The organism is Alkalisalibacterium limincola, from assembly GCF_008017755.1.
In the GTDB taxonomy this organism is placed as follows: domain Bacteria; phylum Pseudomonadota; class Gammaproteobacteria; order Xanthomonadales; family Xanthomonadaceae; genus Alkalisalibacterium; species Alkalisalibacterium limincola.
In genome coordinates this window covers 171,257-285,365 of the sequence record NZ_VRTS01000001.1, presented here as the reverse complement: position 1 = coordinate 285,365, position 114,109 = coordinate 171,257, and the positions used below count along the sequence as shown (strand labels likewise).

At 68.7% G+C, this 114,109-nt stretch carries 98 protein-coding genes, 3 tRNA genes and 12 pseudogenes (2 of these 113 cut by a window edge); 60 read left to right on the top strand and 53 right to left on the bottom strand.

The features are described 5' to 3' along the window. The 4 genes in view from FU658_RS01280 to FU658_RS14950 are tightly spaced (at most 50 nt apart) and all read right to left on the bottom strand, a layout consistent with a single transcriptional unit that may run on beyond the window. On the bottom strand, positions 1 to 134 hold the beginning of the coding sequence (locus FU658_RS01280) for a hypothetical protein (RefSeq protein WP_147890443.1). It extends 559 nt beyond the left edge of the window; only the first 134 of its 693 coding nucleotides appear in the window; the start codon lies at positions 132 to 134; the stop codon falls past the left edge of the window. Continuing rightward, complete coding sequence (locus FU658_RS01275) at positions 121 to 1,617, bottom strand: efflux transporter outer membrane subunit (protein ID WP_277612826.1); 1,497 nt, start codon at positions 1,615 to 1,617, stop codon at positions 121 to 123. Before FU658_RS01275 ends, FU658_RS01280 begins: the two co-directional genes overlap by 14 nt. Continuing rightward, positions 1,614 to 4,847, bottom strand: a complete 3,234-nt coding sequence (locus FU658_RS01270) for an efflux RND transporter permease subunit (protein ID WP_147890442.1) — start codon at positions 4,845 to 4,847, stop codon at positions 1,614 to 1,616. The genes FU658_RS01275 and FU658_RS01270 overlap by 4 nt, the downstream gene beginning before the upstream one ends. Positions 4,848 to 4,897: 50 nt before the next feature. Beyond that, positions 4,898 to 5,410: a permuted SH3 domain-containing protein gene (locus tag FU658_RS14950; protein WP_484476956.1), complete on the bottom strand. Its 513-nt coding sequence runs from the start codon at positions 5,408 to 5,410 to the stop codon at positions 4,898 to 4,900. Between the two features lie 11 nt (positions 5,411 to 5,421). Between FU658_RS14950 and FU658_RS14945 the strand changes: the two genes are divergently transcribed. Then, positions 5,422 to 5,676: a hypothetical protein gene (locus tag FU658_RS14945; protein ID WP_255505376.1), complete on the top strand. Its 255-nt coding sequence runs from the start codon at positions 5,422 to 5,424 to the stop codon at positions 5,674 to 5,676. Between the two features lie 32 nt (positions 5,677 to 5,708). Here FU658_RS14945 and FU658_RS14940 read toward each other — a convergent pair. Beyond that, positions 5,709 to 6,014 (bottom strand): annotated as a pseudogene (locus FU658_RS14940) (efflux RND transporter periplasmic adaptor subunit); the annotation flags it as partial. On the opposite strand from FU658_RS14940, the gene FU658_RS14935 reads away from it, so the two are divergent. Both FU658_RS14935 and FU658_RS01260 read left to right on the top strand, forming a co-directional pair. Further along, positions 5,905 to 6,201: a hypothetical protein gene (locus FU658_RS14935; protein WP_255505375.1), complete on the top strand. Its 297-nt coding sequence runs from the start codon at positions 5,905 to 5,907 to the stop codon at positions 6,199 to 6,201. The pseudogene FU658_RS14940 and the gene FU658_RS14935 overlap by 110 nt on opposite strands. A 196-nt stretch (positions 6,202 to 6,397) precedes the next feature. Then, a complete protein-coding gene (locus FU658_RS01260; RefSeq protein WP_187265847.1) occupies positions 6,398 to 7,096 on the top strand; it encodes a TetR family transcriptional regulator in 699 nt (232 codons plus the stop codon). Positions 7,097 to 7,128: 32 nt separating this feature from the next. Here the strand turns inward: FU658_RS01260 and FU658_RS01255 are convergent. The 13 genes and pseudogenes from FU658_RS01255 to ccmA form a co-directional block, all read right to left on the bottom strand. After that, positions 7,129 to 7,215: transfer RNA gene (locus FU658_RS01255), tRNA-Leu, on the bottom strand. Between the two features lie 45 nt (positions 7,216 to 7,260). Then, positions 7,261 to 7,861 (bottom strand): annotated as a pseudogene (locus FU658_RS01250) (cysteine dioxygenase family protein). A 31-nt stretch (positions 7,862 to 7,892) separates the two neighbouring features. Beyond that, positions 7,893 to 9,023, bottom strand: a complete 1,131-nt coding sequence (gene metX, locus FU658_RS01245; RefSeq protein WP_147890719.1) for a homoserine O-acetyltransferase MetX — start codon at positions 9,021 to 9,023, stop codon at positions 7,893 to 7,895. Between the two features lie 87 nt (positions 9,024 to 9,110). Further along, positions 9,111 to 9,356 (bottom strand): annotated as a pseudogene (locus FU658_RS15885) (c-type cytochrome biogenesis protein CcmI/CycH); the annotation flags it as partial. A 47-nt stretch (positions 9,357 to 9,403) separates the two neighbouring features. Next, entirely contained in the window at positions 9,404 to 9,928 is a 525-nt protein-coding gene (locus tag FU658_RS01240; protein ID WP_147890440.1) for a tetratricopeptide repeat protein, read from the bottom strand. Beyond that, on the bottom strand, positions 9,889 to 10,053 hold the full coding sequence (locus tag FU658_RS14220; RefSeq protein ID WP_187265846.1) for a hypothetical protein: 165 nt from the start codon (positions 10,051 to 10,053) through the stop codon (positions 9,889 to 9,891). Before FU658_RS14220 ends, FU658_RS01240 begins: the two co-directional genes overlap by 40 nt. 1 nt (position 10,054) lies before the next feature. Then, the gene (locus FU658_RS01235; protein ID WP_147890439.1) at positions 10,055 to 10,504 is read right to left on the bottom strand and encodes a cytochrome c-type biogenesis protein; all 450 of its coding nucleotides are present in this window, start codon (positions 10,502 to 10,504) and stop codon (positions 10,055 to 10,057) included. Next, on the bottom strand, positions 10,501 to 11,043 hold the full coding sequence (locus FU658_RS01230) for a DsbE family thiol:disulfide interchange protein (RefSeq protein ID WP_147890438.1): 543 nt from the start codon (positions 11,041 to 11,043) through the stop codon (positions 10,501 to 10,503). Before FU658_RS01230 ends, FU658_RS01235 begins: the two co-directional genes overlap by 4 nt. Next, complete coding sequence (locus tag FU658_RS01225) at positions 11,040 to 12,965, bottom strand: heme lyase CcmF/NrfE family subunit (protein WP_147890437.1); 1,926 nt, start codon at positions 12,963 to 12,965, stop codon at positions 11,040 to 11,042. Before FU658_RS01225 ends, FU658_RS01230 begins: the two co-directional genes overlap by 4 nt. Further along, positions 12,965 to 13,420, bottom strand: a complete 456-nt coding sequence (gene ccmE / locus FU658_RS01220) for a cytochrome c maturation protein CcmE (protein WP_147890436.1) — start codon at positions 13,418 to 13,420, stop codon at positions 12,965 to 12,967. The genes FU658_RS01225 and ccmE overlap by 1 nt, the downstream gene beginning before the upstream one ends. Positions 13,421 to 13,695: 275 nt before the next feature. Then, positions 13,696 to 14,445 (bottom strand): annotated as a pseudogene (gene ccmC, locus FU658_RS01215) (heme ABC transporter permease CcmC); the annotation flags it as partial. Positions 14,446 to 14,467: 22 nt separating this feature from the next. After that, positions 14,468 to 15,166 carry a heme exporter protein CcmB gene (ccmB, locus tag FU658_RS01210; RefSeq protein ID WP_147890434.1) on the bottom strand — a complete coding sequence of 233 codons (699 nt, stop codon included), beginning with the start codon at positions 15,164 to 15,166 and terminating at the stop codon, positions 14,468 to 14,470. Continuing rightward, a complete protein-coding gene (ccmA, locus tag FU658_RS01205) occupies positions 15,163 to 15,831 on the bottom strand; it encodes a heme ABC exporter ATP-binding protein CcmA (protein ID WP_147890433.1) in 669 nt (222 codons plus the stop codon). The genes ccmB and ccmA overlap by 4 nt, the downstream gene beginning before the upstream one ends. Positions 15,832 to 16,008: 177 nt before the next feature. Here ccmA and FU658_RS01200 point away from each other — a divergent pair, with 177 nt between their 5' ends. From FU658_RS01200 to FU658_RS01190, 3 genes are read left to right on the top strand one after another with little or no spacing between them, the layout of a single operon-like run. Then, positions 16,009 to 17,157 carry a pyridoxal phosphate-dependent aminotransferase gene (locus FU658_RS01200; RefSeq protein ID WP_147890432.1) on the top strand — a complete coding sequence of 383 codons (1,149 nt, stop codon included), beginning with the start codon at positions 16,009 to 16,011 and terminating at the stop codon, positions 17,155 to 17,157. A gap of 8 nt (positions 17,158 to 17,165) precedes the next feature. Continuing rightward, positions 17,166 to 17,975: an amidohydrolase gene (locus FU658_RS01195; RefSeq protein WP_147890431.1), complete on the top strand. Its 810-nt coding sequence runs from the start codon at positions 17,166 to 17,168 to the stop codon at positions 17,973 to 17,975. 5 nt (positions 17,976 to 17,980) lie between these two features. Continuing rightward, positions 17,981 to 19,792: a CehA/McbA family metallohydrolase domain-containing protein gene (locus tag FU658_RS01190; RefSeq protein WP_147890430.1), complete on the top strand. Its 1,812-nt coding sequence runs from the start codon at positions 17,981 to 17,983 to the stop codon at positions 19,790 to 19,792. 425 nt (positions 19,793 to 20,217) lie between these two features. On the opposite strand, the gene FU658_RS01185 is transcribed toward FU658_RS01190, so the two are convergent. Beyond that, a complete protein-coding gene (locus tag FU658_RS01185) occupies positions 20,218 to 20,646 on the bottom strand; it encodes a helix-turn-helix domain-containing protein (RefSeq protein ID WP_147890429.1) in 429 nt (142 codons plus the stop codon). A 245-nt stretch (positions 20,647 to 20,891) separates the two neighbouring features. On the opposite strand from FU658_RS01185, the gene FU658_RS01180 reads away from it, so the two are divergent. The 4 genes and pseudogenes from FU658_RS01180 to FU658_RS01165 all read left to right on the top strand — a co-directional run bounded on the left by FU658_RS01180 (position 20,892) and on the right by FU658_RS01165 (position 23,669). Beyond that, entirely contained in the window at positions 20,892 to 21,191 is a 300-nt protein-coding gene (locus FU658_RS01180; RefSeq protein ID WP_147890428.1) for a hypothetical protein, read from the top strand. Further along, complete coding sequence (locus FU658_RS01175; protein WP_147890427.1) at positions 21,188 to 22,018, top strand: DUF2145 domain-containing protein; 831 nt, start codon at positions 21,188 to 21,190, stop codon at positions 22,016 to 22,018. The genes FU658_RS01180 and FU658_RS01175 overlap by 4 nt, the downstream gene beginning before the upstream one ends. A 109-nt stretch (positions 22,019 to 22,127) precedes the next feature. Continuing rightward, positions 22,128 to 22,643, top strand: a pseudogene (locus FU658_RS01170) (phosphohexomutase domain-containing protein); the annotation flags it as partial. 85 nt (positions 22,644 to 22,728) lie between these two features. Further along, positions 22,729 to 23,669 (top strand): annotated as a pseudogene (locus tag FU658_RS01165) (isopenicillin N synthase family dioxygenase). A 32-nt stretch (positions 23,670 to 23,701) separates the two neighbouring features. Here the strand turns inward: FU658_RS01165 and FU658_RS01160 are convergent. Further along, positions 23,702 to 24,508 (bottom strand): SDR family NAD(P)-dependent oxidoreductase, encoded by an 807-nt coding sequence (locus FU658_RS01160; protein WP_147890425.1) that lies wholly within the window; start codon positions 24,506 to 24,508, stop codon positions 23,702 to 23,704. A 158-nt stretch (positions 24,509 to 24,666) separates the two neighbouring features. Here FU658_RS01160 and FU658_RS01155 point away from each other — a divergent pair, with 158 nt between their 5' ends. The 27 genes and pseudogenes from FU658_RS01155 to pnp all read left to right on the top strand — a co-directional run bounded on the left by FU658_RS01155 (position 24,667) and on the right by pnp (position 53,057). Beyond that, positions 24,667 to 25,272 (top strand): methylamine utilization protein, encoded by a 606-nt coding sequence (locus tag FU658_RS01155; RefSeq protein ID WP_147890424.1) that lies wholly within the window; start codon positions 24,667 to 24,669, stop codon positions 25,270 to 25,272. After that, the gene (locus tag FU658_RS01150) at positions 25,269 to 27,632 is read left to right on the top strand and encodes a putative bifunctional diguanylate cyclase/phosphodiesterase (RefSeq protein ID WP_147890423.1); all 2,364 of its coding nucleotides are present in this window, start codon (positions 25,269 to 25,271) and stop codon (positions 27,630 to 27,632) included. Before FU658_RS01155 ends, FU658_RS01150 begins: the two co-directional genes overlap by 4 nt. A gap of 69 nt (positions 27,633 to 27,701) precedes the next feature. Then, a pseudogene (gene tpiA / locus FU658_RS01145) lies at positions 27,702 to 28,456 on the top strand (triose-phosphate isomerase). Positions 28,457 to 28,466: 10 nt separating this feature from the next. Next, complete coding sequence (secG, locus tag FU658_RS01140) at positions 28,467 to 28,919, top strand: preprotein translocase subunit SecG (protein WP_147890422.1); 453 nt, start codon at positions 28,467 to 28,469, stop codon at positions 28,917 to 28,919. A 54-nt stretch (positions 28,920 to 28,973) separates the two neighbouring features. Next, positions 28,974 to 29,059: transfer RNA gene (locus FU658_RS01135), tRNA-Leu, on the top strand. A gap of 83 nt (positions 29,060 to 29,142) precedes the next feature. Further along, positions 29,143 to 29,499: an NADH-quinone oxidoreductase subunit A gene (locus FU658_RS01130; RefSeq protein ID WP_147890421.1), complete on the top strand. Its 357-nt coding sequence runs from the start codon at positions 29,143 to 29,145 to the stop codon at positions 29,497 to 29,499. Further along, positions 29,490 to 30,032 (top strand): NuoB/complex I 20 kDa subunit family protein, encoded by a 543-nt coding sequence (locus FU658_RS01125; protein WP_147890420.1) that lies wholly within the window; start codon positions 29,490 to 29,492, stop codon positions 30,030 to 30,032. The genes FU658_RS01130 and FU658_RS01125 overlap by 10 nt, the downstream gene beginning before the upstream one ends. Before the next feature lie 44 nt (positions 30,033 to 30,076). After that, complete coding sequence (locus tag FU658_RS01120; RefSeq protein ID WP_147890419.1) at positions 30,077 to 30,811, top strand: NADH-quinone oxidoreductase subunit C; 735 nt, start codon at positions 30,077 to 30,079, stop codon at positions 30,809 to 30,811. Positions 30,812 to 30,815: 4 nt separating this feature from the next. After that, positions 30,816 to 32,074: pseudogene (locus tag FU658_RS01115) on the top strand (NADH-quinone oxidoreductase subunit D). After that, complete coding sequence (nuoE, locus tag FU658_RS01110; protein ID WP_147890418.1) at positions 32,071 to 32,634, top strand: NADH-quinone oxidoreductase subunit NuoE; 564 nt, start codon at positions 32,071 to 32,073, stop codon at positions 32,632 to 32,634. The pseudogene FU658_RS01115 and the gene nuoE overlap by 4 nt, the downstream one beginning before the upstream one ends. Before the next feature lie 57 nt (positions 32,635 to 32,691). Beyond that, a complete protein-coding gene (nuoF, locus tag FU658_RS01105) occupies positions 32,692 to 34,008 on the top strand; it encodes an NADH-quinone oxidoreductase subunit NuoF (protein ID WP_147890417.1) in 1,317 nt (438 codons plus the stop codon). Next, positions 34,005 to 36,257, top strand: a complete 2,253-nt coding sequence (nuoG, locus tag FU658_RS01100) for an NADH-quinone oxidoreductase subunit NuoG (protein WP_147890416.1) — start codon at positions 34,005 to 34,007, stop codon at positions 36,255 to 36,257. The genes nuoF and nuoG overlap by 4 nt, the downstream gene beginning before the upstream one ends. A gap of 98 nt (positions 36,258 to 36,355) precedes the next feature. Next, positions 36,356 to 37,341: pseudogene (nuoH, locus tag FU658_RS01095) on the top strand (NADH-quinone oxidoreductase subunit NuoH). Between the two features lie 10 nt (positions 37,342 to 37,351). Then, entirely contained in the window at positions 37,352 to 37,840 is a 489-nt protein-coding gene (gene nuoI / locus FU658_RS01090) for an NADH-quinone oxidoreductase subunit NuoI (RefSeq protein ID WP_147890415.1), read from the top strand. A gap of 12 nt (positions 37,841 to 37,852) precedes the next feature. Then, positions 37,853 to 38,472, top strand: a pseudogene (locus tag FU658_RS01085) (NADH-quinone oxidoreductase subunit J). Continuing rightward, entirely contained in the window at positions 38,469 to 38,774 is a 306-nt protein-coding gene (gene nuoK / locus FU658_RS01080; protein ID WP_147890414.1) for an NADH-quinone oxidoreductase subunit NuoK, read from the top strand. The pseudogene FU658_RS01085 and the gene nuoK overlap by 4 nt, the downstream one beginning before the upstream one ends. Positions 38,775 to 38,778: 4 nt before the next feature. Continuing rightward, positions 38,779 to 40,866 carry an NADH-quinone oxidoreductase subunit L gene (nuoL, locus tag FU658_RS01075; RefSeq protein ID WP_147890413.1) on the top strand — a complete coding sequence of 696 codons (2,088 nt, stop codon included), beginning with the start codon at positions 38,779 to 38,781 and terminating at the stop codon, positions 40,864 to 40,866. A gap of 34 nt (positions 40,867 to 40,900) precedes the next feature. Next, complete coding sequence (locus tag FU658_RS01070) at positions 40,901 to 42,418, top strand: NADH-quinone oxidoreductase subunit M (RefSeq protein WP_147890412.1); 1,518 nt, start codon at positions 40,901 to 40,903, stop codon at positions 42,416 to 42,418. A 3-nt stretch (positions 42,419 to 42,421) separates the two neighbouring features. Next, positions 42,422 to 43,849, top strand: a complete 1,428-nt coding sequence (gene nuoN, locus FU658_RS01065; RefSeq protein WP_321167719.1) for an NADH-quinone oxidoreductase subunit NuoN — start codon at positions 42,422 to 42,424, stop codon at positions 43,847 to 43,849. 131 nt (positions 43,850 to 43,980) lie between these two features. Further along, positions 43,981 to 44,057, top strand: a tRNA-Met gene (locus FU658_RS01060). A gap of 191 nt (positions 44,058 to 44,248) precedes the next feature. Next, positions 44,249 to 44,794, top strand: coding sequence for a ribosome maturation factor RimP (rimP, locus tag FU658_RS01055; protein ID WP_147890411.1), 546 nt, complete (start codon positions 44,249 to 44,251; stop codon positions 44,792 to 44,794). A 29-nt stretch (positions 44,795 to 44,823) separates the two neighbouring features. Further along, positions 44,824 to 46,332 (top strand): transcription termination factor NusA, encoded by a 1,509-nt coding sequence (nusA, locus tag FU658_RS01050; protein WP_147890410.1) that lies wholly within the window; start codon positions 44,824 to 44,826, stop codon positions 46,330 to 46,332. Positions 46,333 to 46,446: 114 nt separating this feature from the next. Continuing rightward, entirely contained in the window at positions 46,447 to 49,062 is a 2,616-nt protein-coding gene (gene infB / locus FU658_RS01045) for a translation initiation factor IF-2 (RefSeq protein ID WP_147890409.1), read from the top strand. Positions 49,063 to 49,065: 3 nt separating this feature from the next. Then, positions 49,066 to 49,509 (top strand): 30S ribosome-binding factor RbfA, encoded by a 444-nt coding sequence (gene rbfA / locus FU658_RS01040; protein ID WP_147890408.1) that lies wholly within the window; start codon positions 49,066 to 49,068, stop codon positions 49,507 to 49,509. A gap of 43 nt (positions 49,510 to 49,552) precedes the next feature. Further along, the gene (gene truB, locus FU658_RS01035) at positions 49,553 to 50,530 is read left to right on the top strand and encodes a tRNA pseudouridine(55) synthase TruB (protein WP_147890407.1); all 978 of its coding nucleotides are present in this window, start codon (positions 49,553 to 49,555) and stop codon (positions 50,528 to 50,530) included. A gap of 141 nt (positions 50,531 to 50,671) precedes the next feature. After that, the gene (gene rpsO, locus FU658_RS01030; RefSeq protein ID WP_147890406.1) at positions 50,672 to 50,932 is read left to right on the top strand and encodes a 30S ribosomal protein S15; all 261 of its coding nucleotides are present in this window, start codon (positions 50,672 to 50,674) and stop codon (positions 50,930 to 50,932) included. 22 nt (positions 50,933 to 50,954) lie between these two features. Further along, a complete protein-coding gene (gene pnp, locus FU658_RS01025) occupies positions 50,955 to 53,057 on the top strand; it encodes a polyribonucleotide nucleotidyltransferase (RefSeq protein WP_147890405.1) in 2,103 nt (700 codons plus the stop codon). A gap of 78 nt (positions 53,058 to 53,135) precedes the next feature. Here the strand turns inward: pnp and FU658_RS01020 are convergent, their stop codons facing one another. Together FU658_RS01020 and FU658_RS01015 are read right to left on the bottom strand one after the other, a co-directional pair. Continuing rightward, positions 53,136 to 54,515 carry a DUF1501 domain-containing protein gene (locus tag FU658_RS01020; RefSeq protein WP_147890718.1) on the bottom strand — a complete coding sequence of 460 codons (1,380 nt, stop codon included), beginning with the start codon at positions 54,513 to 54,515 and terminating at the stop codon, positions 53,136 to 53,138. A gap of 10 nt (positions 54,516 to 54,525) precedes the next feature. After that, positions 54,526 to 56,364, bottom strand: a complete 1,839-nt coding sequence (locus FU658_RS01015) for a DUF1800 domain-containing protein (RefSeq protein WP_187265845.1) — start codon at positions 56,362 to 56,364, stop codon at positions 54,526 to 54,528. 96 nt (positions 56,365 to 56,460) lie between these two features. Between FU658_RS01015 and FU658_RS01010 the strand changes: the two genes are divergently transcribed. Beyond that, on the top strand, positions 56,461 to 58,206 hold the full coding sequence (locus FU658_RS01010) for a serine hydrolase domain-containing protein (protein ID WP_187265844.1): 1,746 nt from the start codon (positions 56,461 to 56,463) through the stop codon (positions 58,204 to 58,206). Between the two features lie 3 nt (positions 58,207 to 58,209). On the opposite strand, the gene FU658_RS14615 is transcribed toward FU658_RS01010, so the two are convergent. Further along, complete coding sequence (locus tag FU658_RS14615; RefSeq protein WP_222708329.1) at positions 58,210 to 58,803, bottom strand: hypothetical protein; 594 nt, start codon at positions 58,801 to 58,803, stop codon at positions 58,210 to 58,212. Further along, a complete protein-coding gene (locus tag FU658_RS14610; RefSeq protein ID WP_222708328.1) occupies positions 58,737 to 59,522 on the bottom strand; it encodes a GntP family permease in 786 nt (261 codons plus the stop codon). The genes FU658_RS14615 and FU658_RS14610 overlap by 67 nt, the downstream gene beginning before the upstream one ends. Before the next feature lie 146 nt (positions 59,523 to 59,668). Here FU658_RS14610 and FU658_RS01000 point away from each other — a divergent pair, with 146 nt between their 5' ends. The 3 genes from FU658_RS01000 (at position 59,669) to FU658_RS00990 (ending at position 65,990) form a co-directional block, all read left to right on the top strand. Continuing rightward, positions 59,669 to 61,867, top strand: coding sequence for a TonB-dependent receptor (locus FU658_RS01000; protein WP_147890402.1), 2,199 nt, complete (start codon positions 59,669 to 59,671; stop codon positions 61,865 to 61,867). 183 nt (positions 61,868 to 62,050) lie between these two features. Then, positions 62,051 to 65,407, top strand: coding sequence for a hybrid sensor histidine kinase/response regulator (locus tag FU658_RS00995; protein ID WP_147890401.1), 3,357 nt, complete (start codon positions 62,051 to 62,053; stop codon positions 65,405 to 65,407). 178 nt (positions 65,408 to 65,585) lie between these two features. Further along, positions 65,586 to 65,990 carry a cupin domain-containing protein gene (locus FU658_RS00990; RefSeq protein WP_187265843.1) on the top strand — a complete coding sequence of 135 codons (405 nt, stop codon included), beginning with the start codon at positions 65,586 to 65,588 and terminating at the stop codon, positions 65,988 to 65,990. A gap of 10 nt (positions 65,991 to 66,000) precedes the next feature. Here FU658_RS00990 and lepB read toward each other — a convergent pair whose 3' ends face one another. The 3 genes from lepB to FU658_RS00975 form a co-directional block, all read right to left on the bottom strand. Then, the gene (lepB, locus tag FU658_RS00985; protein ID WP_147890399.1) at positions 66,001 to 66,627 is read right to left on the bottom strand and encodes a signal peptidase I; all 627 of its coding nucleotides are present in this window, start codon (positions 66,625 to 66,627) and stop codon (positions 66,001 to 66,003) included. 69 nt (positions 66,628 to 66,696) lie between these two features. Then, a complete protein-coding gene (locus tag FU658_RS00980) occupies positions 66,697 to 66,999 on the bottom strand; it encodes a hypothetical protein (protein ID WP_147890398.1) in 303 nt (100 codons plus the stop codon). Between the two features lie 159 nt (positions 67,000 to 67,158). Continuing rightward, entirely contained in the window at positions 67,159 to 67,800 is a 642-nt protein-coding gene (locus tag FU658_RS00975; RefSeq protein ID WP_147890397.1) for a glutathione S-transferase family protein, read from the bottom strand. Positions 67,801 to 68,151: 351 nt separating this feature from the next. Here FU658_RS00975 and FU658_RS00970 point away from each other — a divergent pair, with 351 nt between their 5' ends. From FU658_RS00970 to FU658_RS00955, 4 genes are all read left to right on the top strand, one after another. Further along, positions 68,152 to 69,204: an NAD(P)-dependent alcohol dehydrogenase gene (locus FU658_RS00970; RefSeq protein WP_147890396.1), complete on the top strand. Its 1,053-nt coding sequence runs from the start codon at positions 68,152 to 68,154 to the stop codon at positions 69,202 to 69,204. Continuing rightward, positions 69,197 to 69,826 carry a DUF924 family protein gene (locus FU658_RS00965; RefSeq protein WP_147890395.1) on the top strand — a complete coding sequence of 210 codons (630 nt, stop codon included), beginning with the start codon at positions 69,197 to 69,199 and terminating at the stop codon, positions 69,824 to 69,826. Before FU658_RS00970 ends, FU658_RS00965 begins: the two co-directional genes overlap by 8 nt. A 139-nt stretch (positions 69,827 to 69,965) precedes the next feature. Then, positions 69,966 to 70,757, top strand: a complete 792-nt coding sequence (locus FU658_RS00960; RefSeq protein WP_147890394.1) for a formyltransferase family protein — start codon at positions 69,966 to 69,968, stop codon at positions 70,755 to 70,757. Further along, a complete protein-coding gene (locus FU658_RS00955) occupies positions 70,754 to 71,530 on the top strand; it encodes a polysaccharide deacetylase family protein (RefSeq protein WP_222708327.1) in 777 nt (258 codons plus the stop codon). The genes FU658_RS00960 and FU658_RS00955 overlap by 4 nt, the downstream gene beginning before the upstream one ends. A gap of 43 nt (positions 71,531 to 71,573) precedes the next feature. Here FU658_RS00955 and FU658_RS00950 read toward each other — a convergent pair whose 3' ends face one another. Then, entirely contained in the window at positions 71,574 to 72,128 is a 555-nt protein-coding gene (locus tag FU658_RS00950) for a DUF2058 domain-containing protein (RefSeq protein WP_147890717.1), read from the bottom strand. Between the two features lie 164 nt (positions 72,129 to 72,292). On the opposite strand from FU658_RS00950, the gene FU658_RS00945 reads away from it, so the two are divergent. The 3 genes from FU658_RS00945 (at position 72,293) to FU658_RS14215 (ending at position 74,958) form a co-directional block, all read left to right on the top strand. Then, the gene (locus FU658_RS00945) at positions 72,293 to 73,051 is read left to right on the top strand and encodes an NUDIX domain-containing protein (RefSeq protein ID WP_147890392.1); all 759 of its coding nucleotides are present in this window, start codon (positions 72,293 to 72,295) and stop codon (positions 73,049 to 73,051) included. 159 nt (positions 73,052 to 73,210) lie between these two features. Further along, a complete protein-coding gene (locus FU658_RS00940) occupies positions 73,211 to 73,762 on the top strand; it encodes a porin family protein (RefSeq protein ID WP_147890391.1) in 552 nt (183 codons plus the stop codon). A gap of 260 nt (positions 73,763 to 74,022) precedes the next feature. After that, on the top strand, positions 74,023 to 74,958 hold the full coding sequence (locus tag FU658_RS14215) for a tetratricopeptide repeat protein (RefSeq protein WP_187265842.1): 936 nt from the start codon (positions 74,023 to 74,025) through the stop codon (positions 74,956 to 74,958). A 51-nt stretch (positions 74,959 to 75,009) separates the two neighbouring features. Here the strand turns inward: FU658_RS14215 and FU658_RS15880 are convergent, their stop codons facing one another. Then, positions 75,010 to 75,228, bottom strand: a complete 219-nt coding sequence (locus tag FU658_RS15880; protein ID WP_425477569.1) for a hypothetical protein — start codon at positions 75,226 to 75,228, stop codon at positions 75,010 to 75,012. On the opposite strand from FU658_RS15880, the gene FU658_RS15875 reads away from it, so the two are divergent. Next, on the top strand, positions 75,164 to 75,733 hold the full coding sequence (locus tag FU658_RS15875; protein ID WP_425477567.1) for a GGDEF domain-containing protein: 570 nt from the start codon (positions 75,164 to 75,166) through the stop codon (positions 75,731 to 75,733). The two genes, FU658_RS15880 and FU658_RS15875, sit on opposite strands and share 65 nt — an antisense overlap. Here the strand turns inward: FU658_RS15875 and dbpA are convergent. Continuing rightward, positions 75,699 to 77,071 (bottom strand): annotated as a pseudogene (gene dbpA, locus FU658_RS00925) (ATP-dependent RNA helicase DbpA). The gene FU658_RS15875 and the pseudogene dbpA overlap by 35 nt on opposite strands. 123 nt (positions 77,072 to 77,194) lie before the next feature. On the opposite strand from dbpA, the gene FU658_RS00920 reads away from it, so the two are divergent. Further along, complete coding sequence (locus tag FU658_RS00920) at positions 77,195 to 78,763, top strand: diguanylate cyclase domain-containing protein (protein ID WP_147890388.1); 1,569 nt, start codon at positions 77,195 to 77,197, stop codon at positions 78,761 to 78,763. Between the two features lie 9 nt (positions 78,764 to 78,772). Here FU658_RS00920 and FU658_RS00915 read toward each other — a convergent pair whose 3' ends face one another. From FU658_RS00915 to FU658_RS00865, 11 genes are all read right to left on the bottom strand, one after another. Continuing rightward, entirely contained in the window at positions 78,773 to 81,124 is a 2,352-nt protein-coding gene (locus FU658_RS00915) for a heavy metal translocating P-type ATPase (RefSeq protein ID WP_147890387.1), read from the bottom strand. Between the two features lie 127 nt (positions 81,125 to 81,251). Beyond that, positions 81,252 to 81,767, bottom strand: coding sequence for a DUF411 domain-containing protein (locus FU658_RS00910; RefSeq protein ID WP_255505339.1), 516 nt, complete (start codon positions 81,765 to 81,767; stop codon positions 81,252 to 81,254). 15 nt (positions 81,768 to 81,782) lie between these two features. After that, a complete protein-coding gene (locus tag FU658_RS00905; protein WP_187265840.1) occupies positions 81,783 to 82,322 on the bottom strand; it encodes a YybH family protein in 540 nt (179 codons plus the stop codon). After that, positions 82,312 to 82,797 (bottom strand): c-type cytochrome, encoded by a 486-nt coding sequence (locus FU658_RS14930; protein ID WP_425477566.1) that lies wholly within the window; start codon positions 82,795 to 82,797, stop codon positions 82,312 to 82,314. The genes FU658_RS00905 and FU658_RS14930 overlap by 11 nt, the downstream gene beginning before the upstream one ends. A 125-nt stretch (positions 82,798 to 82,922) precedes the next feature. After that, on the bottom strand, positions 82,923 to 84,488 hold the full coding sequence (locus tag FU658_RS00895; RefSeq protein ID WP_222708326.1) for a multicopper oxidase family protein: 1,566 nt from the start codon (positions 84,486 to 84,488) through the stop codon (positions 82,923 to 82,925). A 54-nt stretch (positions 84,489 to 84,542) separates the two neighbouring features. After that, positions 84,543 to 85,925, bottom strand: coding sequence for a TolC family protein (locus tag FU658_RS00890; RefSeq protein WP_147890385.1), 1,383 nt, complete (start codon positions 85,923 to 85,925; stop codon positions 84,543 to 84,545). A 102-nt stretch (positions 85,926 to 86,027) separates the two neighbouring features. Further along, positions 86,028 to 86,474 carry a CopL family metal-binding regulatory protein gene (locus FU658_RS00885; protein WP_147890384.1) on the bottom strand — a complete coding sequence of 149 codons (447 nt, stop codon included), beginning with the start codon at positions 86,472 to 86,474 and terminating at the stop codon, positions 86,028 to 86,030. After that, the gene (gene cueR / locus FU658_RS00880) at positions 86,471 to 86,929 is read right to left on the bottom strand and encodes a Cu(I)-responsive transcriptional regulator (RefSeq protein ID WP_147890383.1); all 459 of its coding nucleotides are present in this window, start codon (positions 86,927 to 86,929) and stop codon (positions 86,471 to 86,473) included. The genes FU658_RS00885 and cueR overlap by 4 nt, the downstream gene beginning before the upstream one ends. Positions 86,930 to 86,947: 18 nt before the next feature. Then, positions 86,948 to 89,233 (bottom strand): heavy metal translocating P-type ATPase, encoded by a 2,286-nt coding sequence (locus FU658_RS00875; RefSeq protein ID WP_147890382.1) that lies wholly within the window; start codon positions 89,231 to 89,233, stop codon positions 86,948 to 86,950. A gap of 78 nt (positions 89,234 to 89,311) precedes the next feature. Further along, the gene (locus FU658_RS00870) at positions 89,312 to 89,977 is read right to left on the bottom strand and encodes a response regulator transcription factor (RefSeq protein ID WP_147890381.1); all 666 of its coding nucleotides are present in this window, start codon (positions 89,975 to 89,977) and stop codon (positions 89,312 to 89,314) included. 4 nt (positions 89,978 to 89,981) lie between these two features. Next, on the bottom strand, positions 89,982 to 90,785 hold the full coding sequence (locus FU658_RS00865; protein WP_147890380.1) for a 3-hydroxybutyrate dehydrogenase: 804 nt from the start codon (positions 90,783 to 90,785) through the stop codon (positions 89,982 to 89,984). 107 nt (positions 90,786 to 90,892) lie between these two features. Here FU658_RS00865 and FU658_RS00860 point away from each other — a divergent pair, with 107 nt between their 5' ends. From FU658_RS00860 to FU658_RS00840, 5 genes are all read left to right on the top strand, one after another. Beyond that, positions 90,893 to 92,713 (top strand): 3-hydroxybutyrate oligomer hydrolase family protein, encoded by a 1,821-nt coding sequence (locus FU658_RS00860; RefSeq protein ID WP_147890379.1) that lies wholly within the window; start codon positions 90,893 to 90,895, stop codon positions 92,711 to 92,713. Between the two features lie 141 nt (positions 92,714 to 92,854). Further along, the gene (locus FU658_RS00855; protein ID WP_147890378.1) at positions 92,855 to 93,454 is read left to right on the top strand and encodes a cupin domain-containing protein; all 600 of its coding nucleotides are present in this window, start codon (positions 92,855 to 92,857) and stop codon (positions 93,452 to 93,454) included. A 56-nt stretch (positions 93,455 to 93,510) separates the two neighbouring features. Continuing rightward, positions 93,511 to 94,779: a class III poly(R)-hydroxyalkanoic acid synthase subunit PhaE gene (gene phaE / locus FU658_RS00850; protein ID WP_147890377.1), complete on the top strand. Its 1,269-nt coding sequence runs from the start codon at positions 93,511 to 93,513 to the stop codon at positions 94,777 to 94,779. A 2-nt stretch (positions 94,780 to 94,781) separates the two neighbouring features. Further along, the gene (locus FU658_RS00845) at positions 94,782 to 95,846 is read left to right on the top strand and encodes a class III poly(R)-hydroxyalkanoic acid synthase subunit PhaC (protein ID WP_147890376.1); all 1,065 of its coding nucleotides are present in this window, start codon (positions 94,782 to 94,784) and stop codon (positions 95,844 to 95,846) included. Between the two features lie 2 nt (positions 95,847 to 95,848). Beyond that, positions 95,849 to 97,441: a calcineurin-like phosphoesterase C-terminal domain-containing protein gene (locus FU658_RS00840; protein ID WP_147890375.1), complete on the top strand. Its 1,593-nt coding sequence runs from the start codon at positions 95,849 to 95,851 to the stop codon at positions 97,439 to 97,441. Positions 97,442 to 97,481: 40 nt separating this feature from the next. Here FU658_RS00840 and mtnC read toward each other — a convergent pair whose 3' ends face one another. Genes mtnC through FU658_RS00825 form a run of 3 tightly spaced genes read right to left on the bottom strand, consistent with a single transcriptional unit; the run spans position 97,482 to position 99,363 of the window. Then, a complete protein-coding gene (mtnC, locus tag FU658_RS00835) occupies positions 97,482 to 98,177 on the bottom strand; it encodes an acireductone synthase (protein ID WP_147890374.1) in 696 nt (231 codons plus the stop codon). Further along, positions 98,174 to 98,731 (bottom strand): 1,2-dihydroxy-3-keto-5-methylthiopentene dioxygenase, encoded by a 558-nt coding sequence (locus tag FU658_RS00830; protein WP_147890373.1) that lies wholly within the window; start codon positions 98,729 to 98,731, stop codon positions 98,174 to 98,176. Before FU658_RS00830 ends, mtnC begins: the two co-directional genes overlap by 4 nt. Beyond that, entirely contained in the window at positions 98,728 to 99,363 is a 636-nt protein-coding gene (locus FU658_RS00825; protein WP_147890372.1) for a methylthioribulose 1-phosphate dehydratase, read from the bottom strand. Before FU658_RS00825 ends, FU658_RS00830 begins: the two co-directional genes overlap by 4 nt. Before the next feature lie 115 nt (positions 99,364 to 99,478). On the opposite strand from FU658_RS00825, the gene FU658_RS00820 reads away from it, so the two are divergent. Beyond that, positions 99,479 to 99,808 (top strand): high-potential iron-sulfur protein, encoded by a 330-nt coding sequence (locus tag FU658_RS00820; protein WP_147890371.1) that lies wholly within the window; start codon positions 99,479 to 99,481, stop codon positions 99,806 to 99,808. Between the two features lie 123 nt (positions 99,809 to 99,931). After that, positions 99,932 to 101,350, top strand: a complete 1,419-nt coding sequence (locus FU658_RS00815; protein ID WP_147890370.1) for a DNA recombination protein RmuC — start codon at positions 99,932 to 99,934, stop codon at positions 101,348 to 101,350. A gap of 68 nt (positions 101,351 to 101,418) precedes the next feature. On the opposite strand, the gene FU658_RS00810 is transcribed toward FU658_RS00815, so the two are convergent. After that, on the bottom strand, positions 101,419 to 102,768 hold the full coding sequence (locus tag FU658_RS00810) for a sodium-dependent transporter (protein WP_147890369.1): 1,350 nt from the start codon (positions 102,766 to 102,768) through the stop codon (positions 101,419 to 101,421). A 33-nt stretch (positions 102,769 to 102,801) separates the two neighbouring features. Then, entirely contained in the window at positions 102,802 to 104,313 is a 1,512-nt protein-coding gene (gene nhaC / locus FU658_RS00805) for a Na+/H+ antiporter NhaC (protein ID WP_147890368.1), read from the bottom strand. A 96-nt stretch (positions 104,314 to 104,409) separates the two neighbouring features. Between nhaC and FU658_RS00800 the strand changes: the two genes are divergently transcribed. Next, positions 104,410 to 104,973: an NUDIX hydrolase gene (locus FU658_RS00800; protein ID WP_147890367.1), complete on the top strand. Its 564-nt coding sequence runs from the start codon at positions 104,410 to 104,412 to the stop codon at positions 104,971 to 104,973. A gap of 98 nt (positions 104,974 to 105,071) precedes the next feature. Next, positions 105,072 to 105,395, top strand: a complete 324-nt coding sequence (locus tag FU658_RS00795; RefSeq protein WP_147890366.1) for a hypothetical protein — start codon at positions 105,072 to 105,074, stop codon at positions 105,393 to 105,395. Positions 105,396 to 105,398: 3 nt separating this feature from the next. On the opposite strand, the gene efpL is transcribed toward FU658_RS00795, so the two are convergent. From efpL to FU658_RS00760, 7 genes and pseudogenes are all read right to left on the bottom strand, one after another. Next, positions 105,399 to 105,962 carry an elongation factor P-like protein EfpL gene (gene efpL / locus FU658_RS00790; RefSeq protein WP_147890365.1) on the bottom strand — a complete coding sequence of 188 codons (564 nt, stop codon included), beginning with the start codon at positions 105,960 to 105,962 and terminating at the stop codon, positions 105,399 to 105,401. 18 nt (positions 105,963 to 105,980) lie between these two features. Beyond that, positions 105,981 to 106,750 (bottom strand): annotated as a pseudogene (locus tag FU658_RS00785) (SDR family NAD(P)-dependent oxidoreductase). 81 nt (positions 106,751 to 106,831) lie between these two features. Further along, on the bottom strand, positions 106,832 to 107,731 hold the full coding sequence (locus tag FU658_RS00780) for a hydroxymethylglutaryl-CoA lyase (RefSeq protein WP_147890364.1): 900 nt from the start codon (positions 107,729 to 107,731) through the stop codon (positions 106,832 to 106,834). Position 107,732: 1 nt separating this feature from the next. After that, positions 107,733 to 109,730, bottom strand: a complete 1,998-nt coding sequence (locus FU658_RS00775; protein ID WP_147890363.1) for an acetyl/propionyl/methylcrotonyl-CoA carboxylase subunit alpha — start codon at positions 109,728 to 109,730, stop codon at positions 107,733 to 107,735. Further along, complete coding sequence (locus tag FU658_RS00770; RefSeq protein WP_425477565.1) at positions 109,730 to 110,524, bottom strand: enoyl-CoA hydratase/isomerase family protein; 795 nt, start codon at positions 110,522 to 110,524, stop codon at positions 109,730 to 109,732. Before FU658_RS00770 ends, FU658_RS00775 begins: the two co-directional genes overlap by 1 nt. Positions 110,525 to 110,546: 22 nt before the next feature. Then, complete coding sequence (locus FU658_RS00765) at positions 110,547 to 112,154, bottom strand: carboxyl transferase domain-containing protein (protein WP_147890361.1); 1,608 nt, start codon at positions 112,152 to 112,154, stop codon at positions 110,547 to 110,549. Between the two features lie 144 nt (positions 112,155 to 112,298). Then, complete coding sequence (locus FU658_RS00760) at positions 112,299 to 113,474, bottom strand: thiolase family protein (RefSeq protein ID WP_147890360.1); 1,176 nt, start codon at positions 113,472 to 113,474, stop codon at positions 112,299 to 112,301. Between the two features lie 188 nt (positions 113,475 to 113,662). On the opposite strand from FU658_RS00760, the gene FU658_RS00755 reads away from it, so the two are divergent. After that, positions 113,663 to 114,109 carry the 5' portion of a DUF4198 domain-containing protein gene (locus FU658_RS00755; protein WP_147890359.1) on the top strand. 420 nt of this gene lie beyond the right edge of the window, so only the first 447 of its 867 coding nucleotides appear in the window; it begins with the start codon at positions 113,663 to 113,665; its stop codon lies off the right edge, out of view.

Here is a 114,109-nt window from a genome sequence, read left to right as displayed (position 1 = left end):
ATGTCGCCCGCGTGAGCACGCAGGCGACGCGCCGCCAGTGCCGGCAGCTGTGCCATGCAGGCACGAACGGCCAGCGCCAGGTCCATGTCCAGGCCGGCGTCGGCCGTTGCACGGGCATGCTTACTCGGTGTCATCTTCGTCTCCTCCGCGCTCGGCGGTGGCGGGTGCGCCTGCAACGGTGGCTTCGTGCCAGCCGCCGCCGAGGGCGCGGTAGAGGTCGACCAGGTTGGTCTGCCGTTGTTCCTGCAGCCGCAGCAGTGCCTGCTCGGCGGCGTAACGCGAGCGGCGCGCGTCGAGCATTGCCAGGTTGGAGTCCACGCCGCCCTGGAAACGCAGCTCCACCAGCGCCTCCCGTCGGCGGGCCGCTTCAGCCAGGGCCTGCTGTGCACCCAGTTGCCCGGCCAGGGCCTCGCGGCCGGCGAGGGCGTCGGCCACTTCGCGGAACGCCTGCTGGATCGTCGCCTCGTACTCGGCGACGGCGGCGTCGCGACGCACCCATGCCAGGTCCAGGTTGCCGCGGTTGCGGCCGGCATCGAAGAGCGGCACGGCCAGCTGGGGCGAGAAGAGCCAGGTGCGGGTGCCCGATTCGAACAGGCTGGAGAACTCCGTGCTGGCCGAGCCCAGGAAGCCGGTCAGCGTCAGGCGGGGGAAGAATGCCGCGCGGGCTGCGCCGATGTTCGCGTTCGCAGCCTGCAGCCGCTGCTCGGCGGCCAGGACGTCCGGACGACGGGCGATCAGGTCGCTGGGCAAGCCGGCCGGAAGGTCGGCGAGCAGGTCCTGGCGCTGCAGCGGAAGGGCCGCGGGCAGGTCGCCGGGGATCGATGAACCCACGAGCTGGACCAGCAGGTTGCGTGCCTGTGCCGCCTGGCGGCGGGCTGCGGCATGGTCCCCGCGCGCGGTCTCCACCAGGGTGCGCGCCTCGACGAGTTCCAGCTCCGACCCGACGCCGGCGTCGAAGCGCAACTGTGCCAGCCGCCCGGTTTCCTCCCAGGTCCGAAGCGACTGTTCCACCAGCACCAGGCGTTCCTCGGCCGCGCGCTCGGCCAGGTAGGCCGTGGCCACCGTCGCCACCAGCGAGATCTGTGCGCCACGACGCGCCTGCTCGGTGGAGAGGAACTCGGCCAGCGCCGCGTCGCGCAGGCTGCGGACCCGACCGAACAGGTCGAGTTCGAACGCCGCCATGCCCAGGCCCGCGCTGTACTGCTCGACGACGCCACCACCCGCGGGGGTGACGCCGTCCTGGGCCACGCCGGCCGGGAGGCGTTGGCGGCTGCCCTCGGCGGCGAGCGCCAGGTTCGGGGACTGGTCGGCGCGCTGGATGCGGTACTGGGCGCGTGCGGCCTCGACGTTGAGTGCCGCCAGCCGCAGGTCGCGGTTGTTCTCCAGTGCCAGCTCGACCAGGGACTGCATGCGCGGATCGCGCAGCACCTCGCGCCAGCCGATGTCTGCCGCCAGCGCTTCCTGCCCGGACACCGACACGGCATCGGACCCGGGATAGGACGCAGGCACCGGCGCGGGCGGCTGCTCGTAGCGCGGTGCCATGGAGCACGCCGAAAGGGCCAGCGTCACCGCCGCAACCAGCGCGGTCCGCACCATCATCGAGCGCATGCGGCTCATGCCTTGCCCTCCGCCGGTTCGGCGTCCGTGTCGTCGATCGCGCTGCCACCCTTGATGCGGAACAGTCGGGTGACGACGATGAAGAACACCGGCACCAGGAACACGCCCAGAAGGACCGCGGACACCATGCCGCCCAGCACGCCGACGCCGACCGCGCGCTGGCTGGCCGAGGCCGCGCCGGTGGCGATGGCCAGCGGCAGCACGCCGGCACAGAACGACAGCGTGGTCATCAGGATCGGGCGGAATCGCAGGCGCGCGGCCTCCACCACGGCGTCCGCCAACGGCATGCCCCGGGCGTACAGGTCGCGGGCGAACTCGATAATGAGGATCGCCATCCGGGCCGAGAGGCCGATGATGGTCAACAGCCCGACCTTGAAGAACACGTCGTTGGGCATGCCCATCACCATGACCGCCAGCACCGCGCCGATGACGGCCAGTGGAACGGCCATGATCGCCGCGAAGGGGATCGCCCAGCTCTCGTAGAGTGCGGCCAGCACCAGGAACACGACCATGATCGACATGCCGATCAGCAACGGGGCCTGGGTGCCGGCCTGCTGCTCCTGCAGGGACTGGCCGGCCCACTCGAAGCCGAAGCCCGGCGGCAGCTCCGAGGCCAGGCGCGCCATTTCGGCCATCGCATCGCCGCTGCTGACGCCGGGGGCGCCTTCACCGCTGATGCTGGCGGCGCGGAAGCCGTTGAAGCGCGATACGACCACCGGCCCCACCGACCAGTCCACGCTGGCGAACGAGGACAGCGGCACCATGTCGCCCGCGCCGTTGCGCACGGTCAGCGCCAGGATGTCCTCGGGCGTCATGCGCCAGTCCTGCTCGGCCTGGACGAACACCCGCTGCATGCGGCCCATGTTCGGGAAGTCGTTGACCAGCGCCGAGCCCAGCGACACCTGCAGGGTCGAGTTGATGTCGGCCACGCGCACGCCAAGCGCAAGCGCCCGCTCGCGGTCGATGTCGACGTTGATCTGCTGCGCCGGGGGCAGGGAGGCCTCGCGGATCGCCGCGCCATTGAGCAGCTCGCTCTGGCGGGCCCTGGCCATCAGGTCGTCGGTGGCCTCGCGCAGGGCCTCGAAGCCCAGTCCGCCACGGTCCTGCAGGCGGAAGTCGAAGCCGCTGCCGGTGCCCAGCCCCTGGATCGCCGGCGGCACCACGGCGAACACGTTGCCGTCGCGCACGCCGCCCATGACGAACAGGTCGACGATGGCGCGCTGGGCGATCGCCTGGGCGGACTGCTCCTCGTTGCGCTCGTCCCAATGCTTGAGGATGACGAAGCCAAGGCCGGCGTTGGGGCCGGTGCCGGAGAAGCTGAAGCCGTTGATCATGACGACCTGCTCCACCGCCTGCTGCGTCGGCGTGCGCTCGGCGTCGGGATCATTGCGCGTGGCCTCGTCGCCGATGAAGTAGTCCTCCACCTGGCGCGTCACCTCGCGGGTGCGCTGGGAACTGGCGTTGGCCGGCAACTGGATGTCCACGAGCACCGAACCCTGGTCCTCGGTCGGCAGGAATGCGGTCGGCAGGCGGATGAACAGCAGGCCCACGACCAGCAGCAGCGCCAGGTAGATGACCACGAAGCGGCCCGTGCGCCGCACCACGCCCCCCACCCGGCGCTCATAGCCCTTGGAGAAGCTTGCGAAATGGTGGTTGAACCAGTTGAAGAACCGGTCCAGCCAGCCCAGCAGCCCCGGACGCAGGTCGCGCTGGTGCTCGTCGCCATGGGCCAGCGGCTTGAGCAACGTGGCGCACATCGCAGGCGACAGCGACAGCGCCAGGAAGGACGAGATCACGATCGCCACGACCATCGCCATCGAGAACTGCCTGTAGATGACGCCGGTCGAGCCCTCCATGAACGCCAGTGGCAGGAACACCGCCACCATCGTGAGCGTGATGCCGATGATCGCCCCGGTGATCTGGCCCATCGCCTTGCGCGTGGCCTCGCGTGGCCCGAGGCCTTCCTCGGCCATGATGCGTTCGGTGTTCTCGACCACGATGATCGCGTCGTCGACCAGGATGCCGATCGCCAGGACCATTCCGAACATCGTGAGCACGTTGATCGAGAAGCCCAGCGGCAGCATCACCGCCAGCATCGCCAGCAGCGAGATCGGCACGGTGATCGTGGGGATGAGCGTGTAGCGGATGTTCTGCAGGAACAGGAACATCACCAGGAACACCAGGATGCCGGCCTCGATCAGCGTGCGCACCACGGTACGGATGGAGATCTCCACGAACGGCGCGGTGTCGTAGGGCACGTCGTGGGTCACGCCCGGCGGGAAGCCATCGGAGAGCCGCTCGAGCACGTCGCGAACCCCGCGCGAAGTTTCCAGCGCATTCGCGCCCGGGCCCAGCTGTACGGCGAAGGCCGCCGTGGGGCGCCCATCCCGGTAGGCGGAGAACTGGTATGTCTCGGCACCGACCTCGACCCGTGCCACGTCGCGCAGGCGCACGGTGCCACCGTCGGCATCGGCGCGCAGGATGATCGCGCCGAACTCCTCCGGCGTGGACAACTGCCCGCCCACGCGCACGGTGGCGGTGATCGGCTGGCCGGCAGGCGCCGGGTTGTCACCCAGCGTGCCGGCGGCCACCTGGGCGTTCTGCTCGCGGATCGCGGCCACGATGTCGCTGGCCTGCATGCCGAAGCCGGTCAATTGCGCAGGATCGATCCAGATGCGCATCGCGCGCTCGGGGGCGAACAGTTGCGCGGTTCCGACGCCCGGTACGCGGCGAACTTCATCGATGACGTTTCGGGCGATGTAGTCGCCAAGCACCACGCGGTCCAGGTCCGGATCGTCCGAGGACAGGGACGCGACCAGAAGGAAACCGGCCGCGGCACGGTCCACCTGCAGGCCCTGCTGCAGCACCGGCTGCGGCAGGCGCGACTCGACGCGTCGGATGCGGTTCTGCACCTCCACCTGGGCCAATGCCGGATCGGTTCCCGGCTCGAACACGGCCGAGATCGACGCACGGCCGCTGGCGCTGCTGGTGGACTGGTAGTAGAGCAGGCCCGGTGCCCCGTTGAGCTCCTGCTCGACGAGGCTGGTCACGCTCTCGTCGAGCGTCTGCGCGTCGGCGCCGGGATAGGTCGCCGAGATCTCGATCGTCGGCGGTGCCACGCTCGGGTACTGGGCCACCGGCAGGTTCGGCACCGCCAGCAGGCCCGCGATGATCAGGAAGATCGCGACGACCCAGGCGAAGATCGGGCGGTCAATGAAGAAGTTGGGCATCTGGGCGTTCCTGGCCGGGTCGCGTGGCGTGCGCGTTGCCCGTCATGGATTCAGGGCTGGGCGTCGTCGCCTTCGGCGACGTCGGCTGCGGCTTCCGGGTCCATGCCCGGCTGGGTTTCTTCCGGCGCTTCGCCAGGGGCAGGCGAGGGCGCGGCAGCCTGCCAGGGCTGGGCCATCACCGGCATGCCGGGTGCTGCGCGCTGGAAGCCTTCCACGATGACCTCGTCACCCGCCTCGAGGCCGTCCTCGACCAGCCAGCGGTTGCCCAGGCTGGTGCCCAGCGCGACGATGCGCTGCGCGGCCAGCTGCACCGGTGCACCCTGCGGTCCGATCTCCGGCTCGCCATCCTCGCCGCGCCGGGTTTCCACGACGCTGACATAGGTCTGGCCACCGGCGTTGCGCTGCACCGCCTGCTTGGGCACCAGCAATGCGTTGCCGGACGAACCCTGCTCCAGGCGCACGCGCACGTAGCTGCCCGGCAGCAGGCGCCCGTCGGGGTTCGGGAACTGCCCGCGCAGGCTGACCTGCCCGGTGCCCGGGTCCACGCTGATGTCGGAGAACAGCAGCGCCCGGGTTGGGCGTAGACGCTGCCGTCCTCCAGCACCAGCTCGACCTTCGCGCTTTCCCCGTCGACACGGGCGATGTCGCCGCTGTCGAAGGCGCGCTGCAGGCGCGAGAGTTCCGCCGTGGACTGGGTGAAGTCGGCATACATGGGATCGAGTTGCTGGATGCGCGCCAGCGGCGTCGCGTCGCCCTGGCCGACCAGCGCACCCTCGGTGACCAGGGCCCGGCCGATCCGGCGGCGATCGGTGCCTTCACGTCGGCATAGCCCAGGCTGATGCGGGCCTGCTCGAGCACGGCCCTGGCGGCCGCGACGGCGGCCTGGGCCTGGCGGTCGGCCGCCACGGCGTTGTCGTATTCCTGCTGGCTGACCGCGTTCTCCGCGATCAGCGGCGCATAGCGACGAGCCAGCGCGGACGCCTGGAAGGCATCGGCCTCGGCGCGGGCCAACGCGGCCTGTGCCGAGGCGGCCTCCGCCCGGAGGGGGGCGGGGTCGATGCGATACAGCAGCTCGCCGGCCACCACGTCACTGCCCTCGGTGAACACCCGTTCCAGCACGATGCCGGGAACGCGGGCGCGCACCTCGGCCACCCGGTTCGCGCTCAGGCGCCCGGGCAGCTCATTGACGACACTGGCGCGCTCGGGCGCGACGGTGATCGTGGACACCATCGTCGGCGGCATGCCGTTGGGCGCCTGTTCGCCGTTGCAGGCGGACAGGACCAGTAGGGCGAGCGCGCTGGCGGGCACGAGGAGGATGCGTCGGGTAAAGGGCATGGGGTGGTTCGATCCTTGAAGAAGGTCGCCGCCCGGCGGCTCGCGGGGGGGAGGGAGCGCATCCTGCGAGCAACAGGACAGCCGACCGGGCGACGATGGCGGCACTATACAAACATGTATGTATGTTTGTAAACTACCCCGGTCGGGCCGCGGACGGTCCCTCACGGAACGCTCCGTTCCAGCCGTGCCCTTGGCGGCACTTCACCCGGTGGACCATGGCCAGGAAGACGAAAGAAGAAGCCGAGCAGACCCGCGAATCGATCCTCGACGCCGCGGAACTGGCGTTTCGCGACTGCGGCGTCTCGCGCACCAGCCTCGACCAGATCGCCAAGCGTGCCGGCTGCACCCGCGGCGCGGTGTACTGGCATTTCGAGAACAAGTTCGACCTGTTCGGTGCGCTGATGGAGCGCACCCAGTCCCCCCTGTTCCAGCGCTTCGAGCGGGCGGTGTCCGACGACCAGCCCGACCCGGTCGACGCGATGCGCGAGGCGACGATCCACTCGATCCAGGACCTCGCGACCAATCCGCACTCGCGCAACATGCTCGAGATCCTCTTCCATCGGTGCGAGTTCGTCGACGAACTGGCGCCGGTGGTGGATCGCCACACCGAGAAGATGCAGTGGGTCATCGGCAACAGCGCCCGCGCCTTCAAGCGTGCCCAGTCGCTGGGGCTGGTGGATACCGACCTGTGCCCGGAATTCTGCGCGGCGATGTTCCACACACTGACCACCGGCATCATCCGCGACTGGCTGCTGGCCCCGGAAACGATCCCGATCCGCAGCATCAGTGAAAGCATGATCGACCACCTGCTGGCCAGCTTCGGGCACGTGCCATCGAAGGCCAGGGCGGTGACGATGCGGGAAAGGATGTGCGAGCAGGCGCAGGCGACGACGAAAGCGGCCCAAGCCGGCTGACGCCGCATCGCGCAGGGTGCGCAGGACCGTGCTGGTACCGGCGGTCGGACTCGAACCGACAAGGTTTTTAGGCCGGCGGATTTTGAATCCGCTGCGTCTACCAATTCCGCCACGCCGGCGACGGGATGCGCAGTATAGCCGGCCCGGGGCCGGCTGTCCCCGGGTCAGGCGTCGTTGTCGATGGACAGTTCGCGCGCGCTGCGCCGGTACCGGTCGCCCTCCAGTCGCTCGAAGATCGAGCAGCAGGTGATCGGGGCCTGGTAGATGTGCAGCGAGATCGCGATCGCGTCGTCGCTGGCATTGCGGATCGTGTGGTACTCGTGCGGCGGGATCAGGCTGCCGGCCGAGCCGGTACCCGCGTTGATCGTGCCGGCCGGGCGGAAACGGCAGCAATCCTCGCCACCCTCCAGGCACTCGTACTGGGTGATCTCCAGCTGGCCCTCCCAGACGCCCTCCACGCACCACAGCCCGGCATGGTCGTGCACCGGCGTGCCCTGGCCGGGCCCCCCAGGTCATCGCCACCACGCTGTAGCCCAGCGTCGGGCTGCGGTAGAGCTCGCGGCGGGCGTAGTGGTCGTCGACGCGTTCGTGGACGCAATCGGGGAGGTGGATGCCACGGTCGCGGATGGCGCGGCACAGCACGCTGCGCAGCGACTGGGTCACCGCTTCGTGGTCGGTTTGGGAGACCGCCTCGTCCAGCGCGCGGATCAGCGCCTCGCGGCCGGGGAAGTCGGTGTCGTGTTCGATGGGTGCGGTGGCGCTCATGGGCTCAGTCTAACAGTGGCATGACGCCGGCTCATCGTCCGCCCAGGAAGCTGCCGATGGCGGCGCCAAAGCGTTCGATATCGACAAGAAACGCGTCATGCCCCTGTGGCGAGGGCAGCGGAACGAAGCGCGCGTCGCAGCCACCGGCACGCAGCCCGTCGGCAATCTCCTCCTGCTGCTGCAGGGGAAACAGGATGTCGGTCTCCACGCCGATCGACATGGCCTGCTCCAGGCGGATGCTGGACAGTGCCGCACTCGCGCGCTGGTCGTCGTCGCAGCCCCCCGGGGCGTACTCGGCGACATCGAACCAATCCATCGAACGGCTCAGGTAGAGGTAGCTGTTGGGGTCGAAACGTCGCACGAAGCGGCGCGCATGGCCCTCCAGGTAGCTCTCGACCTCGAACTCCAGCCCGAACGGGTCTTCCTCCTGCCGCTTCTCGTCCAGCCGGATGCGCCCGAAGCGGCCACTCCACTCCAGCGCCGATCGATACGTGACCACGCCGAGCTTGCGCGCCATGCGCATGCCGCTTTCCGGGTAAACCTCGTCGGAATACTGGCCCTGGGCCCAGTTCGGGTCGAGCCGGATCGCCTCGCGCTGCAGCGAGCGGATCGCGATCGAGAACGGGAGGGCGCGGGGGCTGCCGGAAACGTTGATATGGCGTCGGGCCGAACCGGGGTGCAACAGCAGGTAGGCGATCGCCGCCATGCCGCCCATCGAGCAGCCGATCAACGTATCCAGGCGCCGGATGCCGAGGCTGTCGACCAGGGTGTGGGCGGCGTTGGCGATGTCCTCGACCGACAGGTCGGGAAAGGCCAGCCGGTACGGCGTCTGCGTCCCCGGCATCGGCGACGCCGGGCCGGTGGAGCCCTTGCAGCTGCCCAGCGAATTGACGCACACCACGAACCAGTGGTCCGTATCGATCGGTTTGCCGGGGCCGAGCATGCCTTCCCACCAGCCCGGCTCCGGGTTGTCGGGATGGCTGGCGGCATGGGCGTCGGGCGACAGGCCGGTCAGGATCAGGATCGCATTGTCGGCCGTTGCGTTGAGCCGGCCCCAGGTCTCATAGGCCAGGCGTGCCCCCTGCAGTTCGCCGCCACGTTTCATCGCGAACGGCGAAGGCAAGGCATGGAAGCGGGTGCCTGGCGGAATGAACTCGGTCATGGGGCGTTGGCGACGACCCGTTCGATGACCAGCATCTCGGCACGGCCATCGCGCACGGTGACCACCTGGCCCTCGGCCTCGAGGTCCCCCCGGGCGGGGTGCGGCGTCGCCGGACATCGAGATGCGCGCGTCCAGGCGGACGGCGCGCAGGTCGGAAAGCTTGAGCGTCGGCATCATCGCGCTGGCATCGGAGATCGTCACGTCGATCGGGAACCCGGTCACCGTCTGTCGATGGACGGCCACCGGCATGTTGGGTCCGTCGGGTTGGCGGGCGATGACGAACAACGTGGCGCCTTCGACGACCCGGTCGCGCACCAGCGGGTTGAGCTCCACGCGGATGTGGATCTGCGGGCCCTCGTGGACGATCTCGCCCGGCGCGGCTACTGCGCCACCGGCCAGTGGCGCCAGGCCGGCCTCGGCCCTGGCGTCGTTGATGCGGCCGACCAGCGCAGGGGCGGCATCGGGGCCGATCTGCTCGAGCAGGCGCTCCCACGTTTCCGCGGCTTCGGCCGCCGACCGGCCTGTTGGTGGTGGATGCCCAGCAGGAGCAGCCCGCGTTGCTGGGTCGGGTCGCGTTCCAGCGCAGCGAGGATCATCTCCAGCGGCTCGCCCTCCATGCGCCGGTCCGGACTGGCCAGCACCCGGGCCTCGGCGAACTCCACCAGGATGTCGGGGTCGTCGGGGGCCAGCCGGTTGGCCTGGGCGAACGCCAGCTCGGCCTCCTGGAAGCGCTCCTGCGACTTGCGGCTGCGGCCCAGCAGCACCCAGCCTTCAAGCTCGTCGGGATTCTCCGCCAGGTGCGCGGCCAGGTTGTCGACGGCCTCCTCGAGGCTGCCGGGTTCTCCTGACAGCTGGCCGCGCTCGATCAGCGACATCGGCGTGCCGGCGGTGATGTAGACCACCACGTGCCCATCACCAGCGCCAGCGAAACGGCGATCGCCGTCCAGCGGGCCGACTTCCACAAGGGCACCAGCACGAAGGCCAGTGCGAGGGCCAGCAGCACGGCACTGCCAATGAGGAATCCGGTCACGTCACCACTCCTGTTCGTCTTCCGCCGCCGGCGGCACCGGCTTGCGTGCCGCGCCCGCGGACTTGCGCCGCACCGTCATGACCACCATGACTGCACCGGCCAGCAGCACCAGCCCCGGCCCGAACCACAGCAGCCAGGTGGCCCGGCTCACGGGCGGCTGGTACAGGATGAACTCGCCGTAGCGCTCCACCAGGAAGGCACGGATCTCGGCATCGCTGCGGCCCTCGCGTACCAGCTCCAGCACCTGCATGCGCAGGTCGCCGGCGATGTCGGCGGGCGAATCGGCCAGCGACTGGTTCTGGCACATCACGCAGCGCAACTGGTGCAACAGGCCGCGGTAGCGCTCCTCCTCGGCTTCGCTGCGGAACTCGATCGGCTCGAAGGCGATCACCGGCGTGGTGAAGGCCAGCAGCAGCGCGGCAAGCAGGGCATGCAGCACTCGCGCGCTCATTGGCTGCCCTCGATCCGCGCCAGCGTCGGCAGCAACTGCTTCTCGACCACCTCGTCGGTGATCGGCCCGATGTACTTCCAGCGGATCACGCCCTCGGCATCCACCAGGAAGGTTTCCGGGGCGCCGTAGACACCCCAGTCGATCGCGGTTCGCCCGACCTGGTCGACGATGATCTCGTGGTAGGGGTCGCCGAAGCGCTGCAGCCAGCGCAGCGCGTCCTCGCGCTCGTCCTTCCAGTTGAAGCCGACCACGCGGATGCGGCCGCTCTCGGCCAGCCTCTCGATGACCGGGTGCTCGTCGCGGCAGGCCGGGCACCAGCTGCCCCACACGTTGAGCAGGTAGGGGGCGCCGCGCAGGTCGGATTCGCTCACCGAACGCTCCGGCTCGTGCAGCGCATTGAGCACGAAGGCCGGCGCCGTGCGGTCGATCAATGGCGAGGGCAGGGCGTCGCGGTTCGGGTCGCCGCTCATGCGCACGCCGACGAACAGCAGCACGCCGAGCGCGGCGAAGATCACCAGTGGCAAGAGTCTCTGGATCATGCCTCCTCCTCGCGCCGCTTCGGGCGGAAGCGCTTGTCCATCGCGACGATGAAGCCGCCCACCGCCATGAGCACCGCGCCCAGCCAGATCCAGCGGACGAAGGGCTTGACGTGCACGCGCACGGCCCACGACCCCTGGTCGTCGAGCGGCTCGGCCAGCGCGATGTAGAGGTCGCGCACCAGGTTGGAGCTGATCGCGGTCTCGGTCATCGGCATGCCGCCGCTCTTGTACATGCGCCGTTCGGGATGAAGGGTGGCGATCTCGCGGCCATTGCTCGACGCAATCACGGTGGCGCGGTCGGCGATGTAGTTGGGCCCGCGCACGGTCTCCACCGACTGGAACTCGAACCTGTATCCGAGCGACTCGACCACGCTGCCCGGTCGCATCGCCACGTCACGCTCCAGCTTCAGGCTTTCCAGCATCAGCACGCCGAACACGAACACCGCCACGCCCAGGTGGGCGACGATCATGCCGGTCATCTCCGGCGTGAAGCGGCCGCCCTGGCGCCAGCGGTTCCATACGAAGCGCAGCGTGCCTGCAGCCACCCAGACGCCGGCGGCCACGCCGGCGGCGGTCTTGAGCGTGCCCTGCGGCCAGGTGAAGAAGGTGACCACGCCGGCCAGCAGCGCCAGCCCCGCCCAGGGCAGCAACCACACCGAGACCTTGCCGACGTTGTCGCGCTGCCAGCGCAGCAGCGGGCCGAACGGGATCACCAGCACCAGGGGCAGCATCAGCACCGTGAACAGCACGCCGAAGTAGGGCGGTCCGACCGAGAACTTGCCCAGGTCCAGCGCGTCGGCGAACAGCGGGAACAGCGTGCCGATCAGCACCATCGCGGTCGCGGCCGCCAGCAGCAGGTTGTTGACCAGGATGAAGGTCTCGCGCGACCCGGCTTCGAACGGCTTGCCAATGTCGTCCCTCGGCGCGCGCAGTGCGTAGAGCAGCAGCGAGCCACCGACGACGAACACCAGGAAGGCGAGGATGAAGATGCCGCGCTCGGGGTCGGAGGCGAACGCGTGGACCGAGGTCAGTACGCCGGAGCGCACCAGGAAGGCGCCCAGCAGCGACAGCGAGAAGGCCGCGATCGCCAGCAGCAGCGTCCAGCCGCGGAAGCTGCCGCGTTTCTCGGTCACCGCCTGGGAATGGATCAGTGCCGCGCCGACCAGCCAGGGCATGAAGCTGGCGTTCTCGACCGGGTCCCAGAACCACCAGCCGCCCCAGCCCAGCTCGTAGTACGCCCACCACGAGCCCAACGTGATGCCCAGGGTCAGGAACGCCCAGGCCACGTTGGTCCACGGCCGCGACCAGCGCACCCAGCGTGCGTCGACCTTGCCGTCGATCAGCGCGGCGATCGCGAACGAGAACGCGACTGCGAAGCCCACGTAGCCCATGTAGAGCATCGGCGGATGGAAGATCAGGCCCGGGTCCTGCAGCAGCGGGTTGAGGTCGCTGCCCTGCGGGGGCACCGGGAACAGCCGGTCGAACGGGTTCGAGGTGAGGATCGTGAACAGCAGGAAGCCGACAGCCACGATGCCCATGATCGCCAGCACGCGCGCCACCACCGGCAGCGGCAGCGAGCGCGAGAATCGCGCCACCGCGGAACCCCAGCCGGCCAGGATCAGCACCCACAGCAGCAGCGAGCCCTCGTGGCCACCCCACACCGCGGAGAACCGGTACTGCAGCGGCAGCAGGGTGTTGGAGTTCTGCGCCACGTAGGCCACGGAGAAGTCATGGACGATGAACGCATGGGTCAGCAGCACGAACGCCACGAACAGCAGCAGGAAGCTGCCGTGGGCGAAACTCCGTGCGGTGTCCATCAACGCGACATTGCCGCGGTGCGCGCCCACCAGGGGCAGCACCGACTGGCCGATGGCCAGCAGCAGCGCGAGGATCATGGCGATCTGGCCGATCTCGGGAAGCATCAGTTGCCCCCGCAGCCGTCGTCGTCGGGACGCGCTATCGCCTGGGCCATCTTCTCGGCCACCTCGGCCGGCATGTAGGTCTCGTCATGCTTGGCCAGCACGTCGTCGGCGATGAAGGTGCCGTTGTCCATGCGTCCGCTGGCGATGATGCTCTCACCGTCGCTGAACAGGTCGGGGAGGATGCCCTCGAACTTCACCGGCAGGAACTCGGCGCGATCGGTGACCCGGAAGTCGACCTTCAAGGTGCCGGGCTCGCGCACGATGCTGCCCTCGCAGACCACGCCACCGAGCCGGAACCGACTCTCCACCGGCGCATCGCCGCGCAGCACCTCGCTGGGCGTATGCAGGTAGGTGAGGTTCTGGGTCAGCGCCCAGGCCACCAGGGCCGCGGCGACGACCGCGGCGATCAGGACCAGGCCCACGGTGGCCAGGCGACGTCGACGGACAGGGTTCATCGGCTCACTCCAGGAGCAGCAGCGCGGGCCGCTTCGCGGCGCACCCGCGTTTGGATCGATCGATTGAGCATGCCGTAGCGGGCCAGCGGCACCAGCATGTCCCACAGGAACACAAGCAGGTAGGCGGCGTACGCGGCGGCGACGAAGCGCAGCGCGTTGACACCATGGTCGGCCGGCAACATCAGCCCCATCGGCAGCAGCGCATCGAGCATCGTGAACAGCAATGCCGCAGCAGCCACGCCGCCGGCCACGAGCATCGCCGTGTGCCTGGATGCGTGGCGGGCGGATGCCACGGCCCGTACCCAGTCCTTGCCCGCTTCGCGTTCGAGCATTTCATTGCGCGCGCGCTGCAGCAGCGCGGCGACGAACCAGAATTTCGTCGCCACCACCATGACCAGCAGGGGCGGCAGCATAGAGGCGTGGAGGTCGGACTCTCCGGCCAGCAGGCGGATCGTGGCGCCCTGGTGCAGGGAGTTCCACCAGTCCACCGAATAGCGGATCACCGGCAGCAACACCACGCCGACGATGGCGAGGAAGCCCGCCGCCCGCGCGCCGCTGCGGCGGTCCTCGATCGAGGCGTACAGCGCCATGACGCCCAGGTACATGAAAAGAAGCAGCAGTTGCGAGGTCAAGCGCGGGTCCCAGGTCCACCAGGTGCCCCAGGTGGGGATGCCCCAGACCGCCCCGGTGACCAGTGTGATGACGGTGAAGCCGGCGCCGATCGGCGCGCAGGCCATCGCCAGCACCTCGCACAGCTTGATGCGCCACACCAGCGCGATCGTCGCCTGGATCGCCATGACGGCCCAGACCATCAGGCTCATCCAGGCCGCCGGCACGTGGATGTGCAGGATGCGCGTGCTCTCCCCCTGCAGCCTGTCGACCGGCGAATCGAACAGGGCCAGGTAGAAGCCGACGGCGGTCAGCACGAGCGCCGGGATCCACATCCACGGCAGCCAGCGGGTGGCGAACGCATGGAAGCGCGGCGGTGATCCTGTTTGATTGAACCAGAGCCAGATGCGATTCACAGGTCGGCGTCCAGGGCGTGGGTCATGTCAGGGCGATGCGCAGTGCGGTGGCCGCGGCAAGCGGTGCGAGTACGAGGGCCAGGGCGAGTCCACCGGCCAGCAGGCCGATCACGCCGATCCAGGGCATTCCTTGCGCGGCCAGCATCACGCTGCCGGCACCGAAGACGAGGATCGGCACGTAAAGTGGCAGTGCGAGCAAGCCCATCATCATACCAGAGCGGCGCATGCCGACCGTCAGTGCGGCCACCACGCCCCCCACCAGGCTCAGCAGTGGCGTGCCCACCAGCAGCGAGACCAGCAACGGCCCCAGAAGGTTCCCCGGCAGGTACATCATCTTGCCCAGGATCGGGGTCAGCACGATCAGCGGCAGCGCCGTGGTGGCCCAGTGCACGGCCAGGCGCAGGCCCACCAGCCAGGCCAGTGGCGAGGGCGAGAGCAGCATCTGCTCCAGGCTACCGTCCTCGTGGTCGCCGCGAAACAGCATGTCCATCGTCAGCAGGCCCGACAGCAGCACCGCGATCCACAGCACGCCCGGGGCGATCCTGGCCAGCAGTCCGGGATCGTCGCCAAGCGCCAGCGGGAACAGGGTCACCACCAGCAGCACGAAGATCACCGGCTGCATCGCGTCGCCACGCCGGCGCCAGACCAGCCGCAGGTCGCGCGCCAGCATCGCCGCGCCGGAACGCCACAGGCCGGGGGCGGGCAGGCCGATGCCGCTCATGCCGGATGCTCCACCGGAACCCGCGACGGATCGCCCAGTACCAGCATGCGCGTGCGCACCGGCGGCGCGGCGTAGGCCCCGTGCGTGGTGACCAGCGCAGCCGCGCCACCGGCCACGTGCTCGCCGATGACCCGGTTGACCAGGTCGATGCCGTCCAGGTCGAGGTTGGCGTAGGGCTCGTCGAGCAACCACAGCGTGGCCGGCAGCAGCAGCAGCCGGGCCAGGCCCAGGCGCTTGCGCTGGCCGGCGGACATCTTCCCCGCCGGCGTGTCCTCGTAGCCGGCCAGTCCGACGCGGGCCAGCGCCGTCTCGGCGTCGGTGCCGCTGCGTTGACCGTTGATCCCGGTGGCGAAGGCCAGGTTCTCCAGCGCCGTCAGGTCGGCCTTGTGGCCGGCGTGGTGGCCGAGGAAGGCCATGCCCGGTGCCCCCATGCCGCGCACGATGGGCGCACCGCCGAAGCGAACGTCGCCCTCGGACAGCGCCAGCAGGCCGGCCACCACGCGCAACAGGGTGGTCTTCCCCGAACCGTTGGCGCCGGTCACCAGCAGCACCTCGCCGGGGCCGACCTCGAAGTCGATCGGACCGAACACGGGCGCGTCGTTTCGCGAATAGGCCAGCCCGCGGGCGGTCAGCAGCACGGCGGTGGCGGGGGAGGACGTGGTCATCAAGGGGCCTGTGGTTCCGGGACGCATGCTACCGATGCGCCGGGTGGGGGTCCATGACCGGGATCATCCCGCGCCGGTCCGGCCACCCTGCCTTATCGCTTGCCGGGGCATTGCGTACACTGGCCGGCCACGCGCGCGGGACGCTAGCGCGCACCGAAACGAACCGAGGGACCGCGGATGCAGATCCAGACCCGGCTGCCGAAGGTCGGCACCACCATCTTCACCGTCATGTCGCAACTGGCCGTGCAACACGGCGCGATCAACATGGGCCAGGGCTTCCCGGACTTCGACGCGCCCGGCTTCCTGCTCGATGGCTTCGAGCGTGCGATGCGCTCGGGCAAGAACCAGTACGCGATGGCCACCGGCATCGCGCCGCTGCGCCAGGCGATCGCGGCCAAGACCGAGGCAATGTACGGCCGCGCGATCGATGCCGACACCGACGTCACGGTGACCAGCGGCGCCAGCGAGGCGATCCTGGATGCAGTGATGGCGCTGGTGCACCCGGGGGAGGAGGTGATCGTTCTCGACCCCTGCTACGACTGCTACGAGCCGGCCATCCACATGGCCGGGGCCGACGCGGTGCACGTGCCGCTGGACCCGGACAGCTTCGCGGTGGACTGGGACCGCGTGCGCGATGCGATCACCTCGAAGACCCGCATGCTGTTCATCAACAGCCCGCACAACCCGTCCGGGGCGGTGCTGGGCGAGGCGGACATGGCCACGCTGGCGGAACTCGTGCGCGGCACGCGCATCATCATCCTGTCCGACGAAGTCTACGAGCACATCATCTACGACGACGCCCGCCACGAAAGCGTGCTGCGCCACCCGGAGCTGGCCGAGCGCAGCGTGGTGGTGTCGAGTTTCGGCAAGACCTACCACTGCACCGGCTGGAAGGTCGGCTACGCGGTCGCGCCGGCGGCGCTGTCGGCGGAGATCCGCAAGGTGCACCAGTACAACACCTTCTGCACGATGCAGCCCGCGCAGTGGGCCTTCGCCGAGGCGATCGAGCAGCACGCCGACCACCACCTGGGGCTGGGTGCGTTCTACCAGCCCAAGCGCGACCGCTTCCGCGAGCTGCTGGGCCAGACCAAGCTGCGGGCGCTGCCGGTGCCCGGCGGCTACTTCCAGCTGGCCGACTATTCCGCCGTCAGCGACCTCGACGACCTGGCGTTCGCACGCTGGCTGACGATCGAGCACGGCGTGACCGGCGTGCCGCTGTCGCCGTTCTATGAGACCGCGCCCGAAGGCCAGCGCCTGATCCGTCTTTGTTTCGCCAAGGACGAGGCGACGATGGTCGCGGCGACGGAGCGGTTGGCACGACTGTGAGCACGCCAATGGACGATTTGCGCGTAACGCTGGTGCAGGGCGACACCCTGTGGCACGACCCCGACGGCAACCGGGCGATGTATGCCGAACTGGCGCGGCCAGTGGCTGGCCTGAGCGATATCGTCGTGCTGCCCGAAACCTTCACCAGCGGCTTCAGCAACGATGCGCTCGATCGCGCCGAGGACATGGACGGACCCACGATCCCGTGGATGCAGGGATTGGCGCGCGAACTCGACGCGGCGGTCACCGGCAGCGTGCAGATCCGCACCGACCAGGGCGTGTTCAACCGCATGCTGTGGGTCGAGCCCGATGGCCGGGTGCGCCACTACGACAAGCGCCACCTGTTCCGCATGGCCAACGAGCACGAGCGCTATTCGGCTGGCCGCGAGCGCATCACCTTCGAGTTCCGTGGCTGGCGCATCTGCCCGCTGGTCTGTTACGACCTGCGCTTCCCGGTGTTTTGCCGCAACCGCTTCGACCACGACGCACCGGGTCGCTTCGACTACGACCTGCTGCTGTTCGTGGCGAACTGGCCGGCGCCGCGCCGGCACGCCTGGCGCAGCCTGCTGGTGGCCCGGGCGATCGAGAACCTGGCCTGCGTGGCGGCGGTGAACCGCGTGGGCACCGATGGCAACGACGTGCCCTATGCCGGGGATTCGATGGCCATCGACATGTTGGGCCAGGCCCTGGTGGACCTGACCCAGCAGCCGAGCGTGGCGACGGCGACGTTTCCGGCAAGCGCATTGCAGGCGCACCGCGAGCGCTTCCCGGCGCAGTTGGACGCCGATCGATTCGAATTGCTTCCCGGCGTGGGCTAGGCCCGATGGCCGCGATCCGCCTGGCGGTTGGAGTCGCACTGCTGGTGCTCGCGGGCGGATGTGGCCAAGCGGGGATCGACCAGGGTGTGCCGGAAGCGGAGATCGCGCGGCTGGAGGCGGTGGCTGGCGAGGAGCGCTGGTGGCGCGGCAACCTGCACACCCACGATTTGTGGAGCGATGGCGACGACTTCGCCGAGTCTGTCGCCAGCCGGTATCGCGAGGCGGGCTACCATTTCCTGGCCCTGACCAACCACGACAGCGTCATGGCGGGAGAGCGCTGGCTGGAGTTGGCCCGCTCGCCGGGTGGTGAAGTGGCCCTGCAACGTCGGCAGGAGGCGTTTCCGGAACACCCCATCGAGGTCAGGTCAGGGGTGCTCGGGCCCCGCGTCCGCCTGCTGAGCTTCGCCGAGGTGGCCAGCCTGCTTGAAGTGCCGGGCGAGTTCATGCTGATGCCTGGCGTGGAAGTGTCGGACAGTTTCGAAGGGATGGCGATCCACCTCAACGCCTTGAACACGCCGGACCTGGTCCTGCCAGGCGGCGGCCCGGACCCGGTGGCGGTCATCGAGCGCAATCTCGCGGCCTACCGGGCCTTGTCCGAAAGCGCTTCGACGCCGATCGCACTGCAGCTCAACCATCCGAACTTCGGCCGTTCCCTGACACCGGAACAGATCATGCGCGTTTCCGACCTGCGCTTGATGGAGGTCTTCAATGGGCATCCGATCTCCCGGGACAACGGCGATGCGCTGCGACCCGACATGGAGCTGGTGTGGGACAGGGTGTTGACCCACCGGATCGTCAGCCTGGACCTGCCGTTGGTATACGGGACGGCCACCGACGACGCGCATCATTTCCTCGGGCTGCCCAATGGTGGTGCCCGGCCGGGCCGCGGCTGGGTGCAGGTCCTGGCCGCAAGCCTGGACCGGGCTGCCGTGGTCGAGGCGATGCTGGGTGGACGCTTCTATGCGTCCACGGGTGTTGCGCTCGAGCGCGTGGTCTCCTCGCCCAAGGGCATCCGGGTCGAGGTGGCCGGCGAACCGGGCGTGGACTACACGATCGAATTCATCGGGACCCGGACCGGCTTCGACCCCGACACCCACGCTGCGGTGGACCGGTTCGGCCGCCCCGTCTATGCCTCACGCGTCTACGATCCGGCCATAGGCGCGGTGCTCTCCCGGGTCGATGCGCGTGTTGCGGAATATCGATTCGACGAGGGCGACCTTTACGTGCGTGCCCGGGTGACGGCCTCCGAGCGCCATCCCGACCCCTCCAGGCCATTGGAGTACCAGCGCGCGTGGACGCAACCGGTCGAGGGGCCCGCCGCGGCCCTCGCCCGCGAGCGCGCCAGTGCCGGCCAGGCGCCGCCGCTGCCGGACCATGCCCTGCACAGGGACGCGATTCCCCGCTTCCGGCTTCTCGATCGCAACCGTCCCATCGACTACGGCCGGGTCGACACCTGTGGCATCGACGTCGTGCGACGCGGCGACAACCGCGCCGGCGCGATCGTTCCGGAGGGAAGCTCGGTATACATCGGCGGCTGGATTGCCGACGCGTCGCACGACCGGCCGCCCGATTCGATCGGGCTGCTGCTCGAAGGCGGGGAAACCTATTTCGCGGAAGGCCCCAACGGCTCCGCCCGGCCCGATGTCGCCCGGGCCCTGCAGCAGCCTCGACTGGAAGGCGTGGGCTTCGACATCACCGCGCGCCTGGACGGTGTCGCGGCAGGGGAGTACGCACTGGGCTTGATCGCCTTCTACCCTTCGGGTGCCGTGCGATGCAGCCGCGACGGCCTTGTCAGCATCGCCGAGGTGGCGCACTGAGCCGGGCATCGCGTCGCGTGCGCCCGGGCGCGGAGGGTCGCGGCCGCAGAGGTGGGCAGGAACTCGGCGATGAGTTCAGCACGCTGGTCCGCCGGGTGGTGATCGGGCCCGCCTAGGTGCCCTCGACGCGCCGATAGGGTTCGAACAACTGCAGCAGCCAGGGCTTCTGCGCCAGCACGAGGCTCACGCCGAAGCGCTCGCCCACCGGCAGCGTGGCATCTCGGGCCAGCAGGGCATCGAACTCGCGGGCCAGTTCGTCCAGGCGCCGCTGCAGTTGCTGGATGCCCCCGCTGCTGAGGCTGCGCTGAGCAGCAGCAGGGCGTCCTTTTCCCCATCGAAGGGATCGGCGAAGAAGTCGCCGAGAAGCGCGTGGCGGAAATAGCGCTCCATCGGCCCGTCGGTGCGCCAGCGGAAATTGCGCGCGGTCAGCAGGCGGGCCCGGTTGCCCGGTTGCAGTTCGATGATCCCGAGCCGGTCGAGCCGGGCCAGCAGTGCCGTCCATTGGGCTTCATTGAAGTCGAAGTGTGCCAGCGCGTCCTGCTGCGCCAGCGGTTGAGGGTCAGGAACATCGCCAGCAGCAGGCGCGGATCATCGACCAGGGCCTGTTCCTGCTCCAGGCCCAACTGCGCCATGGCCGGGCGGGTACGTCCGGCTTCGGCGCTGAGTTCAGCCAGGCCGATGTCCAGCACCGCACAGATCTGCTCGAGCCGCTGAAGGCTCATCGCTCGCAGCGAGAACATCCGCTTGACCGCGGCCTCGCTGACCCCCAGCCGTCCGGCCAGGTCGCGGTAGGTCATCGCCTGCGCGCGAAGGCATCGCTTGAGTGCGTCGGTGAGTTCGCTGGAGATGGCCAACGTATTGGAATCCTAGTCCTGCAGGGCATCTGGAGCATAACCCGGTTCATTTTCATTGCTGCAGTCCCCGGCCTTGCGCGAACGTCCGGCAAACCGACCTGGAGATCCAACATGCCGATCCACCGTTCCCGACCATCGATCCTCGTGCTGGCTGCCGCCGCTGTCTCGCTGTGCGTGCACTCCACCGCGCTCCCGGCCCAGTCCGAAGCGGTCAGCCGGCAGTCCAGGCCAGCCTTGCGGCTTCGGTGGAGGTCCCCTTCGCGGCCTTGCATGCCTTGGCGGAAGGGGCCCGGTTCTCGGTAACGGCGGTGCGCTTCAGTGGCGAGGTCGCGCTGGTCACCCTGTCGGCCGCCGTGGAGGGTTCAGCCATGGTGGTCGAGGTCTCCGCGCGGCTTGCCCGCGACCTGGGCCTCGCGGCAGGGGCCGCGGTGACGGCAAGCGTGGTGGCGACAGGCTGGATCCTCAGTGTCGCCGGCGAGGCCCTGGCCTATGTCGCCGATGAAGCCACCCGCCCGCTGGTCCATTCGCGGAGGATCTCCGGATGAGTCGCCGGCTCAAGTGCCTGCTCGCGGGTGCACTAGTCTCGCTGCATCTGTGGGCCGGGGCCGCGCAGGCCGGCGGCAATTGCGACGCCGACCCGGTGTCGCCGCTGCAACTGGCCGCTGCCGCCGAAACCGCGGTGCGCGTGGCCGCTGCACTCGACCAGGCCGATGCGCCGGTGGCGCTGGTGTCCCGCGTGGGTGCCGATCTTTCCCGCCACGGCCTGGTCTACAGCCACGCGGGCTTCGCCGTGCGCGACCATCCGCGGGGGCGCTGGAGTGTCGTGCACCTGCTCAACGAGTGCCGCAGCACCCACTCCGGCCTCTACGTGCAGGGGCTGGTGAACTTCTTTTCCGACGACCTGGTGAACCAGGATGCCCGCATCACGTGGCTGGAACCGGACCTGGCACGGCGGCTTGCGTCCCACCTCGCCGGCCCCTCGGCCACCACGCTGCATCACCCGCGCTACAACGTGATCGCCCGGCCCGGCAGCCGGGACTACCAGAACTCGACGCTGTGGATGGTCGAGGTGCTGGCGACCCAGCTTGCCGACTACCCGGGCCCGGTGGACCGGGATGCGGCCATCGCCCACGCCGAAGCGATGGGCTTCGAGCCGGATCGGATCCGGATCGCCTACACGCGGCGCGTGCTGGGCGGCCTGTTCAGCACGAACGCTGTCTTCACGGACCACCCGGTCGCTACCCGGGTGTCGGGCAGCTATCCCGTGGCCACCGTGCGTTCGATCCTGGCGTGGCTGGCGTCGACGGGGAACATCACTTCAGAGCTTGAGTGGTGGGCCGGTGTGCTGCAGCACGCCGGCGGGCCAGGCTGAACGCCGTCCGGAAACCACGCGCCGCGAAAAGCAGAAAACCGGCCTGAAAAGGCCGGTTTTCTTTGGGGGAACTCGCTGAACTCAGCGGTTGCCGCCGCCGCCACCGCGGCGCCTGAAGGGGCCGGTGGTCGGGACGCTGATGACCAATTACGGGCTGGAGAAGGCGTTCGCGACGGCGGGTATCGGATTCGTCCGCTCGCGCGTGGGTGACCGATACGTGCACCAGCAGCTGATCGCCCATGGCGGCAACCTCGGCGGGGAGACCTCGGGCCACATCCTGTGCCTGGACCGTGCGGGGACCGGTGATGGCGCGGTCAGCGCACTGCAGGTCCTGGAAGTCGTCCAGCGCAGCGGAAAGACGCTGGCCCAGTTGCGCGAGGGCTTCACCAAGGTGCCCCAGAAGACGGTCAACATCCGCCTCGCCAACGGTTCGCGCCCGCTGGATGTGCCCTCGGTGAAACAGGCCCTGGCGGCCGCCGAGGAGCAGCTTTCCGGGCGGGGCAGGGCCTTCATGCGGCCCTCGGGCACCGAGCCCGTGGTGCGGGTGACGGTCGAGGCGGGCGACGCCGCCGAGATGGAGCGCCTGCTGGCCGGGCTCAGCGACGCGGTGCGCGCGGCGGTCTGAGGTCGTTCCGGCCTGACGTCCGTCAAATTCCGATCATCGCCGCCGGCGCATAATGCGCCCCGGCCACCCCCGTACGAGTCCTGACATGTCCACGATCCCGACCCTCGATATCAGTCGCTTCGACGACCCCGCCCAGCGCACGGCCTTCGTCGCCGAACTCGGGGCGGCCTACCGCGAATGGGGTTTCTGTGGCATCCGCGGGCACGGCATCGCGCCGGCCGCGATCGATGGCGCCTACGATGCTTTCGTGCGCTTCTTCGACCTGCCCACCGAGGTCAAGATGAAGTACCACGTTCCCGGTACCGGGGGCGCGCGCGGCTACACGCCATTCGGCGTCGAGACGGCCAAGGATTCCAAGTTCCCCGACCTCAAGGAGTTCTGGCACATCGGCCGCGAGCTGCCGGAGGGTTCGAAGTACGCCGACGTCATGCCGCCGAACCTGTGGCCGGAGGAGGTGCCGGGCTTCCGCGAACGCGGCTACGGGCTCTACCAGGCGCTCGACCAGCTCGGCTCGAAGGTGCTGGGCGCACTGGCGCTGCATATCGGGCTGGACGAGGCGTACTTCGCCGACAAGACCGACAACGGCAATTCGATCCTGCGACCGATCCACTATCCGCCGATCACCGCGGACGACGTGCCCAACGTGCGTGCCGGCGCCCACGAGGACATCAACTTCATCACGCTGCTGGTCGGCGCAGCGCCGCCGGGCTGGAAGTGCTCTCGCGCAAGGGTGAGTGGGTGGCGTTCACCGCCGCGGAGGACACGATCGTGGTGAACATCGGCGACATGCTGCAGCGGCTGACCAACCACGTGTATCCCTCGACCACGCATCGCGTGGTCAATCCGCCGGGTGACCAGGCGCGCAAGCCGCGCTACTCCACGCCGTTCTTCCTTCACCCGAACCCGGATTTCCTGATCAGCACGCTCCCCGGATGCGTCAGCGACGCGAACCCGGACCGCTACCCGGAGCCGATCACCGCGCACGGCTACCTCGAGGAGCGGCTGCGCGAGATCAAGCTCAAGTAGGCCTGCCGCGCGCTTCGGAGGGCGGGCCTTCCTCAGGAATCGTCGCGGAAGTCCTTGGAGCGGCGGCCGATGATGCGCCGCGCCACGCCATCGGGCAGGTGCTTGGCGACCTGGCGGATGAGCCGGTAGCGCCAGCCGGGAATGCACATCGGTTCGCCCGCCTCCAGGGCGTCGATGCCGGCGCGCGCCACGTCGTCGGCCTGCAACCACATCCGGGGGGACATCCTCGACACCTGTGCACGGGTCCCGGTGACGTCGTGGAACTCGCTGTAGGTGAAGCCAGGGCAGAGCGCCGTGACGTGGACGCCGCGCGGGGCGCATTCCAGCGACAGCGACTCGCTGAACCGGATCATCCAGGACTTCACCGCGCCGTACATCGTGTGGCCGGCGGAGCCGGGCACCAGCCCGGCCACCGAGGCCACGTTGAGCACGCCGCCATGGCCCCGTGCCTCCATGCCGGGCAGCAGGCGGTGGGTCAGTTCGGCGACCGCGCCGACCATGACCTGCAGGAAGTCCGCATGGGTCTTCCAGTCCGAGGAGAGGAAGCGCCCCGGCACGCCGTAGCCGGCGTTGTTGACCAGGATGTCGACCTGGAGGCCGTCGCGCTCGAGCTGTTCGACGATGCGGCCGGGTGCGCCGGCGTCGGCCAGGTCCTCGGCGATGATGGCGACGCGAACGTGTTCACCCAGTTCGCTGGCGAGCGCTTCGAGCCGTTCGCGCCTTCGCGCCACGAGCACGAGGCCGATGCCACGCTTCGCGTACTCGCGGGCGATGGCCTCGCCGATTCCGCTGGATGCACCGGTGACCAGGGCGGTTCGTGGACGCTTGGATTTGCTCATCGGGTGGATCCGTACAAGGATGCGGATCGGGAAGTCTAGCCGCTGTGGTGTTGAGCAGGACTGGCAGTCGCGTGTAGGTGGGGCATTGGGGGTGTTTCGGGATGGTGCGCTGGGGTTTCGTTGCAGGCTTGGTCCTGGCGTTGGCAAGTGCGCCGACCGTGGCGCAGCCGCGCCTGGACGTGCAGGTGCTGGATGGCGCGGGCCTGCCCCTGGCCGGTGCCGTGGTCAGCCTGCATGGTCGCGAGGGTGGCGCGGACGGTCCCCCGGCGGCGGTGCCGATCGTCGACGCCGTGATCGAGCAGGTGAGGGGGGAGTTCAATCCGCAGGTCCTCGTGGTCACCACGGGCACGCCGGTGCGCTTTCCCAACCTCGACCGCATCCGCCACCACGTCTACTCGTTTTCCCCCGCCAAGGTTTTCGAACTGCCGCTATACAGCGGCGAGGCCCATGAGCCGGTCGTTTTCGACGTCCCGGGCGTCGTGACGCTGGGCTGCAACATCCACGACTGGATGCTGGGCCACGTGGTGGTTCTCGATACCGCGGTGCATTCGATCAGCGATGGATCGGGTGCGGTTTCGCTCGAGGCACCCCGCGGCACGTGGCGCCTGCGTGTGTGGCATGCACGCCTTCCCGCGGGGGAGCCGCCGCTGGAGCGGGAAGTCACGCTGGAGGACGGCCCCACCCACGTCGAGGTGGCGCTGGAGCTGTCGCGACCCTTGCCGCGCGGGCGACCAGGCGCCACGGCGGACGGGGCGCGGCCGTGAGGCGCGGGGGGCGGCAGTGGCGCCTGCAGGACCGCATCGTCGCCTGGCTGGTCGGCCTCATCGTGGTCCTGCAGTTGCTGGTTTTCATCGCGGTGGACCTGTCCGTGAACCGCGCGGTGGCCAGTCAGCTGCGCCAGGAACTCGAGGTCGGTGCCCGGATCTGGGACCGCTACGTGTCCTCGCGCGGGGAGGCGCTGGTGGACTCCGCTGGTGTGCTGGCCGGCGACTTCGGCTTTCGCCGCGCCGTGGCCACGGGCGACGAGCCCACGATGCGCTCTGCCCTGGCCAACCATGTGCTTCGGCTCGGGGGCGACCTGGCCATCCTGCATTCGGTGCGCGGGGAGTGGCGCGCTGCGACCGGTGCGGCGGTGGAGGAATTGCAGGGCTCGGCGGAAATCGCCCGGCACGTGGAACGCGCCCGCATGGAGGGTCGTGCCACCGGGGTATTCGTGCTCGGCGGGCGCGCCCACCAGGTGGCCACCGTGCCGGTCATGGCGCCCGACGTGATCGGCTGGGTGAGCGTGGCGCAGCCCCTGGACGACGGCGCGTTGGCGGGTTTCCGGGAAATGACCGGGCTCGATGCGATGATCCGGCTGGCGGGTCGCGACGGGAGCCAGGACGGGTCCGTCGTGGCCTCCACCCTGGCTGGTGGGCCGGACGCGGCCGGGCGTTCCGGGGTGGATCCGGCCCGCATCGACGGCTTCGTCGTGCTGGCGAGGGACGTCGGTGCGGGGGGCGCCACCGGTGCCGGGCCCGGTCGGGAAGCAGCGCAGCTGGTCCTTCTCGCACCCACCGAAGCCGCGCTTGCGCCCTATCGGCGCCTGCAGGTCTGGATCCTGGCCCTGTCGCTGTCCGGTGCATTTCTGGCGGTGGTCGTGGCGGTTTTCGTCGCGGGCAGCGTCAGCCGGCCGGTTGCAGCGATGGCCACCGCGGCGCGACGGGTGGCCGGCGGAGATTTTTCCGCCCGCGTGACACCCCATGGAGGCCGCGAGGTGGTGGCCCTGGGCGATGCGTTCAACCGGATGCAGGAGGCGCTGGCCGCGCGCGAGTCGCGGATCCTGCACCAGGCCAGCCATGACGGTCTGACCGGACTTCCCAACCGGGTCAGTGCCGCGCGCCGGCTCGACGAGGAGATCGCGCGGGCCCGGGAAGGGCGGGGCGCGTGCAGCGTGCTGATGATCGACCTGGACCGGTTCAAGGAGATCAACGACACCCTCGGGCATGCGTTCGGCGATGCACTGCTGCTGGAGGTCGCGCGTCGCCTGAGGGCCGGTGTGCGCTCCGGGGACATGGTGGCCAGGCTGGGGGGGGACGAGTTCCTTGCGATCCTGCCCGGTTCCGGCCTGGAGGCCGCGCGCGAACTGGCGGTCCGCGTTTCCGCAGCGATCAAGGCACCCATGGAGCTGTCCGGCACCCAGGTCGCGATCGAGTCCAGCATTGGCCTGGCGGCCTTCCCGGACCACGCCGACGCCGCCGAGCCCCTGCTGCGGCGCGCCGACATGGCGATGTACCAGGCCAAGGGCGAGCACCTGCCCGTGTGCACCTACGAACCCGGGCGGGAGGAGTCGCACCTGAGGCAGCTCAAGCTCATGTCGGACCTGCGACGCGCCCAGGCCCGGGGGCAGTTGCGGCTGGTCTTCCAGCCCAAGTTGTCCCTGCCGGAGGGCCGGGTGTGCCACGCAGAGGCCCTGCTGCGGTGGAACCACCATGAGCTGGGGCCGATCGGACCGGACGAATTCATCCCGCTCGCCGAGCGCTCGGGGATCATCAACACGCTCAGCGACTTCGTCATCGATGGTGCGCTGGCCGCGTGCCGTGCCTGGCTCGACGCGGGGCTGGACCTCGGCGTGGCGATCAACCTGTCGGCCATCGATCTGCTCGACGACAAGCTGCCCGACGCCATCCTGGGCCACCTGCGGCGGCACCGCCTGCCGCCGCGGCACCTGATCGTGGAAGTGACCGAGTCGGCGGTGATGCGCGACATCGAGTACGCCGTGCGCGTCCTCGAGCGCCTGCGTGCCGCGGGCGTGCGCCTGGCCATCGATGACTTCGGCACCGGGCATTCCTCGCTGGCGCAGCTCAAGCGGCTGCCGGTGGACGAACTGAAGATCGACAAGAGCTTCGTCATGCGCCTGGTGGAGGGCAGCGATGACGATGTGATCGTGCGTTCGACCATCGAGATCGGCCACAACATGGGCCTGAGCGTGATCGCCGAGGGGGTCGAGACGGAGGCAGGGCTGGCGCTGCTCAAGCGCTACGGCTGCGACATGGCGCAGGGCTACCTGTTCAGCCCGCCGCTGGAATCCGCCGCGTTTGCCGGTTGGTGCAATCGCCATCGAGACGCCCTGGCCCAGGCCTGAGATCGGTCCGGGCTTTGCCCGCGGGCAGGGTCGCTATCCTAGGCGCCCCTTGTTCAGCCGGAGCGTGCGATGCGTCGCAGGATCGTCGCGGGAAACTGGAAGCAGAATGGTGACCGGGCGTCCGCCACGGCCTTGATGGACCAGCTGCTGGCAGGCCCGCTGCCGCAGGGCGTCGACGTGCTGGTGTGTCCGTCCATGCCCTACCTGGCGGGGCTGGTGTCGTCCCATGGTGGCCGCGGCATCCACTTCGGCGCGCAGGACGTCGGCGTCGACGCCAGTGGCGCGCATACCGGCGAGGTGGCGGCGGAGATGCTGGCCGACGTCGTGCGACCCATGTCCTGGTGGGCCACTCCGAGCGTCGCACCGACCAGCGCGAGGACAATGCCCTGGTGGCGCGCAAGTTCCAGGCCGCGCAGCGCGCCGGGTTGGTGCCGGTGCTGTGCGTGGGCGAGACGCTGGAGCAGCGCGAGGCCGCCCAGGCCGAGGCGGTGATCAGCGACCAGCTGCAGGCGGTGGTCGACCTGTGCGGGGTGGCGGCGTTCGCGAACGCCGTGGTGGCCTACGAGCCTGTCTGGGCGATCGGCACCGGCAAGACCGCCAGCCCGGAGCAGGCCCAGGAGATCCACGCCTTCATCCGTGGCGAAATCTCCCGGGGCGATGCTACAATCGCCGGCTTGCTGCCCATCCTGTACGGGGGCAGCGTGAAGCCCGCCAATGCTGCCGAGCTGTTTTCACGGCCCGACATCGATGGCGGCCTGATCGGGGGCGCGTCCCTCGTGGCCCAAGACTTCCTGGCCATCGTCGCTGCGGCGGCGCTGGACTGATGCGAAACCTATGATCCTTCAGATTGCCACCATCGCTTACCTCTTCATCGCCATCGGCATGACCGTGCTGATCCTGATGCAGCGCGGCTCGGGCGCCGGCGCGCGCGGCTTCGGCGGCGGTGGATCGGCCTCGGTCTTCGGTGCCAGTGGCTCGTCGAACTTCCTGTCGAAGGCGACGAAGTGGATGGCGATCGTGTTCTTCATCCTCAGCCTCGGCATGGCGATGTACGTCAGCCGTGGCGGGCGTCCGGCCGTCGAGCTGGACATGGGCGTGATGGGCAGCGTGCCCACCGCCGAGCAGTCGGTCCCGGCGGCGGGTGGCGACGTGCCGCGCGCCCCGGAAGTGCCGGCCGCGCCGGTGCCCGAGCCGGCCCCCGAGGCGGGCGAGGACGAAGTCGAGCCGGTCGAGGTCCCGCCGGTGCGGGAAGACGAACCGCAGCCCGAGGGTGATCCACGAGGCTGATTGACTGATACAATATGCGAGTTGTCCGCGAGCGTTTGCGGCAACCAACACATTGCCCAGGTGGCGGAATTGGTAGACGCACTACCTTGAGGTGGTAGCGGCCATTGGTCGTAGGGGTTCGAGTCCCCTCTTGGGCACCAAACATCAATGCGACGGGTCGCCGCCCCGGCCAGCGGGCGGTGGCACGCACGCGCCCCGGTTCCCGGGGCGGAGCGAGGGCCACGTGCTGGGCGAATACCTGCCGATCCTGCTGTTTCTCATCGTCGCCACCGGCATCGGCATCGCGCTGCTGGTGATCGGTTGGGCCCTCGGGCCCAAGCGCCCCAGCGCCGAGAAGCTCTCGCCGTACGAGTGCGGATTCGAAGCTTTCGAGGACGCGCGCACGCAGTTCGACGTGCGCTACTACCTCGTCGCGATCCTGTTCATCATCTTCGACCTTGAAATCGCCTTCCTGTTTCCGTGGGCGGTCGTGTTCAAGGACATCGGCGCACCGGCGATCGCCGCGATGGCCGTGTTCCTGGGCATCCTGGTCATCGGCTTCATCTACGAGTGGAAGAAGGGAGCGCTGGAATGGGAGTGAGTGAGTTCTTCCATAACCCGGTGCCGGTCGGTCGCGTGGATGACATCCTGCGTCCGGAAGGCGAGAACCCGCTGCTTGAGCGCGGCTTCGTCACGACCAGCGTCGACACGCTGGTGAACTGGGCTCGCACCGGCTCGATGTGGCCGATGACCTTCGGCCTGGCCTGCTGCGCGGTGGAGATGATGCACGCCGGCGCCGCGCGCCTGGACCTCGACCGCTACGGCGTCGTGTTCCGCCCGTCGCCGCGCCAGTCCGACGTGATGATCGTGGCAGGCACGCTGGTCAACAAGATGGCCCCGGCGCTGCGCAAGGTCTACGACCAGATGCCCGACCCGAAGTGGGTCATCTCGATGGGCAGCTGCGCCAACGGTGGCGGTTACTACCACTACTCGTATGCGGTGGTGCGCGGCTGCGACCGCGTGGTGCCCGTGGACGTGTACGTGCCGGGCTGCCCGCCGACGGCCGAAGCGCTGGTCTACGGCATCCTGCAGCTGCAGAAGAAGATCCGCCGAACCAACACCATCGCGCGCTGAGCTCCACGCCCACCCGCCCCGAACCAAAGGCACGCCAAGCCCCCATGGCCGAGCAAGCGAACACCTTCGAAGAGCGTCTGCGCGCCCGTTTCGGCGAGCGCGTCGAGCACGTGATGATCGCCAATGGCGAAACCACGCTGGTGGTGCGGCCGGGCGACTGGGTCGACGTGGCACGGGTGCTGCGCGACGACCCCGACTTCCACTTCGAGCAGCTCGTCGATCTGTGCGGCGTCGACTACCTGGGCTTTGGCCAGGTCGAGTGGGACACCGTCGACGTGACGTCGGAGGGCTTTTCCCGCGGCGTGGAGGGGCAGGGCCCGGGGCGCTTCGACTGGGCCGGGCGTCCGCGGCCGGGGCACGTCGAGCGGCGTTTCGCCGTCGTCGTCCACCTGTTGTCGATCCGCCACAACCGACGTCTGCGCCTGCGGGCGTTCTGCGAGGACGACGCGTTGCCGGTCATCGGCTCGCTCATCGACCTGTGGCCGGGCGTGAACTGGTTCGAGCGCGAGGCCTTCGACCTGTTCGGCATCCTCTTCGAGGGCCATCCGGACCTGCGTCGCATCCTCACCGACTACGGCTTCATCGGCCACCCGTTCCGCAAGGACTTCCCGCTGATCGGCAACGTGGAAGTGCGCTACGACGCCGAGAAGGGTCGCGTGGTGTACGAGCCGGTGTCGATCGAGCCGCGCGTGGGGGTGCCGCGCGTGGTGCGCCACGACTCGCGCCTGCAGCAGGCGGCCGCCGAGCAACCCGCCGGCGACAAGCGGACCAGGAGCTGAGGCCATGACCCAGGAAATCCGCAGCTACACGATGAACTTCGGCCCCCAGCATCCGGCCGCGCACGGCGTGCTGCGCCTGGTGCTGGAGATGGACGGCGAGGTGGTGCGTCGCGCCGACCCGCACGTGGGCCTGCTGCACCGCGCCACCGAGAAGCTGGCCGAGTCCAAGCCGTTCAACCAGTCGATCGGCTACATGGACCGCCTCGACTACGTCTCGATGATGTGCAACGAGCACGCCTACGTCATGGCGATCGAGCGCCTGCTGGGCGTCGAGGCACCGGAGCGTGCGCTGTGGATCCGCACGATGATGGACGAGGTGACCCGCATCCTGAACCACCTCATGTGGGTCGGCACCAACGGGCTCGACCTCGGCGCGATGGCGATCTTCCTTTACGCGTTCCGCGAGCGCGAAGAGCTAATGGACGTCTACGAGGCGGTGTCGGGTGCGCGCATGCACGCCACTTACTACCGTCCCGGCGGCGTGTACCGCGACCTGCCGGACCACATGCCGACCTACCGCGAGTCGCCGTGGCGCAAGAAGGGCAAGCAGCTCGATCGCGCCAATGCCTGGCGCGGCGGTTCGGTGCTGGACTTCATCGAGGCCTTCGCCGACGACTTCCCGTCCAAGGTCGACGAGTACGAAACGCTGCTGACCGAGAATCGCATCTGGAAGCAGCGCACCGTCGGCATCGGCGTGGTGCCCCCCGAGAAGGCGCTGGCCTGGGGCATGACCGGCCCGATGCTGCGTGGTTCCGGCGTGGCCTGGGACCTGCGCAAGAAGCAGCCCTACGCCAAGTACGCCGAGGTCGATTTCGACATCCCGGTCGGCGTCCAGGGCGACTGCTACGACCGCTACCTGGTGCGCATCGAGGAGATGCGGCAGTCGGTGCGCATCATCAAGCAGTGCGTTGCCTGGCTGCGGGCCAACCCCGGCCCGGTCATGAGCAAGAACTTCAAGGTGTCGCCGCCCTCCCGCGAGGAGATGAAGGACGACATGGAAGCGCTGATCCACCACTTCAAGCTCTTCACCGAGGGCTATTGCGTGCCCGAGGCGAGGCCTACGCCGCGGTCGAAGCCCCCAAGGGGGAATTCGGCTGCTACCTGGTCTCGGACGGTGCGAACAAGCCGTTCCGGGTGAAGCTGCGGGCCCCGGGCTTCGCCCACCTCTCGTCGATGGACGAGGTGGTCAAGGGCCACATGCTGTCCGACGTGGTGGCGATGATCGGCACCTACGACATCGTTTTCGGGGAGATCGACCGATGAAGGCGACCGGCAACTTCGAAGCGGTGCGCAACGTCGACCCGGTGCAGGCATTGAGCGAGAAGACCCGCAGCCACATCGACCACTGGGTGGCCAAGTTCCCGCCCGAGCGCAAGCGCGCGGCCGTCATCCAGGGCCTGTGGGCGGCGCAGGAGGAGAACGGCGGCTACCTGACCGACGAGCTGATGGCCGCCGTCGCGAAGTACCTCGACATCCCCCCGGTCTGGGCCTTCGAGGTGGCGACGTTCTACTCGATGCTGGAGACGCGCAAGGTCGGCCGCAACAACGTGGCGATCTGCACCAACATCAGCTGCTGGCTCAACGGCGCCGAGGACATCGTGCGCCACTGCGAGTCCAAGCTTGGCGTGAAGCTGGGCGAATCCACCGCCGACGGGCGCATCTACCTCAAGAACGAGGAGGAGTGCCTGGCCGCGTGCTGTGGCGCGCCGATGATGGTGGTGAACGGCCACTACCACGAGAACCTGACGCTGGAGAAGGTCGACGAGATCCTCGACGGCCTGTCCCCGGACGGCCCCACCCACGGCGACGACCCGCACCACTGACCCGTTACCCGGCCCGCGGCGCGAGAGCGCGCGGCCGAATGCAGGAGTTCGAGCAACATGGCTTATGGTCCGGCCCCAACCGAACACAGCGTCGTGCGCAACACGATGCACTTCGACCAGCCGTGGTCGTACGAGGCGTACCTGAAATCCGGCGGCTACCAGGCGCTGCGCAAGGTGCTCTCGGAGAAGGTGTCGCAGGAAGAAGTCATCGAGATGGTCAAGCAGTCCGGCCTGCGTGGCCGCGGCGGTGCGGGCTTCCCGACCGGCCTGAAGTGGAGCTTCATGCCGCGCAGTGCACCGGGCCAGAAGTACATCCTTTGCAACTCCGACGAATCCGAGCCGGGCACCTGCAAGGACCGCGACATCCTGCGCTACAACCCGCACTCGGTGCTCGAGGGCATGGCGATCGCCTGCTATGCGACCGGGGCGTCGGTGGCCTACAACTACATGCGCGGTGAGTTCCACCACGAGCCGTTCGAGCGCATGGAGCAGGCGCTCAAGGAAGCCTACGAGCACGGCTGGCTGGGTCGCGACATCCTCGGCAGCGGCGTGGACATCGACATCCACAACGCGCTCGGCGCCGGAGCCTACATCTGTGGCGAGGAAACCGCGCTGATGGAGTCGCTGGAGGGCAAGAAGGGCCAGCCGCGCTTCAAGCCGCCGTTCCCGGCCAATTTCGGCCTGTTCGGCCGCCCCACCACGATCAACAACACCGAGACCTACGCCTCGGTGCCGGCGATCGTGCGCAATGGTGCGGAATGGTTCCTCAGCCTGGGCAAGCCCAACAACGGCGGTGCGAAGGTGTTCTCGGTATCGGGGCACGTGGCGAAGCCGGGCAACTACGAGATCCGCCTCGGCACCCCGTTCTCCGAGCTGCTGGAGATGGCGGGCGGCATGCGCCCGGGTCGCACGCTCAAGGCGGTGATCCCGGGGGGTTCCTCGATGCCGGTGCTGCCGGCCGAGCTGATGATGGGCTGCACGATGGACTATGACTCGATCCAGAAGGCCGGTTCCGGCCTGGGCTCTGGCGCGGTCATCGTCATGGACGACAGCACCTGCATGGTGCGCGCCTGCCAGCGCATCGCACGCTTCTACTACGCCGAGAGCTGCGGCCAATGCACGCCGTGCCGCGAGGGCACCGGCTGGATGTACCGCATGCTCACGCGCATCGCCGAACACCGCGCCACCGTCGAGGACCTGGAGATGCTGCGGGCCTCCGCCGGCCAGATCGAGGGCCACACCATCTGTGCGTTCGGCGAAGCCGCCGCGTGGCCGGTGCAGGGCTTCCTGCGCCACTACTGGGACGAGTTCGAGTACGCGATCACCCACAAGCGCTTCCTGGTCGACGACCGCAAGCTGGAGCAGGCCGCATGAGCGCCCAGGTGAAGAACGACCAGGCCCCGGACCTGGTGAGCCTCGAGATCGACGGCCGCGAGATCCAGGCGCCGAAGGGCACGATGATCATCCAGGCCGCCGACCGGGCCGGCATCCCGGTGCCGCGCTTCTGCTACCACGAGAAGCTGCCGATCGCGGCGAATTGCCGCATGTGCATGGTCGACGTCGAGAAGATGCCCAAGCCCGCCCCGGCCTGCGCCACGCCGGTCATGGACGGCATGAAGATCTACACCCAGTCCAAGCGTGCGCTCGATGCCCAGCGCAACGTCATGGAGTTCCTGCTGATCAACCACCCGCTGGACTGCCCGATCTGCGACCAGGGCGGCGAGTGCGAGCTGCAGGACGTGTCGATGGGCTACGGCCGCTCGGTCTCGCGCTTCAACGAGCGCAAGCGCGTCGTGGCCGACGAGGACCTGGGCCCGCTGGTGGCCACCGAGATGACCCGCTGCATCCATTGCACCCGCTGCATCCGGGTGACGGCGGAAGTGGCCGGCACCCACGAGCTGGGCGGCATGCAGCGGGGCGAGAACCTGGTCATCGGCACCTACGACGGCAAGCCGCTGGAGAGCGAGCTGTCCGGCAACGTCATCGACGTGTGCCCGGTGGGGGCGCTGACCAACAAGGTGTTCCGTTTCAAGGCCCGTCCGTGGGAGCTCGTGGCGCGCGAGTCGCTGGGCTACCACGACGCACTGGGCTCGAACCTGTTCCTGCACACGCGCCGTGGCGACGTGCTGCGTACCGTTCCGCGCGACAACGAGGCGGTCAACGAGTGCTGGTTGTCCGACCGCGACCGCTATTCGCACCAGGGCCTGTATGCCGACGACCGCGCCCGGGTGCCGATGCTCAAGCGTGATGGCGTCTGGGAGCAGGTGGGCTGGGACGAGGCCCTGGCGGCGGCGGCAGAGGCCTTGCGCTCCGTCCCTGGCGATCAGCTGGGCGTGCTGGTGCATCCGGCCACCTCGAACGAGGAGGGTGCGTTGCTCAAGCGACTGGCCGACGGGCTGGGCAGCGGCAACATCGACCACCGCCTGCGCGTGGCCGATTTCACCGACGCCCCGGTGGCCGAGGCCTTCGGCATGCCGGTGGCCGACGTCGAGCAGGCCGACCTGGTGCTGCTGGTGGGCTGCAACCTGCGCCACGAGCTGCCGCTGGTCAGCCAGCGCGTGCTCAAGGCGACCAAGGCCGGTGCCGTGGTGCACGCCATCAACCCGGTCGAGTTCGACTTCCCCTACACCGTGGCCAGCACGCAGTGCGTGGCGCCGTCGGCACTCGCCGGTGCCGTGCAGGCCATGGCCGATGGCGAGGGCGACCTGAGCAAGGCGCTCGAGGCGGCCCGCAGCGCGGTCATCTTCGTCGGCGAGGTCGCCGAGGCCCATCCGCAGGCCAGCCGCATCCACGCGGCCGTGCGGGCGTTGGCCGCAGCCACCGGCGCACGGGTGAACCGCATCCCGCTGGGCGCGAACGCGATCGGCCTGGCCGGCGTCGACGTATTGCCCTCGGCCGCGAATGCCTCGCAGATGCTGGCCGACAAGCGCGGCGCCTACCTGCTCTACGGCATCGAACCCGGTGCCGACTTCGGCGACAACACCGCCGCCGCCAGGGCGCTGGGCGAGGCCCGCGTCGTGGCCTTCAGCCACTACGCCTGCACGTCCACCCGCGACCTGGCCGACGTGATCCTGCCGATCGGCCTGCTTCCAGAGATCGATGCCACGCTGGTCAATGTCGACGGCATCGCGCAGCGCACCCAGTCCGGCGGGAAGCTGCCGGGCGAGGCGAGGCCGGGCTGGCGCGTGCTGCGGGCGCTGGCCGACACGCTGGAACTCACCGGATTTGAATTCGCCGACATCGCCGGGCTGCGATCGACGGTTTCCTTCGCGCCGAAGTCCTCGGGCACCGACATGGCTTCCGCCGGATCCGCGGAAGGCGAGGGCCTCGAGCGCATCACCACGACCCCGATCTACCGCGGCGACGCGGTGCTGCGCCGCAGCGCCGCGCTCAACGCGCATCCGCTCACGCGTGGCGCGCGCGTGGTGCTGCATCCCGAGGACGCACCGTCCCATGGCCTGTCCGAAGGCGCGATCGCGAAGTTCGACGACGGCCGCGGCCGTGCCGCGCTGCCGGTTGCGCTCGACGCGCGCGTGGCGCGGGGCTGCGCCTGGATCGAATCCTCCTACGGGGCGACGGTGCCGATGGCGCCGGCCGGCCTGCTCAAGCTGGCGAGGGACTGAGCGTGTTCGAGCTTTTTGCACAGCCCATCGGCTGGACCCGGGAGTTCTTCCTGGCCTTCGGCACGTTCGGACTGCTGGTCTGGACGATCATCAAGATCATGGCCGTGGCCCTGCCGATCACGATCGCGGTCGCGTTCTTCGTGCTGTTCGAGCGCAAGGTGATCGGCTGGATGCACGTGCGCCACGGGCCGGCCTACATCGGCGGTGTGTTCGGCGTCGGCATCATCCAGACCTTCGCCGACGTGTTCAAGCTGCTGTTCAAGGAGGTCGTCACCCCGACCGCCTCGCACAAGTTCCTCTACCGCCTGGCCCCGATCATCACGCTCGCGCCCGCCCTGGCGGCCTGGGCCGTGGTGCCCTTCGAGGACGGCATCGCGCTGTCGAACGCCAATGCCGGGCTGCTGTACCTGCTGGCGATGACCTCGATGGGCGTGTACGGCATCATCCTGGCCGGCTGGGCGTCGAACTCGAAGTACGCCTTCCTCGGCGCGATGCGCTCGGCCGCCCAGGTGGTCAGCTACGAGATCGCGATGGGCTTCGCCCTGGTCGGCGTCATCGTCGCCGCCGCAGCCTCAACATCTCCAACATCGTCAACGCCCAGGCGGGCGGCAGCGGCCTGTTCGACTGGTTCTGGCTGCCGCTGTTCCCGCTGTTCGTCATCTACTTCATCTCCGGCGTGGCCGAGACCAACCGCGCGCCGTTCGACGTGGCCGAGGGCGAGTCGGAGATCGTGGCCGGGCACATGGTCGAGTATTCCGGGGGCGCGTTCGCGCTGTTCTTCCTGGCCGAATACGCGAACATGATCCTGATCAGCGTGCTGGCCGCGCTGCTGTTCCTGGGCGGCTGGCTGTCGCCGTTCCAGGGATGGACCGACACCTGGCTGGGGCAGCCCAACATCCTGTGGCTGCTGCTCAAGACGGTCTTCTTCGCATTCTGCTACGTGTGGTTCCGGGCTTCGTTCCCGCGCTACCGCTACGACCAGATCATGCGCCTGGGGTGGAAGGTGTTCATCCCGATCACGATCGTCTGGATCCTTGTCGCCGCCTGGGCCGTGCATGCGGGCTGGTTCGTGGCCGGGCAGTGAGGACATACGAATGAATCGCGTCATCGCCTACCTCAAGAGCCTGTTGCTGCTGGAACTGCTGGGCGGCCTGTGGCTGACCCTGAAGTACCAGTTCAAGCCCAAGTACACGGTGCACTACCCGTTCGAGAAGTTGCCGCAGTCGCCGCGCTTCCGCGGCCTGCACGCGCTGCGCCGCTATCCCAACGGCGAGGAGCGCTGCATCGCCTGCAAGCTGTGCGAGGCGGTGTGCCCGGCGCTGGCCATCACGATCGATTCGGAGATGCGCGAGGACGGCACGCGCCGCACCACGCGCTACGACATCGACCTGTTCAAGTGCATCTACTGCGGCTTCTGCGAGGAAAGCTGCCCGGTCGACTCGATCGTCGAGACGCACATCCACGAATACCACTTCGAGCACCGGGGCGAGAACATCGTCACCAAGCCACAGTTGCTGGCGATCGGTGACCGCTTCGAGGCCGAGATCGCCGAGCGCCGCGCCGCCGACGCGGCCTTCCGCTGACGGGAACCTCAGATGAGCTACGAACTTTTCCTCTTCTGGGTCTTCGCCACGGTCACCGTGGCCTCGGGCATCGCCGTGATCTCGGTGAAGAACCCGGTCTACGCCGTGTTGTGCCTGGTGCTGACCTTCTTCTCGACCGCCTGCCTGTGGCTGCTGCTGCAGGCGGAGTTCCTCGGCATCGTGCTGGTGCTGGTCTACGTCGGCGCGGTCATGGTGCTGTTCCTTTTCGTGGTGATGATGCTCGACATCAACACCACGCCGCTGCGCGAGGGTTTCGCGAAGTACTTCCCGGTGGGCCTGGTGGTGGCGCTGGTCATGGCTGCGGAGATGGTGCTGCTGCTGGCGCGGGGCCGCGGCTTCGGCGAGGGCATCCCGACGCCCGACCCGGCGGTGGACGTGGCCGGCGTGAGCAACATCGAGTGGGTCGGCATGGCGCTGTACACCGAGTACATCCTGCCCTTCGAGATCGCCGCGGTGATCCTGACCGTGGCGATCATCGCCGCGATCGTGCTGACGCTGCGCCGTCGTGGTGGGACCAAGCACCAGACCCGGCGCGCCAGGTCATGGTGCGCAAGGCCGACCGCATCCGGATCGTGAAGATGCCTTCCGAGGGCAAGGAGAAGTCGCAGTGATCACCCTCGGCCACTTCCTCACCCTGGGCGCGATCATGTTCTCGATCAGCGTCGCCGGCATCTTCATCAACCGAAAGAACGTCATCGTGCTGCTGATGGCGATCGAGCTGATGCTGCTGTCGGTGAACATCAACTTCGTCGCGTTCTCGCGCTTCCTCGGCGACGTCGACGGCCAGGTGTTCGTGTTCTTCATCCTGACCGTGGCCGCGGCCGAGGCCGCGATCGGCCTGGCGATCCTGGTCACGCTGTTCCGCCACCGGCGCACGATCAATGTCGCCGAGCTCGACGATCTGAAGGGTTGACGACATGTTGAGCCAGACCACCCTGCTGATCATCGCGCTGGCGCCGCTGCTGGGCGCCATCATCGCCGGCCTGTTCGGCCGCCAGGTCGGGCGCGCCGGCGCGCACACCGTCACCATCCTCGGCGTGGGCGTGAGCTGCGCGTTGTCGATCCAGGTCCTCTACCAGCTGGTGTGGGGCGGGGCGGCGGTGTTCAACGAGAACATCTACACCTGGTTCGAGGTCGGATCGATCTCGGCCCACGTCGGCTTCCTGGTCGACGAGCTGACCGCGATGATGATGGTCGTGGTCACTTTCGTGTCGCTGCTGGTGCACGTCTACACCATCGGCTACATGAAGGACGACCCGGGCTACCAGCGCTTCTTCAGCTACATCTCGCTGTTCACCTTCTCGATGCTGATGCTGGTGATGGCCAACAACTTCCTGCAGCTGTTCTTCGGCTGGGAGGCGGTGGGCCTGGTGTCCTACCTGCTGATCGGCTTCTGGTTCAAGAAGCCCAGCGCGATCTTCGCCAACCTCAAGGCCTTCCTGGTCAACCGCGTCGGCGACTTCGGCTTCCTGCTGGGCATCGGCGGCGTGCTGTTCTGGCTCGGCAGCCTGGACTACGCGACCGTGTTCGCGGCGGCGCCGGCGCTGGAGGGCGTGCAGTTCACGATCTGGCCCGGCATGGACTGGGAGATCATGACCTTCATCTGCATCTGCCTGTTCATCGGCGCGATGGGCAAGTCCGCCCAGGTGCCGCTGCACGTGTGGCTGCCGGACTCGATGGAGGGCCCGACGCCGATTTCTGCGCTGATCCATGCAGCGACCATGGTCACCGCCGGCATCTTCATGGTCGCGCGCATGAGCCCGCTGTTCGAGCTCAGTCCCACCGCACTGCTGTTCGTGCTGGTCATCGGTGCGACCACGGCCTTCTTCACCGGCCTGATCGGCATCGTGCAGAACGACATCAAGCGCGTGGTCGCGTATTCCACGCTGTCCCAGCTGGGCTACATGACCGTGGCGCTGGGCGTGTCGGCCTACGCCGGCGCGGTGTTCCACCTGATGACCCATGCCTTCTTCAAGGCGCTGCTGTTCCTGGCGGCCGGCTCGGTCATCATCGGCATGCACCACCAGCAGGACATGCTGCGCATGGGCGGCCTGCGCAAGTACATGCCGATCACCTACATCGCCACCGTCATCGGCACGCTGGCCCTGGTCGGCTTCCCGTTTCTGTCGGGCTACTACTCCAAGGACGTGATCATCGAGGCGGTGGCCGAGGTTGCTGGCAACGGGCCGATCCAGATGTACGCCTACATCGCGGTGCTGCTGGGCGTGTTCGTCACCAGCTTCTACAGCTTCCGGCTGCTTTACCTGACCTTCCACGGACGGGAGCGCTTCCGCGACGCCGAGGCGGAAACCCATGCCGGTGGACACGACGATGTCTCCGAAGGGGCGGCGCACGCCGAGGCCGAGGCGGGGCATGGCGCGCATGCGCATGACGACCACGGCCACGATGGCCACGGGGTGCATGAACCGCACGAGTCGCCCTGGGTGGTGACGCTGCCGCTGATCCTGCTGGCGATCCCGTCGATCGCGATCGGCTTCCTGACCGCAGGCCCGATGCTGTTCGGCGACTTCTTCGCCAACGCGGTCTTCGTGCGCGAGGCCAACGACACCATCGCGATGGTCGGCGAGCGGCTGTTCACCTCGGCGGTCGGCTTCGGCCTGCACTTCTACGCCTCGCCGGCGTTCTGGCTGGCATTCGCGGGCTTCGCGGTCGCCACCTACGTCTACCTGTTCAATCCGGCGCTGGCCACGAAGACCCGCAACGCGCTGCGCGTGCCGGTGAAGGTGCTGGAGAACAAGTACGGCTTCGACAAGCTGTGGGTCGAGGGCTTCGCCGGCGGCGGCATCAAGCTGGGCGAGCAGCTGTCGCGGCGGCTGGACGCGGGGCTCATCGATGGCGTCCTCGTCAACGGTTCGGCGGCGGTCGTGGACCGCATCGCGGCGATTTCCCGCCGCGTGCAGTCGGGCTACCTGTACCACTACGCCTTCGCGATGATCATCGGCCTGATCGTGATGCTGGGCTTCCTGATCCGGATGCTGGGTTGATGCCGGCACGCACTGAAATCCAAGGGAAAGAGTGATGTCCTCCTGGCCTCTCCTGAGCCTGCTGATCTGGGTGCCGATCATCGGTGGCCTGCTGACGCTCGCCTTCGGCAATTCACGCGCGACGCAGGCGAAGTGGTTCGCGCTGGCGGTGGCGCTGCTGACCTTCGTGCTCAGCGTGCCGCTGTACACCGGCTTCGACTTCGCCAACCCGGGCATGCAGTTCACCGAGCTGCGCGAGTGGATCCCGGCCTACGACATCTTCTATTCGCTGGGCGCGGATGGCATTTCCGTCGCGCTGATCATCCTGACCACGCTGACCACGGTGCTTGTGCTGATCGGCGCCTGGGGCTCGGTGAAGACGCGCGTGAGCCAGTACCTCGCCAGCTTCCTGGTGCTCGAGGGCATGATGGTCGGCGTGTTCAGCGCGATGGACGCGGTGCTGTTCTACGTGTTCTTCGAGGCCATGCTGATCCCGATGTTCATCATCATCGGCGTGTGGGGTGGCCCCAAGCGCGTGTACGCGTCGGTGAAGTTCTTCCTGTACACGTTCCTGGGCTCGGTCTTCATGCTGGTCGGCCTGGTCTACCTGTACATCAAGGGCGGCAGCTTCCAGCTGGCGGACCTGTACGCGCTGCCGTTGACCGGCACCGAGCAGATGTGGCTGTTCTTCGCGTTCCTGGCCGCGTTCGCGGTCAAGATCCCGATGTTCCCGGTGCACACCTGGTTGCCCGATGCGCACGTGGAGGCGCCCACCGGCGGCTCGGTGATCCTGGCGGCGATCATGCTCAAGATCGGCGGCTACGGCTTCCTGCGCTTCTCGCTGCCGATCACGCCGGACGCCGGCCATGAGTGGGCCTGGCTGGTCATCGCGCTGAGCCTGGTGGCGATCGTCTACATCGGCATGGTGGCGCTGGCCCAGCGCGACATGAAGAAGCTGATCGCCTATTCCTCGATCTCGCACATGGGCTTCGTGACGCTGGGCACCTTCATCGCGTTCATGCTGGTGCGCGGCGGCAACAGTGACGGCGCCGAGCTCGGCCTGCAGGGCGCGATGGTGCAGATGGTCAGCCACGGCTTCATCTCCGGCGCGATGTTCTCCTGCGTCGGCATCCTCTACGACCGCATGCACAGCCGCATGATCCGCGACTACGGCGGCGTGGCGAACACGATGCCGTGGTTCGCGGCATTGTTCGTGCTGTTCGCGATGGCCAATGCCGGCCTGCCGGGCACCTCGGGCTTCGTCGGCGAGTTCATGGTCATCCTGGCCGCGTTCCAGGCCAACCCCTGGCTGGCCTTCGGCGCGGCATTCACGCTGATCATCGGTGCGGCCTACACGCTGTGGCTGGTGAAGCGGGTGATCTTCGGCGAGGTCGCCAACCAGCACGTCGCCGAACTCACCGACATCAATGCCCGCGAGACCACCGTGCTGGTGGCCTTCGCCATCGGCGTGCTGCTGATCGGCCTGTGGCCGGCCCCCCTGATCGAACTGATGGACGGCTCGATCGGCCAGCTGGCTGCCCAGCTCGCCACGAGCAAGCTCCAAGGACCCTGACCGATGGACGTGACACGCGCCGACTTCATCCCGATCGTGCCGGAGCTGTTCCTGCTGGGCGCCACCTGCGCGATCCTGCTGATCGACCTGTTCCTGTCCGAGCAGCGCCGCGGGCTGATCCACTTCCTGTCGCTGGCCACGCTGGCCGCCACCGCGGTGCTGATCCTGCGCGCCTGGGGTGACCAGGGCGTGGCGGCCGAGGCGGCGTGGAGCGGCATGTTCCTGCGCGACAACGTCGGTGACGTGCTGAAGCTGGCGATCTGCCTGGTCAGCGCGGTGGTCTTCATCTACGCCAAGCCCTACCTGCGCGCGCGTGACCTGTTCAAGGGCGAGTTCTACACGCTGTGCCTGTTCTCGGTGCTGGGAATGATGCTGCTGGTTTCCGCGGGCAGCCTGATCACGGTCTACCTGGGCCTGGAGCTCATGGCGCTGTCGACCTACGCGCTGGTCGCCATGGACCGCGAGAACCGGCGCGCCACCGAGGCGGCGATGAAGTACTTCGTGCTCGGTGCGCTGGCTTCGGGAATGCTGCTGTACGGCATGTCGATGCTCTACGGCGCCACCGGCAGCCTCGACCTGGCCACGATCAGCCAGATGGCGGCGGAGGGCGGCGCGGGCGACCGGCGACTGCTGGTGCTCGGCGTGGTGTTCATGCTGGTCGGCATCGCGTTCAAGTTCGGCGCGGCGCCGTTCCACATGTGGCTGCCGGATGTCTACCATGGCGCCCCGACCGCGATGACGCTGTTCATCGGCTCGGCGCCGAAGCTGGCAGCGTTCGGCATGGCCTACCGCCTGCTGGAGGGCAGTGCCGGCAACCTCGGCGAGTTCTGGCAGATCATGGTGGCCTGGCTTGCCGTGCTGTCGCTGGTGATCGGCAACGTGCTGGCGCTGATGCAGACCAACCTCAAGCGCATGCTGGCCTATTCGACGATCAGCCACGTCGGCTTCCTGTTCCTGGGCCTGGCGCATGGCGGGCCGGAAGGCTATGCCGCGGCGATGTTCTACGCGATCAGCTATGCGCTGATGTCGGCGGCGGCCTTCGGCGCGATCATCCTGCTGTCGCGGCGCGGCTTCGAGGCCGAGGAGATCAGCGACTTCCGCGGCCTGAACCACAAGAACCCGTGGCATGCCGGCCTGGTGCTGATGATCATGGCCTCGATGGCGGGTGTGCCGCCGTTCCTGGGCTTCTGGGCCAAGCTGGCGGTGCTGCGCGCAGCGGTCGAGGCGAACATGGTGTGGCTGGCCATCGTCGCGGTCGTGTTCGCGGTGATCGGTGCGTTCTACTACCTGCGCGTGATCAAGGTGATGTACTTCGACGAGCCCGAGGACACGACGCAGGCCGACGACCGGCCCGCCGATGCGCACCTGCGCTGGGTGCTGTCGGCCACGCGCTGCTTCTGCTGGTGCTGGGCCTCGCGTGGAGCCCCCTGATGGAATGGTGCCAGCGCGCATTCGTCTGAAACACAGGCTGAACCGCTGCGATGATGCGCGCGGGCAGTGCTGTTTTCTTCGTTCAAACGCTTGCACGATCCAACGCCGATCCCTATACTGCGTAACTCAGCTGCGGGGTGGAGCAGTCTGGCAGCTCGTCGGGCTCATAACCCGAAGGTCGCAGGTTCAAATCCTGCCCCCGCTACCATGTTCTGGTGGTAAAAAGGCCTCACTCGTGAGGCCTTTTTGCTTCCGGGAATCCTGGCCGTCCCGGGCGAAGCCCGCCGGCAGTACCGGCGGAGTTTCACCGGATGGGGCCCAAGGGCCCTTTTTTATTGGTCCGCTGTGCGCGCATGCTTGTATCCGGGGCGCGCAGCGACACGAAGGGAGTCACGCGTCATGTCCAGCAAGAGCAGGGAACTCGTCGAGTTGCTCACGCCGGTCGTCGAGTCGGTCGGCCTGGAGCTGCTCGGCATCGAGTACGCGCCGTCGACGTCGGGTGCGATGTTGCGCATCTACATCGACGTGGCCGACCGGCAGGTCGGCATCGAGGATTGCGAGACGGTGAGCCGCGAGGTGTCGGCACTGATGGACGTGGAAGACCCGATCAGCACCGAATACACGCTGGAGGTCTCCTCGCCTGGGATCGACCGGCCGCTGTTCACGCCGGCGCAGTTCCAGCGCTTCGTGGGCGAGGAGGCGAAGGTGTCGTTGCGCTTGCCGCAGGACGGTCGCCGCCGGTTGCTCGGACGCATCGCGAAGGTGGATGGCGAGATGATCACCATCGCCGAAGAGAAGGGCGAGTTCGTCGTCGCCCACGAGAACATCGACAAGGCCCGGCTGGTGCCGGACCTGGTCGCCCTCGGCCTGGTCACGACCAAGCCGGGCAAGTCACCCCGTTCCGGAAAGGCTGCAAAGCCGGCCGGTGAACCCAAGAAAGCCTGAGGCGGGTCCCCCGCCGTGGAGCAGATGCCGTGAGCAAGGAACTTTTGCTGGTCGTGGATGCGGTCGCCAATGAGAAGGGCGTGCCGCGTGATGTGATCTTCGAAGCCATGGAAGCCGCGCTGGCCTCGGCGGCCAAGAAGCGCTATCCCGACCAGGACGTGTCGATCCGCGTGTCGATCGACCGCAAGGATGGCAGCTACGAGACCTTCCGCCGCTGGGAAGTGATCGAGGACGACATCATCAACGAGTCGCCCGAGCGCATGATCCGCATGATGGACGTGGTCGACGACAAGCCGGATGCGCAGGTCGGTGATTTCGTCGAGGAGCAGGTCGAGAACGCCGAGTTCGGCCGCATCGCCGCGCAGGCCGCCAAGCAGGTCATCGTGCAGCGCGTGCGCGAAGCCGAGCGCGCCCAGGTCGTCGAGGCCTGGCAGGACCGCATCGGCGAGCTGATCACCGGTATCGTCAAGCGGGTCGAGCGCGGCAACGTGTTCGTCGACCTGGGCGGCAATGCCGAAGGCTTCATCCCCAAGGACAAGGCGATCCCGCGCGACGTGCTGCGCCCGGGCGACCGGGTCCGTGGCTACCTGTTCGACGTGCGTTCCGAGATCCGTGGTCCGCAGCTCTTCATCAGCCGCGCCGCGCCGGAATTCATGATGGAGCTGTTCAAGCTGGAAGTGCCCGAGGTCGGCCAGGACCTGGTCGAGATCAAGGCCGCTGCCCGCGACCCGGGTGACCGCGCCAAGATCGCCGTGGTGGCCCACGACAGCCGCACCGATCCCATCGGCGCCTGCATCGGCATGCGCGGTTCGCGCGTGCAGGCGGTGTCCAACGAGCTCAACGGCGAGCGCGTGGACATCATCCAGTGGAGCGACAACCCGGCCCAGTTCGTCATCAACGCGATGGCGCCGGCCGAAGTGCAGTCGATCATCGTCGATGAAGAGAAGCACTCCATGGACATCGCCGTGGCCGAGGACAAGCTGGCCCAGGCGATCGGCAAGGGCGGCCAGAACGTGCGCCTGGCCAGCCGCCTGACGGGCTGGCAGCTCAACGTGATGACCCAGGACCAGGTGGTGGCGAAGTCGGAGGCCGAGCAGGCCGCCGCGACCCAGCTGTTCCAGGACAAGCTCGAAGTCGACGAGGAGATCGCCGGCATCCTGGTGGCCGAGGGTTTCTCGACCGTCGAGGAGATCGCCTACGTACCGGTGGGCGAGCTGCTGGCGGTGGAGGGCTTCGACGAGGACATCGTCGAGGAACTGCGTGCCCGTGCCCGCGATGCGCTGCTCACCGAGGCGCTCGCCGCCGAGGAGGAGATCGAGGAGCACAAGCCCGCAGCCGACCTGCTGGCACTCGACGGCATGGACGAATCCACCGCCTACGCCCTGGCGTCGCGCGGCATCATCACCGCCGACGACCTGGGTGAACTGGCCGCCGACGAGATCCTCGACATCGATGGCATGGACGAGGAGCGCGCCGCGCAACTCATCCTGGCGGCGCGTGCCGTGGAGATTGCCCGTCTCGAGGCCGAAGGCGGCTGACACCGCTTTCGCCCGAGCGCAGTTCCCGCGCCCGCGCTACAATTGAACGCTTGAATCGGGTGCAGGTGCGCGAACGCCGCGCGCCGCTTACCGAACCCAGTTACAGGAAGCCCCATGTCCCAAACCACCATCCGCAAGTTGGCTGAACTCACCAATACCCCGGTCGAGCGCTTGCTCGAGCAGTTGGCCGAGGCCGGAATGAAGTTCGACGGCCCGGACCAGGTGGTCACCAGCACCGAAAAGGTCAAGCTGCTGGGCTTCCTGCGTCGCACGCACGGCAAGGAAGAGAAGGCCACCGAGTCGGCCCCGAAGCAGATCACGCTCAAGCGCCGCAAGGTGCAGGAGCTGACCGTCGGTGGCGGCAAGTCCAAGGCCACGGTCGCTGTGGAGGTCCGCCAGAAGCGCACCTACGTCAAGCGTGATGCCGTGGAGGAGACCGAAAGCTCCGAGCGCGACGATGCACTGCGCAAGCTGGAGGAATCGCGCCAGCAGCAGGAGGCCGAGGAGAACGCCCGCCTCGAGCTCGAGCGCAAGCGCGCCGAGGAGGCCAAGCAGGCCGAGGAAGAGGCCAAGCGCCGGATCGAGGAAGAGAAGAAGAAGGCCGAGGCCGAAGAGGCCGAACGCCTGGCCGTGGCCGCGGCCGAGCCGGGTCGCAAGGCCCTGCCGGCCGAAGGCGAGGAGCCCGTCGTCGTCGATGCCGCGGCCGCCGCCGCCAAGCCCAAGCCCGAAGTACGCCGTCGCGAGGAAGAGCGCGATGCGCGCCCGGCCCGTGGCCGCGTGACGCGTGAGCGCGCGCCTGAAAAGGATGACGGCCCCAAGCGTTACGTGGGTGGCCAGCTGCACCTCTCGGCGGCCGACCGCGCACGTCGTGGTGCCAATGCCGGCAAGCGCAAGGGACGTCGTGGTGCCGAGCCGTCGCGCCAGGGCAGCGGTGGTGCGCACGGCTTCTCCCGGCCGACCGCCCCGGTGGCGCGCGAGGTCGCGATCGGCGACACCATCGTCGTGTCCGACCTGGCCCAGAAGCTGGCGATCAAGGGCGCCGACGTGGTCAAGGCGATGTTCAAGATGGGCGTCATGGCGACCATCAACCAGGCCATCGACCACGACACCGCCGTGCTGGTGGTCGAGGAACTCGGCCACACCGCGGTGCGCGCCAGTGGCGAGGACGACGTCGAGCTGGCCCTGGCCGCGCATGCCGCCGCCGAGCAGGGCGACGCGCAGGTCCGCCCGCCGATCGTCACGATCATGGGCCATGTCGACCATGGCAAGACCTCGCTGCTCGACTACATCCGCCGCACCAAGGTGGCGGGTGGCGAAGCCGGTGGCATCACCCAGCACATCGGCGCCTACCATGTCGATACGCCCAAGGGCACCGTCAGCTTCCTCGACACCCCGGGCCATGCCGCCTTCACCTCGATGCGCGCCCGTGGCGCCAAGCTCACCGACATCGTCGTGCTGGTCGTGGCGGCCGATGACGGCGTGATGCCGCAGACGGTCGAGGCGGTCAAGCACGCCAAGGCCGCCGGCGTGCCGCTGATCGTGGCCGTGAACAAGATGGACAAGCCGGAGGCCAATCCGGACAACGTCAAGCAGGGCCTGGCAAACCACGACGTGATCCCCGAGGACTGGGGCGGCGACGTCCCGTTCGTGCCCGTGTCGGCCAAGGCCGGTACCGGCATCGACGACCTGATCGAGGCGATCCTGCTGCAGGCCGAGGTCATGGAGCTCACCGCGGTGACCGATGGCCGCGCCGCCGGAACCGTCGTGGAATCCACGCTCGACAAGGGCCGTGGCCCGGTCGCCACGGTGCTGGTGCAGTCGGGCACGCTCAAGAAGGGCGACTACCTGGTCTGCGGCATCCAGTACGGCCGCGTGCGGGCGCTGTTCGACGAAGTCGGCGCGCAGGTGGACCAGGCCGGTCCGTCGATCCCCGTGGTGGTCCTGGGCCTGTCGGGCGTGCCCGATTCCGGCGACGACTTCGTCGTGGTCGAGGACGAGCGCCTGGCCAAGGACGTGGCCCAGCAGCGCGAGGCCAAGCGCCGCGAGACCCGCCTGGTCTCCAAGGCCGGCAATCGCATGGAAGACGTCATGGCGCAGATGGGCCAGAGCGAGGTCCAGGCGCAGCTCAACCTCGTCATCAAGGCGGACGTGCACGGTTCCGTGCAGGCCCTGCAGGAGGCGCTTGAAGGCCTCTCCAACGAGATGATCAAGATCAACGTCATCTCCTCGGGCGTCGGTGGCATCACCGAGTCCGACGCGACCCTGGCCGCGGCCTCCAAGGCCGTGGTCATCGGCTTCAACGTCCGTGCCGACGCGACAGCCCGCAAGGTCATCGAGACCAGCGGTGTCGACCTGCGCTACTTCTCGATCATCTACGACGTGATCGACCAGGTGAAGCAGGTGGCGTCCGGCCTGCTGGGCGTGGAGATCCGCGAGGAGATCATCGGCATCGCCGAAGTGCGCGACGTGTTCCGCAGCTCCAAGTTCGGTGCCGTCGCCGGCTCGATCGTGGTCGAGGGCGTGGTCAAGCGCTCCAAGCCGATCCGCGTGCTGCGCGACAACGTCGTGGTGTTCGAGGGCGAGCTGGAGTCGCTGCGCCGGTTCAAGGAGAACGTCGAGGAGGTCAAGAACGGTACCGAGTGTGGTATCGCGGTCAAGGCCTACAACGACGTCAAGCCGGGCGACCAGATCGAGTGCTTCGAGCGCATCGAGGTTGCACGGACGCTCTGACCGATGCCAGGCCCGAAATCCTTCCAGCGCACCGATCGCGTCGCCGCCCAGCTGCGACGCGAGATCGGCACCCTCGTGCACGAGGCGGTCCGTGAACACGGCCTGCCCTCGGTGAGCGTGTCCGACGTCGAGGTGACGCGCGACATGTCGCACGCCAAGGTCTTCGTCACCGCGCTGCAGTCCGAGCGCTCCGCCGAGGCCGTGAAGGGGCTGAAGGAACTGGCGCGTGAGTTCCGCTTCCGGCTGGGCCGCATGCTGCGCATGCGCCACGTGCCGGAGCTGCATTTCCACTACGACGAGTCGGTCGACCGCGGCGAGCAGATCGAGAACCTGCTGCGCGAATCGGGCATCACCGACACCGTCGAGGCCGAGCGCCAGGCCGAGTCCGCGGCCGGCGACTCCGAACGCGACGACCCTGTGGCTGGCGACGACGACAAGCGCGGCTGAGTCCGAGCGCGTCCCGCCGGTCCGCGAGCCGTACCGGAACCCCATGAGTCCTCCCAGGCCCAAGCGCCCGCGCACCGTCTTCCGTGACATCCACGGCATCGTGCTGCTGGACAAGCCAGCGGGCATCAGTTCCAACCAGGCCCTGCAGCGTGTGCGCCACCTGTTGCGGGCCCGGAAGGGCGGCCATACCGGCGCGCTCGACCCGCTCGCCACCGGATTGTTGCCGATCTGCCTGGGCGAGGCCACCAAGCTGGCCGGGCATCTTCTGGGTGCCTGCAAGGCCTACGAGACGGTGGCCCGGCTGGGCCGCACCACCGACACCGCCGATGCCGATGGCACCGTGTTGGTCGAACGCCCCGTGCCGACGATCGAGGCGGCTGCGGTCGAAGCCGCGCTGGTAGCGCTGCGGGGGCGGATCATGCAGCGTCCCCCGGTCTACTCCGCGCTCAAGCAGGGCGGCGAACCGCTGTACGCGAAAGCCCGGCGCGGCGAGGCGATCGAGGTGCCCGAGCGCGAGGTCGAGGTTCACGGATTGCGTGTGCTGGAGAAGGGCCCAGACTGGCTGCGCCTCCACGTGGAATGCGGCTCCGGCACCTATGTCCGCAGCCTGGTGACCGATCTGGGCGAGTCCCTGGGCTGCGGTGCCCACGTCGAACAGCTGCGCAGGCTCTGGGTGGCCCCGTTCGACGCGCCATGCATGGTGACGATCGAGCAGCTCGAGGCGCTCGACGAGCCCGGCCGCGAGGCCTGGGTGTTGCCGCTCGAGTCCGGCCTGGCAGGGTGGCGCCGCGTAGTACTCGACCCCGGCCAGGCACGGCACCTGGGCCAGGGTCGCCCGGTGCCGCTGCCGGCCGAACCGCCCGGCGAGGTGGCCGTTTTCGACCAGGAGGGTGGCGCGCTGGGACTCGGATCCATCGACGCCTCGGCCACGCTTCGCCCCCGCCGCCTGTTCAGCTGGGCCAGCGTGCAGGACGCAAACGGGCGTGGGGATGAAGGCCCCCCGACCGGCGGCCCGCTTTAACGGGTTTTTCACCTTGTTGCCAGCCCGCGCGCCGGGCTACAATTGACGGGCTTTACCCAAAACTTTCCAATCCATCCGGCGAGCCAGGCGGTGCGTTGAGCTTTTCGACGTTCCTGCAGGTCTCGCGTCTACGAGGTTTTTATGTCCATCGATACCCAGCAGATTATTGAAGATTACAAGCGCGGCCCGAACGACACCGGCTCCCCGGAAGTCCAGGTGGCGCTGCTGTCGGCCCGCATCGAACTGCTGACCGGCCACTTCAAGACCCACAAGCTCGACCACCATGGCCGTCGCGGCCTCATCCGCCTGGTCAACCAGCGTCGCAGCCTGCTCAGCTACCTCAAGAGCAAGGACGCCGACCGCTACAAGACGCTCATCGAGCGCCTGGGCCTCCGTCGCTAAGCTCTTAGAGGATTATCAAAACGTGGCGAAAGTAACCAAGACATTTCAGTACGGCAACCACCAGGTAACGCTGGAGACGGGTGAAATCGCCCGCCAGGCCGGCGGTGCGGTCATCGTCAAGATGGGCGATACCGTCCTGCTCGTGACGGCGACGGCCAACAGGAACCTTCGCGAGGGGCTGGACTTCTTCCCCCTGACCGTGGACTACCAGGAGAAGTTCTACGCCGGCGGCCGCATCCCGGGTGGCTTCTTCAAGCGCGAAGGCCGCCTGACCGAGAAGGAGACGCTGATCTCGCGCCTGATCGATCGGCCGATCCGCCCGCTGTTCCCCGAAGGTTTCCGTCACGAGACGCAGGTCATCGCCACCGTGATGTCGATGAACCCGGAGATCGACGGCGACATCCCGGCCCTGATCGGTGCCTCCGCCGCCCTGCGCCTGGCCGGCGTGCCCTTCAACGGCCCGATCGGTGCCGCCAAGATCGGCTTCAAGGACGGCGAGTACCTGCTCAACCCGACGGCCACCGAACTGCTCGATTCCAAGCTGGAGCTGGTCGTGGCCGGCACCCGCGACGCGGTGCTGATGGTGGAGTCCGAGGCCGACCTGCTGTCCGAGGAGCAGATGCTCGGCGCGGTGATGTTCGGTCACAAGCAGTTGCAGACCGTCATCGACGCGATCGACGAGCTCGTCGCCGAGGCCGGTGCGAAGGACTTCCCGTGGACCGCGCCGGTGCAGGACACCAGCCTGGTCGACGCGATCAAGGGCGTGATCGGCAATCGCCTGTCCGACGCCTTCGAGATCCGCGTCAAGGCTGATCGCAAGGCCACCATTTCCGCGCTCAAGGACGAGGTGCTGGCCGCACTGGAGCCGCAGTTCGAGGCCAAGGGCTGGAACCCGAAGTCGGTCGGCAACGAGTTCGGCGAGCTCGAGTACGAGGCCATGCGCGCCAAGGTGCTCGACACCAAGGTCCGCATCGATGGCCGCGACCTGTCCACGGTCCGTCCGATCGCCTCGCGCACCAAGGTCATGCCGCGTACCCACGGCTCGGCGCTGTTCACCCGCGGCGAGACGCAGGCGATCGTGACCGTCACCCTGGGCACCGCCCGTGATGGCCAGATCATCGATGCCGTGTCCGGCGAGTACAAGGAACACTTCCTGTTCCACTACAACTTCCCGCCGTACTGCACCGGCGAGACCCGCCCGATGCTCGGCCCGAAGCGCCGCGAGATCGGCCATGGCCGCCTCGCCAAGCGCGGCGTGCTGGCGGTGATGCCGAAGATGGAGGATTTCCCGTACACCATCCGAGTGGTGTCGGAGATCACCGAGTCCAACGGTTCCTCGTCGATGGCGTCGGTCTGCGGCTCCTCGATGGCGCTGATGGACGCCGGCGTGCCGGTCAAGGCCCCGGTGGCGGGTATCGCCATGGGCCTGGTCAAGGAAGGCGAGAAGTTCGCCGTCCTGTCCGACATCCTGGGCGACGAGGATCACCTCGGTGACATGGACTTCAAGGTGGCCGGTACGCAGGAGGGCATCTCCGCCCTGCAGATGGACATCAAGATCCAGGGCATCACCGAAGAGATCATGAAGCTCGCGCTGGACCAGGCGAAGGACGGCCGCCTCCACATCCTCGGCGAGATGGCCAAGGCCATCGATTCGCCGAGCTCGGAGATGAGCGAGTTCGCCCCGCGCCTGCTGACGATCAAGATCCACCCGGACAAGATCCGCGAAGTGATCGGCAAGGGTGGCTCGACGATCCAGGCCATCACCAAGGAGACCGGCACCCAGATCGACATCCAGGACGACGGCACCATCGTCATCGCGTCGGTCAATGCCGCTGCCGCGAATGCCGCCAAGGAGCGTATCGAGCAGATCACCTCCGACGTCGAGCCGGGCCGCATCTACGAGGGCAAGGTCGCCAAGATCATGGACTTCGGTGCGTTCGTCACGATTGCCCCGGGCAAGGATGGCCTGGTCCACGTCTCGCAGATCTCCAACGATCGCGTCGAGAAGGTGGCCGATGTGCTCAAGGAAGGCGACATGGTCAAGGTCAAGGTGCTGGAGGTCGACAAGCAGGGCCGTATCCGCCTGTCGATGAAGGCCGTGACCGAGGAAGTCGGCGAGGCGTAAGCCCCCGGTTCCGCGACACGCGAAACGGGCCCTTCGGGGCCCGTTTTCGTTGGGTCTTCCCGTGGGGCGACGCGCCGGTCAGCGACGCAGTACGGTGCTCCGGGCTCCGCTGCCGGCTGCCCTGGATGCGGCGTTGGCGGCGGCACCGGACTGGACGATGCCGAGCGGGGCATAGGCCCAGCTCCCCGGGAACACCGCCGTGCGCTGGCCGTTGCCCATGCGTCGTTCCAGTATCTCCGCCAGCACGTTGCGCGAGTCGGTGGTCACCGGAATGTCACCGAAGGTCGGCGACAGCGTCTCGGGCGCCAGGCCGGGCCAGTTGCCATAGAACCGGCGGCCGTTGACCGGCCCCCCCAGGACCAGCATCGGGTTGCCATAGCCGTGGTCGGTGCCGCGGTTCCCGTTCTCGCGAACACGGCGTCCGAACTCCGACTGCAGCACCACGGTGGTCCGGCCGATGTGGCCGCTGGCGGCAAGGTACTCGTGGAACGCGGCGATCGCGGCGGACAGTTCGGCGATCTTGTTCTGGTAGTAGTGGTAGCCGGTTCCCGCCGTGCCCTGGCCGTCGTGGGTGTCCCAGCCACCGATGTCCACCGCGGCATAGCGAAGCCCCATCTCGAACCGGATCGACTGGGCGATGGTGAACAGCTGGCGCGCGAAGGTCGTGGTCGGATATCCCGCCGGCGGATTGGACTGGTAGCCCAGCGCCTCGACGGTCGTCAGCGACAGGTGTGCACGCTGGCCGGCCCGTTGCAGGGGCTGGGGGCCCGCCCATTGTTCGGCCAGGACCTCGTTGAACCCGCGCAGCCCGGCGGGCGAGTCCACGCGCGTGCGTTGCCAGGCGTGGGCGCCCCGGTTGAGCGAGAAGTCTCCCGGGCTGGCCATCGTGATCGCATCATTCGCACCCAGCAGGCTGTTGGGGGTGTTGGCACCCACGGCCAGGGCCGGAAGGACATCGGGACCGCCGAACGCGGCGTCGGTCTGCCACGCTCGCGTCATCCACCCCTGGCCGGTGGCGGTCTGGCCGGGCGTGCCCAGCTCGGTGTAGAGCTGGGCGTCGAAATGGCTGCGCGAGGCCACCGTGGACAGGCCGCAGGCGTGGACCACCGCCATGCGCTGGTCCAGCCAGATGTCGTGCAGCCCGGAAGCGGAAGGGTGCAATCCGAAGCCACTGGCCACGCCCCCCGCCAGGCTCAGGGGCAGGGCGGCGAAGGCGCCCGAGGTGGCGATCCTCAGCGTGGGCCGCGCCTCCTCGTAGTGGCCCCGGTCGGCGCCGTCGAGCGGTACGACGAGGTTGAGCCCGTCGATCCCGCCACGCAGGTAGATCACGACAAGGGTGTCGTTCTCCGCGTTCGCATCCGGCGCGCCATAGGCGAGGCGTATGCCACCGGCGCCGACCAGGGCGGCGGCGCCGCAGGCCTTGATGAAGCCACGTCGGGTGAGGGTCATCGCATTCATCGTCGGTCCCTCAACGCTCGAAGAATTCAGGGGAAGCCAGCAGCAGCGACACCAACGTCCGCAGGCGCTGGTGGTTGTAGTGGCGCTTGAGGTCGCCCGCCGCCCAACTGTCGGTGTCGGTGATCACGTAGGTCCGCGGGTCGCCGTTCTGCGCCATGAACTGCAGCAGCGACTGGCGTCGCGATGAGGCAAGCGGTCGCCGGAGGATGCGGGCGGTCCAGAAGTCCACCAGTGCGCTGGCGGTCCAGTTGGGCACCTGGCTTCGACTGATCGCGACCACCGGCAGGATCGGCGCCTCGCCGTCCTGGCGTTCGGGCAGGTGGTTGAGGACCCGCCAGCTCATCGCCAGTGCATTGCTGCCGTTCCAGGCCGAGGCGGTGTCGGGATAGCCGTTGGGTGCCGGCCAGGCGAAGGGCGCGTGGCCGGTGAAGCCGTACAGCCACATCAGGTCGTTGGACGCCGGGTTGCCCAGGCGCATCGTGAAGTCGGTACCGATCGCGCGCATCGCGGCGACGACCACTTCGAACGGTCGGCGCTGCTTGTGTCCCCACGCCTGGAGGAAGTGCTCGGAGCCCAGGATGTGGCGGAGCACGCGCGCGATCTGGTCCGGGCTGCGCCAATGCTGGCGGAACACCTGGGCCGCACTGTTCACCAGTGCCTCGGGGGGCGTGTCGGCGACGAGCCGGCGCACCAGCTTGCGGCACACGAAGCGCGCCGTGCCCGGGTGGCTGGCCAGGCGGTCAAGCACGTCGTGCCCGTCCTGCAACGCCGGCTGTTCGGGATACAGGAACATCCCCAGTACGAACTTCGGGCCCTGGTCGTGCCAGGCCGCACGGTAGACGAAAGTGCCGTCGTTCTCGCCGGGGTACTGCCAGTGCCCGTTGCGCGCGCTCCAGCCGGTGAAGGCGGCAGCGGTCTCGTAGACGTCGATGTCGGTATAGCCGACCGGATAGTTCGGGTCGATGGGGTCGGGCGGCACTTCGAACGGGTTCATCAGGCCCAGGTAGTTCTCGGCACCCAGGGTGTGCAGCTCCAGGAGCTCGCGGGCGAAGTTCTCGTTGGGACCGTTGCGCGTGTTGGAGATGTTGTCCAGGTAGTACAGCATTGCCGTGGATCGGGCGACCGCCTCGAGCATGTCGCGGAAGTTGCCCATCGCATTGGCGCGGATCACGTCGCGGTCGTAGTGCACCAGCACCGGGCCGATGGAAAAGTCGGTGCCGAACACGTTGAAGTGGTTGTGCCAGAACTCCACCATCAGCTCACGCAGCTGTCGGCGTGAGTGGACCGCTCGCACGAAGGCGGCCCGCTGGGTTTCGAAAGCCGGTTGCATTCGCAGGGTGTAGGACGGGTCGTTGCGGACATGGTCGGACCACAGCTGGGGCAGGCTCTTGCCCAGGGTCTGGTATCCACCCGCCGCCAGTCGCGCCTCGACCGCGCCGTCGTCGATCGAAGCCCAGTCGAGCTGGCGCTCGATCCAGGCCTGCAAGCGCGCGGCATCGCTGCCGCCCCCGGCCGTGAAATCCGCCAGGTCCTGGGGGCTGTGTCCGTAACCCATCTTCGCCAGCACCCGCACGGCAAGCGGCGCGCTGCTGCCCTCGCGCATGCGCGGGTCAGCCCGAATCCGGGGGGGCGGGTGCCCGGGCCCGGGCGAGGTGCCGTCGCGGGGAATCCGCCCGGGCGGCGTGGGGCCCGGAGGGGGCGGTGCCGGCGGGGGCAGTGTGCCGTCGCGGGGAATGTAGCCCTGCAGGGGCGAGGAGACGGCGGTGGCGGTGACGTCCACACCCGGATGTCGTTCCTGCCAGGCCTGCACGAGCCGGTCACGCCAGACCGGGCTGAGGTCCACGTCCATGCCGCTGCTCCCCGAATGGCGTCGATGCGCTGCCACCTTGCACGGGGCTTTCATGTGCCCGGTGGCCTACTCGTGCTTTATGCCCCGGAACCGATGATGCGTACAAGTGTCCTGCTGTGGTGCGCGCTGGCCCTGCCTTTCCAGGCCGGAGGCGCGCCGGACACCGGTCAAGTGCTGGACTCCGCGACGCTCGAACAGCTCGAGCGCGAGGCCGGCGCGATCGTGCGTCGCGGCCGGCATGTCGGTTTCGGGATCAGCCTGCTGGTCGATGACCGGGTCGTGTGGACAGGCACCTGGGGCGAGGCGGAGCGGGGCAGGGGCCTGCCCTTCGACAGTGCGCGCCCCATGCCTCTCGGAGAGCTGGGCGAGCTCTACCTGGCCGGCTTGGCCCTGCGCCTGGAGCACGCGGGAGCGCTCGACCTGGAAGCCCCGCTGTACGGCGCGGACATCGACGACCGGGGACTGGGCGAGGCAGTGCCCAACATCCGCCAGGTGCTGAGCCATCATTCCGGCGTGATCGGTGTGCGACTCAACGGAATGTACGTCGAGGCCAGCGACGTGGACGGCAAGGGAGCGATGGAGTTGCCACCGCTGTACCTGCTCGACCGTCCCGGAGTTTCCGCCTCGCGTTCCACCCTCGCGGTCGAGTGGGTTGCCCGCCACATGGCGCGGCAGCAGGGCCTGTCGGTGGCCGCCCTGATGGAGCGCGAGGTCACCGGTCCGCTTGGACTCGCGCCCTTGCTGCACGCCGGGGACGTGACCGGCCCGCTGTACTCGCGCGGCCGCGAGGAACCGGCGCGCGTCGCCCGGGAGCGCTCGGCCCTGGGCCTGGCCTCGAGCCTGGACCAGCTGGCCGCCTATGTGGCGGCCGTGCTTCCCGACGCCCGGCCCGACTGGCTGCCGCAGGCCTCGCTGGATCGTCTCTACCAGGCGCAGAACCGCGAGGCCCGGCCCGACCTCGGGCAGCGCTCCGCGCTGGCCTTCCAGCTCGAGGGCGACCCGCGCCCCGGCGTGGGCCCGGTGGCCCGTCTGGCGTCGAACTTCCCCGCCAGCCACGCCAGCGTGCGGGTTTCACCGCAGCACCGGGTGGCGGTGGTTGCGATGGCGAACTTCGGCGAGGCGGACCGCGCGCTCGAGGACCTGCTCGACCACGCGTTCGACGCTCTGCTGGCATCGCGCCTGCCCGGGCTGGCCCAACGTCCCTCCCGCGAGCAGCTGCCATCCCGCCTGCCGCTCCCGGAGGGGCTGCAGCCGGACGTGCCCGCGGCACGCTATGCCTCCTTCGGCGGGCTGGTCGAGGTGGAGGACGTGGACGGGGTGCTCGACGTACGCTGGCTGGGGTGGCGGTTCTCGGGCGAGCCGCGCGGGGATGGCTGGTTCCGGCCACGTCTGCGCGTGCTGCGCATCCCGCTCGGGCTGCAGGCGCTGGACCGCATCGCGATCAGGCCCGTGCGCGATGGCGACCGGCGGCTCCTGCTCGTGCAGGGTAGCCGCGGCCGGAGCTTCATCATCGGTTCGGCACTGGAGGACGCAAGTTCGGGGCCCGATGCCGCCCGCTGGGCTGGGACCTACCGCATCGAGCAGGACGACGCGCTGCTCGAGCGTGGTCGCGTCCGCGAGGTGGACCTGGTGCACGAGGACGACCTGCTGCGCCTTCAGTTCACCGCGCGCGGTGGGCCGATCCGTGCGTCACTGGACATGCCCCTGGTTCCCGAGGGGGGCGGCTACTACCGCATACCCGGGCTCGGCCCGGGACTTGGCGACCGGATGCGCTTCGAGGAGCGCAATGGCAGCCCGCCCCGCGTGCATTTCTCCGGCTACAGCGCGGTGCGGGTCGAGTAGCGGCTACATCCCGAGCGCGAACAGCACCAGGCACAGGGCCAGTCCCAGTCCCGGCACCACGACGGTCAGGATCGCCATGGGCCCGTAGGCGGCCTTGTGGGTCTCGTTGCAGATCGCGCGGATCGTGGTGACCACGTAGCCGTTGTGCGGCATCGAGTCGAGCACGCCCGAGGAGATCGCGACGGAACGGTGCAACTGGTTGGCATCCACGCCCGAGGCGAGGAAGCCCGGTGCCAGCAGGGGCAGCGCGATGGCCTGGCCGCCCGACGCCGAACCGGTCATCGCCGCGATCAGGCTGACGGCGATCGCCGCCGTGGCCACGCCGGCATTGGGCAGCGCGGTCAGCCAGTCGACCGCGCCCATGAACGCCGGAGCGGCCTTGGCTACGGCGCCGAAGCCGACCACGGCCGCGGTGTTGCCGATCGCGATCAACGCGCCGGTGCTGCCTTCGGCGAGGGCGCGGTTGCTGTCGCGCTTGAACCGCCAGCACATCACGACGGTGCCCATGCAGCCGGCCAGCAGCGCGAGGATCAGCGCCGAAGTGCCCAGCGTGTCGTGGAACGCGAACGAGACCAGCAGCACCAGCGCAGGCCCCACCAGCGCCTTCCACGGTGCCGGCAGTGACTCGCGGGTCTCGGTCGGGTCGCCGTCGCGCGCCTGGAAGCCTTCGCCACGCGCCGCGGCGCGGCGCAGCATCCATACCAGCCACCAGTAGCCCAGTCCCGCCATGAAGATCGCGGTGACCAGGCTGGCCTGCCAGGCGCCCAGGGCGAGGTTCCGAGGTACTGGATCGGGATCCAGTTCTGGATCTCCGGCGAACCCGCCGAGGTCATCGTGAAGGTGACCGAACCGAAGGCCAGCGTGGCCGGTATGAAGCGCCGCGGCAGGTCGGCCACGCGGAACAGCGCCAGGGCGGTGGGGTAGACCGAGAACGCGACCACGAACAGGCTCACGCCGCCGTAGGTCAGGATCGCGCAGGCCAGCACCACCGCCAGTGCCGCGCGCTTGGGGCCGATATGCGAGATCACCCAGCGCGCGACCGAATCCGCGGCACCGGTGTCCTCCATCAGCTTCCCGAAGATCGACCCGAGCAGGAACATGAAGAACCAGGCCGCCACGAAGCTTGTGAACCCGCTCATGTAGGCGCTCACCAGGTCGCCCTGGCCCTCGGCGGCCAGCGGTGGCAGCAGCGGCAGGCCGCTGGTGAGCGCGACGATGAGTGCGCACAGCGGCGTGGCGATGAACAGGTTCATGCCCCGGATCGTCAGGACGATCAACAGGACGAGGGCACCGATGAGCCCGATCAGGCTGAGCATGGAGTTCCTTGCGGCGGTGAAACGTCGCGGTCGAGTATCCCGGTCGCTCCCGGCGGCCGGCACTGTACTTACGTACAAGTGTTAAGCGGCCTTCACACGCCTAGTCTTCGTGGCAATCCGAACACCACGCATCGCAAGGGGAGCCCATGAAGCGCACGTCACTGAGTCTTTCGATCCACGTCGCCCTCGGGCTGGCACTGGGCCTGGCAGCTGCCGCCTCCGCCCAGGCCCAGGAGCAGGACGCACCCGAGACCGGGGCCTCCGCCACGCGGCTCGACGCCATCGCGGTGACCGCGCGTCGCCGCGAGGAAACACTCCAGGACGTGCCCGTCGCGGTGACGGCGTTCACCCCGGAGGTGCTCGACACCTTCGACATCAACGACATGGGCGATATCGGCGTGCACGTGCCGAACCTGACCGTCTACGCCGCACGTGGCTCGTCCTCGACCATCACCGCCTACATCCGCGGCGTGGGCCAGGCCGACCCGCTGTGGGGCGTGGATCCCGGCGTCGGCATCTACCTCGACGACGTCTACATCGCCCGTCCCCAGGGCGCGTTGCTGGACGTGTTCGACGTCGCCGGCGTGGAGGTGCTGCGCGGCCCGCAAGGCACGCTGTACGGCAAGAACACGATTGGCGGCGCGATCAAGTACATCTCGCGGCCGCTGCCCACGCAGCCCGAGGGCTACGGCAAGCTGACGCTCGGCAACTACAACCAGGCGGACTTCCAGGGGGCGGTCGGCGGGCCGGTCAACGAGGTGGTGCGCGCCCGGCTGGCGGTCGCCTCGCTCAACCGCGACGGCTTCGGCGAGAACATCGTCACCGGCCAGGACGTGAGCGACAAGAGCATCTTCGCGACCCGCTTCAGCATCGGCCTGTTCCCCAGCGACACCTTCGACGTGCAGCTCTCGGCCGACTACATGGACGACGGCAGCGGCGTGCGTGGCTCCAAGATGCTGGCGGCGAACCCGTTCTCGCCGACCGAGCTGCCGCTCGACAGCCGCTACGACGTGCGCAGCGGCATGCCCAACATCAACGACACCACGATGTCGGGTGCCAGCGTGACGGCCTCCTGGTATCCGGGCAACGCCTGGAGCTTCAAGTCGATCACCGCCCACCGCGAGTCCGACACCGAGACCAACATCGACTTCGACAACCTGCAGGCCACCCTGGCGGACGTGAAGGCGTTCTACAGCGACAGCCAGTTCAGCCAGGAACTGCAGGCGAGCTACGACGCCGGCGGCGCGCACCGTGGCGTCATGGGCATCTACTATTTTGATGGCAAGGCCGGCGGCCAGGTGCTCAACAATTTCTTCGGGCTGCTCTTCGGCGACACCCAGGGCGAGGTCGAGACCGAGAGCGTGGCGGTGTACGGCGACTGGATCTTCGACCTGGGCGATCGCTGGAGCCTCAACGCCGGCCTGCGCTGGACCGAGGAGACCAAGCGCGCGGACGTGCTCAACCGCGGCTACTCCGACGCCACCTACACCACCCCGATCGCGGTGGTCGCGGACTTCAACGACTCGCTGAAGATCTCCAACTTCTCGCCCAAGCTCTCGCTCGACTACCGCGTCACCGACGACATCCTGCTCTACGGCGTCCTCTCGCGCGGCTTCAAGTCCGGTGGCTTCAACATCCGCGCCCAGACCGTGGCGGTGCCGCGTTCGGCGGAGCCGTTCGCCGACGAGAAGGTCGACAGCTTCGAGATCGGCTCGAAGATGGCGTTCATGGACAACCGCGCCTTCCTCAACCTGGCCTACTTCTACAACAAGTACCAGGACATCCAGCTCTCGACCTTCACCGCCTACGACTCCAACGGCGATGGCGTCGAGGACGCGTTCTTCGGCGACTTCACCAACGCCGGCAAGGGCACCGTGCAGGGCGTGGAGGTCGAGTACCAGATCCTGCCGACCGAGCGCTTCTCCATTACCGGTAACCTCGCCTTCCTCGACGCGAAGTACGACGAGTACATCTTCCAGGGCGTCGATATCTCGGGATCGCAGAAGTTCACCAATGCCCCGGAGTTCTCCGGTGCGCTCAACCTCCAGTACAGCCTGCCGCTGGCGGCCGGCGGCGAGCTTCGCTTCCGCGGCACCTACAGCTACCAGTCCGAGGTCATCCCGACCACCGACCTGAGCCCTGCGATCACCCAGTCCGGTTACGGGCTGCTGGGGGCTGGCGTCATCTGGGACACCGGACGCGACTGGCAGTTCGCGCTGCAGGGCAGCAACCTGACCGACAGGGAATACCGCACCACGGGCTACAACATCCCCGCGCTCGGTGTCCTGACCGGCTTCTACGGCGCGCCGCGCCAGGTCAGCCTGTCGGCCCGCTATTCGTTCTGAGGGTCCACGCCCGTTTGAGGCGGCATCCGTGCCGCGTTTCCCCACCGGGCCGATCCATCGGCCCGGTGTTTTCTTTTCCGCACCCGCCGCCGGAAACGGCCCGCTCCCGCGTCCGTCGCGTATGCTCTGGCCGGATCGGGCGGCGTGCCCGGGCAGGGCGCGGAGGATTGGCCAGGGGCCGGGATGTTGACTGACACGATGGTCATCGCCGCAGGCTTGCTGTGGCTGGGTCTGCTGTTCGCCGCCGCGGTCTGGGGCGAGCGACGCGCCGACCTGTTCGCCGGTCGCTGGGCCTGGGTCTATGGCCTGTCGTTGGCGGTGCACTGCACCTCCTGGACCTTCTACGGCACGGTCACCCAGGCGACCCGCTCGGGCTGGCCGATCCCGCCGACCTTCATCGGCGCGATCATGCTCTACGTGTTCGGCTTGGGCCTGCTGCTCAAGCTGGTGCGGCTTGCCCGCGAGCACAACTCGACCTCGCTTGCCGACCTGGTCGCCACGCGGCTGGGCCGCGACAGCTGGCTGGCGGCGGTAATCACGCTGGTGGCGGTGCTGGGCATGCTTCCCTACATCGCGTTGCAGCTGCAGGCGGTGGCGATGAGTTACGGCCTGCTCACGCGCGCATCGGAGCTGTCGCCGCCGCCGTGGCAGGACAGCGCGCTCTACGTGGCCCTGGCCATGGGCGCGTTCGCCGTGCTGTTCGGCACGCGCAGCGCATCGGCGGCCGAGCACAACCGGGGCATGGTGCTGGCGATCGCCGTGGAGTCCATCCTGAAGCTGGGCGCGATGCTGGCCCTGGGATGGTTCGTCTGGTTCGGCCTCGACATTGCACCCGAGGCGGTCGCGGCGGCGGCCGCGGCGGCGCCTGAGCGCGTCACCCAGGGATTCATCCCGTTGATCGTCCTCGGCGCGCTGGCGATGTTCATGCTGCCGCACCAGTTCCATGTCGGGATCGTGGAATGCCGCAATCCCGCCCACCTGCGGACCGCGCGCTGGCTCTTCCCCGTCTACCTGGTGCTGATCTCACTGCCGATCCTGCCGCTGGCCCGTGCCGGTGACGCGTTGCTGGGCCCGCTGGGCGTGCCGTCTGACCTCTACGTGCTGGCCCTGCCATTGGCCGAAGGCCGCGAGGGCCTGGCCCTGGTGGCGTTCCTGGGCGGACTGAGCGCCGCCACGGGCATGGTGATCATCGGCACCCTGGCGCTGAGCCTGATGGTGGGCAACCACTGGCTGGCGCCCCTGCTGGTGCGCAGCGGCTGGGCCCGCCAGTCCGGCCGCAACCTGCGCGGCGACGTGCTGGTGCAGCGCCGTTTCGTCATCTTCGCCCTGGTGCTCCTGGCCTGGGGCTACAGCCGTGCGATCGGCGGCAGCGAGGCCCTGGCCGACATCGGTGCGATCTCGTTTTCGTCCCTGGCCACGATCGCACCGGCGGTCGCGTTCGCGATCTGGCGTCCGCTCACGCCGCCCCGGGCGGTCCTGGCCGGCGTGGTGGCCGGCGTGGTGGTGTGGTGCTGGGCGCTGTTGCTGCCGGCGTACCTCGACGCGACTGGGACCTCGCCGGCCTGGCTGGCGGAAGGTCCGCTGGGTTTGGCCTGGCTGGCGCCCGACCAGCTGGCCGGGCTGACCGGCTGGGGCAGGCTGGGGCGGGCCGTGACCCTGAGCATCGTGGCCAGCGTCGTCGCGACGCTGCTGTGGGCGAGCTGGCGCGGCACGCCCAAGCGCGGCGCATCGGGCCAGCTGGATGCGCGGGTGCTCAGGGACGTGGGCGCCCGCTTCCTTCCGCCGGGGCGCGTGGAAGCCTTGCTCGACCCGGTGGCACCGGGTCCGGTGACGCCGGAGGTGCAGGCCCGGGTGGAGCGCGAGCTGTCGGCAGTGCTGGGTGCCGCCTCTTCGCGACTGCTGCTGGATGCCGCGCGACGCGAGGACAGTGGCGATCTGGACACCGTGGCCACCATCGTGGGCGAGGCATCGCAGGCCCTGCGCTTCAACCAGCGGGTGCTGGAGGCGGCGCTGGAAAACATGAGCCAGGGCATCAGCGTGGTTGATCGCGAACTGCGACTGGTGGCCTGGAACAGTCGCTATGCGGAACTGTTCGGCTTTCCGGACGAATTGCTCCGGGTCGGGCGGCCGGTGGCCGAACTGGCCGCCCATGCGCTGCAACGCCACCAGCCCGGCGACGACATCGCCGGCCACGTGGAGAAGCGTCTCTCGCACATGCGTGCGGGCACGCCCCATTTGTCGGAACGCCGCTTTCCCGATGGCACCATCGTCGAGATCCGCGGCAACCCGATGCCCGGCGGCGGCTTCGTGGCGACGTTCACCGACGTCACCGCGTTCCGCCATGCCGAATCGGAGCTCAAGCTGGTGGCCGAGACCCTGGAACAGCGGGTCGGGGAGCGCACCGCCGAGCTCGCCCGCGCCAGTGTCGCCGCCGAGCGTGCGAACCAGGCCAAGAGCCGTTTCCTGGCGGCGGTCAGCCACGATCTCGCACAGCCCATCAATGCCGCGCGCTTGTTTACCCATGCGCTTGGGCAACAGTCCAGCACGGCCGAGCAGGCCGATGCGGTCCGGCATGTGGATGGCGCGCTGGGTTCCGCTGAAGGCCTCCTGTCGGGACTGCTCGACATCAGCCGCCTCGACGCCGGCGGAATGAATCCCAGGGTGCAGGCCTTCGGGCTGGACGAGGTGCTGCAGCACCTGGCTGCGGAGTTCGGCGTGCTTGCGCGCGAGAAGGGGCTGGAGCTGCGTTGCGTGCAGAGCCGGGCGTGGATCCGCAGTGATCCGCAACTGCTGCGACGGGTGCTGCAGAACTTCCTCGCCAACGCCGTGCGCTACACGCAGCACGGCCGGATCCTGCTGGGGGTGCGCAGACAGGGGGGGCGCCTGCTGCTGCAGGTATGGGATACCGGGCCCGGCATCGCCGAGGCCGACCAGGGCTTGATCTTCGAGGAATTCCGTCGCCTGGCGCGTGGCGGGCAGGGCCTGGGCCTGGGCCTGGCCATTGCCGAGCGAATCGCACGCCTGCTGAGGCACCCGATCCGGCTGCGCTCGAATGTCGGGAAGGGAACGGTGTTCGAGATCGAGGTGCCGCGCACCGATCCGGTGGTGCGACCACAGCCGCGAACGAGCGACCCTGCCGATGCCCCGCCGATGGCCCGCGTGCTGGTCGTCGACAACGACCCCGGCGTGCTGGCCGGGATGCGTGCGCTGCTGCACGGGTGGGGCTGCGAGGTTCTGGCTGCCGCAGAGGGGGATGCCGCGCTGTCACTGGCCGGCCAGCAGCGGCCCGACCTCGTGTTGCTGGACTACCATCTGGATGACGACCAGACGGGACTGGATGTGCTGGCACGCCTCAGGGGCGAGCTGGGCCATCTCGATGCCATCCTGATCACCGCCGATCACAGCCAGGCCGTTCGTGATGCCGCCGTGGCCGCCGGCTGCCAACTGCTGCACAAGCCGCTCAAGCCGTTGGCGCTCAGGTCGATGATGGGTCGCCTGCTGCGCGCCTCCCGCGGCACCCAGTCGATGGGCGCGGGCTGACCGCCATCGCCCGGGTTGCTGGCCGGATTCCAGGGTTCCTGCGTTGGACAGGACATGCGTATGCACTGATCCGCCGACGTCCGTCGTACAGGAGGCCACCATGCGTTCGCTCATACTGATATCCGTCACCGCAGCCGCTCTCGCAACGGGGCAGGCGCGCGCCCAGGACACGGAGCCCGTGAATGGCCAGGCCCGGGCGTTGGCGTGGGCCCACGACGATCCGTCGCTGGAGTGGGGGCCGTGCCCGGAGTTCCTGCCGGAGGGCTGCGCGCTGGTGGTGCTGCACGGCGACCCCGACGGCAGCGATGCCGATATCTTCTTCCGGGTCCCCGGGGGAGCTTCCATCGCGCGACACAGGCACACGGCGGCCGAGCGCATGACGCTGGTCTCAGGGAGGCTTCGCATCACCTACGACGGGCACGATCCGATCGATCTCACGCCAGGGATGTACGCCTACGGCCCGGCGGGACTTCCGCATGAAGGCGAGTGCGCGCCGGGTCCCGATTGCGTGCTGTTCATCGCCTTCGACGGTCCGGTGGATGCGATCGAGGTCGAGGGCGGGGACGCCGGACACGGTCCCTGAGGCGCCAGCTTCAAAGCGGTCTCCAGACGAAGCCCTCGTTGCGCCGGTAGTACACGCGGGTGGCGCGGCCGTACAACTCGCTGGTTGCGATCAGGCCGTAGTAGCGGCTGTCCACGCTGTTGCCGCGGTAGTCGCCAAGGACCAGCACGTGGCCTTCCGGGACCTGCATGCGCATGATGTCGGGGCCGCCCCCGCGGTCGAGCTTGATGCGCACCTCCCGATCGCCGAAGTGCTCTGTGTCCGCGCGCACCTCTCCGGCGAGCCGCTGGCCATTGATGCTCAGGCTGCCCCTGAACAACTCCACCTGGTCGCCCGCCACCGCAACGACACGCTTGATCATCAGCACGCCATCGCTGGGGGAGTCGAAGATCGCGACATCGCCCGGTCGTGGCGGTGAAGCAGTGAAGGGCCGGATCTTGGTGAAGGGCAGGCGCAGGCCATAGGCCGACATGTCCACCAGGACCCGGTCGCCGGGCTCGAGCGTCGGCTCCATGGAACTGGAGGGCACGTGGTAGTGGTTGGCGAACGAGGAGCGCGCCGCGCCCAGGAGCAGCAGCAGCAGGAGCAGCGGCAGGATCTCGTTGCGCACCCAGCGGCGTTGCGGCGGGGAGGGGGCGCCCGGGGCGGTGCCTGCCATTGCCGTGCATCCTGTGGAGAGGGGCGACCAGCTTCCCGCGGGTCGCCCACCGCCTGCATGTGCTGGAACTCACGGTCGGGCGAACTGCCAGCGCTCCCAGGCCGGCATGCCGTCTGTCAGCCGGACCGGCTCGCAACTAGCGCTGGTCCGCCTGTCGTCCGGTCTGCCTTCGTACGCCCTTCGGGCCTCCGCCTCGCACTGCTCGCGCGAGAGCGCGGGCTCCACGTCGGCGCAGGCCGCCAGGGCATCGCGGTACTGGCGCTCGCGCTCGGCGGCGTCGACGGTCACCGTGACTCCGTCCGGTGGCGGGGTCGCCGGATCGACGCGTCCCATCTCGCCCTCGCGGTCGGGGGTGCAGGCGGCCAAGCTCATGCATGCGCCTGCGGTCATCGCTAGCAACAGGGTCCTCATCGGCTTGCCTCCATGGCATGGGTCTGGACCGTCAGCATCCAACCATCTGGCTGAACGCGATGAGAAATCGCTCCCCGCCCGGTGAGGGCGGTTGCTGCCCGGAGGCGCAAGCCCATCGCGTCAGCCTTGCGAAGTTTCCTGCGCAACGGGCGGGGGGGCCATCCGCTCGGTCTGTTCCTCGACGCGTCGATGCGCCGGCCGGTCCTTGAGCCCGTCCCAGTACGCAACGAATTCCGGCCGCTTGTCGATGGTGCCGAACTGCATGCTCCATCCGACGAAGGAACCCACGTAGACATCCGCCGCGCTGAATCGATCACCGGCGATGTGGCGGCGGTCGCGAAGGGCGTCGGCGAGGGTGTCGAGCACCCGCGCCTTGGTGCCGAAACCCATCTGCATCTGCTGCTCGGGGGTCGGTTCGAAATCGCAGGCCGACAGCGACAGGGCCGTCTCCATCGGGCCCGCCCCGAAGAACAGCCAGCGGTAGTAGGCGGCGCGCTCCGCCGGCGGCGGTGCCAGGCCGGCTTCGGGGAACGCATCGGCAAGGTATGCGCAGATCGCTGCGGTTTCCGTGACGACCCGATTCCCGTGCACGATGGCGGGAACCTTGCCCATCGGGTTGATCGCCAGGTACTGCGGTGTCTTCATCTGGCCCTTGTAGTCGAGCACCTCGATGCGGTACGGCACGCCCACCTCTTCCAGCATCCAATGGGCGATCGCCCCGCGTGACCAGGGGTTGGTGTAGAGCGTGATTTCCTTGTCCATCGTCTTTCTCCTGGAGCGTGCCTGGCCGAGCGGGCCCGGTCCGGCGAGTGGGGTTGGGGGCTCAGTCGTTGCGTTCGAACGCGGCTTCGGGCGTGGCCAGGTCAAGCTTTCCCATCGGCATCGCAGCTGCCATGACGCGCTGGCCGCGGGTAGAACCACAGACGCGGTGTGATCGTGCTCATGATCCGTCGGCCTCCATTGGGTTTCCCTCCATGGGAGGGGTGGCCATCGATGGTCGAACAAGCGTCGCACGATTCGACACCGGGGCGCACCGGGATGCCGGGGGTGATTCCGCCACGCCAGCGCGGGTGGTGGGATACTCCAAGGCCCCCCCGCGAAGGAGTACGTACCATGTCCCAGGTCCGCGCCTATGCCGCCCAGTCCCCCGAGTCCGGTGTCGCTCCCTTTTCGATCGAGCGCAGGGACCCGCGCCCCGACGACGTGGTCATCGCCATCGAGTACTGCGGCATCTGCCACACCGACATCCATTTCGTGCACAACGACTGGGGCATGACGTTCTATCCGGTGGTGCCGGGGCACGAGATCGTTGGCCGAGTCGTCTCCGTCGGCGACAAGGTGCAGGGCTTCGCGCCGGGCGACCGGGTCGGCGTTGGCTGCCTGGTGGATTCCTGCCGGCAGTGCGCCTCGTGCAACGACGGGCTGGAGCAGTACTGCGAGAAGGGCTGGGTCGCCACCTACAACGGCGAGGACCGCCACGATGGCAGCCGCACCTATGGCGGCTATTCCGAGCGCATCGTCGTGAGCGACCGCTTCGTGCTGCGCATGCCCGAGGCGCTGGATCCGGCGGCAGCCGCGCCACTGCTGTGCGCCGGCATCACCACCTACTCGCCGCTCAAGCAGTTCGGGGTGGGCGAGGGGCATCGCGTCGGCGTGGTCGGCATGGGTGGCCTGGGCCACATGGGCGTGAAGTTCGCCCGCGCACTGGGTGCGCACGTCACCCTGTTCACCCGCTCGGCATCGAAGGTGGACGAGGCAAGGAAGCACGGCGCGCACGAGGTCGTCGTGTCGACCGACGAGTCGGCGATGGAAGGCGTCGCGGGACGCTTCGACTTCATCCTCGACACGGTCCCCGTCGCCCACGACCTCAATCCCTACGTGAACGCGCTCAAGCGCGACGGCACCCTGATCCTGGTCGGCATGCTGGCCCCCACCGACCCGCCCCTGCAGACCGGCCCACTGGTGTTCGCGCGGCGCCGGTTGTCGGGGTCGCTGATCGGGGGACTGCCGGAGACGCAGGAAATGCTCGACTTCTGCGCCGAAAATGGCATCAGTTGCGATGTCGAGATGCTCGACATCAAGGACGTCAACACCGCGTACGAGCGCATGCAGCGGGGCGACGTGCGCTACCGCTTCGTCATCGACATGGGGACCCTGCATGGCTGAGCAGCACATCGACAACCCGGGCATCGGTCCCGACGAGGTCCTGGCGTTCTGGTTCGGCGACATGGACGGCCCCGATCGGGCCATTGCGCAACGCCAGGCCGGATTGTGGTGGTCCAAGGACGAGGCGGTCGACCGCCGGATCCGGGAGCGCTTCGAAGCGGCGGTCCAGGCGGCCGCCGATGGCCGCTTGTCGCAGTGGAGCGCCACGCCCGAAGGCTGGTTGGCACTGATCGTGCTCACCGACCAGTTCCCGCGGAACATCCATCGGGGAACGCCGGGGGCCTTCGCATTCGATGCGCGGGCCAGGGAGATCGCCCGCGAGGGGCTGGATGCGGGCCGGGACCAGTCCCTGCGGTCGGTGCAGCGCGTCTTCGCCTACCTGCCGCTGGAGCACGCCGAGGACCTGGGGCTGCAGCGCGAGGCGGTCGAGCGCTTCACCGCGCTCGCCGCGCAGGTGCCGCCGGAAGACCGCGAGGCATTCGACGGTTTCCTGGACTTCGCCCGCCGGCACCTGGAGGTGATCGAGCGCTTCGGGCGTTTTCCGCACCGCAACGCCATCCTGGGTCGCGAATCGACCGCGGCCGAGCTGGCGTTCCTCGAGCAGCCGGGCTCGTCGTTCTGACGCCACGGCTTAGCCCCGCGGCAAGCGGTGCCGTGACGATCCGGGCTCGCGAGTGTCAGGTTCACGCCGCCTTTCGCGTTCTCGTCCATCGACTGGGGCGCGTCGAGGCGCGAGGGAGTTCAATCGAAGTGAAGCTGACGTGCGTACGGTACTGATCTGCCACGCCGATGATGCGTTCGACCGTCGGGGCCTGGCCTCGTGGCTGGCATCGTTCTCGACCCTGGCCGGAGTCGTGGTGCTCGAGGAGACCGGCGCCCAGAAGCGACAGCGCTACCTGAGGGAGTTTCGCCGCGTGGGGCTGCTGGGAATGCTCGATGTTGCGGCCATGCGCGTCTACCAGCGCATCTTCCAGCGACGGGCGGACCAGGCCTGGTTCCGGCACGCCCTTGCTGCCATGGAGGCCCGGTACGGTCCCACGCCCGAGGTCCGTGAACTGCACGTTGCCAGGGGCGGCGACCGGCGGGTGGTCGCCTTCCTCCACGAGCTGCGCCCGGACATCGTGCTCGCGCGCTGCAAGCAGCTGCTGCCCCGCAAGGTGTTCTCGATCCCGCGTGACGGAACCTTCGTCATGCATCCCGGCATCTGCCCGGAATACCGCAATGCCCACGGCTGTTTCTGGGCGATTGCCGAACGTGACCTGGGACGCGTGGGCATGACCTTGTTGCGGATCGACGCCGGCATCGATACCGGGCCGGTATTCGGGCACTACCGCTATGACTTCGATGAGCGTCGTGAAAGCCACGCCGTCATCCAGGCGCGCGTGGTGCTGGAGAACCTCGATGCGCTGGCCGTCAGGTTCGCCCAGATCCACGCCGGGACCGCGACGCCGGTGGATACCGCCGGCCGGCGCAGCGGCGAATGGGGCCAGCCGCGCCTGAGCCGGCACCTGCGTGCCCGCCGGGCGATGCGTGTCGCGGAGGTGAATGGATGACGGCCAGTCTGATGTACCACGACCTCGTGGATCCGGGCGGATGGGACGCGAGCGGATTCCCCGGCCCGTCCGCGGCGTCCTACAAGTTCGAATGGGACGAGTACGAGCGCCAGCTGCGTGCACTGTCCGGGACCGGCCTGCGCTTCCCGCGGGTCGACGCGCTCGACGGCGAGGACGACGATGCCTGCCTGTTGACCTTCGATGACGGTGGCTGCAGCGCGGTCGAGGCGGCGCGTCGGCTGGAGCAGCACGGCATGGTCGGGCACTTCCTCGTCACCGGGGAGCGCATCGGAACCCCGGGCTTCCTCGGTGCGGCCGATGTCCGTGCACTGGCGGCTTCCGGCCATGTCATCGGCAGCCATTCGCATACGCATCCGCCCGACATATCGCGCCTGGACGCGCGGGCGCTGGCAGCGGAATGGGAGTCCAGCGTGTCACGCCTGTCGCAGATCCTCGGCCACGCGGTCGACGTCGCATCGGTCCCGGGAGGCTTCCATTCCACGCTCGTCGCCCGGTCGGCCGCACGTGCGGGGATACGCCACCTGTTCACGTCCGAGCCGACGACTTCAGTGGCACGGATCGACGGTTGCCGGATCCATGGCCGCTATGCACTGCAGCGCGGTGCCACGCCGGAGCTGGTGGCGGCGCTGGCGGTCGGTCGGGGCGGCGCCCGCGCGCGCCAATGGCTGCTGTGGAACCTGAAGAAGCCAGCGAAGCGTTTCGTCGGGCCTGCGTATCGCTGGGCCCGCCGACGCGCTTTCGGGGGCGCTTGAGCGGATTCCGGACCCGCTCGGGACGGGCCTGGAGGTGGACGTGTCACCAGTCGAGGTCGTCGGGCACCTTGAACTGCGCGTAGTACGGGTCCTCGTCATCGTCCGGGCCGTCCGCGTCCGCTGCGTGGTCCAGCACGATCATGGACGGGTCGCGCTCGCGGATGCGCTCCGCGGCCGCACGCGGGACCACGGCATGGCCGCCGCCGTCTCGGACGATCAGCAGGCTTCCGCGTGACAACTGGGCGCGCGTTCCGGCATCCACCCACAGCTGGCGTATGAGTTCGCCATCCTGGAAGCGATAGGCGATGTCCCCGCCCGTGGCGACACGGTGCGCCTCCACCAGTTGTTGCACCTGGGCGCGCAGCTCGCGGGCGCGGGCCTGGGCGTTGCGCTGGGCGGCAAGCTCCCGGTCGGCCTGCGCCTTCTCGGCCTTGAGCCGCTGCGTATCGACCACGGGCGTGCCCGGAGCCTGCCCGGGATCGCCCTTGGGGTGTCCCTTGCCCTTGCGCTGCTTCGCCTGCTCCCGGACCACTTCGGCGACTTTGCTTTTCTTGACCAGCCCGGCCTTGAGCAGTTGGTCCTGGAGGGGATTGCGCATGGGAAAACGGCGTGTGACAGGCAGGATCGCGGTTTCCATTCTACGTGGCCCGGGCGGCTGCCGCCGCTGGCGACCCGAAGGGTGCGCGATACTGTCGGCCCCTCCGGCGGCGGCCGGCCCCGCGCCGGCGGGCACCCGGCCCCACAGGAACTAAGGACATCGGCATGCTCAAGGCGGCTAGGAACCAGTACCGGGGAGTGTTCGTGGGCGAGCCGCACCTGCCGGGGGACGACGATGCCTTCGTCGCCGACCTGGCAGCGGCGTTGCCGCAATGGCAGTCCGAGGGCATCCGCGTGGCGTGGCTGCAGCTGCCGGCGACACGCGCAGCGCTGGTACCCCGGGCGATCGAGGCGGGATTCGAGTTCCACCATTGCGACGGCCCGAAGCTGATGCTGGTGAAACGGCTGGAGGCCGGGGCCTACGTGCCCGCCGGTGCGACGCACACGATCGGCGTGGGTGGTGCGGTGATCTCGGAGGAAGGACGCGTGCTGGTCGTGCTCGAGCGCCGCGACGTGACAGCCCGACCCGGTTACTACAAGTTGCCCGGCGGCATGCTCGAGCCCGGGGAGCACTTCGCCGAGGGCGTCGTGCGCGAGGTGCACGAGGAGACCGGCATCCGTGCGGCTTTCGATGGCATCGTCAGCCTCAGGCACCACCACAAGGGCCAGTTCGGCACGTCCAACCTCTACGTCGTGTGCCGCCTGCGTCCGCTCGACTTCGACATCCGCGTCGACGACGAGGAGATCGGAGACGCGATGTGGGTGGAGGTCGGCGACTACCTGGCCAATCCCGACATAGGTGCCTACAACAAGCGCGTCGTGCGCGCGGCGGTGGCGGGTCGGACGCTGTCGTTGGCGGAGGTCGAGGGCTACATGAGCGCGGGGGAATACGAAGTGTTCATCGGCGACGCGGCCCCGGCCTAGCTGAATGCCGGCTTGAAAAAACCTGAACTGCAGCCGTCGCGGAAGTTGTTAAAAACGCTTTACTTCCGCTCCAAACATGTAGCTTTGCCGCGTCCGGTAGGGCAGCAGCATTTCTCCCGGACATTCCCCCGATCCAAGCTGCAAGGAAGGAAGTAGACAATGAATATCAAGAAGACCCTGCTGGCCGCGGCCGTGACTGCCCTGATCCTCCCCGCCTCGGCATTCGCCTCCGATCCCGGTTTCTACCTCGGCGGCAAGATCGGCGCCGCCTCGACCGACGACCGCTGGATCGATGACGACGACACGAGCTTCGGCGTCTACGGCGGCTACCGCTTCAACCCCTACTTTGCGCTCGAAGGCGAGTACACCGACTTCGGCAACCTGGAAGTCGACCTGAGCGAGCTGGAAATCAACAACGCCCGCGCCGAGCCGCGCACCTGGGGCCTGCGTGCGGTGGGCTTCGTGCCGATCACGCCGAACCTGGAGCTGCTGGGCAGCATCGGCCTGCATTCGTTCGACCTCGATCCGAGCGACCAGGAGGGCTTCCGTGAAGTCGTGGGCTCCAGGAGCAGCACCGACCTGACCTACGGTATCGGCGCCCAGTACAACTTCGCCGGCCGAGTCGGCCTGCGCACGCAGTACACGCGCTACGAGTTCAAGGACGCCGGTTCCTCCGACGAGATCAGCCTGGGCCTGCACTTCCGCTTCTGATGGCCTGAAGGCAAACAGGGATGTGCCCAACGGGCCCGGATCTTCGGGCCCGTTCTCGTTTCTGGATGGGGCACATTGCCCAGGCCCGCCGCATCGGGCTAAGGTCGTGCCGGGTCCACCCCTTGGCGACGCACCATCGAAAATTCGAGGCATGCACCACCTGCCGCGCAGCTGCGCCCTCGGCATGCCCCGGCCGGCAGTCGGACCATCCATGGGCCTGGCGGTGTGGCCTGCTGCTCATCGTCCTCCTCGTGCCCGGCATGCTGCTGGCCAATGTGGCGGACACGGCACGCGGGCTTCGCGACTCGGATCCGGCGCTTGCCCTGGAGGCGATCGAACAGGGGCTCCTGGACCCCGGTGAGGGACTGACGCGACAGGACAGGTCGGGACTGCTCCAGTTGCGTGCCGAAATCCTTCGCGACCTGGGCCGGCTCGACGAGGCCCTGGCGTCGGTGCGCGAGGTGGAGTTGCTGGTCTCTCCCGGGGATTCCCCGGTCGTCCTGGCCAGGGCACTGCATGTGCGGGGCACCGTCGAGGCCGAGCGCGGCAACGTCAGCGCCGCGCTCGAGACCTTCCATGCCGCCCGGCGCGTACTGGCACCGACGTCCGAATGGGGCGAGCAGGCTCGGGTCACGATGGCGATCGGCATCGCCCATACCTTCATCGAGGATTACGAACGCAGCCGCGTCTATTACGACGAGGCGCTGGTGCTGGCCCGTCGCGCCGGCGACCAGGAACTGGAGACCCGGCTGCTGGGCAACCTGGCCGTGGTGGTGGCGGCGCTGGAGGGCCCCGAGGCGGGAATCCGGGTCCATGAGGAGGCCTTGGCCCTGGCCCGTGAGCGGGGCGACCTGCGGGTGGAGGCGTACCAGCTGGCGAACATCTGCAGCCGCGAGGTGCAGCTGGCGCGCCATGACCGGGCCGATGCCGTCTGCCGGGAGGCGATCGAGCGCCTGGAGCCGCTCGGGCACGCCCGGATTCTGGCCGGCACGCGCCAGTCGCTCGCCGACCTGATGCTGGCTCGCGGGGATGCAAGAGGAGGCGCTCGAGCAGTATCGCCAGTCGCTGCTCGACGTGGAGTCGACGGTGCCCACCGTGGCCGTGGAGACCCTGGCCAGGCTGGCGGAGTTGCACGAGCACCGGGGCGACCCCGCGGTCGCGCTGGGCTACTACCGTCGCATGGTGGACCTGCGTGAACGGCTGCGCGACGAGGAGCGCATGCGCCTGGTCAAGGAACTCGAGATGCGCTACGACGTGGAACAGCGCGAGCGCGAGATCGCGTCCCTGCGCACGGACCACTCGATGCGCGAGCTCCAGTTGCAGCGCCGCAACTGGGCGGTCGTCGCATTGCTGTCGGGCCTGGGCGTGGTGGCGGCGGCCGGTTTCCTGGTCTGGCGCGCCATGCGGGCACGGGCCGTGCTCGAGAAGCGCCTGTCCGCCGAGGACCCGTTGACCGGCGCACTCAACCGCCGCGCGTTCCTCGAGTTGGCGGCCTACGAGGTGCGCCGTTCACGACGTAGCGGCAAGCCCCTGAGCGTCGTCATGGCCGATGTGGATCACTTCAAGCCGGTCAACGATACCCACGGGCACTTCGTCGGCGACGAGGTGCTCGTCGAGCTGGTGCGGCGCCTGCGCGCGACATTGCGCGAGGTCGATGCGATCTGTCGATGGGGCGGGGAGGAATTCGTCCTGCTCTTCCCGGACGCCGGTGGCGACAGCGCGGCGCGGGTGGCCGAGCGGGCGCGGATGGCGGTGGCCCGGACGCCGGTCGCCACCAGCGCAGGGGAGATGTCGGTCACGCTGACGTTGGGCGTTGCGGTCGTCGGCGATGACTTCGAGGCGGCGGTGGATGCGGCCGACCGTGCGCTCTACCAGGGCAAGCGCGCGGGCCGCGACCGGGTGGTGGTCGCCAACGGTTCGCCGGACCGAGCCCGGCTCAGATCCGACGAACCCGGAAGTTCCGGCCCTTGATCCGCCCAGCCTGCAGTGCCGCCTGCGCCCGGTCGGCCTGGCGGTGGGCCACGGCGACGTAGGATGCGTCGGGAAGATATCGATCTTTCCGATCGCGTCGACGGGCAAGCCCGCGGCACCCGTCAAGGCCCCCAGCACGTCACCCGGTCGCAGCTTGTCGGTGCGCCCCGCGTCGATGCGCAGTGTCGCCATCGGCGCGGTCGGCACGCCCTGCGGGCGCCCGCTCACCGGTTTGGCCGGTGCCCAGCGCAGACGTGTCCCTGCCAGGCTCTCCAGCGCGAGGGCGCGGGGCATCTCCTTCGGGGTCACCAGCGCCAGCGCCAGACCGGTGCTGCCGGCGCGGGCGGTCCGCCCGATGCGGTGCTGGTAGACGTCCGGGTCCGTAGGCAATTCGTAGTTCACCACGCAGGCCAGGTCCTTCACGTCCAGGCCGCGGGCGGCGACGTCGCTGGCCACCAGCACGCCAAGGCTGCGGTTGGCGAAACGCACCAGCACCTCGTCGCGGTCGCGCTGCTCGAGGTCACCGTGCAGCGCGGCCGAGGCAAATCCAAGGTGGTTGAGCGAGGTCACCACGTCGTCCACGTCGCGCTTGGTATTGCAGAAGACCACGGTCGATTCCGGGCGGTGCTGCAGCAGCAGGCCGGCCAGTGCGGTGGGCTTCGCGGACAGGTCCACCTCATGGAACCACTGCTCGATCCGGGGCACGTCCTCGCCCTGCTCGACCGAGGCCTCGTGGGGCTCGTGCAGGGTGGCTCGTGCCATGTCGCGGATCGACTCGGGCCACGTCGCGGAGAACAGCAGGGTCTGGCGCTGTCGTGGCAGGCGACGGGTGATGTCGCGGATCGCCTCCTCGAAGCCCATGTCGAGCATGCGGTCGGCCTCGTCGAGGACGAACGTGGCCAGGCCGCGGACGTCCAGCACCTCCTTGCGCAGCAGTTCCTGGACCCGGCCCGGGGTCCCCACCACCACGTGCGGGGCGTGGGCCAGCGAGGCGATCTGGGGACCGAGTGCGATGCCGCCGGTGAGCAGGCTGAGCTTGACGTTGGGGATGCCTGCGGCCAGCCGGCGAAGCTCCTTGGCCACCTGGTCGGCAAGCTCGCGCGTCGGACACAGCACCAGGGCCTGGGTCCGCAGCGAGGCCGGGTCGAGCCGCTGCAGCAGTCCCAGGCCGAACGCCGCGGTCTTGCCGCTGCCGGTCGGTGCCTGGGCCAGCAGGTCGCGGCCTTCCAGGATCGGCCCCAGGCTGGCCGCCTGGATGGCGGTGGGGCGGGTGTAGCCGGCGTTGGCCACGGCCTGCTGCAGGGCAGGGAGGAGGGGAAGTTGCGAGAAGGAATCCATGGCCCATGATCGCAGGCTTGGCTGCCCGAGTGTTCAAAAGCGCTTACCCATGACCGGACCGGCCGGCCCAGCGCGTTATACCGACATGCACAGCTGCGGGGTTGCGCCGCCAGGAGGTACGTCGTGATCGATAGACCCGAGGGCGGCAAACGACCTGCCGCCTCCGACGACAATGCCAAGTCACGCCTTCCCGGCAACCTCGACGACCTCGTCGCGGCCAACGAGCGGCTGCTGTGCTCGGCCGTGGAGGCCGAGCAGCGTGCGGATGCCTGTTCGCGCGCACTCAAGGACCTGGTGCGCTCTGCGAAAACCGACCCGCTGACCGGCCTGCCGAACCGGCTGCTGCTGATGGACCGTTTCGACCAGGCGATCTCCCGGGCCAAGCGTGACCAGACCCGCATGGCCTTGCTCTTCCTTGACCTGGACAACTTCAAGGAAATCAACGATTCACTGGGCCACCAGGCCGGCGACGACGTGCTGCGGTGGGTGGCCGAACGCATCATCAACAACGTGCGTGAAGTCGATACCGTCAGCCGCCACGGCGGCGACGAGTTCATCGTCCTGCTCGACGGAATCAAGGACGAGGAGGACGCGGTCCACGTGGCCGAGAAGCTGATCTCCGACCTGATGGTGCCGTGCGAGCTGGAGGCGGGAAGCATCGAGCTTTCCGCCAGCATCGGCATCAGCCTCTACCCGGACCATGGCGAGGATGCGAGCACCCTGATTGGCCGCGCCGACGCCGCGATGTACCTGGCCAAGCGACACAGGCTGGGTGGGTTCGTCATGCACGGCGAGGACGCGGACACCGCCCGGGGGTGGCCGGGGGGAACCCCCGAGGGCATGCGCCGGCCGGGGCGACGTCCGCGGCACATGCGGATGGAACTGCAGGAGGCCAACGGGCAACTGGTGCTGGCGACGATGGGTGCCCAGCAGCTGGAGAAGGCCGCCGAGGAGGACCAGCGCAGGCAGGCGGAGTTCCTGGGCACGCTGGCGCACGAGCTGCGCAGTCCCCTGACCCCCATCCGGATCGCAGCCAGCATGCTCGGCAACGCCAGCGATGACTGCGAGCGGCTTTCCGAACTCCAGGCGGTGATCGAGGGCCAGGTCTCGCACATGTCGCGGCTGGTCGGCGACCTGCTGGACGTGGCGCGGGTGAGCACCGGCAAGGTCCACCTGGCCATGGAGAAACTCGATCTCGTCTCCCTGCTTCGCGAAGCCTTGCGGGCATCGGACCTGTGCAGCCGGGCTCGCCACCAGATCCTCGAGATCGATTTGCCCGCCGAGCCGGTCTGGGTGACGGGCGACCCGCTGCGCCTCACCCAGGTCTTCAACAACCTCCTCGACAATGCGGTGAAGTACACCCCGGCTGGTGGACGCATCACCCTGACGATGGCCCCGGAAGACGACATGGTGAAGGTGGTCGTGTCCGACAACGGCATCGGGATCACCGCCGAGGCGCTCGATCACATCTTCGAGCCGTTCCACCAGGACACCCATGCCACGGATTTCGACCAGGTGGGCCTGGGCATCGGGCTGACCGTCGCCCGGGAACTGGTCCAGGCCCATGGGGGCGGGATCGAAGCGAAGAGCCCCGGCGCGGGCCTGGGGGCCACGTTCACGCTGACGTTGCCGCTTGCCGGAAGCGGTGCCCCACGTCACGAGCAGGCCGAGAATGGTGAATCGAACGTCTAGGCTGAATCTTCAAGCCAAGCGTTTCACGGTCCCGCGGGAACCAAGGGTGGTGCGCTTGAGAAGCACGGAGTTTCCGATCACCGAGAGGGAGCTGGCCGTCATGGCGACCACACCGACCATCGGATGCAGCAATCCCAGCGCCGCTACCGGAATCGCGGCCAGGTTGTAGAACCAGGCCCAGAACAGGTTCTGCACGATCTTGCTATACGTGGCCCGGGACAGGGCGATGGCCTCGACCACCTTGCCCAGCTGCCCGCTGACCAGGGTCACGTCGGCGGCCTCGATCGCGACATCCGCGCCGGCCCCGATCGCGATGCCCACGTTGGCCTGCTTGAGCGCTGGCGCATCGTTGATGCCGTCGCCGACCATCGCGATGTGGGGCCCGTGCGTGGCCTGGAGGCGGCGGATCTCCTCGACCTTGCCTTCGGGAAGCACCTCCGCGCGGACTTCGTCGATGCCGACCTGCCCGGCGACACTGTCGGCCGCGCGTTGGTTGTCGCCGGTGAGCATCACCACCTGCAGCCCCATCGCATGCATGCGCGAAATCGCCTCGGCGGAGTCGTGCTTGATCGCGTCGGCCACGGCAACGATGCCTATGGCCTTGTTGTCGCAGGCGACGATGACGGCCGTGCGGCCGCGCTTCTCGAGCGCCACCAGATCCCTGTCCAATGCCTCCAGTCCGGTCACGCCGGACTCCTCGAGAAGGGGGCGGTTTCCAACGAGGACGGTTTTGCCTCCGACGGTTCCCTTCACCCCTCGCGCGCCCACCGAGGCGAAGGCCTCGACGTCGCCGATCGAGACCTCTCTTTCGCGTGCGCCGTCGACCACCGCATGCGCCAGCGGGTGCTCCGAAGCGTTCTCCACCGCCGCCGCCAGTGCCAGCACCTCGTCCTCGACGTACCCCTGCGCCGCCACGACTTCGGTCAGCGCCGGCTGGCCCAGCGTGATCGTGCCGGTCTTGTCGAGCACGACGACGCGGATGTCCTTGAGCGTCTGGATCGCTTCGCCGGAGCGGATCAGCACGCCACGCTCGGCACCCAGCCCGGAGCCCACCATGATCGCGGTCGGCGTGGCCAGGCCCAGCGCGCAGGGGCAGGCGATGACCAGCACGGCGATGGCGGACAGCGTGGCCACCTGGAGACTGCCCAGTTCCGGGTTCACCCATGGGAGGAATGCCGCCCCCCATTCGAGTACCGGGCGAAGCGAGTCAGCGAACAGCAGCCACATCACGAAGCTGCCCAGGCTCACGACGACCACGGCGGGAACGAAGCGCCCGGTGACCCGGTCGGCGAACTCCTGGATCGGGACCTTGGAACCCTGGGCTTCGTCGACCAGGCGGATCACCTGGGACAGGAAGGTGTCGGAACCGACGCGCGTGGCACGCACGCGCAGCCGCCCCTCCTTGTTGACCGTCGCACCCAGCACGGTGTCGCCGACGGCCTTGGCCACCGCGGCCGACTCGCCGGTGGCGATGGACTCGTCCACGTGGCTGGCGCCGTCGAGCACCTCGCCATCGGTCGGGATCTTTTCCCCGGGGCGCACGACCATGACATCGTCGACCTGCAGCGCCGCCGTGGGCACCTCCACCTCCTCGCCGTCGCGCAGCACCCGCGCGGTCCGGGCGCCGAGGGTCAGCAGCTTGCGGATCGCCTGGGAGGCGCGGCCCTTTGCCCGGGCCTCGAGATACCGGCCGAGCATGTGGAAGCTCATGATGGTGGCGGCCATCTCGATGAACGAGGTCATCGGGTAGATGAAGCCGACCAAGCCGATCAGGTAGGGGGGAATGCTGCCCAGGCTGATCAGCACGTCCATGTTGGCCGTGCGGTTGGCCAGCGAGCGCCAGGCCGACACATGCGTGGCCCAGCCGCCGTAAAGGAAGACCACGGGGAAGGCGAGCACCGCCACGATCGCCAGGTAGCCCGGCACGGGCTGCCAGAACATGTGCACGCCCATCAGCAGCATGATCAGGGAGGCCGGGACGGCGGCGATCCACAGGCGGGTCAGCGCCTGTGCCAGATGCACTTCCTCGATTTCGCTCGTGCGGTCCGCGCCGGACGCTCCATCGGCGTCCGCAAGCTCGAGGTCGGCCACCTCGTATCCGGCTTTCTCCACTGAAGCACGCAGTTGCGCCGCAGTGGTGGTCGATGCGTCGAACTCGACCACGACCCGGTGCGCGGCGATGTTTGTGGTCAGGCTCGCGACCCCGGGAAGCCGGCGCAACGACTCGGACACGATGCCTGCGCAATGGTCGCTGCCCATTCCGGGCACGATCAACCGTGCCCGGGTTGCGGGGGCCGCCAACTCCGGTGCACCGCCACCCGCTTTGCCGGTGCTGCCTGGAACCTCGTCGCGACGTGCCATGGGCGGCTCCTCCAGAGTTCGGGTCGGGTTCCTCAACGAGCCTACAGCGGTGTCGAAGCGCGCCCTTGACGCGGATCAAGCCACGACTGTAGCCCGCAACGACGAGCGCTCCACGCATTCGCCATCCTCAGCGTTGCGCGTCGTCGCCGGGATGGTGCGCGTACTCCACGATGCTGCCGTCCGCCTTGACGAGATTGGTGCTGAAGCTGTGCTTCACATCGGCTTCCATGCCGGGTGATCCCAGCGGCATGCCGGGTACGGCGATGCCCAGGGCGTCAGGCTGCTCGGCCAGCAGGCGATGCACATCCTCGAAGGGCACGTGGCCTTCGACGAAGTAGTTCCCGACCTGCACCGTATGGCACGAGGCCTGGCTCATGGGCACTCCAAGTGCCTGCTTGATCGGGGCGAGATCGTCGTGGTCATGCAGTTCCACGTCGAAGCCGGCGGCTTGGGCCTGTTCGGCCCAGGCCGTGCAGCAGCCGCACCATGGGGTCTTGTGGACCACCAGGACGGGCTGTTGTGTCGCCGAGGCGGGCTCGGCTGCCGCGGTTTCGGTGGCGCGCGGCGCAACGCCGTCCTGTGCGCCGCAGCCCAGTGGCGCCACGGCGAGGGCGAGGATGGCAAGTGTTCGAATGAGCTTCATGTTGTTTCTCCCGGGCTAGTCGATCTGCTGGCGGCTGGACCAGTGGATGTGGACGATCTCCCAGCGTGCACCACTGCGACGCAACACCATGGTCTCGTTGCTGAACACGGTCAGCATTCCTTCATCACGGTTGGCGTGGAACTCGCTTTCGCTGGCTACCCAGACCAGGTCCCCGCTGATGCGGGCGATCCGGTGCTTGGGCTGATGGTGCGCCTCCTGGATGAAGGCGGCGTCGTGGGCGGCATGGCCGGCCAGGTACTCCGCGGCCGAGCGTTCCACGCGACCGTTCTCGAACACCGACACGTCGCTGGCCAGCTCGCTTCCGGCAGCCTCGATGTCGCCGCGACCCAGGGCGGCGAAGAAGCGGTCCACCGTGGCCACGGCTTCACGTGCCTGCATGGGCACGTCGACGACGGCTTCCTCGGTTGCCTGGTGGTGGGCATGGTGATCGTGGCCGGACTGGGCGTGCACCGGCGGCAGCAACAGGGCAGCGAACACAAAGGTTGCGACCGCTATACCGGACAGGGGGGTGCTGGATGCGATTTCAGTGTGCATGTGAGTGGTCCTCGTGGCTGTGTTCGTGATGGTCGTGGTCGTGCTCGTGGTCCATGCCTTCGCCACCACCATGGGAGTGTCCGGGGCTGGCGTCCACCAGGGCCCGATACGCCTCGGCGGACATCCCGGGCAGCACCTGCAACAGGGCCACCATGTCCCAGATGTAGGCGTCGTCCATGCTGTGACCCCAGCCGGGCATGCCGCTGGCCTTGATGCCGTGGCGGGTGACCCAGAAGGCTTCGGCAGGGGCCATGGCGGGGCCGGTCGACAGGTTGGGCGGGCGGGGATAGAGCCCGCGGCTGATCTCGCTGCTGGCCACGCCGGGTGCCAGGTGGCAACCCACGCACATGGCGTCGTAGTTGCCGGCGCCGCGGCGGACCCGCTCGCGTCGGCCAGGTCGGCTGGAGTCTCGATGTCCCGCGCATGGTGGCGGATCGAGTTCCCCCGCAGGCGTTCCAGCAGGCCATGGACGAATTCGCTATGGGGAACGTCGGCGGCGACGTTGTAGCGCCCGGAGGCCACGACAGCGAAGACGGCGGCGCAGGCCAGCAGCAAGAGCACGATCACGGTGAGTACGATGCGTCCCATGTTGGATCTCCGTCAGTGGTTGTGGTGGCCGCCATCGCGGCGGGGGGTGGGCAGGGCGTCGCTGCCGGCGGAGGCCACCTGGCCGCGCCGCACCGGCTGTCCGAACGACGGATCGCTGCTCACGCGGCGGGTCAGCTCACCCGGCGGGTGGCGGTACCAGCCGGGGTCGCGGTAGTCGCCGGGGGCGATGTCGTCGCGCACCTTGACCACGGTGAACATCCCGCCCATGCCGATGTTCCCGAACGGCCCCCGGCCGGCCGCCATCGCCAGCGTGTTCTCGGGACCGGGCATGTGGCCCATGTCGACGTGGTCCTGGTGCTCGGCCATGCCGTGTTCACCCATCGCCATGAAGCCCGGCAGGATGCGCTGGATGCGCTGCTCCACCCCGCTCTGGTCAACGCCCAGGGTGTTGGGGATGTCGTGGCCCATCGGGCCCATCGTGTGGTGGGCCATGTGGCAGTGGAAGGCCCAGTCGCCGGGGACGGCGATGAACTCGAAGTCGCGCATCTGGCCGACGCCGACGATCTCGGTCACTTCATTGCGCCACTGGGCCCGTGGCCAGCGACCGCCGTCCCCGCCGGTCACCGCGAACTGCACGCCGTGCAGGTGCATCGGGTGGTTCCACATCGAGAGGTTGCCGATGCGGATGCGCACCCGCTCGCCGCTGCGCGCCACCAGCGGTTCGGTGGCCGGAAACGCCTTGGAGTTCAGCGTCCACACATCGAAGTCCTGCATCACCGACGGGTCGGGGACGTAGGTGCCGGGATGCACGGCCCAGTTGTGCAGCAGCATCGCGTAGTCGCGGTCGACGGGCTCCTCTTCGGGCCCGCGCGGATGGATGATGAACAGTCCCATCATGCCCATCGCCAGCTGCACCATTTCATCGGCATGCGGGTGGTACATGTGGGTGCCGTGCTGGCGCAGGGTGAACTCGTAGACGTAGGTTTCGCCCGGTGCGATCGGCGGCTGGGTCAAGCCCTTCACGCCGTCCATGCCGCTGGGCAGCAGCAGGCCGTGCCAGTGCACGCTGGTCCCTTCCTTGAGCCGGTTGGTGACGTAGATGCGCACGCGCTCGCCCTCGATCGCCTCCAGCGTCGGGCCCGGGGTGGTGCCGTTGTATCCCCAGGCCTTGATCCGCGAACCGGGGCCGAACTCGTGCTCGATCTCCTCGGCCACCAGGTGGAACTCGCGGACCCCGTCCACCATGCGCGAGGGCAGGGACCAGCCGTTGGGCGTGTAGACCGAGCCGGGTCCCGAGGCCGTGCCGCGTCGCGCCCGCGGCGCTTCCGCCGCAGCTGGCGCAGGTGCGGTTGCCGCGGGCTGCGCGGGCCGTGCGTGCTGGCTGTGGTCGTGGGCATCCTGGGCGCGGGCCAAGGGGGCCGTGGCGGCGCCCACCAGTCCGGCGCGGCGCCGAGCAGGACGTTGCGACGGGTGATGCTCATGGCGTGTCTCCGTGGTCGTGACCCTGGTGGTGATCGTGTTCGTGGTGATCGGCGTCATCGGCATCTTCGGTCTCAGCCGGGGCGTGGTGCCCGTGGTGCTGGTGACCTTCGTGACCCTCGTGACCTCCCGCTTCATGGTCGCCTCCGTGCATCGAATGGTCGCCATGGCCACCCTCCGACGGTGGCGCGATCACGGCCTGCAGGTCGGGCGTGAAGCCGTGCTCGCCAGGGCGTCGGGCAGCCGGGTGCCGATGGCGTGCGCCAGGTCGGTGTGGGCCAGCCAGTAGTCGCGCACCGCGTCGATGAAGCCCTCATAGGCCCGGTACTCGGCCTGGCGGGCCGCCAGCAGCTCGAACGCACCGATCAGCATGAAGTTGTAACGCTCCAGCTCGCGCTGCACCGCCTCGCTGCGGTCGGGGACGATGCCGGCCTGGTACAGCGCGACCACTTCGCGCATCGCCTGCACGCGCCCGGCCGCTTCACGCGCGCCCAGTTCGACTTCCAGTTCACGCTGGGCCAGCTGCGCGCGGCCCCGCTCGAGCAGGGCATCGGCACGCATCGTGCGCGCCTGGCCCTGATGGAAGAGGGGCAGCTCCAGGCTCAGGCCCGGGCCGCGCATGCGGCTGCCGTCGGGTTCGCGCTCCCACTCGTAGTCCAGTTCGATTCCGCCCAGCCAGCGCCATCCGCGGCTGAAGGCCAGTCCATCCTCGAGGATGCCCACCTGCAGTCGGGCGGCACGCAGGTCCAGGCGCTCGCTATCGGCCAGTGCCAGCAGTTGCTCGAGCTCCATGGCATCGTTGCCCGGCATCGCCAGTCGCGGCGGGGCCTGCCACAGGTCGGCAAGCTCGCCTGAAAGCCCCATCTGCGCGTTGAGTGCCTGGCGCGCGGCGATCGCGTCGGCACGCGCGGTCACGGCGGCCACCCGTGCCTCGCTTGCCGCTGCGCGTTCGCGCAGCAGCTGCAGCCGGCTGACGGTGCCGGCCTGGTGGAAGCGATCGGCCAGCTCGGCGGAAAGTTCGGCGGCGTCCGCCACCGCTGAGCGCAGCTCGGCGCGTTGGCCGGCCGCCACGTGCCGGTACCACGCGGACTCGGTGTCGCGTGCGACGGTCACTGCGCGGGCAGCCACCTCGATGCGCAGCGCCTCGAAGTCACGCGCTGCCAGCTGGCTGCCCTGTGGCAGCAACAGCAGGTCGGAAAGCGACAGGCCCAGCGACAACGAGCGCTTGGCGCCTTCGTCGCCGGAAAGGCGCGAGGCCGAAAGACGCGGGTTGGCCAGGCGCGAGGCTTCGAACGCCTGAGCGGCGCCGATACCCAGCCGGGACCAGGCGATCTGCAGGTCGGGGTTTCCCGACAGCGCCAGGGAAACTGCGTTGTCGCGTTCCAGCGGCTGGAGCAGCACAGCGCGGCGCTGCGCATCCGTGGCCGCGGCATCGGCTGTGGCCGCGGGGCCGATCGGCGCGGCCGCCAGCGAATGGGCCTGTTCGCCGGCACGCTGGGGCGAGTAGCTGGCACAGGCCGCCAGCAGTGGCAGCAATGCCGCCAGGCTCGCGACCCGGTGAAGTGGGATTGGCATGGGGTGACTCCGTGAATCGGAAGGGCGGCCCCTCGCGGGGTCGTACCTGGGCAGGCAACCGGTCGGGGAAGCGTCCCGCGCGGCGCGTGCCGTTCCTCGGAGTCAGGCGATCGGTGGCCTGAGGGGGTTGCCGGATGGGCAGGTGCCCGGTGCGTCGACGGGACCGGCCAGGGGTGCTTTGGAGGCAGCCCATTGCGTACCGCTGGCTCCGGCGACGGGCAGCGCGGTCGCGCACGCCATCACGCAGCTGCAGCCCTGGCAGCTGCCGGTGGCACAACACTCCGTGCCCGCATCGGTGGCGGTCCCGGCAGGCGCCTTGGCGTGCTGGTGGCAGTCGCCAACACCTGCAGCCTGGTCGCTGGACGCGGCGGCAGCGGACATCGAGGCATGTGCGTGTGCCGGCAGGGCCCAGCCGTTGAACGCCAGTGCGAGCACCAGCATCAGTCGGGCCACGGTGGCAAGTGAAACAGGCATCGCCGCAGTATAGGCGGCCGCTCGCCAGCGTGCGAGCGCCGTGGCGCCGTCGGGAGATCGCGGTGCGGCGCTCATTCAGGCGCCCGCCGTGGCGACAATCCGCCCAGGATGGGGCATTCCGGGCGATCGTCGCCGTGGCAGCGCGATGCCAGGTCCAGCAACGTCGAGCGCATCCGGTCGAGTTCCGCGATGCGCGTGTCGATCTCCTCGACGTGCGTCATGACCAGCGCCTTGACGTCGGCGCTGGCCCGGTCGCGGTCGTCCCACAGCGCCAGCAGCACCTTGATGCGGGCCATCGGGAAGCCGAGGTCACGGGCGCTGCGGATGAACCCGAGCCGATGCACGTCGGCCTCGCGGTAGACCCGGTAGTTCGCGACCGTCCGCATCGCCTCGGGAATCAGTCCGATCTGCTCGTAGTGCCGGATCATCTTCACCGACACGCCGGACGCTTCGGCGGCGGCGCCGATCTCGTACAGGCCTTCCTGGCGGGCGTCGGCAAGCTCGAGGGTCGGGGAGGGTTTGCGGCTCATGGGATCGCCTCGCGTGAGTCAGGACAGCGGCACCGGCGCGGTGAAGCGCCTGAGCCGCAGTGCGTTGGTGACGACGAAGATGCTGGAGAAGGCCATCGCCATCGCCGCCAGCATCGGCGAGAGCAGCCAGCCGAAGGCGGCGTAGAACACGCCGGCGGCGACCGGGATCAACGCGGTGTTGTAGGCGAAGGCCCAGAACAGGTTCTGGCGGATGTTGCGCATCGTCGCGCGCGACAAGGCGATCGCATTGGGCACGTTGCGCAGGTCGCCCGACATCAGCACCACGTCGGCGCTTTCGATCGCGATGTCGGTCCCGGTGCCGATGGCGATGCCCACGTCGGCCTCGGCCAGCGCGGGCGCATCGTTGATGCCGTCGCCGACGAAGGCCAGCCGTCGCCCGCCTTCGCGCAGGCGCCCCAGCGCACGCACCTTGTCCTCGGGCATCAGTTCGGCCAGCACCTCGTCGATGCCCAGCTGCGCGGCGATCGCGCCCGCCGTGCGGCGGTTGTCGCCACTGAGCATCGCCACGCGCAGGCCCAGCGCGTGGAGCGCACGGATCGCGTCCGGCGTGCCGGCCTTGATCGGGTCGGCCACGGCCAGCAGGCCGGCCAGTTTCCCGTCCACCGCCATCAGCAGCGGGGTGCGCGCCAGGTCGGCCAGCGTTGACAGCCGCTCGTCGACAGGCGTGGTGTCGATGCCGAGTTCGGCCATGTAGCGCGCTGCGCCCAGGTCGATGCGGTGGCCGTCGACATCGGCACGGATCCCCATGCCGGTGATCGATTCGAAGCCCGTCGCGGCGGGGACGGAAAGCCCCCGTTCCTTCGCGGCCGCGACGATCGCTGTGCCGACCGGATGCTCGGCATCGGCCTCGGCGCCCGCCGCGAGCGCGAGCAGTTCGTCTCCCTGGAAGCCTGCCAGCGCTTCCAGGTCGGTCAGGCGCGGCTTGCCTTCGGTCAGCGTGCCGGTCTTGTCCAGCGCCACCACCTGCACGTCGCGCAAGCCCTGCAATGCATCGCCACCGCGGAACAAGATGCCCTGGTCGGCGCCGCGGCCGGTACCGACCATGATCGAGGTCGGCGTGGCCAGCCCCATGGCGCAGGGGCAGGCGATGATCAGCACGGTCACCGCGGCGACCACGGCCATGGCCAGGGCCGGCTCCGGGCCGAACAGCCACCAGGCCGCGGCGGTCACCAGTGCCACGGCGATGACGATGGGAACGAACCAGCCGGTGACCCGATCGACCAGCGCCTGGATCGGCAGCTTGGCCCCCTGGGCCTGTTGCACCATGTCGACGATGCGGGCCAGCACGGCGTCCTCGCCCAGGTCGGTGGCTTCCACCACCAGGCTGCCCTTCTGGTTGATGGTGCCGCCCACCACGCGGTCACCGGCGCCGCGACGGACCGGCACCGGCTCTCCGGTGATCATCGACTCGTCGACCCGCGAATCACCGTCGAGCACGCGTCCATCCACCGGCACGGTTTCGCCGGGGCGCACGCGGATGCGATCACCGCGCTGCACCTGTTCGACCGGCAGCTCCACCACTTCGCCGTCGCGCTCGACCCGGGCGGTCTTCGCCTGCAGGCCGAGCAGGCGCTCGATGGCGGCCCCGGTGCGGCCCTTCGCGCGCGCCTCGAGCAGCCGTCCGAGCAGGATCAGGGTGACGATGACCGCCGCGGGTTCGTAGTAGATGTTTGCCGTACCTGGCGGCATGACGCCGGGGGCAAAGGTGGCCACCACCGAGTACGTCCAGGCTGCCCCGGTGCCCAGAGCGACCAGGGTGTTCATTTCCGGCGCACCGCGCAGCAGGGCCGGGAGCCCGATGCGGAAGAACACGCGGCCCGGTCCGAACAGCACGATCGTGGTCAGCACGAACTGGAGCAGTTGGGCGTTGAAGTGGCCGATGTGGGTGTGGATCGCGTCGTGGATCGCCGGCACCAGGTGCGACCCCATTTCCATCACGAACACCGGCAGCGTCAGTGCGGCAGCCAGCCAGACCTTGCGGGACAGGGCGCGGGCATCCTCGTCGTGGTGGTGATGTGCGGCTCCGGCGGACCCGCCGTGGCCTTCGTGCCCGGGCGCACCCATCGGGGTGTCGTAGCCGGCGCGCTGCAGTGCATTGCGCAGGTCCGCAACCGACGGCGCCGGGCCGTCGAAGGCGAGCGTGGCCTGTGCAGTGGCGAGGTTCACGCTCGCCGAGCGCACGCCCGGAACACCGGCCAGTGCCTTCTCGACACGGCCGACACAGGACGCACAGTTCATGCCTTGTACGGGGATGCGCTGGTCGGTGGATCGCGAGCGGGTCATGGCGGGGGCCTGGAGGGAGATGGCCTCCATCATGAACCCTGCCATCGTGGGAGGGTCAAGCAGCCGCCGGAACGGCGCCTAGCTCGACACGTGGCGCGCCGGGTCGCCGAGCTCCAGCGAGCGCAGCAGCACGCCGGCCTGGGTGCGGTTGCGCACGCCCAGCTTCTCGAAGATCGCGCTCATGTGGGCCTTGACGGTGCGCTCCTGGATGCCGAGCTCGTCGGCGATCTGCTTGTTGAGCCGGCCCTGGGCGACCCGCTCGAGTACCCGGAATTGCTGCGGCGTCAGGGAGTCCAGCCCAGTGGCCAGCGCTTCGTCGTTGGGGTGTCCCGGCTCGGCACGCACGGCCGGACGCAGGGATTCGGGCAGCCACTGCTCGCAGTCGAGCACCGCGCGCAGGCCGGCCTGGAGCTCGTCCATGCCGGCACGCTTGGGAATGAATCCCGCCGCGCCGAAATCCAGGGCGCGCCGGATCGTCACCGGATCGTCGTGGGCCGAGATCATCACCACCGCCACGCCGGGGAATTCCGCCCGCAGCGCCGCCAGACCCATGAGGCCATGGCTGTCGGGCATGTGCAGGTCCAGCAGCACCAGGTCGGTGTCGGGGGCGTCGGCGAGGGACTTGCGCGCCGCGGCCAGGCTTTCGGCCTCGTCGACCCGGGCATCCTCCACCAGTCCCGCCAGTGCCTGCGCCAGCGCCAGTCGATACAGCGGGTGGTCGTCGACGATCAGCAGGCGCGGCATCGTCTTACTGCGCCGTCCAGCCGCCGTCGACCGGTATCGACGTGCCGGTCAGGTTGTGGGACTGCGGCCGGCACAGCCACAGCACCGCGTCGGCGATCTCCTCGGGCATCGAGGTGCGCTGGCTGGGCTGCTTTTCGGCCAGCATGCGGCGGATGCCTTCCTCGCGGCTGTCGCCGGCGGCGTGGGCTTCGATCTGCGGTTCGATCAGCGCGGTCTCCACCCAGCCCGGGCACACGCAGTTCACCGTCACGCCACCGCTCTTGCGGTCCCCGGCCCGCGCGTACTCCAGCGCCGCGGCCTTGGACAGGCCGACGATGCCGAACTTGCTGGCGATGTAGGGCGCCTTGTTGACCGAAGCGACGAGGCCGTGCACCGAGGCGATGTTCACGACCCGGCCGAAGCCGCGCTCGGCCATGCCCGGCATCGCCAGGCGCATGGTATGGAAGGCCGAGCTCAGGTTGACCGCCAGGATCATGTCCCAGCGATCCACCGGCATGTCCTCGAGCGGCACGGCGTGCTGCACGCCGGCGCAGTTCACCAGGACGTCCAGCGGCGACCACGTATTGATGTCGGCCATCATCTGTTCAATCTGACCGGGCTGCCTGAGGTCGGCTTCGAAGTAGCGTGCGTCGCGGGCGCCGGCGGAGCGCACCGATGAAACGGCAGCCTCGATCTGGCCGGCCTCGCCGAGTCCGTTGATGGCGACGCGCGCACCTGCCGCCCCCAGGGCGCGGGCGATCGCCAGGCCGATGCCGGAGGTGGAGCCGGTGACCAGGGCCGTTCGGCCGGAAAGGAATTTCTCGCTCATCGTTTTCGCAGGGGCGGGGGAGGAAAGCACACGTTACCAGCCCCGGCATGCACCACGTCGTACTTAGGTACGATGCAGCCCAACACCGGCACTGCTAGCGTGTCGCCATGAACAATACCGCCCGTGCACTCGTCTTCGTCCTTTCCACTCCATTGCTGCTGGCCTGCCAGGAGCCCCCGTCGGGGGCGGCGCGCAGCATGAGCACCGACGCCATCGGCGACCTTCAATGGCGTGTCAGCGAGCATCGCGACGGGGACGACCTGCTCAGCGCAGGGCTTGGACTCGATGGATTGCGGCAGATGCAGGCGCCGGACTTCGGCGACCCCGAGAACCCGACGGCTGCCGAGCTGCGCCGCCGCGCGGTGTGGTCGAACTGGCGCGGCATTGCCGATTTCAGCCAGCCCGGTGGCATCGGCCAGGGCCTGGGCGACCTGGCACCGGTCCCGGGGCTCGAGTTCCAGGCCTTGCTGCGGCTGGACGGCGCGAGCCAGCCACACCGCGTGCTGGTGCAGGTGCCGGATGGCTTCGATGCGAAGGTCCGGTGCCTGGTCGTGGCCGCCGCTTCGGGTTCGCGCAGCGCCTATGGCGCCATCTCGCTGGCTTCGGGCTGGGCATTGCCACGCGGCTGCGCGGTGGTGCACACCGACAAGGGTCTGGGCACGGCCTGGCAGTCCCTGCCCGGCGCGTTGGGGGCGTCATTGGACGGCACGCTGGTGGAGGCGGGGGGCGATCGCGAATTCACGGTGGACGCTGGCGAACATGACCTGCCGCGCGTGGCGGTGAAGCACGCCCATTCCGGCGACAACCCCGAGGCGGACTGGGGCAGGCATGTGCGCCAGGCGGCCATGGCCGGGCTGGCTGCGCTCGGCGAGGCGCGCCCCGGCGAGGCGCCGTTCACCACGGACAACACGCGCATCATCGCCGTCGGCATATCCAATGGCGGTGGCGCGGTCCTCAGGGCCGCCGAACTCGAAGGCGACTGGCTCGACGGCGTGGTGGCGATCTCCCCCAACATCTATCCCGCCCAGGGCGGTCGTGCGCTGTACGACGTCGCGACCGAGGCGGCATTGCTGATGCCCTGCGCCCTGTTGGCGAGCGCGTTCGACGACGAGCCACTGGCGCGTCCGGGTGGCCTGAAGCCACCGGCCTGGGGCGTGCGCTGCGCGATGCTGGCCGAGGCCGGCCTGCTGGATGGCGGCGACATGGCGGCACGGGCGCAGGACGCGCATGCGCGACTTCGCGACGGCGGTTGGAGCGACGAGGCCCTGGCCGCGGGCGCACTGAGCGTCGGCTTCGACCTGTGGCGCGCGGTGGCGGTGCCGTACGCATCGGCCTACTCGCGCACCGGGCCGCACGCGATGCCATGCGGCTACGGATATGCCGTCGTCGATGCGTCCGGTACGCCACGCCTTCCGGGCCGGGCGGAGCAGGCCGCGTGGTGGAGCGACTCGGCCGGATTGCCACCGGGGTCGGGCGTGTCCATCGTCGATGCAATGGCGGCCGACGCACCAGCGGCTGATCCTGCGCTCCCGGGCTTGCTTTGCCTGCGTGGCCTGTGGGCCGATGGCACGGTGCGGGGTCGGGGGCTTCGCGACGGCATCGAGGCCACCCGCGCCGCGCCGCCGCGCGCCGGACTGCCGGTGCTGGTGCTGCACGGAGTGGACGACGGACTGGTTCCCGAGGCCCACACCGCGCTGCCGTACGTGGCCGGGGCCCGTGCCGCGGGCGCCGACATCCACTACTGGCCGATTGCCAATGCCCAGCATTTCGACGCGATGCTCGGCTTGCCGGGCCTGGGTGGGCGCTACCAGCCGTTGTTGCCCCATGCGTGGGATGCGCTGGACGCCATGGCCGCCCACCTCGCCGATGGCGACGAGATCCCCGCGATGTCCCGGGTGCAGTCATCGACAGGCGCCAGCGGGGATTGATCGCAGGCGGCACGCCGCACGCCGGCGTACAATCAAGTCGTGCGCTGTCGCGCACCTCCATCGGCGACGCAACCCCGCCGGGATCCAGTGAAGCGGGACGGCGTTCGCCGATGCCGCATTGGATCGAATGGAGGAAGAGTGATGATTACTCGAACCCAATTTGTCGTTGGATCCGCGTTCCTGGTGGCCTCGCTCGGCTGCCATGCCGAGCAGGCACCCCCCAGCCCCCAGGTCGAACCTGCGGCGCAGGCGCAGGCGCACGAGGCCCACGAGGCGCCCGAGGCGCCCGAGGCGCCCGCGCAGCCCGAAGGCCGGGCGCTGTCGATGCGTGACCTCGATCGCGGGCCAGGACGGCACCTGAATGTTCCCGCTGACGCGATCGAATGGGCCGATGGCCCCGGGTCGCTGGACGAGGGCGCACGTTTTGCCGTACTCGAGGGCGATCCGGCCCGGGACGGGATATTCACCCTGCAGCTGAAGCTGCCCGATGGCTTCCTCATCAACCCGCACTGGCATCCCAACGTCGAACGGGTGACCGTGCTTCGCGGCACCTTCCGGCTGGGTTCGGGCGATACCGTGGACAAGGACGCGACGATCGCCCTGCCTGCAGGGAGCTACACCGCGATGCCGCCGGAAATGGTGCACTTCGCGATCGCCGAGGGTGAAACGGTGGTCCAGCTCACCAGCGTGGGCCCGTGGGTGATCAACTACGTGGACCCGGAGCACGACCCGCGCAACTGAGACCCGGGCCGGTCATGGGGCAGTGCTAGCATTCCCTCATCACAGTGGGAGCGCACATGGACAACAAGCACAGCGATCCGATGGCCGGCATGCAGGACATGGCGCGGCAGATGTTCGAAACCTGGCAGAAGGCGGCCGCCGGAATGGGGCAGCCTTCGCCGGGCGCGCCATGGAGCGCCCAGCCGCCCGGTCCCGATCCCTCGAAGCTGTTCCAGCAGGGCGTGGACTGGTGGGCGTCGCTGGCGACCCAGGCCAACCCCTCGAACCTGGGCGCAGGCCTCGGCGACGCGGTGGAGCGCCTGAGCGCACAGGCCGGGCCCTGGCTGGGCATGATGCAGCAGTTGGTGGGCCGATTCGGCGAGGGGCACGGCTCCGCCACCGACATCGCCAAGGCCTGGCAATCCATGATCGAGGCCACCGGCGCGAACCCGCTCCATGACCTGCTGCGTTCGTTCCCCGGAGCCGGCACGCAGGACTTCAGCCGCTGGATGTCCGAGGCGGGGCCGATGCTCGGCATGTTCACCAGCCAGATGCCCGACTGGACCCGCCAGCCCGCGTTCGGGTTCGCGCGCGAGCACCAGGAGCGCGTGCAGCGGCTGGGTGCCGCCGTGCGCGAATTCCAGCAGCACCAGAAGGCCTACGACCAGCTGATGCTGGAGGCGCTGCGCCAGGCGTTCCCGCTTTTCGAGCAGAAACTCGCCGAGCGCAGCGAGCCCGGTCGCCAGATCGATTCGGTCCGCGGTTTGTTCGACCTGTGGATCGATGCCGCCGAGGAAGCCTACGCCGAGGTGGCCCTGTCCGAAGCGTTCCGGACCGCCTACGGCCGCATGGTCAATTCGATGATGCGGCTGCGCCAGGCGATCCAGGGCGAGATCGAGGTTGCTTCCCGGGCCGTGGGCCTGCCCACGCGCAGCGACGTCGATGCCGGCCACAAGCGCCTGCACGCGCTGGAGCGCGAGGTGCGGCGTCTGCGTGCACAGCTGGCCGGGCGTCCGCGGACCGCGGGGGCTGATGCGACGCCCGCCGCCGCCAAGGCAAGCCCGGCGGCATCGGCTGCATCGACGCCGAAGAAGTCGGCAGCGAAGAAAGCCCCTGCCAGGAAGGCGGCAACGAAGAAGGCAGCAGCGAAGAAGTCGCCGGCCAAGCGCGCCACGGCAAGCAAGGCGACGGCGAAGAAGGGCGCGGCCAAGCCCGCTGCGAAGAAGAAGCCGTCCGCAGCCAAGGCCAGCAGGAAGAAGGCTGCGCCTGCGCGCGCGACGAAGTCGCCGGCGGCGAAGAAACCGGCCCGCAATCCGTCCAAATCCGCCCGTAGCAAGGAGGCCTGAGCATGTACGGACCGCTCAACATCTCACCCGAGCGCATGGCGTTCGAGATCCAGACCCTCAACAAGAAGCTGTCCTCGAGCTTCGAAGCGCTCAGGCAGGTCGGCGACACGTCGTTCGGCGCGACCGGGAAGGAGGCCGTGCACAGCGACGGCAAGGCCGTGCTGTATCGCTTCCGCGGCGAGTCCAAGCCGACCGCCAAGGTGCCTCTGCTGATCGTCTATGCGCTGGTGAACCGGCCCTACATGGTCGACCTGCAGCACGACCGCTCGCTGGTGAAGGGACTGCTGGCCGCCGGCGAGGACGTTTACATCCTCGACTGGGGCTACCCGGACGGTGCCGACCGCTGGATGACGCTGGAGGACTACATCGAGGGCATCATCGGCGGCTGCGTGGACCACCTGTGCCGCGAGCACGACGTGGACGCGATCAACGTGCTGGGCATCTGCCAGGGCGGCACCTTCTCCCTGTGCTACTCGGCGCTGCACCCGGAGAAGGTGCGCAACCTGATCACGATGGTCACGCCGGTCGACTTCCACACGCCCGACAACATGCTGTCGAACTGGACCCGCGACCTCGACGTCGATGTGTTCGTCGATGCGCTGGGCAACGTGCCGGCCGACCTGATGAACTGGTGCTACCTGACGCTCAAGCCATGGCGCCTGTTCGTCCAGAAGTACGTCGGGCTCACCGACATCCTCGACGACCCCGCCGCGATCGAGGACTTCCTGCGCATGGAGCGCTGGATCTTCGACTCGCCCGACCAGGCCGGCGAGGCGTTCCGCCAGTTCATCAAGCAGTTCTACCAGGGCAACGGGTTCGTCAATGGCGGCATCACGATCGGCGATCGCGAGGTCGACCTCAAGCAGGTCGACATGCCGATCCTCAATGTCTACGCCACCGCCGACCACCTGGTGCCGCCGGATGCATCGCGGCCGCTCAAGGTCCTCTCGGGCAGCGACGACTACACCGAGCTGAGCTTCAAGGGCGGGCACATCGGCATCTACGTGTCGGGCCGGGCGCAGCGCGAGGTGCCGGCCTCGATCCACGGCTGGCTCAGCGAGCGCTGAACATGCGCGCCGTGGTCGCGTGGGTGGCGGCGGCGCTGCTTTGCACCACGGCGCCGCTCGCTGCAGCCGGGGCGCTGGTCCGCGGCGTCGTCCATGAAGCCCGCCCCGACGCCACCGGCCCCGCGCCCGATGGCCCGGGGCTGCCGGGGGTCCAGCTTTCGAACGGACGCGACATCGTGTCCACCGATGCCGACGGCGCCTTCGCCCTGCCGGTGCGGCCTGGCGACACCGTGTTTCTGATCCGCCCGGCGGGCCACGACGTGCCGGAGGGGGCCGACGGCCTGCCGGCGTTCTGGCGCCATCATTTCCCCCATGGCGGCCCGGAACTGCGTCACGGCGGGATCGCTGCGACCGATGCGACGGCATCGCCCTGGTTGATTCCACTCTCACCCAGGCCGGCATCCGATGCCCGCGAGGAGGTCCTGGTGTTCGGCGATCCGCAGCCCGCGTCGATGATCGCCGTGGACTACTACCGGCGCGACATCATCGAGCCGATCATCGGCAGGCATCCGGCCGTGCTGGGATTGACGCTGGGCGACGTGGTCCACGGCAGCGCGCTGGAGTTGCTGCCGTCGGTGAACGAGGCCACGCGCCTGCTGGGCACCCCTTGGCTGCATGCCGCGGGCAACCACGACGTCGACGCGGATGCCGGCCACGACCGCGATTCGCTGCTGAGCTTCCGCGCGGTCTATGGGCCGGACACCTTCGCGTGGGAGGAGGCGCATGCGCGCATCGTCGTGCTCGACAACGTCGTACACCTTCCGCCACGCGGTGGGGCCTATATCGGGGGCCTGCGCGAGGACCAGTTCGAGTTCCTGGAGAACTACCTGGCCCAGGTGGACGAGGACCGCCTGCTGGTGATCGCCGCGCACATCCCCTTCTTCGACACCCATCCGCAGCGCCATACCTTCCGGACCGCCGACAGGGAGCGACTGTTCGCGCTGCTGGCGAGGCATCCGCACGTCCTGCTGTTGAGCGCGCACGGACACGTGCAGCGCCACCATTTCCATGCCGCCGCGGACGGATGGCATGGCGACACGCCGCTGCACGAGTACAACGTCGGTGCCGCCTGCGGGGGCTTCTGGGGTGGGGTGCCGGACGCAGCGGGCATTCCCGACGCCACGATGTCCGACGGTACCCCCAACGGCTACGCGGTGCTGGGCCTGGCCGGGGCCGGCCGGTACGACCTGCGCTGGCATGCCGCGCGGGAACCGGACGACTACGCGATCGCGTTGCACGCGCCCCGGGTGCTCCGCCAGGGCGCATGGCCCGGCGTCCACCTGTACGCGAACGTGTTCATGGGCATCGAGGGCGACCGCGTCGAGGCGCGCATCGCCGGCGGCGAGTGGCAGGCGATGTCCCGGGTGGAGCGCATGGATCCGGGCGTGCTGACGCAGAACCTGCTCGACGACGCCAGCGAGTCCTTGCGTGGTCGAGACCGCGTGCCCGAAGCGCGCGAATCGACCCACCTGTGGCGAATCGCGCTGCCCACCGACCTGCCCGCCGGCGAGCATGCCGTGGAGGTCCGCGCATTCGATCGATGGCGGGGTGAACTCGGCGCGGCGACGAGCTACAGGCTGGAGTCGCTGGACTGAGACCGGGGGTCGTTGCCGGCGCCCACGGTGCCTGCAGCCATCACTCCAGCGTGATCGCCTCGAAACTCTCCACGCGGCCATGGCCGTTGGCCGCCTCGCCGATGCGCGGCTCGGGATAATCCTCGCGACGGTCGACCAGCACCGTCTCCATCCCGGCCTCGCGCGCGGCATCGAGTTCCTCGACCACGTCGGAGAGGAAGGTGACCTCGCCGGGATCGACATCCAGTGCGCCGGCGATGGCGAGGTAACTTCGCGACTCGCGCTTGCCGCCCATTTCGGTGTCGAAGAAGCCCGAGAACAGGCCGGTCAGGTCACCGGCTTCGGTGTGCGCGAAGAACAGCCGTTGTGCCGGCGCCGAACCCGAGGAGTACACGGCCAGGCGGTGCCCCGCGTCCTTCCACGCCTGCAACTGCGGCGCGGCATCCGGATACACATGGGCCCGGTAGGCGCCGCCCTCGTAGCCGCTCTTCCAGATCATGCCCTGCAGCGCCTTGAGCGCGGTGTGCTTGCGGTCCTCGTCGATCCACTGCTGCAGGATGTCGACGATGCAGTTGTCCGAGGACACGCCGCCGATGTCGAGCGCGGCGGCGTCGAGCCATTTGCGCACCTGCGGCTCCTGGCCATGCCGGCGCACGAAGGCGGGCAGTGCGCGGCGGGCGTAGGGGAACAGCACCTCCTTGACGAAGGAGATCGAACTCGTCGTGCCTTCGATGTCGGTGAGGATCACGCGGCTCAAGCCTTGGCCTCCTGTTCAAGGCGCGGGAAGCGCCGGGCGATGTCGGTGCCGGTGAAGTGGCCGACCCAGCCGTCGGGCTGCTTGAAGAAGCGGATCGCGATGAAGCTGGGCTCCGGTCCCATGTCGAACCAGTGCTTCGTGCGATCAGGCACCGAAATCAGGTCGCCCTGCTCGCACAGCACCTCGTACACCCGCGTGTCCGGGTGCAGGGTGAACAGGCCCGAGCCACCGACGAAGAAGCGCACCTCGTCCTCCTCGTGGTAATGCTCGTCGAGGAATTTCGCGCGCGCCGCCTCCTTGTTCGGGTTGTCCGGGGCGATCGAGACCACGTCGATGGTCTGGAAGCCGTTCTCCGCGACGATGCGGTCGATGTCGGCGCGATAGGCCTCCATGACCGCCTCGGGCGTGGCTCCGGGTTCGACGTCCTTGCTGGCCTCCCACTGCTCGAAGCGCACGCCGATCTCCTCGAGCTTCGCGGCCATTTCGGCGTGGTCGCGGGTTTCGAACACCGGGGTGTCCGGTGCGTCGTCGTTGAAGATGCGCAGTCGGCTCATGCGTTGAGTCTCCTCAGGTCGAGCTCGCAGGCGAGCAGGAATTCGAAGGCGTCCAGGTGGCGCCGGGCCTCGTCCATGTCGCGGCCCCAGGCATAAAGGCCGTGGCCGTCGATCAGGTAGCCCCACATCGGACCACGGTCCAGCAGGTGCTCCACCTGGGCTGCCAGTGCCGGCATGTCCTGGTTGTTGGGCAGCACCGGGAGCTCGACGGCCATTTCGTGGGTGGCATTGCCACGGAAGGCCTTGAGCAGCTCGTAGCCGGCCAAGTGCACGTGGCCCTGGCCCGCCCACAGCCGCGAAGCCACGGTCTGGTTGTGCGAATGGGTGTGCAGGACGCAGCCGATGTCCGGATAGCGCCGGTACAACTGGGTGTGCAGCAGGGTTTCCGCCGACGGGCGGTGGTCGCTGCCCACGGCCCGGCCGTCGAAGTCGACCACCATGATGTCCTCGAGCGCCAGTCGACCCTTGTCGCGGCCGGACACCGTGATCGCGGCATGGCGATCGTCCATGCGCATCGAGAAATTGCTGCTGGTGGCCGGGGTCCAGCCCAGCGCGGCCAGCTCGCGGGTCGTGGCGACAAGCCGGCGGGCGCGATCCAGGCGGAGCGCCTCGTCATAGGGGAGGGCATTCATGGCCCGATTCTAACAACCCCCGGGGCGGGTTGACCTGCGTCAACCGCAGATTCACGCCGGGTCCGTACACTGGCTCCGTCAGTTATCCAGCCAGAACCCCCAAGGAGTTCGAGCCATGTCCGGCAACACCCCCTCGCGTCGCCGATTCATCATCAACTGCGCCCTGGTCGCCTCGGCGCTTCCCCTGGGTGCACGCCTGCTGGACAACCCGGCCTTGGCCCAGGACAAGCCGCGCCTGCCGCTGGACAACCCGCAGGCGAGGGCCCTGAACTACGTCGAGACCACCGAAGGCCTGGAGCACCCCGCCTACAAGCCGGGCAGCGTGTGCACCAATTGCCAGTTCTGGACCGGCGGTCCGGACGATGCCTGGGGTGGTTGCACGCTGTTCCCGAACTACGACGTGGCCGGTCCCGGCTGGTGCACGGCCTGGGCCAAGAAGGCCTGATCACGCGTTCCGGGGTCCACACCCCCTTGCCGGGACGCATCCCCCGTCTCGGCGCCTGAGACACCCCGCGGCTAGAATCAACCGATTCCAAGCCTGCGGGGTGTTTTTTTGTCCACCGATCCGATGATCCAAGTGCTGCTCCCGGTCCTCGTGCTGCTCGTACTGGTGGCGCTGGGGGCCCTGGTCCTGGCCACCCGCCGGCATCGCATGGCCGTTGCAGCGCTGGAGCAACGCCTGCGCCAGGCCGAGGAGGAGTCGCGGCAGCAGCGCACGCGGGCCGATGGACTGGCCGAGGACCGGGCGCGGCTGGAAGCCCGCACCGAGCGCCTTGGCGTGCTCGAGGCACGCATCGCCGATCTGGAGGGGCAACTTCGCGAGGCAGCCGAGTTGCGCCTGGTGGCCGAGCGCCGGGGCGCGGAGCTGGAAAGCCGGTTGGAGGAGCAGGCACGTGCGGCCGATGAACGCCTCAAGGAGCTGCAGGATGCCCGCGAGCGCATGCGGCTGGAGTTCCAGAGTCTGGCCGCGAAGATCATGGAGGAGAACAGCCAGCGCCTGGGCGAGCGCCAGACCGAGCAGCTGGGGCATCTGCTCAATCCGCTGCGCGAGCAGATCGGGGACTTCCGCAAGCTGGTCAGCGAGAGCTACGAGAAGGAGGGCCGCGAGCGGACGGTGCTGCAGACCGAGCTCAAGCAACTCCTGAGCCTCAACCAGAAGCTGTCCGACGAGGCGCGCAGCCTGACCCGGGCGCTGACCACGGACAACCGCACCCAGGGCTACTGGGGCGAGCTCAAGCTCGAGCGGCTGCTGGAGTCGGCCGGGCTGGAGAAGGGCCAGCAATACCTCACCCAGGAAAGCTACAAGGATGCCGAGGGCGACCGCTATCGCCCCGACGCGGTGCTGGTGCTGCCCGAGGACCGGCACATCGTCATCGACGCGAAGATGAACCTGGTCGACTACCAGCGTGCCTGCGACGCGGTGGGCGACGAGGAGCGCGAAGCCTGCATGCTGCGCCACGCCACGGCGATGCGCACGCACATGCGCCAGCTCGGCGAGAAGGACTACAGCCGCCTGCAGGGCCTCAACTCACCGGAGCTGGTGCTGATGTTCATCCCGGTCGAGGCCGCGTTCCTGGAGGCCGTGCGCCGCGATTCCAGCCTCTACGACGATGCGTTCGCGCGCAAGATCGTGCTGGTCGGCCCCAGCAACCTGCTGGCCTCGCTGCAGCTGGTCGCGCAGATGTGGCGCACCGAGCAGCAGAACCGCAACACGCAGAAGATCATGGAGCGCGCCGCGTCGCTGTACGACAAGTTCGTCGGCTTCGTCGGCGACCTCGAGAAGGTGCGCACGCAGTTCGCGACCGCCGGCAACACCCTCGATGGTGCCTACGCCAAGCTGGCGACCGGCCGCGGCAACCTGGTGCGCCGCGCCGAGGAACTGCGGCGACTCGGCATCAGCCCGGGCAAGCGCCTGGGTGGCCCGCTCGTCGAGCAGGCCGGGGCCGGGGAAGACGACGACGAGCCGGTCGAGGAAGAGACCGACTGAGGCCTGGCGGCGGCGCGGGGCAGGTTTTCCCTGCCGCCGCGCGGTTCACGCACCTGCCTGCGCTCGGGTCACAGGAAGGCCCGCAGCAGCACCACCAGCACCAGCGCCGGGCTGACCACGCGCACCAGCCACAGCCAGATCGTGTAGCCGGTGTCGGACAGGTCGAGCTCGTCGCGGCTGATGCGCCTGGACATGAACCAGCCGGCGAAGATCGCGATCAGCATGCCGCCCAGCGGCAGCATCAGGTCGTTGGCGATGAACTCCAGGAAGTCCATGATGCCGCGGCCGAAGATGCTCACGTCGCTCCACACGTTGAACGACAGCACCGAGGCCAGGCCCAGCGCCCAGCAGCCCAGCGCCACCAGCACCGCGGCCAGCTTGCGGCTCATGTCGGTCTTCTCGACCAGGTAGGCCGTGGCCGGCTCCAGCAGCGAGATCGACGAGGTCCACGCCGCCATCGAGAGCAGGCCGAAGAACAGCAGGCCGTAGACGATGCCGAAGCTCATCGCGTTGAACGCCAGCGGCAGCGAGGTGAAGATCAGGCCCGGGCCGCCGCCGGCGGGGTCGAGGCCGAAGGCGATGACGATCGGGAAGATCGCCAGCCCCGCCAGCAAGGCCACGCCTGTGTCGGCCAGCACCACCATGCCGCCGATCTTCGGGATCGAGATGCCGTTGGGCAGGTAGGCGCCGTAGGTCATCATCGCGCACATGCCCAGGCTCAGGCTGAAGAAGGCCTGGCCCATCGCCTGCAGGAACACCGAGCCGTCGACTTCGGAGAAGTCGGGCTTGAACAGGAAGCTGGCGGCCTGGCCCAGGTGGCCGGTGGTGGCGCCGTAGCCCACCAGCACCAGCAGCAGGATGAACAGCGCCGGCATCAGGAACTTCACCGCGCGCTCCAGGCCCTTCTCCACGCCCATCGCCACCACGCCCAGCGTCAGCACCATGAACACGGCGTGCCAGGCGGTCAGCTCGACGGGGTTCGCCAGCAACGCGCCGAAGGTGGCGCCCGGGTCGGTGATCGCCGCGCCGCCGAAGAGCTGCTTTAGGTACAGCCAGCTGTAGTGCAGCGTCCATCCGGCCACCACGCTGTAGAAGCTCAGGATCACGAAGCCGGCGACGATGCCCAGCCAGCCGATGCCCTTCCAGCCATGCGAGGCCTTGTTCTCGTCGGCCACCTTGCCCAGCGAGTTGATCGGGCTCATGCGGCCGTGGCGGCCGATCATGATCTCTGCCAGCAGGATCGGCAGGCCGACCGCGGCGATGCAGGCCAGGTAGATCAGCACGAACGCGCCGCCACCGTTGTCCGAGGTCATGTACGGGAAGCGCCAGATGTTGCCCAGGCCCACGGCCGAGCCGGTGGCGGCAAGGACGAAGGCGGTGCGCGAGGACCACATGCCGTGCCGGGAAGAACTCTGCATCGGTGACTCCAGTGTGTCGCTGTGGGGCGGGGCTCAGCCCCGCGGGGTGTCGTTGGCCGGGGTGCTGGCGCTGCCGGAGGCCGCCAGGGTCGCCACGCCGTTGCGCAGGATCCGGAAGCCCAGGTAGGCCAGCACGATGGCCAGCAGGGGGTTGATCAGGTTGAAGAAGACGTAGGGCAGGTAGTCCAGCGTGGCGACACCGAGCGTGGCGGCCATGTAGGCGCCGCAGGTGTTCCACGGGATCAGCGGCGAGGTGATCGTGCCGCCGTCCTCCAGGGCCCGCGACAGGTTCACCGGGGCCAGGCCGCGCTTGTCGTATTCGGGCTTGAACAGGCGGCCGGTCAGCACGATCGACATGTACTGGTCGGCGGCGACGACATTCGCGCCGACGCCGGTGCCGATGGTCGCGGCGATCAGCGAGCCGGTCGACTTCGCCGCCTTGAGCACGCTGCGGATGATGCGCTCCAGCAGGCCGGCGGCCTCCATGATCGCGCCGAAGCTCATCGCGCACACGATCAGCCAGATCGTATTGAGCATGCTGACCATGCCACCGCGCGAGAGCAGCGAATCCACCGCCTCGTTGCCGGTATCGGCGGCGTAGCCCTGGAACAGCGCCGTCCACGCGCCCGCCAGCATCGCCAGCGGCCGGGACAGTTCATCGCGGCCGGCCAGCGCCACGACCAGGTCGGGCTGGAAGACCACCGCGAACACCGCGCCCAGCAGCGCGCCGATCAGGATGGTGGGGTAGGCGGGAAACCGCTTGATCGCCAGGCCGAAGACCACCGCCAGCGGGATCAGCAGGTACCAGCCAAGCGTGAACTGGCTGGCCAGCACCTGCGGCAGCTCGCCGAACGCATCGGTCGCCTCGCCCGGCGTCGCGCGCAGGCCGACGATGGTGAACAGCACCAGCGCGATGCCGATCGAGGGAAAGGTCGTCCACACCATGTGCCGCACGTGCGAGAACAGCTCCGCGCCCGAGGCAGCCGGTGCCAGGTTGGTGGTGTCCGACAGCGGCGACATCTTGTCGCCGAAGTAGGCACCGGAGATGACCGCGCCGGCGGTGATCGCCGGGTTCATGTCCAGGCCCTGGGCCACGCCCATCAGCGCCACGCCCAGCGTGCCGGCCACGGTCCACGAGCTGCCGATGGTCACGGCAACGATCGCGCAGATCAGGCAGGCGGCGGGGTAGAAGAACGACGGGTGCAGCAGCATCAGCCCGTAGTGGATCATCGTCGGCACGGTGCCCGACAGGATCCAGGTGCCGATCAGCGCGCCGACCGCCAGCAGGATGAAGATGGCCGTGGTGGCCATCGCCAGGCTGCGCGCGATCGCCTCCTGCACCTCCTCCCAGCGCATGCCGTTGCGGATGCCGACGATGGCGGCCACGCCGCCGGCCAGCAGCAGCGCGATCTGGTTGGGGCCATACGAGGAGTCATCGGCGAACAGGTACACCGACAGCGCCAGCAGCACGACCAGGAACGCCAGGGGCGTGAGCGCCTGGAGCATCGAGGGTGCCCGCAGGCTGCGCTGGACCGGTTCGTTCATTCACCTCTCCCCAAGGTTGACGGGCGAGTGTAACCAAAGCCCTTGGGATGCGCGAAGGTACGGGCTATGCTGCCGCGCCGCCCAATGCCATCGGTCATGACACCCAAACGCCAAACCCTGGCCGCCGAGTTCGAGGCGTTCGCCCAGCAGTGGCCCGAGCAGGCCAGCACTGCCCGCGAGTTCGCCCGCTTCCTCGGCAGTGCCGACGACGTGTTCCGCCGCAGCCACGGTTTCGGCCACTTCACTGGTTCGTCCTGGCTGGTCAGCGCCGATGGGCAGCGCGTGCTGCTGACCCACCACCGCAAGCTCGACCGCTGGCTGCAGCTGGGCGGCCACGCCGATGGCGAGGAAGACCTGGCGCGGGTGGCGCTGGTCGAGGCGGAGGAGGAGTCGGGGTTGTCGGGGCTGGTGCTGGAGGGCGGCATCTTCGACCTGGACCGGCACCTGATCCCGGCGCGCAAGGCCGACCCGGACCACTACCACTACGATGTGCGCTACGTCGTGCGTGCAAGCGGAAGCGAGGACTACGTGGTCGGCGACGAATCGCATGACCTGGCCTGGCGTCCGATCATCGAACTGGTCGACGAGCCGGGCCTGGACGACTCGGTACGACGGATGGCGCTTCGCTGGATTCGGCAGCACCACGATTTGGAAACGTGAACTTCGTCAGCGCGAATGGTCTGCGACCAGTGTGAGGGCAGAGGCTTGAAGCACGCGCTGGCCCTAAGTGTTAGCAAGAAACGGGCGGAGGAGGTTTCGTGGGAACGTTCTTGATGATGCTCTCGCTTGGTTATGTTTGCGGTCTTTGTGTAAACCTCGGCGTGCTTCTGAAGCACATCTACATCAAGTTCGACTTTTCGTCTCAGTGGAAGAAGCAGTACGTGTGGACCTTGGTCCTCTGCTTGAGCGTGCTCTTATGCTCACTAGCGCCGATATTCAGTCTTGCGTTCGCCTACTCCAGCCATTCCTACGTCGGAATTCTTGTTTTTCTCTCCGGTCTTTTGCTTGGGGCAATGGTTTCGTTTGCTGTTGCACACTTTCTGACCAGCGTTCAAAACCACCCTGGCGAAAGCCTCGATTGATGGTCAGGCCCGCCCAGCGAACTCTCCGCTGGTGGTACTCACCAGGATGCGCTCACCATTGGTGATGTATTCCGGCACCATGATCTCCAGCCCCGTCGACAGCTTGGCCGGCTTCGGGCGCTTGGTGGCCGTGCCGCCCTTGAGCTCGGGCGGGGTGTCCACGACTTCCAGCTCGACGTTCTGCGGCAGCTGCAGGCCGACCGGCATGTCGTCGATGATCTGGATGTGGCAGCCCTCCAGTCCGTCGGTGATATAGCCGGCATCGTCGCCGATCACGTCGGCATCGAGCTGGTAAGGGGTAAAGTCCTCTGCGTCGAGGAAGACGAAGGCCTCGCCGTCCTTGTAGGAGAACGTGGATTCGCGGCGGCTGAGCTCGACCTCCTTGAGGTCGTCCTCGGCGCGCAGGCTCAGGTCGAGCTTCTGTCCCCCCGGCACCGAGTACATCGTGAAGCGGAAGGTGACGTTGCCGCCGCGGCCCTGCGGCGCGCTGCGTTCGATGTCGCGGATCTGGTAGGCGGTGCCGTTGTGCTCGACGACGTTGCCCTTCTTGATGTCTGCAGCGCGCATGCGGGTTCTCTCGGGTGCTTACTTGGGAGCGAGGCGGGTGGCGCCGTCGAGGCGGATCGTCTCGCCGTTGAGGTAGGTGTTGGTCAGCAGGTAGGCCACCAGGTCGGCGAACTCGGCCGGCTGGCCCAGGCGCGAGGGGAACGGGATCGAGGCCGCCAGCGACTGCTGCACGTTCTCGGGCATGCCGTCGACCATCGGCGTCCAGAAGATGCCCGGCGCCACCGTATTGACGCGGATGCCGAAGCGGGCCAGCTCGCGCGCCATCGGCAGGGTCATGCCGACCACGCCGCCCTTCGAGGCGGAGTAGGCGGCCTGGCCGATCTGGCCCTCGTAGGCGGCGACCGAGGCGGTGTTGATGATGACGCCGCGCTCGCCGTCGGTACCGGCCTCGTTGTGCTGCATCAGGTTGGCCGCGGCCTTGGCGACATTGAAGCTGCCGACCAGGTTGACCATGACGGTGGTCGAGAACTGCTGCAGCGGCATCGGTGCCTCGCGGCCCAGCACGCGGCCGCGCCGAGGATGCCGGCGCAGTTGATCGCCGCGTTGAGCCCGCCCATGAAGTCCTTGGCAGCGGCCAGGTTGGCCTCCACCTGCGCCTCGTCGGTGACGTCGGTGCGGAAGAAGCGGGCATTGGACTCGCCCAGTTCGGCCACCGCGGTGGCGCCCTTGTCGTCGTTGACGTCGAACAGCGCGACCTTGCCGCCGGCGGCGACCAGGTGCTGGGCCACGGCCAGGCCGAGGCCGGAGACGCCGCCGGTGATGACGGCGCGGGTGGTATCGATCTTCATGGGCATTCCGGTGTTCGGGTCAGCCCGCAATTCTAAGCGAGCCCGCGGTGCGACGCACCGGGCGCCTGGACGCGCGCGCGCTCAGGCGGCGCGGGCGCGCGTGACCTTGCTGCCGGTGTCGCGGCCCAGCAGCTGCGACAGCCAGCGGCCGGTGTCGACCAGCCGGTCGAGGTCGATGCCGGTGTCGATGCCCATGCCGTGGAGCATGTAGACCACGTCCTCGCTGGCGACGTTGCCGCTCGCGCCCTTGGCGTACGGGCAGCCTCCGGTGCCCGACACCGAGGCATCCACCACCGCCACGCCTTCTTCGAGGCAGGCCAGGATGTTCGCCAACGCCTGCCCATAGGTGTCGTGGAAATGCACCGCCAGCGCCTCCATCGGGATCTCGGCGGCCACCGCGCGCAGCATGTCGCGCGCCTTCGCCGGGGTGCCCACGCCGATCGTGTCGCCCAGCGACACCTCGTAGCAGCCCAGCTCGTGCAGCGCCCGGGCCACCCGCACCACGTCGGCCAGCGGCACCTCGCCCTGGTAGGGACAGCCGAGCACGGTCGACACGTAGCCCCGCACCTTGACGCCGTCGGCGCGGGCGGCGGCGATCACCTCGCTGAAGCGGTCGATGCTCTGTTCGATCGAGGCGTTGATGTTCTTCATCGAGAACGCCTCGGAGGCGGCGCCGAAGACGGCGATCTCGGTGACGCCCACCTCACGGGCACGCTCGTAGCCCTTGATGTTGGGCACCAGCACCGGGTAGGCCACGCCCTCGCGCTTGTCGATGCCGGCGTACACCTCGGCGGCATCCGCCAGCTGCGGCACCCACTTCGGGCTGACGAAGCTGGTCGCCTCGATGGTCCTCAGGCCGGTGGCCGAGAGACGGTCGATCAGCTCGATCTTCGCCTCGGCCGGGATGATCGCCTTCTCGTTCTGCAGTCCGTCGCGGGCGCCGACCTCGACGAGCCGTACCTGGGTGGGGTGGACACTCATGTCATTCCTCCAGCAGCACCAGCACGGCATCGCCTTCGACGAACTCGCCTTCGCTGGCCCTCACCTCGGAAATGGTGCCTGCACGCGGCGCACGCAAGGTCAGCTCCATCTTCATCGCCTCCATGACCAGCAGCGCCTGGCCTTCCTCGACCTGGGCGCCGGCCTCGGCGTGGACCACGACGATGCGGCCCGGCATCGGCGCGCTGACCCGGTTGTCGCTGCCGGCCGCGGCATCGCCCTCGAAGTGGAAGCGGGTGATGCGCTCGAAGCGCAGACGGCGGTGGCCGTCGTGCACCGTCACCGCTTCGGCGCTGCAGCGCACCGTGAAGCCGCGGGCCACGCCATCGAAACGTGCCGAGAGCCGGCCATCGCCAAGACGTGCGCCGGACACCGGCATGTCGAAACCTTCGCCGCGCAGGGCATAGTCGCCGCCTGTGCCGGAGGCGTGGATCTCGAAACGCGTCTCGCCCTGCTGCAGCACCAGCACGCGCTCGCCGGCGTGACCCAGCCGCCAGCCGTCGCTCAGCGCCCACGGCGAGCCGGGGTCGCTGGAACCGGTGGCGGTGTCCCGGGCCCGGGCCTCGTCGTGCAGCAGCGCGGTGCTGGCCGCGGCGGCCAGTTCGGCCGGGGAGGGCGGCTGCGCCCCGCCGGTCACCTCGTCGAGGTGCCGGTCCAGGTAGCCGGTGTGGATGCGTCCCTCGACCACCATCGGGTGGCGGATCAGCCGTTCCAGGAACTCGATGTTCGACTTCGGCCCGGTGATCTCAGAATCCGCCAGTGCCTGCGCCAGCCGCGCCAGTGCCGCGGGCCGGTTGTCGGCGTGCACGATCAGCTTGGCGATCATCGGGTCGTAGAAGATCGTCACCTCGTCGCCCTCGACCACGCCGCCGTCGAGTCGTACCGATGCCGACGGCGCCGGCAACACCAGCGACTGCAGGCGGCCGGAGCCGGGCAGGAAGCCGTTGTCCGGGTCCTCGGCGTACAGGCGCACCTCGATCGCATGGCCGTTGGATTCGATCGCGTCCTGCGGCAGCGGCAGCGGTTCGCCGGCGGCCACGCGCAATTGCCACTCCACCAGGTCCAGCCCGGTCACCATCTCGGTGACCGGGTGCTCGACCTGCAGCCGCGTGTTTATCTCCATGAAGTAGAAGCCGCCGTCGGCACCGACGATGAACTCCACGGTGCCGGCGTTGACGTAGTCGATCGCCTGGCCGGCCTGTACCGCCGCATCACCCATCGCCTGGCGCAGCTCGGGCGTCATCATCGGCGAGGGCGATTCCTCGATGACCTTCTGGTAGCGGCGCTGGGCCGAGCATTCACGCTCGCCCAGGTGGATGACGGTGCCGCTGGCGTCACCGAAGATCTGGAACTCGATGTGGCGCGGCGTCTCGATGTAGCGCTCCAGCAGCACCCGGTCGCGCCCGAAGGCGCTGGCGGCCTCGCGCTGGCAGCTCACCAGGTTTTCCGCGAACTCCCCGGAGTCGCGCACGATGCGCATGCCCTTGCCGCCGCCGCCGTGTGCCGCCTTGATCATCAGCGGATAGCCGATGCGGTCGGCCTCGCGCTGCAGCACGGCCGGGTCCTGGTCCTCGCCGGTGTAGCCGGGCACGACCGGCACGCCATGCGATTCCATCAGCTGCTTGGCGCCGGCCTTGGACCCCATCTTGCGCATCGAGGCCGCCTTCGGGCCGATGAAGACGATGCCGGCCTGCTCGCAGGCCTCGGCGAAGTCCGCGTTCTCCGACAGGAAGCCGTAGCCGGGATGCACGCCCTGCGCGCCGGTCGCCTTCGCCACCTCGAGGATCGCGTCGCCACGCAGGTAGCTGTCCTGCGGGCGCGGCCCACCGATCGGATGGGCCTCGTCGGCCAGCCGCACGTGTTGCGCGTTCGCATCGGCTTCGGAATACACCGCCACCGTGCGGATGCCCAACCGGCGGCAGGTGCGGATGACGCGGCAGGCGATCTCGCCGCGGTTGGCGATCAGGATCTTGGAAAACATCATGACTTCACCCAGTTGGCGGGGCGCTTGTCGAGGAAGGCGCCAAGGCCTTCCTGGCCTTCCGGCGATACACGCAGGCGGGCGATCAGGGCGGCGTTCTCGATGTCGCGGCGCTCGGCGTCCTCGCGCGTCAGGCCCGCCATGCGCAGGGCCAGGGCCTTCGCCTCGCGCTGTGCCTCCGGGCCGCCTTTCATCAGCCAGTGCAATTGCCGGTCGACGGCTTCGTCGAGCATCGCGGCGCCGACGCAGCGATGCAGCAACCCGATGCGCTCGGCCTCGCCACCGTCGAACACCTCTGCGGTCAGGAACAACTGGCGGGCATAGGTCGGACCGATCGAAGCAACCACGTACGGCGAGATCACCGCCGGCACCAGCCCCAGTTTCACCTCCGAAAGCGAGAACTTCGCATCCGACGTTCCGATCGCGATGTCGCAGCACGCCACCAGGCCGACGCCGCCACCGTAGGCGGAGCCGTTGACCCGGGCGATGGTCGGCTTGGACAGGAAGTTCAACGTGCGCATCAGCTTTGCCAGGCGCAGGGAGTCCTCGCGGTTCTCCTCTTCGCTGGCACTCGCCATTCCACGCATCCAGTTCAGGTCCGCGCCGGCAGAGAAGGTCTTGCCTTCACCGGTCAGCACCACCGTGCGCACGCTGTCGTCGCGCTCGAGTTCCAGGAGGGCGTCGGTGAGTTCGGCGATCAGGCTGTCGTCGAAGGCGTTGTGCACCTGCGGCCGGTCGATGACCAGCGTGGCCGCGCTGCCGTTGCGCTCAATCCGGGTGGCGGTCATTCGAATTCTCCCATTCCGTGGTCGCCCATCACATCCGGAACACGCCGAAGCGGCCCTTCTCGATCGGCGCATTGAGCGAGGCGGAGATGGCCAGGCCCAGCACGCGCCGGGTGTCGGCCGGGTCGATGATGCCGTCGTCCCACAGCCGCGCGCTGGCGTAGTAGGGGTGGCCCTGGTGCTCGTACTGCTCGCGGATCGGGGCCTTGAAGGCTTCCTCGTCCTCGGCGCTCCAGTCCTTGCCGGCGGCCTCCAGCCCGTCGCGCTTGACCGTCGCCAGCACGCTGGCGGCCTGCTCGCCGCCCATCACGCTGATGCGCGCGTTGGGCCACATCCACAGGAAGCGCGCCCCGTAGGCGCGGCCGCACATCGCGTAGTTGCCGGCGCCGAAGCTGCCGCCGATGACCACGGTGAACTTCGGCACGTGCGAGCAGGCCACGGCGGTGACCATCTTCGCCCCGTCCTTGGCGATGCCGGCGTTCTCGTACTTCTTGCCGACCATGAAGCCGGTGATGTTCTGCAGGAACACCAGCGGGATGTCACGCTGGTTGCACAGCTCGATGAAGTGCGCACCCTTGAGCGCGGACTCCGAGAACAGGATGCCGTTGTTGGCGACGATGCCGACCGGATAACCATGGATGTGGGCGAAACCACAGACCAGCGTCTTGCCGTAGCGCGCCTTGAACTCCTGGAACTCCGAACCGTCGACCAGGCGGGCGATCACCTCGCGGATGTCGAACGGCTGGCGAGTGTCCTTCGGGATCAGGCCGTAAAGCTCTTCGGTCGCATACAGCGGCTCGCGCGGCGGCTGCACGGCCACCGGCAGTGCCTTCTTGCGGTTGAGGTGGGCGAGGATGTCGCGCGCGATCTCCAGCGCGTGGGTGTCGTTCTCGGCGAAGTGGTCGGCCACGCCGGACACGCTGGTGTGTACTTCGGCGCCACCCAGCGCCTCGGCATCGACCACCTCGCCGGTGGCGGCCTTCACCAGTGGCGGGCCGCCGAGGAAGATCGTGCCCTGCTCGCGCACGATGATCGACTCGTCGCACATCGCCGGCACGTAGGCACCGCCGGCGGTGCAGCTGCCCATCACCACCGCGATCTGCGGGATGTTTTCCGCGCTCAGCCGCGCCTGGTTGTAGAAGATGCGGCCGAAATGCTCGCGATCCGGGAACACTTCGTCCTGCAGCGGCAGGAAGGCGCCGCCGGAGTCGACCAGGTAGACGCAGGGCAGGCGGTTCTCACGCGCGATCTCCTGGGCGCGCAGGTGCTTCTTGACCGTCATCGGGAAGTAGGTGCCACCCTTCACGGTGGCGTCGTTGGCCAGCACCATCACTTCCTGGCCGTGCACGCGGCCAATGCCGGCGATCAGGCCGGCGGCCGGCGCGGCGCCGTCGTACATGCCCTCGGCGGCCAGCGGGCAGATCTCCAGGAACGGCGAGCCCGCGTCGAGCAGGGCGGTGACGCGATCGCGTGGCAGCAGCTTGCCGCGGGCGACGTGCTTGTCGCGGGCCTTCTCACCACCGCCCAGGGCCACCTGGGCCAGCTTCTGGTGCAGCTCCGCGGTCACCCCCCGGAGTTGGGCCAGGTTGTCCTGGAAGTCCGGAGAGCGGGGGTCGGCTTGGCTCTTGATGACCGGCATCGGCAACGGCTCGCGCTGGAAACAGCCGTCGATTGTCGCCGCAAACGGGGTCCCAAGTCTCCCCGGGCCGATGCATGTGCCGGCCCTGCAACGCGAAAGGCCCGCATCGCGCGGGCCTTTCGGTGCCCTCCAGCAGGCTGGCGGCTACGGGATCTCGACCGCGATCGCCGTCGCCTCGCCGCCGCCAAGGCACAGCGAGGCCACGCCCTTCTTCAGGCCGCGCACGCGCAGCGCATTGACCAGCGTGACGACCAGGCGTGCACCCGAGGCGCCGATCGGGTGGCCCAACGCGGTCGCACCACCATTGACGTTGAGCTTGGCATGCGGGATGCCCAGCTCCTTCATCGGCGCCATAGCCACGCAGGCAAATGCCTCGTTGACCTCGAACAGATCCACATCGTCCACCGACCAGCCGAGCTTCTTGAGCAGCGTGTCGATCGCGCCCACCGGAGCGATGGTGAACCATTCGGGTTCCTGGGAATGGGTGGCGTGGCCGACGATGCGTGCCAGCACGGCCAAGCCACGCTTGCCGGCCTCGTCCTCGGACAGCAACACGGTGGCGGCGGCGCCATCGGAGATCGACGAAGAGCTGGCGGCGGTGATCGTGCCGTCCTTCTTGAACGCCGGGCGCAGCGAGGGGATCTTGTCGATGCTGGCGCGGCCCGGCTGTTCGTCGGTGTCGACGATGGTGTCGCCCTTGCGGCCCTTGACCGTTACTGGCGCGATCTCGTCGTTGAATGCACCCGACTTCTGCGCCGCGTGGGCGCGGGTGACGCTCTCGATGGCGAAATTGTCCTGGTCCTCGCGGGTGAAGCCGAGCTTCTCCACGCACATCTCGCCGAACACACCCATCGCCTCGCCCTTGTAGGGGTCGGTCAGGCCGTCCCAGGCCATGTGGTCGATGAACTCGGCGCTGCCGTAGCGGACACCGGTACGCGCGCCGTTGAGCAGGTGCGGGGCATTGGTCATCGACTCCATGCCGCCGGCCACGACGATGCTGGCCGAGCCCGCCTTGATCAGGTCGTGGCCCAGCATGATCGCCTTCATGCCCGAGCCGCAGACCTTGTTGACGGTGGTGCAGCCCACGGACACCGGGATGTCGGCGCCGAGCGAGGCCTGGCGCGCAGGCGCCTGGCCAAGGCCGGCAGGCAGCACGCAGCCCATGATCACCTCGGACACGTCGGCGGCGGCCACGCCCGACTGCTCCAGTGCGGCGCGGATGGCCGTGGCACCCAGCGTGGGCGTGGGGACCCCGGTGAACTGGCCGAGGAAGGAACCGATGGCGGTGCGCTTGGCGCCGGCAATAACGACGTGGGACATGATGTGCTCCGTTGTGGACTTCGCAGTAGACCCCCGGATTATCGCGCTGGTGGTGCACTGCCGCAAACGCGAGCTGCCCGAGCATGCGGCGCGAGCGTATTCATCCATGCCACCATGCGGTTCGCATGTGCTTCGGGCGTTGAACCCGGTGCATCCACAGCTGTCTCAGACCGGTCAAGGGAGCGTTCATGAACACTGGCAATCAATCGACTGCTTTGCGGGCGCGTGTACGCCACGTAGCTGTTGGCACGCTGGTAGCAGGCGTGCTGGCCGCCATGCCGGCACTTGCCCATGATTTTTGGTTAACCGCCGAACAGCGGAATCAGGACGGTTCGCCGGTCCTGCGCATGTGGGTCGGGCATGAGATGGAAGCTGAGGAGGAACGGCCCTACGAGGCGGTGCGCAGCCAGACCCTGCGCATGTACCATGAAGGAAGAACGGTAGCGCTTCCGCAGCGAGGTGCGGATGGGGCGGTACCGTTCTATGCGTTGCCCGAAGGTGTACAGGGTCCGCTGCTGGTGGCGATGGAGCGTCCCGAGGTGGTGCTGGAGTTGCCCGAACCTCGTTTCGATCATTACTTGGCCGAGGAGCGACTGGCAGACATCCAGGCCCTGCGTCGGGAGGGTGCCGAGGCG

Bases quoted from the DNA above. Each gene is read 5' to 3' on its own strand.
- FU658_RS01200 (WP_147890432.1), top strand. From the start codon at position 16,009: ATGCAGATCCAGACCCGGCTGCCGAAGGTCGGCACCACCATCTTCACC.
- nuoN (WP_321167719.1), top strand. From the start codon at position 42,422: ATGGACGTGACACGCGCCGACTTCATCCCGATCGTGCCGGAGCTGTTC.
- FU658_RS01230 (WP_147890438.1), bottom strand. From the start codon at position 11,043: ATGATCCAGAGACTCTTGCCACTGGTGATCTTCGCCGCGCTCGGCGTG.
- FU658_RS00815 (WP_147890370.1), top strand. From the start codon at position 99,932: ATGATCCAAGTGCTGCTCCCGGTCCTCGTGCTGCTCGTACTGGTGGCG.
- nuoF (WP_147890417.1), top strand. From the start codon at position 32,692: ATGGCTTATGGTCCGGCCCCAACCGAACACAGCGTCGTGCGCAACACG.
- FU658_RS01010 (WP_187265844.1), top strand. From the start codon at position 56,461: ATGCGTACAAGTGTCCTGCTGTGGTGCGCGCTGGCCCTGCCTTTCCAG.
- infB (WP_147890409.1), top strand. From the start codon at position 46,447: ATGTCCCAAACCACCATCCGCAAGTTGGCTGAACTCACCAATACCCCG.
- metX (WP_147890719.1), bottom strand. From the start codon at position 9,023: ATGACCGAGTTCATTCCGCCAGGCACCCGCTTCCATGCCTTGCCTTCG.
- lepB (WP_147890399.1), bottom strand. From the start codon at position 66,627: ATGGCAGGCACCGCCCCGGGCGCCCCCTCCCCGCCGCAACGCCGCTGG.
- FU658_RS00950 (WP_147890717.1), bottom strand. From the start codon at position 72,128: ATGCGCAATCCCCTCCAGGACCAACTGCTCAAGGCCGGGCTGGTCAAG.
- ccmA (WP_147890433.1), bottom strand. From the start codon at position 15,831: ATGACCACGTCCTCCCCCGCCACCGCCGTGCTGCTGACCGCCCGCGGG.
- FU658_RS00860 (WP_147890379.1), top strand. From the start codon at position 90,893: ATGAACAATACCGCCCGTGCACTCGTCTTCGTCCTTTCCACTCCATTG.
- FU658_RS01160 (WP_147890425.1), bottom strand. From the start codon at position 24,508: ATGAGCAAATCCAAGCGTCCACGAACCGCCCTGGTCACCGGTGCATCC.
- nhaC (WP_147890368.1), bottom strand. From the start codon at position 104,313: ATGAACGAACCGGTCCAGCGCAGCCTGCGGGCACCCTCGATGCTCCAG.
- FU658_RS00760 (WP_147890360.1), bottom strand. From the start codon at position 113,474: ATGTCCCACGTCGTTATTGCCGGCGCCAAGCGCACCGCCATCGGTTCC.
- FU658_RS14935 (WP_255505375.1), top strand. From the start codon at position 5,905: ATGCGATACAGCAGCTCGCCGGCCACCACGTCACTGCCCTCGGTGAAC.
- ccmB (WP_147890434.1), bottom strand. From the start codon at position 15,166: ATGAGCGGCATCGGCCTGCCCGCCCCCGGCCTGTGGCGTTCCGGCGCG.
- FU658_RS01235 (WP_147890439.1), bottom strand. From the start codon at position 10,504: ATGAGCGCGCGAGTGCTGCATGCCCTGCTTGCCGCGCTGCTGCTGGCC.
- FU658_RS00980 (WP_147890398.1), bottom strand. From the start codon at position 66,999: ATGAGCTTGGCCGCCTGCACCCCCGACCGCGAGGGCGAGATGGGACGC.
- FU658_RS00825 (WP_147890372.1), bottom strand. From the start codon at position 99,363: ATGAATGCCCTCCCCTATGACGAGGCGCTCCGCCTGGATCGCGCCCGC.
- FU658_RS01120 (WP_147890419.1), top strand. From the start codon at position 30,077: ATGGCCGAGCAAGCGAACACCTTCGAAGAGCGTCTGCGCGCCCGTTTC.
- FU658_RS00780 (WP_147890364.1), bottom strand. From the start codon at position 107,731: ATGAGTGTCCACCCCACCCAGGTACGGCTCGTCGAGGTCGGCGCCCGC.
- nuoE (WP_147890418.1), top strand. From the start codon at position 32,071: ATGAAGGCGACCGGCAACTTCGAAGCGGTGCGCAACGTCGACCCGGTG.
- FU658_RS00905 (WP_187265840.1), bottom strand. From the start codon at position 82,322: ATGCACACTGAAATCGCATCCAGCACCCCCCTGTCCGGTATAGCGGTC.
- FU658_RS01195 (WP_147890431.1), top strand. From the start codon at position 17,166: ATGGACGATTTGCGCGTAACGCTGGTGCAGGGCGACACCCTGTGGCAC.
- FU658_RS14215 (WP_187265842.1), top strand. From the start codon at position 74,023: ATGCTGCTGGCCAATGTGGCGGACACGGCACGCGGGCTTCGCGACTCG.
- FU658_RS01270 (WP_147890442.1), bottom strand. From the start codon at position 4,847: ATGCCCAACTTCTTCATTGACCGCCCGATCTTCGCCTGGGTCGTCGCG.
- FU658_RS00955 (WP_222708327.1), top strand. From the start codon at position 70,754: ATGACGGCCAGTCTGATGTACCACGACCTCGTGGATCCGGGCGGATGG.
- FU658_RS01275 (WP_277612826.1), bottom strand. From the start codon at position 1,617: ATGAGCCGCATGCGCTCGATGATGGTGCGGACCGCGCTGGTTGCGGCG.
- FU658_RS00775 (WP_147890363.1), bottom strand. From the start codon at position 109,730: ATGTTTTCCAAGATCCTGATCGCCAACCGCGGCGAGATCGCCTGCCGC.
- FU658_RS01015 (WP_187265845.1), bottom strand. From the start codon at position 56,364: ATGGACGTGGACCTCAGCCCGGTCTGGCGTGACCGGCTCGTGCAGGCC.
- rbfA (WP_147890408.1), top strand. From the start codon at position 49,066: ATGCCAGGCCCGAAATCCTTCCAGCGCACCGATCGCGTCGCCGCCCAG.
- nuoI (WP_147890415.1), top strand. From the start codon at position 37,352: ATGAATCGCGTCATCGCCTACCTCAAGAGCCTGTTGCTGCTGGAACTG.
- FU658_RS00895 (WP_222708326.1), bottom strand. From the start codon at position 84,488: ATGAAGCGGGAGGTCACGAGGGTCACGAAGGTCACCAGCACCACGGGC.
- FU658_RS00845 (WP_147890376.1), top strand. From the start codon at position 94,782: ATGTACGGACCGCTCAACATCTCACCCGAGCGCATGGCGTTCGAGATC.
- FU658_RS00940 (WP_147890391.1), top strand. From the start codon at position 73,211: ATGAATATCAAGAAGACCCTGCTGGCCGCGGCCGTGACTGCCCTGATC.
- FU658_RS01260 (WP_187265847.1), top strand. From the start codon at position 6,398: ATGGCCAGGAAGACGAAAGAAGAAGCCGAGCAGACCCGCGAATCGATC.
- FU658_RS01125 (WP_147890420.1), top strand. From the start codon at position 29,490: ATGGGAGTGAGTGAGTTCTTCCATAACCCGGTGCCGGTCGGTCGCGTG.
- FU658_RS15875 (WP_425477567.1), top strand. From the start codon at position 75,164: ATGCGGGCACGGGCCGTGCTCGAGAAGCGCCTGTCCGCCGAGGACCCG.
- FU658_RS00910 (WP_255505339.1), bottom strand. From the start codon at position 81,767: ATGAAGCTCATTCGAACACTTGCCATCCTCGCCCTCGCCGTGGCGCCA.
- FU658_RS14610 (WP_222708328.1), bottom strand. From the start codon at position 59,522: ATGCTCAGCCTGATCGGGCTCATCGGTGCCCTCGTCCTGTTGATCGTC.
- FU658_RS00995 (WP_147890401.1), top strand. From the start codon at position 62,051: ATGTTGACTGACACGATGGTCATCGCCGCAGGCTTGCTGTGGCTGGGT.
- rimP (WP_147890411.1), top strand. From the start codon at position 44,249: ATGTCCAGCAAGAGCAGGGAACTCGTCGAGTTGCTCACGCCGGTCGTC.
- FU658_RS00840 (WP_147890375.1), top strand. From the start codon at position 95,849: ATGCGCGCCGTGGTCGCGTGGGTGGCGGCGGCGCTGCTTTGCACCACG.
- FU658_RS00765 (WP_147890361.1), bottom strand. From the start codon at position 112,154: ATGCCGGTCATCAAGAGCCAAGCCGACCCCCGCTCTCCGGACTTCCAG.
- FU658_RS00830 (WP_147890373.1), bottom strand. From the start codon at position 98,731: ATGAGCCGACTGCGCATCTTCAACGACGACGCACCGGACACCCCGGTG.
- phaE (WP_147890377.1), top strand. From the start codon at position 93,511: ATGGACAACAAGCACAGCGATCCGATGGCCGGCATGCAGGACATGGCG.
- FU658_RS01175 (WP_147890427.1), top strand. From the start codon at position 21,188: ATGAGTCGCCGGCTCAAGTGCCTGCTCGCGGGTGCACTAGTCTCGCTG.
- rpsO (WP_147890406.1), top strand. From the start codon at position 50,672: ATGTCCATCGATACCCAGCAGATTATTGAAGATTACAAGCGCGGCCCG.
- FU658_RS01020 (WP_147890718.1), bottom strand. From the start codon at position 54,515: ATGAATGCGATGACCCTCACCCGACGTGGCTTCATCAAGGCCTGCGGC.
- FU658_RS01070 (WP_147890412.1), top strand. From the start codon at position 40,901: ATGTCCTCCTGGCCTCTCCTGAGCCTGCTGATCTGGGTGCCGATCATC.
- FU658_RS01225 (WP_147890437.1), bottom strand. From the start codon at position 12,965: ATGCTTCCCGAGATCGGCCAGATCGCCATGATCCTCGCGCTGCTGCTG.
- FU658_RS00915 (WP_147890387.1), bottom strand. From the start codon at position 81,124: ATGGCACGTCGCGACGAGGTTCCAGGCAGCACCGGCAAAGCGGGTGGC.
- cueR (WP_147890383.1), bottom strand. From the start codon at position 86,929: ATGAGCCGCAAACCCTCCCCGACCCTCGAGCTTGCCGACGCCCGCCAG.
- FU658_RS00855 (WP_147890378.1), top strand. From the start codon at position 92,855: ATGATTACTCGAACCCAATTTGTCGTTGGATCCGCGTTCCTGGTGGCC.
- efpL (WP_147890365.1), bottom strand. From the start codon at position 105,962: ATGCGCGCTGCAGACATCAAGAAGGGCAACGTCGTCGAGCACAACGGC.
- FU658_RS00945 (WP_147890392.1), top strand. From the start codon at position 72,293: ATGCTCAAGGCGGCTAGGAACCAGTACCGGGGAGTGTTCGTGGGCGAG.
- secG (WP_147890422.1), top strand. From the start codon at position 28,467: ATGATCCTTCAGATTGCCACCATCGCTTACCTCTTCATCGCCATCGGC.
- FU658_RS00975 (WP_147890397.1), bottom strand. From the start codon at position 67,800: ATGGACAAGGAAATCACGCTCTACACCAACCCCTGGTCACGCGGGGCG.
- FU658_RS00865 (WP_147890380.1), bottom strand. From the start codon at position 90,785: ATGAGCGAGAAATTCCTTTCCGGCCGAACGGCCCTGGTCACCGGCTCC.
- FU658_RS01190 (WP_147890430.1), top strand. From the start codon at position 17,981: ATGGCCGCGATCCGCCTGGCGGTTGGAGTCGCACTGCTGGTGCTCGCG.
- FU658_RS00870 (WP_147890381.1), bottom strand. From the start codon at position 89,977: ATGCCGCGCCTGCTGATCGTCGACGACCACCCGCTGTATCGACTGGCG.
- FU658_RS00890 (WP_147890385.1), bottom strand. From the start codon at position 85,925: ATGCCAATCCCACTTCACCGGGTCGCGAGCCTGGCGGCATTGCTGCCA.
- FU658_RS00970 (WP_147890396.1), top strand. From the start codon at position 68,152: ATGTCCCAGGTCCGCGCCTATGCCGCCCAGTCCCCCGAGTCCGGTGTC.
- FU658_RS00820 (WP_147890371.1), top strand. From the start codon at position 99,479: ATGTCCGGCAACACCCCCTCGCGTCGCCGATTCATCATCAACTGCGCC.
- nuoL (WP_147890413.1), top strand. From the start codon at position 38,779: ATGTTGAGCCAGACCACCCTGCTGATCATCGCGCTGGCGCCGCTGCTG.
- truB (WP_147890407.1), top strand. From the start codon at position 49,553: ATGAGTCCTCCCAGGCCCAAGCGCCCGCGCACCGTCTTCCGTGACATC.
- FU658_RS00810 (WP_147890369.1), bottom strand. From the start codon at position 102,768: ATGCAGAGTTCTTCCCGGCACGGCATGTGGTCCTCGCGCACCGCCTTC.
- nuoG (WP_147890416.1), top strand. From the start codon at position 34,005: ATGAGCGCCCAGGTGAAGAACGACCAGGCCCCGGACCTGGTGAGCCTC.
- FU658_RS00875 (WP_147890382.1), bottom strand. From the start codon at position 89,233: ATGACCCGCTCGCGATCCACCGACCAGCGCATCCCCGTACAAGGCATG.
- FU658_RS00800 (WP_147890367.1), top strand. From the start codon at position 104,410: ATGACACCCAAACGCCAAACCCTGGCCGCCGAGTTCGAGGCGTTCGCC.
- FU658_RS00965 (WP_147890395.1), top strand. From the start codon at position 69,197: ATGGCTGAGCAGCACATCGACAACCCGGGCATCGGTCCCGACGAGGTC.
- FU658_RS00885 (WP_147890384.1), bottom strand. From the start codon at position 86,474: ATGAGCGCCGCACCGCGATCTCCCGACGGCGCCACGGCGCTCGCACGC.
- FU658_RS01000 (WP_147890402.1), top strand. From the start codon at position 59,669: ATGAAGCGCACGTCACTGAGTCTTTCGATCCACGTCGCCCTCGGGCTG.
- ccmE (WP_147890436.1), bottom strand. From the start codon at position 13,420: ATGAACCCTGTCCGTCGACGTCGCCTGGCCACCGTGGGCCTGGTCCTG.